A 109,491-nucleotide genomic window follows, 5' to 3' on the forward strand; every position below is an offset into this window, starting at 1 on the left:
AGTATCTGCTCTCTAGCAAGTGAGCGTACTGAGCGAGCCATCAACCAGCTAATCCGTTGTGGGTTGAGTTTGTCGGCCACCTTTCTCTCTCGCATACCAACCAGATAATCCGGATACCCAAAGTGTTTTGCACCGTTTCTCGGGTGTTTTTGGCGTGATGTACCACCCTGGAGTCGACTCGTACCACTGTTCCATGGCAACGATCAGCGTGCGTAAAAGGCGGAACGGCGATCTTGTTATGGGGGCGGCGAGCCGCTGTCGCCAGGCGCCTAAGATAGACCCTGGCGGCGGCCAGCGCCATGGCCGCAAGACGCGCGAAATCCCTCGACCACCAGATAGAGCAGCGGGCCGAGCGAGACAAAAACGGCCGTCAGCAGCCAGTACGGTAGCAGCGAGCGCCATGAACGGCCTTTGGCACGGGCATCGCGGTACATCCAGATCCCGCCCAGCCCGGCCATCAGGTACAGGTCGATCACGACCTGGGCGGTGTCGGGGCGGGCGAGTAGTTCGCGGCCAAATTGCAGCAGGGACTGTTCGGCGTGTACCAGCGTGAACAGCGTAAAGCTGCCAAACGCCAGCAGGGCAATAAGAGCGGCGAGTGTCGGGTAGCGGGGCATGGCGAGGCTCCTGGCAGGGCCCGCGGGCGGGCGTCGGTGATGAGCTTTCACCCTAGCCGCGGGCAGGCCCGCGGCTCAATGACCTGCCAGGTCATGAGTGCTAGGTCGGGTAGGCCATGGCAGGCAGGCGATGCATCCAGGGCTGGGCCCGCTCCAGCTGCGCGGCCAGTTGCAGCAGCCGCCCCTCCTGACCGAACGGCGCAATGAACTGCACGCCCAATGGCAGGCCTTCGGCGGTCCAGTGCAGCGGTACGCTGATCGCCGGGGTGCCGGTCAGGTTGGCCAACTGGGTGAATGGCACATAGCTGAGGTTTTGTCGCGACAGCTCGTTCAGCGGCTTTTCCATCAGGCCCAGGCGGGCCAGGACGCCGAGCAGCCCGCTATTGAGCAGCCAGCCCAGCAGGCGCTCCTGGCCGGCGGGCATCTGCGCGGCGGCGTGGGGTGCGGGCGGGCAGGCCAGGGTAGGGGTGAGGAACAGGTCATGACGCTGATGGAACTCGCCCAGGGCGCGGGCGAACTGGTTCCAGCGTCGATGACTGCGTACATAGTTGCCGGCGCGAGTGGCGTTGCCAAAGGCTTCGAGCAGACGGGTCGCGAGTTCGAAGTCGGCGCTGCGGGCGCCGGCTTCACGGGCTTCGGCCAGGGTCGCGGCGACCTGGCCGAAGTACATGTCCAGGTAACAGCGGGCGAGGGCATGGCCGTCGTATCGTGGTTCGGCCTCGATCACCTCGTGGCCGAGTTTTTCCAGCAACCGCACGGTGTGCTGGACGGCGGCGATGGCCTCTGGATGGACCTCGGTGTCCAGGGGCGAGCGGGTGCTGAAGGCGATGCGCAGGCGGCGTGGTTCCTCGCTGAGCAATGCGCGAAAAGACTGGGCGGGCGGGGCAATCACGAAGGGCTCGCCGCACGCCGGGCCGGCCAGGACGTCGAGGGCCAGGGCCGAGTCGCGCACGCTGCGCGAGACCACCAGATCGCTTGAGGCGCCTTCCCAGATCTCGCCGCTGGCCGGTCCACAGGGCACCCGGCCACGGGACGGGCGCAGGCCCAGCAGCCCGCAGCAGGCCGCCGGGATGCGGATCGAACCGCCACCGTCATTGGCCCCGGCCATGGGGACGATCCCGGCGGCCACCGCCGCGGCCGAGCCGCCGCTGGAGCCGCCCGGTGTGCGCGTCAGGTCCCAGGGGTTGCGGGTGATGCCGAAGGCCTGGGGATCGGTAAAGCCCTTGAGGGCCAGCTCCGGGGTATTGGTCTTGCCGATAATGACCGCGCCGGCGTCCAGCAGGCGCTGGACCACCGTCGAGTGGCTGGCGGCAACGTGGTGTCGAAAGGCCCGGCTACCATTGGAGGTCGGCAGCCCGGCATAGTCCTGCACCGCGTCCTTGATCAGCACGGGCACCCCGGCCAACGGGCCCTCCAGGGTCTCACCCACGCGCTGGCGGGCCTGTTCAGGCATGGGCCGATTGACGGCGTTGAGCTGGGGGTTGAGGCGTTGTAGCTGGGCCGTGGCCAGGGCCAGCAACTCGGCGGCGCTGACCTCGCCACGCTGGACCAGATCGGCCAGCGCCGTGGCGTCGGCCTGCAGGTACTGCTGCACACTCAGGGTCATTGAAAGGTCCTAATAGAGGTTTGTTCGCATTTAAGGGTGTAGAAAAAATCTGACCGGCTGGAAAAGGAGTCGAGGATCTTAGAAAATGTAAGCTCTCACACCAACAAAAACTAAGCCCCCGACGTGAACAATCTTACCTTTTCTAGCCCTGATCTTTCCAGCTTTTGCCAACTGAATAACCTCGGCCTGACTGCCACTGGACAACATCTTTGTGCAGAGCGCGCCGTCATCGAATGTCGTTTAACCAAAGCACCCGAGCCATGCCCCAAGTGCGGGGCTGCTGGTGTTTCACGCGGTACTGTCGATAGGCATCTTGCTCACACACCTTACGGACAACGACCAACCAGATTGCTGCTGCGTATCCGTCGCTGGCGTTGTGCTTGCGGCTGTTTCTGGCATGAAGATACAAACAGTGCAGCACCTCCACGTTCAAAGCTTTCATATGGGGCGATACGCTGGGCATTAGCTGCCATCGTGCTGGATCATCTGTCGGTATCTCGTGTTGCGAGCCAGCTTGATGTTGCATGGCACACCGCTAATAATGCCATTATCAACGAAGGACGGCGCCTGCTTTTTAATGACTCGACACGTTTTGACGGTGTGACCGTGCTGGGCGTGGATGAGCATGTTTGGCGACATACACGCTGTGGTGACAAGTACGTCACCATCGTGGTTGACCTTACGCCCGTGCGTAACAAAAACGGGCCGGCCCGCTTGCTCGATGTGCTGGAAGGCCGCTCCAAACAAGCCTTTAAGCAATGGCTACAGAGTCGCCCCAAATCGTGGCGTGACCAGATCGAAAGCATTGCCATGGACGGTTTTACGGGGTTTAAATCTGCAGCGCAAGAAGCCCTGCCTCAAGCCCAAACCGTGCTGGATCCTTTCCATGTCGTGCGCTGGGCAAGCAACATGCTGGATGAATGCCGCCGGCGTGTGCAACACGACATCCTGGGCCGCAGAGGGCGTAAAAATGACCCGCTCTACAAAAGCCGTCGAACGCTACTGACTCGGATCAGCTACCTGTCTGACGCCAACAAAAAGCAACTGTTCCAGCTGTTTGCAGATGAGCACCACCTCGAAGTGGATTGCACCTGGAGCATGTACCAACGGGTGGTCAGCGCCTACAACGAGCCGGATCGAAAACGTGGTAAAAAACTCATGGAAGAGGTCATAAATATCATTACAGCCAGCGACTTGCCCAAAGCGCTCATCGAGGTGAAAGGCTTGGGGGAAACGCTGAAAAAATACGCTGAGAGCATCCTTGCCTACTTCGACCGGCCAGGAACCAGCAACGGTCCAACAGAAGCTATCAACGGGCGACTTGAGCACTTACGAGGTACCGCCTTGGGCTTTAGAAATTTAACCAATTACATAGCCAGGTGCTTGCTGAAGTCAGGAGGGTTTAGAAATCAGCTACACCCTTAAATGCGAAGAGCCGGTTGTTGGCAGTCAGCTCTGCGCCGTTGAAAGTTGTTGAGAGGTTTTTTGTGTTTTCTGCAGCGGTTGTTGCCTTGAGAAGAGTGTCTATATTTAGTGCTTGCGCGTTGCTTATGCTGATGCTTGTATTCTTTCCTGCTTTTGATAGGGCCTCTAGCATGTTGCTTGGATTTAGAAGGCGTCCGTCGAAATCAAGGATAAGTTTCATCTCAATGCTCCGCTGTGACCTAACGTTAAAGTCTTGGTGTGAGTACTTCCTAGGCTGAATGAGTTGGTTACAAATCTCTTTGCCTTATGTCAATATCAGGCATTCGCTGTGACCAATATCATTTTTTGAGTCATTTTTTACAGATAGCTATCTGCTCCTTCAGTTGTCTGTCGTCCACGTACCGCTGCATGATCGACAGCACCAAGCTGTTGATGGCGAGGATCTTCATCGCTCGGGTCACTGCGACGTAGATCAGGTTCAACTCATCGTCGCGCTTGCCTGGGTCGGTGTCGGGGGACAGCGGGTCCGCGTTGAAGTCGTCGTACAGGCAAACGAAATCCCATTCCAGCCCCTTGGCCTTGTGTGCGGTGGTCAGGGTGATTGTTGCGTCCAGCTCATCGTCAAGGGTCAGTGAGCGAAGCTCAAGGATCCGCGCAGGCAGATCAGGGTAGGTCGATATGATCTTGATCGAGCGAAGCATCTCACCGTCCTGGCTGATCTCGGCGATCTCCACGTACTGGGTGTAGTCGCGGTAGTCACGGAGCAGTTTCTTGTTCTGGACGTTTTGGCGTAGGCCTCGGCTGAATGCGTACAGATCCTCCAGGTCGCGCAGCGAGTAACTGTCGATACCGCCTACCCAGTGGAATTTGGGCTCCGGATGATTGCGGACCAGCTGCAGGGCATTCTCGATGACGCCGATAACGGTGCGGTGAATGAAAGTGCGGTGAGGAAGGTCCGCCGGGAGGGACTTTTTCACCAGCGTCTGCGGGCCCAATCCTTGAAGTTTCCGTGTCTCGCCCTTGTAGGAGAGGATGATGTTGGCCACGTGCGCAATCGCGGGGCCGAACCGCCAGCTCTGGGTCAGGTAGTGCTCCTCGGCGCCGACCATCCAGTCGCTGTTCAGGGCATCTTCCGCGCCTCTGAACCGGTAGAGCTGCTGGTGGGGATCGCCGACGATAGCCATTCTGATGCGCTGCCAGTGGGCAATGTCCGCGATCACTGGGTTGATGTCCTGTCCCTCGTCCAGGAGCATGCAGTCGAAGCGCTGGCTCAAATCGGGCTTGCTCAGTTGATACAGCTTCAGGTAGCCGTCATGGGGCATCAGCATGCCGGTGTCCTGGAGATCTACCATGCGCCTCCAGACTACTCGCGCCATGTCCAGGCCCTGCTTGAGGAAGCGTTCCTGGGCACTGGTGAGGAACGCCTTGTCGCGGAAGCGCGGGAAGTGCGGTCGGCCGAGTTCCGCGTCGGCGCTGGCCATGTAGTTGTTCAGCGTGGCCAGCACGTCACGTACCAACTCCCAGTCTTGGGTATCGAGTCCGCGGGCGATATCGGTCAGACGCAGGTTCTTCGTCTTCTTGTGGGCGTACTGGATGCCGTACACCGCATGAGCCAGGCTGTGGGCGGTCTTGCACACTACGTTGCGGGGAAACTTGCCCTTCGCGGCTTTCTCCACCGAGCTGTTGTAGCAGAGATAGAGGATTCTCAGGGTAGGGTTCGCCTTGGCAAAGCCCACCAGGGTGGTCGTCTTGCCAGTGCCGGCGAAGGCCCGCACCAGGATCTTCGATGCCTTCGACTGGATGATCGGTGACTGTTCGTGAGTCCACTGCATAGGTGTCTCCGGAGATACGAGGGCTTCCAGATTGGTAGGTGTCTGGTTAAACAGGGGGCTGTGGCTGTGGAGCTAGTCAGGGCATGGCATCATTTGTCGTTCGTCTCCCTGAAGGCATCGAAATGAAAATTTGGCGATTTGCGTTGATCTTTTTGATTCTGCTTTTTGCTGTCGCGTGGTTCTCATCTAGCGAGTTGAGATCACATGCTGTGCCTTGGTTGATTCACTGGTTCGAGGTGCTCAACCGATAGTGCGCCGGTGACGAATACACAGGTAGCAAAGGTGCGTAATGACCATTGTCATAGTCGCCAGGCATAGTGAAAATCCGGCACATAGCGTGAGAAATGCCGCACCCTCGGCGGCCCCTGTAGTAGCGTGGGGGACTATCGTCTCCATTGTTGGAATCAACCGATTTATCACCTGTGCCACGGCATAGACGTATAGAACCGAGGTCACGCTGAGCCAGGCGAGCGGAGTTAAAACGGCCTGTCTGGTCCATGGACCACGACGAGTACCAACTCGAACCCAGGCTGCGGTGAGCAACCATTGGACTGACAGCAATACCAGGGCGACTTCAACGAGAACTTGCCAATACGTGCCGGCCTCCTTGAGCCTGCCCATCGTCATGAGTACAGCCGCTGAAAGCAGCAGTACAAGGACAGTCAGCGTGATCCAACTGGCGTGTAGAGCCGTGTCGCGCGAAGGCAAGAGGTGTTTCAGCGGTAGGGCCATGAGCGTCTCCTCGAGGACTAGAGGTATTTCTTGAAGGTGGATGCTGTGATGCACACCGCTACGCCGAGCAGCGCGGCGCAGGGCAGCAGGATGAGCAAGGGGTTGATGCTGATGGGGATCGCCAGGTAGAGGGTCCAAGGGACGACCGCTAGCGGAATGATGCTGCCGCGCGCCTTGTGGTAGAGGTAGCTGGACTCCCGGCCGGCGCCGAACTTGCGCAGGTCCCGGCGCACCAGGCCGTCCACCAGGCCGGTGAACGCGGCCATCAGGAACAACGGGATCGTCATGACCAGAATCACCAGGCGCACGACGAATGTCAGCACCGTGTACAGCGCGGCCAGGCCGTAGTTCTGCAGCGTGGAGACACCCTGGGCGGTGAGATAGCGAACGTCCAGAGGGCTCCGTGGCCCTGCCTGCGCGATGGTGGTCATGTTGGTCATCCAGTCGACTATCCCGGTCTTCACGAACAACCAGTCATAGGCCAACTGGGCCAGCCAGGTGGCGGTTCGACCTGGCTCCTGCACGACGACGCTGTGTAGCAGCCCCTGCGACAGCCAACTGAGTTCGTACTCGAACATGGCCTGGGCATGCTTCCAGCCCGCGTCAGGCCAGAAGAAATACAGGCAAACCCACTCCACGATGATTGCGCCGACCAGCGAACCGAACATCACGCCGAGAAATTGGAAGGGCGTACTGATGATGGTGCCGACAAGGGTCTTCTGGCTCTCTTGTTGCTGCTCTGCACGTTGAGTGACTTCAGCCATCAGGCGGCATCCTCACCGGCGCCGAGGTGACGGAAATCGTCGACCAGGTCCTGGGGCAGACCATCCTGCAGGGCGGAGTATCCCGGTGCCTCCCACCACTCGCTGTTTGCGGCCTGGCCCTTGCGCATACCGGCAGCCAGCTCCTGCAGGCTTTTCGGCATCACCTCGTCGGGATCGACCGCCGGCAGCGGCATTCGGATCTTCCAGAGATTGCCGCCCTCGAGTAGCGCGAACGCTTGTCCTTTGGGCAGACCAACGATGTGGGCCGGCTCGAGCATCGGCACGCTGGTCATCTGCACCTGGTCGTGTGAGCTGGAGGTGAAGGCTGCCTTCTTGTTGTTGATCGCGTCGTTGGCGCCGCTCGCTGGCGTGCTGGTGTAGATCTGGACTTTGGGGAGCTGGTTGGTCAGAAGTTCGGCCGTGGCGGTCTCGCGCACCCGCAGCATGAACAGGTTGTTGAAGTTGCCGATGATCTGACCGGCCTTCGCGCGGGAGCCGATCTTGGCCTCGATGTCGCTCATGGTCTGGGTGTAGGCCGTCACTTGCACACCGGCGCCGCCCGCTTTGTTGACCATGGGGATGAACTCGTCGCCAATCAGCTCGTTGAACTCGTCGGCATGCAGGTTGATGCGGACCTTGCCGCCGGCGAGTGAGCCGGGCAGGCCGTCATCGACTCCATGCTTGTAGATGTGACCCGCCACCGAGACCAGGTCGCTGAACATGGAGTTGCCCACCGCGGCGGCGACCTCGGTATCCGATAGTGCGTCGAGGCCGACGTAGACCACGGCGCGCTTGCGGATGACCTGCATCCAGTCGAAGATCGGTCGCGGATCGTTGAGGTCCGCGTAGTTGGGCGAAAGAAGCTCCGAGATCCGCCCGGTAGTGAGTTTCTCCAGTAGCGGCAGCAGCGAGGCCACGATCTTGTCGAAGTAGGTCTTGTCGTAGCGCACGGCGCTCTTCAGGCCTTCCATGACCGGGTCGGCGATGCGTTTCTGTGTCAGGTACTGGTCGATGGCCACGACACGGAAGGGCCGCCCTTTCATGTTGAATGGCACGTTCTTGTCGTTGAGCTTGCCCTCGATGTGGATGATGGTGTCCCAGGCCCTCGGGTCGTGCTCGCTGATGTACTTCTGGGCATACTCGACGAATAACGCATCGATGTTCACGACGTGCCGGAGGATCTGCTGGTAGTCCGGGCGGATACCCAGCGCGTGCAGCGCGCGGGCGATGATGTTGACGAACCGCCAGGCGAACTCGCGGAACGCCGCGCTGTTGCCTTCGCCGGAGAGCTGGCCGGCGACGCGGGTGGCGACCTCGGAGATCCGGCCGAACCGGCCGACGGCGTTGTAGCGTGCCGACAGGTCAGGGTGGCCGAGGTGGAACACGTAGAACTCATCGAGGCGGCCGGCACGTTCGCATTCCACGTACATACGCTTCAGCAAGTCAGCGTCGCCTTTCGGGTCGAAGACGATCACCACCTCGTAGTCCGGCTGCTCCTCTGCGCGCCGGCGCCGGTGGCCGTGGTGAACCGTCTGGGTCCGCCGGCCCATCTTCGCCCGCCGGCGTCGGCCCCGGCAGTGGGTACGGCGAATATCCTGGGTGATGAACAGCTCCGCGAGTCGCGTCTTACCCACCCTCGTAGTGCCGAGTACCAGTGTGTGGCCGACGCGCTCGCCCAGTTGCAGGCCTACGTCCTGTTCGCGCGGCTCGATGCCATGGAGCCGAGGCAAACCGCCCACGGGCGGCAGCGGCCGTGCGGGGTTCCAGGCCACGTCCCAGGCAGTGGCTTTGGCGACCAGCTTCAGAGGGAAGGGGGCGAACTCAAGCTGCTTCTCCAGCCGGCGCGCGCGCTCGTAGAGCGGCGAGGGCTCGACGTAGGAGGCGAACTGGGGCAGGTAGGTATCTACCAGGCGCTGCGTATGCTTCTGCGTCCAGCGAAAGCCCTTGCCGATGAACAAGTGTTCGTTGCTGACCGGCATTTCGGCACTGGTCATCGTGTACTTCGGCAGTCGGCGGATGTTCCGCCGGTAGCGGAGCACCACGCCGGCCTGCTTCAGCCGCACGATACCCAGCCAGGCGAAGCCCAGTGCGGCCACGATGCCGAACAGCGGAGTGAGGGCGAACGTCCACGGCGCGACGATACAGAGCGCGGCCGCGGTGAAGCACACGGTGGTGGTGTAGAGCTCCACGGCCGGCCGCAAGAGCGCTTCCAGCGGGTACTGGCCAGCCATGGGTTACACCTTCAGGCTCGCCGGCGAGTCCAGGCGGCCCGGTTGGCGGCGCTTGGCATGAAGTTCCAGCACCTGTTTCCTGGCTTGCTCTACCTCATCATCAGGCAGCATCTGTTCCAGCAGCTCGCAGAGGGTCGACTCGTCCTCCAAGGCCTTGGACGTCACCTCACCGCCGTAGCGTGAGATCAGGCCGAGCAACTCCTGGTACATGAGTTGGCGTGCCTGAGCGTCGCTCGGCTGCTTGATGACCAGGGTGATCAGATGAGTAGTCATGAGGACTCCTACTGCTGGATGGCGGTGGATGTGATGAGGGCGGGGTAATGCTGCAGCCCTAGCCGGTCGACCAGGTCGTCCGCCGGCGCCGGCAATATCTGAAGTCCTTTCCCCCAGGCCCGGATCTCCGTCAGGCGCGCTTCGCTGGCCACGTTCACTGCCAGGCCCACGGCTTGGAGGTCTCGGAGCTCGTCGCCTCGCTCTTTCAGCCAGGTTTGAGACAGCGTGTCGTCGCCGACCAGGAACAGCGGTTGCAGGCCTGGAGCGTTGATGGCGCGCCCCTGGACCTGTCCTGGCGAAAGACGGGCGGAGCGAACTGGAAACGCACCTGAGCCACGGACGCCCAGGTCGCCAGGTCCTGGTGCGGCAGCGGATGGCTGCGGATCCAGGCCTTGGTAGTAGGGGAGCGCCGAGGCGCCGCCCAGGTCTTCGACAACGATCAGCCCGGCGGCCCAGGCTTGAGTCGCGAACGCCGTGCAAAATGCCAGCGTGGCAAGGATCTTCTTCATGGATTGGTCACCAGTAGGTTGACGCCGAGGACTTGGCTAAGGTGGCGGGATACCGTCCTACGGTATTTGGCGGCAGGCGCGCCGCCGGCGGGGCGGTGGTAGCGGCCGGCAACTTGGATCCAGTCCACCGGTCTTCCCGGGGCGGATGCATACAGGGCGTCCCGCTGCTCGATCAGGATGTCGGAGGTGGCGTCCAGGTTCTTGTACGGATCCAGGGACTCGCAGGGGCTGGAGAAACGATGTCCGTTCCAGCCGATGTTGACCTGGCCGAGGCCGGAATCGACGCTCTTGGCCCCGTAGAGGTTGATCGCCGCGAGTAGCGCGGTGCAGGCGGCGGTGCGGGTCGCGTAGTAGTAGGATTTCCCGGCGACGTTCAATGTCCAAGGCCAGGGAACGTATTCGCCGCGCAGCAGGACCTTGCTCTCGGTCAGCGCGACCGAGTAGAGCACCTCGGCCGGAACCCCTTTGGGCAGGGCGATCTGCTTATACGCCGGCGGTGGATCCACGGCGGCCTGAGCGATGTTGGCCAGGACCAGCAGGGCGGCCAGTTGGAGGGCGCGGATTACAGACGTTGCCATCGGCCGTTCACCTCCTGGACCAGGGCGGGAAGGGCCCCGCCCAGTCCCAGGGCCATCCAGCGGCCCTCGTCATGATTGAGCGTGATCTGCTTGCTGCGAACCTTCTTCGGGTCGACGCCGGCGAGGATTGCCCAATGCCGCACTCGCTCTGCGTCGTTCTGGCTACCGACGAAGTAGAGGTCGAACTCCTTGTTCTGCTGCTGCAGGTCGCGGACCCGCTGGATGCAGGCGGTGCAATTGTCCTGGACGAACAGGGCCAGGCGCCCGCTGCTCTGCAACGCTGGGCTCATGTTCGGGGTGCCCGACGGGTTGGCCGTGCTGCTTTCGGTGAGGCGGATCACCCCCTCGCCTGGATAGGCGCGGGCGAAGGCTTCGTCGTATGCGCGCTGGTAGGCGAGTTCCTTCTCGACCCGGCGCCGTTCGGCCTGGACCTGTAGATCGGCATACCGCCGCCGTTCCTCTGCCGATCGCGCCTCGATGCCCAGCGCAGTCAGCGGGTCAATGCCAGGCGAGTACACGCCCCTGGGGCCTTGCATGAGCGTCTGGTAGCGGGTCCATTCCTGTTGGTTCAGTCCCCACTCCTGGGCCAGGTCGCTCTGAGATGTCTGCTGTTTCAGCGTGCCGAGTTGGCTACCGGACAGCTGGCTGCTGGTCTCTCGGCTTGCCGCAGCCTCCTGACCGACTGCGGGATAACTCAGCAGCACCAGGCCGGACAGGAGCGATACGGTTCTGTTCATGTGCGGGGTCCTATGGTTGGATGCGGACGCTGCGCGAGGCGCCGGCGACGTCGAAGTGCGCGGTACGATCGTCAAGGTCGGTCAGGCGCCAGGTCGTGCCGGCGACGGCATCGCCCTGGCGAATGAGGTAGATCTGGCTGAGCTGGGTGGATCCCGGAGGTGCAACCGACAGAAACCGTTCGCCCCCGCGATACTCCACGCCGAGGATTGAGAAGGGCGGAGGCTCGATCGGCTTGGGTTTCGGCTTGGGCTTGACAGGGAAGGCACCGCGCTTCGGTGGAGGCACGATCAGCGGCGGAGCCTTGGCTTGCTTCTCTTGCAGCGTGCGGACAGAACCGTCCAGCGTCTCCACTGTTGCCTTGAGCACCAGGAGATCGCCGGCCGAGGCGGTGGTTTGAGCCAGGTTCTCGACGGCGTCGGAGGCCTGCTTGGCGAAGGCCTGCGCGGCGTCAATGCGGTTGGACAGCGCCTGCTGGCCTGAGCGGAAGTCCTCGTTGCTGACCAGGTGCTGTCCATCCACGGCGTCGAGGCGCTCGTCGACTCGATTCAAGCGCGCCAGGATCGCCTCTAGCGAGGTCTTTTCCGCGGCACTGTCCACGCCTGATCGGAGCTGAATGAGTTGGTACTGCTGGTAGCCCAGCAGGCCGGCCATTGCTGTCAAGCAGAGGCCAAGAATCATTGATGCAGGGGATGGGCGTTTCATGAGTGTCCTCGCGCGAAGCCAGAGACACCCTCTCAGACTGCCCCCATTGAGGCAGTAGGAAATACTCGGTGAGTGGGGGTGGGATTTTTTTGGATAGGATTCTGGCGAATCGCCGGGCCTGATTCGCTATGCGAAGATCAGTCGACTCTGGGTGCCCTTCACACGCATCCAGGCTGCGTCATTTCTGGTTAACACTGCTTCGAGGAAGCCCTAGGCCATGAATACAGACCTTCCCCAGCTCGAACAAACCATCATCGATATAGCGCGCCAGGAACTGGCCGCCGTGGCTGCTTTTTATCGCAAGAGGGAGGCAGGGATTGAGAGCGCGCACGTCGATGAGGCATGGAGCGAATACCTGGCTCGCTACCATGCACTGAGCACGCTTTTGGTGCTCGGCCAGTTGCCTATAGGTTGACTGAAAGGCTATTCCTAGGAATTAAGCTATGACGAATTGCTCCCTTGATGCACTTGAAGAACATTGAGAAAAATGGTTAAGGTTCCTTGGTTGTATCAAGCTTGTAAAACTGATTTATAACCATAGGGGGTTATTATGAGTGGTGAAAACAGTCTTCTCGAGAGGATGGTTAATGGTAAGTTGGGGCCAGGCTCAGATATTGGTCCTGCCGATTCACAAATAGAGGGTACTTACCGGCGCGGCTATCACCAAGCTATGGCGGAGGTTGCATATTACCTGAAGAATGGGGGAACCTTGTCCGCGGCCTCACTGAATGATTGGGTGAGCGAGGACCTTCGTCGCTGGCGACAGGGGAAGGATAACGCCCCGATTCATCGCCAGATACTTCCTCCTGCAATTCCTGGCAGCCGATAGTTGAACTAAGCCTACCCGGTCCGCTGAGGCTCTATGAGGTGTACCCCTTGATTGCGAACATTGCCGACCGCGCGGTCGACGCGATACCAGGTGAACACTTCTGGAGCCTCACTTTCCTGCAGTACCATCTGCTCTGCCCGTTCGGGCGTGGTTGCCTCATCGACCCACTCATTTGCGAGTTCTGGAGGGCGAGTTGGCAAAGGTCTGATTACCGAGGAAAATGCTCATGACTAAGCAGTTCTACCCCAGGCTCACGGAAAATAAGAACCAAGAGCCAAGCCGCCAGGCTTGGGTTTTCATGGTCGCAATGCCGGCCTTCGTCCTGGGTTGTATTTTCACGTTCGCTATCTTGTGGTTCGGCCCGGTGGCCGTGCGTGACAAGGTAATCGCAGAGTATGAGGCCGATGTTATGCTCCTGGCCAAACAGCTGGACGAGGCCGAAAAATACCGGCGCATACCATCGCCAGCAGCGGCAAACTGATTGAGGGAAGCGACGTGAGTTTGCTGGCGATCTATTCGCTGAATATAAAACGGTCACTAGGTAGGAGAGAAAAGGGCCATGCCGCGATACCACGTCCATTTCATGTCCGTGCGCCAGGGGAAGGGGCTTTCCAACAGGCATACGAGACAAATAGACATTGAATTCCCCATCGAATACGACACTGACATTGAGGCAGTCCAGCGCTGGGCGGCAAAGGAGGTTGGGGCGGATGATGCTGTCTTACTGTCTTGGCAGTTACTCAAGGGCGCTGTACGTCCAAGCTGATATAAAAAAAGGCCACCCGAAGGTGGCCTATGAGTTCATGCTGCAATGAGTTGTCGTGCCAACGCCATCTCCACCGAGTCCCCGTCCTGGTTCAACGAATCGAGACCTGACTCGGGAACGTCTCCCGACGTGCTCTGAGCCACAGCGATCTTCTTCGCCATCAACTGCAAGCAGGTGATCTGCGAGCTGCCGGCGTAGCCGAAGAACACCACCCGCACCGGGTGCTTCTGCCCGATCCGCCACGACCGCCGCGCGGCCTGCTGCAAGGTGTACACGTTGTACCCCGTCTGCAGGAACGCGATGGTCGGGAAGTCCAGCAGGTCCAGCCCGGTCTTCACCAGCTCCGGGTTGGTGATCAGCACATCGATGCCGCGATCGACCTGGTCGAGGATCCAATCCTCGCGTCGAGCGGTATCGACCGAAGCACGTAGCACTGCCACCTTCAGCCCGGATTGCTCGAGCACTTTCTTCAGCCTGGACGTGGTGTCGCGCGTCCCGCTGTAGACGGTGTATGCCAGAACCTTGCGGCCCTTCGCTTTCTCCTCGAGGCAGAGGTCCACCAGCGCCTGCTCCTTGGGCATCAACTGCTCGTCGCCGAAGATCGCTGGCACGAAGGCCAGTGTGTCCCGGCTTCGCGGATGCTTGACGATCTCCGGTCGGAAACAGCAGTCCGGCCAAGCCAGCAGCACGTTGAGGACCACGCCCAGGAGCGTGGTATCTCGTCGCGCCAGAGCCTGGCGGAGCTCCGCTGTCAGCGTGGCCGCCAGGCGCTGATAGGCCGAAGCCTGATCAGGCGCCATCGGCACGTCGACGAACTCCTCCTGGTAGTCGGGCAGTACGTTGCCACCGATATCCTTGAGCTTCAGGAACACGGTGAACGGCAATACGAAGCGGTGGATGCCCTTCGGGCCGAAGCCGGGAGCCTTCACCGTGCGTACCGAGAGCTTCTTGCCCCGGGCTGTCTTGTGCGAGTCACCATCGCGTTCGGTGTAGATGTCCTTGAGCACGCCGTGGTCGCGCATGAACGACATGGCTGCTGGAGCCATGCTGCCACGCGCGTTGGGCCGGTAGCCGTCCTCGATCATGCGCTGGGTGAGGATGCGGAACAGGAGGTAGAACAGGTCGTCGGCGTAGCCGCCCATGAGCGTTCCGGTCAGCAGCACGGTTTTCCGTGCCTTGGCTGCGAGAACGCCCATGGCCTGGCCCTGGGCCGAACCGCTGTTCTTGTACTCATGCCCCTCATCCACCACCAACAGATCGAAGTAGCCGTTGGGAAGTTGTCTTTTTATGAACTCGGTCGGTTGGTAGCCGCCTTCGCCGAAGCCGAACTCGATGTTCGCCATCGATCGCTCCATGCGTTTGGCCTGCCGATCGCTGAAGACGAAGTCGCCCTTGGCGTCCATCAGGTTGATGAACTCCGAGACGTTGTCCACCAACATCGTGGCCAGGAAGTCCTCGCCGAAGTCGTTCAGCAGGCGCTCCGCCCTGACCGGGCCGATGGTTGGAATCCGACACATCGACTTGAGGATCGTTGCGCGCCGGTTGCCGCCGTCAGGCTTGCCTGGCCGGATCAGCGTCCAGAGCGCCCCACGACAGGAGGAACAGGTACGTCGACGGTCACCACGCTCGAACTCCTCCACCGTGACCAGGTTGCCTTCCAGGTCCTCGAGGACCTGGCCGCAATCCGGGCACGCAGCGAGCAATTGGCCGCCGGCGGCGCGCTTCTTCCAGCAGGCGAGCCGCCAATGGAAACCCATCCGCATCCGCACGCGGCCGAGGATGAAGAACTCCTGGCGTCCGTCGTAGGCGTCGCCCATCTGATCTCGTAGCTTGAGCAGCTTGAGCAGAGTATCTGGGCCATTGAGTACCCAGACGCGGGCGGCTGGGATGGTCTCCAGAATCTCGCGGCGCCACTTGTAGACCAGGTGCGGCGGAGAGACAACCAGGGTCCGGCGATAGCCGGCCGCGTGCATGACCGCTGCGACAGCGATGGCCATCATGGTTTTCCCGGTGCCCATCTCGGCGTTGATGATCCCGGCCTGCTCGTTACGGTCCAGCAGCAGGGCGGTGATGGCCTGGACGACCTCGGCCTGGGCCGCGAAGGGCTTGCGCTTGAGTCGGTCCATCACCAACTGGCGGTGAGCGTTGTCGGAGCCGGTATAGACCGGGGGGTTGGAGCGATTGAGCGACTCCAGGAGCTCGTCGCCGAACTCGTCGATGAAGTCGGTCAGGTTGATGTTCAGGGAGGAGGCGGCCAGGGCGGCCGGTTGGGTCTGAGCGTTCATGTGCATCTCCTGCAGGTGAAGGAAGAAAGCAGGGCATGCACGTCCCTTTCGGGTATCGCCATACCCTGCAGGGTGGAGTGGAAGGAATCGCCGTGGGGGCGAGGTCAGTAGTCGCTAGGGAGCAAAAGCGTGGTTGAGCTGCGGTCTGCCTCGGTGATGATCCAGAGCCTGGATTCGCCGCCGGCATCGATGTCGTAGGACGACAGCAGCCTATCGCCGAACTTCAGGGCTCTCTGGTTGGTGTTCCAGTCTTCCTGGTCCAGCGTCCCCCAATCTCCCGCCAGATGGCGGTTCAGCAAAGGCGCTGGGTTGAGTTGACCGGTTTCCACCAGGTGGCTCACGGCAGCGGTCATTACGACTTGGCCAGGGCTGAACAGCAGCGGTTCGGGGGCCGGCTCAGGTTGGGGCTCTTCAGCCTCTTCCGTGGTCGCAGCCGACGAGCTGATGGTCAGCACGCGGCCCTGATTGACCGAGGAGGGTGTCATTTCCCATGCCCGGATGATCGGGATGAAACGGTCTGTGAGGATCCTCACCTCGGTGATGTTGCCGTCTTCGTCTTCGGTGAATTCGGTCTTGCGGGCCTTGTCCTTGTAGGTGTCACCCTTCACGACCAGGATCCGGCCCGACTTCGAGCGCACGACGCCGGAAATCGCGCCGGCGGCCAAGGCCAGGGCCAGGTGCCAGCGAGACAGCTCGCGGACTGGTGGGCGGGGCTGCAGCCCCGCTTGCGCGAAGTGCAGGTTGAAGTCAGGCCAGAGACCTCGCAGCCGCTGGATCTCGCCGGCGAACTGCTCCGGCTCCAGGGTTACTCGATAGAAGTGCTCCAGCTCGCTGGTGGCCGGCAGAACCACATAGGGTTCCCACGGCCAAGCCGCTGGAATTTCCTCGGCCTTTTCCTGGCCCGCGCCGATCGCCTGCAGGCGAGACCTCACCTGATTGGCGTCCGCCCGGGCCAGGTCCTGTCGACGGACCCGGATGCCGAAGATCACCACCTGTTTGAAGGTAGGATCCGCGGCTGCGTAGATGCGCAGGCCGGTGAAGTGGTTGCTCAACCAACCGGTCAGCTCATCGTCCAAGACGTAGTGAGGAACAATCAGGACCATGACGCCGCCGTACTGCAGCAACGGCAGGCAGCGCTGGTAGAACGCTTTCTCCAGACGCCTGCGGCCGCTGCCCTGGTACTGCGACGCACCGGAGTGGTCCGCCACCAGGTCGCCATAAGGCGGGTTGAGCCAGAGCAGTCCGAACGACTGCCTGCTGATCATGGTGTCGAAAAGGTCACTGTGCAGCACTCGCTCAAGCAAGCCTCGAGCATGGTCGGCGCGCTCGCGGTCGTACTCGACAGCGAGGGCTTGGACCTTGTCGCGGCCGAGGATGTGTGCTGCCTCAGCCAGGGCAACCCCCTCACCGGCGCAGGGATCACAGATCCTCATCCTGCCCGACGGGGCGGGAGCGAGGGCTTGCAGAGCGCGTTCGAGGGTGACCTCATCGGTAGGGAAGTAGCCGTTGCGTGCAAAGTTGCGCGCCAAGCGCGGGAACATGAGGGCCATGGGGCCTCCTTGAGTCTGAGAGGGATGGCTCAGGCTTGTGCCTGAGCATCGGTGGTAAGAATGCTTTCGCGGATCAGCTCACCGAGGGTGGGCTCGAGCACGTCGACCCGCAGGGCGAGTCGCCAGGCGCAGACGTTGCCGATCGTCCCTGGCAGGGCGGTCAACATCTGGTGCTGGGTGAGGACCTCCATCACTGGCTCGCGCCAGTGCTGCAGGAGGGGGAGCGGACAGGTCTCCATCACCAGCGGCCAGAGCCTTTGGTGTGGATCCTCATCGCGCTGCAGGAGTGCGAAGGCGAGGTGATTGCCTCGGTCGGGCGCCGAGGCGCGCCGATCGAACAGCCAGAGGTTGAGCAGGCTGCCGAACAACGTGCCGCGGAACTGGCGGGTGGTGCGTTTCTCCAGGAGATCCTGGTTTGGGAAGACAGGTAAGCGCCGGCCGTCCACGATAATGTGGAAATGGTCGATGCCATTTTCTTCCCGGTCCAGCGTCAGCCTGGCCAGGAACTCTTGTGTCACGGTGTCGCGGCCCCAGGCCGAAAGAAAGACCAGGTTGCGCTGCTCGTCGCACACGCAGGCGTCAACGTACAGGTCTGGGCATTCTTCGATCTGGTAGAGCGGGGTGGGACTGGGCATAGGAACCTCCTTGAAGGAGGAGCCACGCCGCCCTCGAGGGGCGGTGAAGCCCCTCGGGGGTGTAGTCCAACTGGTGCAGGGGAGCGTGGTGGTCACCGAACGCTCTTGGTGTGAGGGTCGAAGCTGAGCCCATCGGCTTCAGGACGGTGCAGCGGCCCTTGGCCGACCAGGAAGACCTGGCAGAGGTACTGATCGCGTAGCGCGACAGCCGCTTCCGCCTGCTCCAAGGTCAGCGACAGCTCCTCGATGAACAGGTCGATGAGCTCGTCGTCGCCGGCGACGTCGTTGTTGGACAGTTGGTCCTCGAGGTAAGCGAGGGTTTCCTGGGTGAGGTTGGTGAACAGCGGGTTCATGGTGCGCTCCTGGTGGTAGACGAGGAGCGCCCTCGAGGGCGCCCCTCAAGGGAAGTGGTTGGTGCGGTCAGGCTTGGTGTTCGTGCGTCAGACGTTCACGCCACTCCTGGTTGACCTCATCGTGAGCCAGGTCCAGGAACTCCAGCGGACAGCCGTAGTAGAACGGGCCGGCACTTTCTGGAATGGTCTTGTAGCCCCATTGCCCGGCCGAGCAGTCCAGCAAGTGCAGCTCGATCATGGTGATCGAGTGACCGGCCGGCTTGCCGAAATAGAATCCGGCAAGGTGGAAGGTTCGTTTTACGACAGTCCAAAGTTCATTGCCGGAGACTGCGTGTGCCAGCACCTTGGTGCTGCCTGCGAAAGTACTGGTTGGGGCCAGCAGCTCACGCAGCAGGTCTTCCTTCGTCTGATGTGAGAAAAGCCATCCCATAGGTGTGCTCCTGTGGTTGGCCAGGTCTCCCTGACGGGAGAACCCGGCAGGGGTGGGTAGGGTGATGCTTCAGCGTGTTGCGCGCTCAAGGCGCTGGAGGAGCCGGTAAGCTGTTTGCCTGGCCTGCCAGTCGCAGTACAGCCATGGCTCGTTGTCGGCCGCATGCTCCGGCGAAGGGGTCTTCACCCGCTCACGCAGTGCGATGATGGCCTGGTCGACGACGGATCGGTCGAACACTGCATCGCGGAACTGGTCAGCCAGATTGTCCAGTCCGACCTCGCGCAGCGAGGCGCAAACCAGCAACAACTCCTCGCTGAAGCCTGGGGTGTTGTAGATCGATTTCATGCGGCCTCCTTGCGGGTCCACACTTGTTGTTTGAAGTCGAGCTCATAGCCCAGCGCGCCGAGCCGCACGCACTGTTGACGTAGCCGCTTGCGGTCGACCGTGGTGTCCAGCTTGACGATTTCGCCTAGCGGCCAGACCGTCCCGAACAGCTCTGCATCTGCGTCTGTGTCCGGAGTGGCGGCCTGCTCTGCAGGAGCCGGAGGGGACATACCGAAAGGCGCGTCCTCCCCTGTTGCAGCGGGGCGCAGAGGCTTCGGTTTCTGGGGCGACTTCGGCGGTACCGCCGGGGCTACTGTGGGCTGCTGGATCGCGGGCACTTCGTCGAGCGGATCCACCTCATTGCCAGAGAGACGCTCTGCCTCCTCGTCGCTGAGGTTGTCCACGTCGTCCAGCGTCATGCTGTCCAGCTTTGCGCGGATCTCGACGACCAGCCGGCCGCCGGTGGTGTAGTAGGAGGGACGGATCTCGGTGATGGCGAAATCACCGCGGTACTTGCCTTCGATGTGCTGGTCCAGGAGAGCGTCCTTGATGACGAACTCCCCGATCGAGGTCGAGAGCTTTCCCACGTTGAACTCGCCATTGCGACCGTTGATGGTTCGAATGGCCAACTGGCCGGGTATGTTGATCATGGCGTGACCTGCGAAAAGGATGATCCCGCCGAAGCGGGATCGTGGTGAGGGGAGAACTACTCGGTATCCGGGTTGCCCGGGAGGCTTTCTTCCTGCAGCTCGATGCGCAGGTAGGAAGGCTCATCGGACGGCTCGACTATCGAGAGGACCAGCAGCGCGAGCGCGCGGTCCTGCCCCTCTTCCTCCTTGTGGTACAGGTGGAATTGGATGTGCTTCGCGGTCGGCTGGAGCGAAAGCTCCTGCCAGGCGGTTTGAACGACACTGGCCAGCCGGGTGCCCATCTCGTCGACCCTGGCAGGGTTGGCGAGATAGACCAGGCGCAGCCAGGCCGCGTTGGTGAGAACGATCGGGAGTTTGAGGTACGCAGCAGTGTGGCCTGCGCTGGAGTGGTTGTTGAGAGAGGTCATGAGAGGTCTCCGAATACGCAGGCCTCTCCCGCGGGGATGAGGTCCCCGCGTGGGTGGGTAGGATGCACTCCATCACTTGCGTGATGCGACCGCGCTGCCGAGTGCTGTGGCGGTCTTGGGTGGGTTAGCGCTTGCGCGCCGGAGCCTTAAACCCTGGCTCCTTGGGAGGCGCTGTCAACGACAGCGAGCCAATTCGAATTCGAGGGCTGGCGGGATGTCCCGCCGGCCGGATTGCTCAATCGTCATAAAGTGGCAGGCCCTTAAGCGTGGGCGCGAATGGATCGAGTACCAGGAACCGAATGTCTGCTTGTCCCGCGAGGTGAAGTAGATCGACCAGGTGTTCGTCGAGGCCGAAGGCAAGCTGTTCTTGTCGAAGAGCGGCTGCGGTCATCTCCAGGATCTCCAGACACTCATCCGTCCAAGGGGTGTTGTGCAAGCGAAAGCCCACCGCACCGTGCTCGTTACACCAGAAGAGCGATACCAACACCGAGGGCAAGCGGATTGGCATCTTGGTCGAGAACCTTTCGTAGAGGCTATTCCACGCGCTGATGGGTAGATGTGTTTTTCTGATCTCCCAGCAGCGGTTGTAACCGCCACCGAACGAAAGGTGACGAACGACACTCTGGGCTTCGGCCAAGGAATACAGATCGCCTATGTGCTTTTGCTGACCGTCCTGCTCGGCAAGGATGCCGTAGAGCACATTGCGCACCAGACCGTTGTAAGGACAGCGGTCAGAAAGTGCAGTATCGATCTCTCGACCTTCAGTAACTAGGGCGAAGTCGTCATTGAAGATGCATGGAAAGCACTGTAGTTGAGTATCGGAGAGGATTTGCTGCGATGGATGCAACGCGCGATAGCAGGGGGGGCAATCATCTTCGTATGTTATCTGTAGCGTTCGCTCGATTCTGAAGTCAGTATAGCCGTGGATAAACGGATTATATTGAGTCATGGGGTATCTCCAGTAGCCGGGAAGCCCATGCCCTTAGAGACTATGGACCTCCAGGGGAAGTAAGGGGCGCCGAAGCGCCCTGGTGATGTAGAGTCGTTGCGGTTAACGCAATTCGGAGAAGTCACCACCCGACAGGGGGATGACCCCGTCTGGGTTGAATTAGCAGAGGCACATAGGCAAAAGGGTAAAACTTAATATTCCCGTTGCGACCACGTGCCGTTGTCTAATGCCTGTTGGGCAAGTTCGCGGGAGGGGTAGTATTCAACCGACTCGCGCGAAGCTGGTCCTTCTTCATCAAGGGTGCCGATATAAAAGCCGGCGTTGGACATAAGAACCTGCAGCGGCAGTTCGAGACGAAGATGGGCGAGTGCCCGCTTTCCGTATTGCATGGTGATTCTCCTTTCGGTAGGAAACACCAGTCCCAAGGGGACTGAGGTCCCCTAAATGGGAAATGTCTGGCGGTTAGGCCAAGGCAGATACCTGGGCATTGTTGCTGGCTAGGAACAGCCAGGCGAAGTTGCAGAACTGACTGCTGAGCAGCAGCTCGTCCTCGACGTCGCTGAGGCTAACCTCCTCTACTTCCGGCAGGGCGGGCAGATCTACGATTTGGATATTGCTCATGATGATCTCCAGATAATGGAGAACACCACGCCCTGGGGGAGATGGTGCCCCCCGGGTGGGTATGCGATGAAGAGTGGCGCATAGCGTAGGTAGTGAAAGGCCCTCGGGATGAGGGCCGGTATTCGATCAAGCCGTGCTCAAGCAGCGGCTTGTTCAGCGTGCTCAGCGGGGGCTGCGGGTTCACCTTGCGGTTCGCCTTGGCCTTGCTGGGCTTTCTCAGCTTCTTCCTTCGCATCGTAGACGGTGGTGCCATCCACTTTGATCCAGGAGATGAAGAGCAGCCGGCCTTTGAGGCTTGCGCCGGACTGGCCTTTTTTCTCGCCTTTCTCGTAGGTGAAGGGATCCGCCCAGATGTCGCCGATACGGAAAGAAATCAGCACCTTCTTCTCGGCCTCGACTGCTTCCTTGCAACGGCGGACAAGCTTTTCAGCTTGGGCGCCGACCACTTTGCAATCGATGTAGGAGTATTCCACGCTGTCTGCCGCGCCATGGAGGGCAGCAACAGTAGCGGCGAGGAACGGTTCACCTCGGCGGATCGGTACTTCGCGGATGCGATTGAGGTAGCCGATACCGGTGGTGTGCAGGTCGAAATATTTGGCTTCTTGGGCTTGGGTGTTGTTGCTCATGATGGTTCTCCAGTTTCGTAAGCGAAAGCGGAGAAACACCTTGCCCGTCAGGGAAAAGTATTCCCCGCATGGGTCGGTATTGGGAGGTAAATCTGAGGGAGAGGGCTTCCATCAACCTGTGGTTGATTGATCGCGCTACCGGAAGCTGGTGCGATCTTGGGTTCGATCTACACGGAAATCCGTGTCGTAGTCTTTCAGATCATGACTACTGGGGGAGGATTGCCGACAACGTCAGCAGCTCACGGTGCAAAGAATGAAAAGGCCTGTTGCAGTTGTCAAGCCCCCGCGAATGAAAAAGCCCCTCACACGGAGGGGCTTGAGGTCAGTGCGGGCGGTGCCGATGGTTAAACTTCGTAAGCTTGCGCTTGAGGTTGGGCCAATCGGCCCAGGCCGCCATCGACAAGCACACTACAAGCAAGGCGGTCAGCATGATCACGCCGAAAGTCGTTTGGCTCATCTCAAGATTCCTCCTGAGTCAGGTAGATACCTGTAGACCAGATTACCACACCTACCGACAGCGCAAGGGCAGTCAGGATGCGATGCTCGCCGAGAAAAATACCGATCAAACCAGCGGCTACCGCCGTGGTTCCAATCTTGCGTAGATCTTCTGCGATTGCGGAAAGTTTTGCGGAACCCATGGTTTTCCTCGAAAAATGCCGGAAAACCACCCTGCGGGATGGTTCCCGGCAGGGTTGGGGGTGGTAGCAGTGGCTATTAGCGGCCGAGAGCAGCTACTTGTTCATCCGTCATGGTGGACAAGTAGTCCTGCCAGCGTTGGTGGTATTGCTCCTGAGTACGCCGATGGAGTTCCCAAGAGACTGCGCTACCAGGAGGTGCTGGCAAAAGAGCAATCTCATGATCGTTCAGGGACTCTAACTGGAGAGGGGGCCTCCCCATTTCGCTTTCGGAGTTGGGTGCAATCAAATGGTCGAGGGAACCCATCTTGAGCTCCTTCCTGACTGGCGTTTCAGCTTTGGCGGTCGCCTTGGCCGGCTTGGGTTTGCGTGCGCGCTTGGGCTTTTGCACCTCGCGCGTATTGGCTAGATACCAGTCATTCAGGTTGACATTCTTCAGCCGGACGATGGCTGGGATGTCGCTGATGTGTTCTAGCTCGCCAGCGGTCGGGCCGGCCAGGAAGGCAGGATCGATGCGCTGGACGCTCAACGCAACCGGCGCTTGTGCTTGCACTACGACCGGAGGGCGCCTGAGCGCTCTGCGGAACTCACGCACAACACTGCCGAGGGCAAAGCCGATTTCGAAGCTGGTGGATTGCTTGGACATGGTGTTTCTCCTGCAGGTTGAGGGTGCGGAGAAAACACTGGCCCTGGCGGGGAAGTGGATTCCCCGCTGGGTTGCGGAAGGGAGCTTCTATCGACCGAGGCCGACCGACCGCGCTACCAGAAGCTATGCGGTCTTGGGTTGGATCAACACGGTGGGCTGTGCTGCAGCATTTCGGATCCGAGCTGCATGGGGGCATGTCGCTGACAACGTCAGCAGGACATGGGAGGAGGTTGTACGCGTTGAGCGTGGGCGTCAAGGGGCGGATAAACGACAGCCCCTGTGAAGGGGCTGTCGGGCGGGAGCCAGGCGAAATCAGTGAGCGGTGAACAGCTCAGCCAGGCTCTGGGCGGTGAGGATGGCGTCGGCCCAGGCTTCGAGCTGGGCCTGGGTGGCGGCTTCCAGCCGGGCGCGATCGGCAGCCGACAGCGGGCCAAAGCGGCGCTCCGCCAATCGGGTCAATAGTGCCGCCTGACCTTCCTGGCGTCCTTGCTGAAGACCTTGCTGAAGACCTTGCTGAAGACCTTCGCGCTTCCAGGTTTCGGACCATTGTCCGGTGTGTTCGGTGAGCATGATGTAGATGTCCTCCAAGGTTTCGGTCGACGGTAGCTGGTTGGCTTGCCGGTTGAGTTTTTCGGCGACGGTATGCCGGATCCAGACGTTGAAGGCACGCCTTACACTATCACATTCGGGGGCGTGCAACAGCTTTTGCAACGTTTCGACGGCGCGGATCGCTTGTTGTGGGTGAGCGCTGTTTTCCAGGTGCAGGACTTGGGCTACCAGGTTGTCGTCCTTGGGCAAGGTTGTGACATCCAGGTGTCGTTCGTCGAGCAGGAAATAGCGCAGTTTGGGTTTATAGGCGGCCAGGGGCGAGTCCGCAGGGATCTCGAACAGGTCGGCGGTGTCGAGCGGGCCGCTCCATCGGGGGCTACCGTTGTAGAGGACGATAGGGAAGACCGGTGGTAGAGGCTGTCCAGGCAAGACGACCCTCTGTCGGGCGAGGTCCTGGTAAAGCAGACCTATGTAGGTCATCAGGCGAATGGCCATCCAGTAGTCGTCGGTGCTCTGGAACTCGAGCAACAGGTAGAGGTAGATCCAGTGGTCATTGTCGAGGCGAACGCGCCATAGCAGGTCGTTGTGTCGGTCGCGCAGGTCGTCGGAGACGAATTGGCCGCTGACTTTTTCCAGGGTACTGAAGTCCAGGTGCTGGACCCACTGTTCGGGGACAAAGCCGCGGAGCAGGTCGCGGACCAGGTCGGGGTGGGAGAATAGGAGTTTGTAGGCGCTGTCATATTGGGCCATTGAATTTCTCTTGGTGGATGATGAGGGCATCCCAATGGGGCGAGCGTAGTGAGATTGTGGCGAGCGGCGTCAGAAAGGGTCGAGCATGGTGGATCTCCTGTGTTGCGGGCACGATGGAGAACACCGATTCCTTGATGGGAGGGTGTTCCCATCAAGAGGGGGAGGAGGCGCTCCAGCAGAAGCTGCTGTTTCCGCGCTGCCGAGCGCTGTGCGGACTTGGGGGAGGATCGACACGCTGGACGGTGCTGCAGCCTTTCGGATCCAAGCTGCATGGGGGCATGTCGCTGACAACGTCAGCAGATCACGCGTTCATCATCGAAGCGGGGGGCGAAAGTGTCAAGGTCAAGCAGGAGGGGGAGCGGATGCAGCGGGCGGAGAGCGAGGGCGGAAGAGCGCGGCTGGTAGAAACCCTGTCAAAGGTTTCCCCAGCCGTGTCTGGAAGGGGAGTCAAGTGAGCCACCTGTGGTTGAATCGTCGATCCCTGGGCATTGATCGTCTCGATCCCATCACCCGGCCATTATCGTGGCTTGGCCAGCAAACAGTAGGCACGCATCCGCGTACAAAGGGAGCCCTGCGTATCACCGGCGGGCCACCGGCAGGGAGAAGGATCCCGATGGGTAGCCTGATAGTCCTGGAGCAGGAGCATCAGGCTACCCATGGAGAGGGGAAAAGGAGGGGCCGTAACACCAGTACGACCCTTAAATCGAGGGTACACCGAACCTCTTGAGAACCCTATGTGCCTTTAAACTCGCTCGACACGAGTTGACGGCTGCATGACAAGCAAAAGAACAGGGAGACACAGGGAGAATTCTCAACCAGATCCGCACGCCCCACCCGGTGTTGTAGCGTGCTTACGGTTTGGTAATGAGGCGAACCTGCATCACCAGGGCGCTACTGATGACCGTCAGTAGCCAGCGGGGTGAAATCAAAGTTGATGGCATTATGTGTTCAGAAGGCTGGTTTATCAAGCAGCGCCGGGGTTTACTGGCCTCTGGAGGTTATTTGACCGCGACCACCGCGCCCTCGGGGATGGGCGCAGGGAGCGCAATGGCAGTGGCTCCGAGGCGGCGCGTGACTAACTGGCCGTTGCGCCTGACACCAACTAGGTCGGATTCCGTACCGGCATCCACGGCTGCCGCCAGCCCTGCCGGCGGCGAGGCGATGAAGGCGTAGCTGGTGTCGGCGGCGATGTAGCCCTGAAGCCGCGCTGGCTTGCGGAACCAGGCCGGTAAACCAAGAGCGGAGTCCGCCGGCGAACCGCTGAAACCGGGGTTGGCGTGTGCGTACTCCGCCAGCCTGGAGCGGTAGAGCAGCAAGCTCCTGGCCAGGGTATCGACCTCGGCCAGTTCGGCGCTCGAGGTCGCGTGGTCGCTTTGTACACTCAGCCAGGTTCCGGTGAGCAGGGTGAGCAATAGGGCAATCCAGAGCAGCGGCATGATATCTGGAGGACTCCCTAGTTGAGGTAGGTGGCCGTCACACGCATGCCGGCGGAGTTGCCGAATCCTGCGAGCACAACGGTGCTGTAAAGGCAGAACCGGTGTCCGGCTTTCACCATGGCGGAGATCGAGGCGTCTTCAACTACGTCAGCGTTTCGCCCAGCGGTGGAGCGCGCTTGACCAACGATCACGCCATCGACTTCCAGGCGCAGAACGCCGGGGCCGGAGCCATTGATCAGCGCGTCCCTGGATACCGCTTGGCAGTGGGTGCGGGGTCGGTTATCGGCGGGATACTGTGCCAGCACCACAGGGGTGGCGATATTCACGCCACTGGGCCGTTTCCACAGCCCATCGGTGCAGAATAGGGGGCCGCTGTTGTCTCTGCCTACCAGGCCATTGGGGGCGCATCCTGCATTTTCTGCCGCCAAACCATTGATCTGAAGGTACTCGCCGACGGTCGTTCTACCTTCGGAGCTGAGCTTTCCCCCTCTCAATTCTCCGCCGGTATAAACGTTCTTGTTCATCCACGACCTGACCCATGTGCTGTCACTCATATACCAGCCACCGTCCCACCGTTCGTTGTACCAACCTGAGTTACCGCGGGTCCTGAACCAGCCTCCGGTGTACGTCTCGCCGGCGACGTCAGCAGTGCCGGCTTTCACCGTGCCAGTGGCTGTCACGTTGCGCGCGCTGATGTCCGCGCTGGTCGTGATGTTTCCGCTGGCGGTGACCGCTCCGGCTGCGGCGATATTGTTGCCGCCCATATTCAATGCCGTGTTCATCCGGTTGAGCTCGGGATGACCCGGGACGGCATTGCGGTAGAGGTACTCGTTGGCAATGGCGCCGTCCTGGAAGAACAGCGCCGTCGCCAGGTGTCCAGCGCCGGGAGCGCTACCGAAATTGCTCAAGGCCACCTGCCAGGCGGCGCCCTGGGCGACACTGGTGTTGGTTTTCGAGATGTAGCCCCCGGTGGCTCCCATGAGCTGCGCGATCCGGCGGATCGAGAGTTCGGAAGCTACCTGTCCACCCGTGGTCACGATCAGCGTTTCGAGCTGGTTGGCCGCCGGCTTGCGGGCCAGTACCTGGTATTGCTGGCCGTAGATGTTGGTGTCGCGGAAGCCTGCGGGCAGGTAACGGGTGTTGCGCAACATCGGGACGGTGATCACCGCCGGGGCCGTGGCGCCGGCGCTGGCCAGAACCGTGCTGAAGTTGTCCTTCAGGTACTTCTCCGCTGCCTTGGCCACCTGCTGTTGCTGCTGGGCCGCGTGCTGTTCATTCAGGCCGTCTAGATAGCTCATCAAGACTGAAATCCCGCCGGTAGTCGCGATGGCGATAACGATCAAGGCGATCATTAATTCAATTGAGATAAAGCCGCGGCTGAGCTTGAGGTTATTCATAGATAGGCTCCCACAGGCTTTTGCGAGCCTGGCGATTCACATCGTCCTCAAGTAGATGAATCTGCTGCCGGCGGATCTTATCGCGCATGGCGACGGAGTCCACTCCGGTGAAAAGCAACGGTTCTGCGTGCAGTCTTCGAGCGCCGCCATCACTTACCAACTCCTGGCAGATCACGGCCTGAATGCCTTCAGCCACGACGTCGTAGGCATTGGACGCGAGGGGTTTGGCCAGGGTGATCAGCCGTTCGATGGCTTGCGGGCAGTTCTTGGCGTGGATGGTCGATATGACCAGGTTGCCGTTCAGCGAAGCTTTGCAAGCCTGATAGGCGGTGTCTTCGTCGCGGATCTCGCCGATCAATATCAGGTCGGCTCCGGTACGCAGGGTGCGCAACAGGGCTTCGCTGTAGCCTCCCGAGCGTCGTGAGGTTCTGACTTGGATACAGCGGCCGAGTCCATGTTGGCCGCTGAGATTGGTTTCTTGTGGATCCTCGACTGTGAAGCCAACCCCGCCCAGGGTCTGCAGTCGGGCGAGAATCAGCGAGGCGGCGGAGCTGGTCTTGCCGGTCGCCATATCGCCACAGAACAGGATCAAGCCCTGCAGTTGCGGGTTCAGGAGCGTAGCGACCACCTCGCTCGGATAGCCGATATCCTCGAAGCTTCGAACTTGGGCTGTCGACCGGCGCAGCACGAAGACACTCCCGCCGTTGAAAGCATCTTCCAGTTGGGTGACGCGCAGCAGCACACCGTCGACGACGATGGCGAACTCGGGATCCTGCAGCTCCTCCAGCGTTTGCCTGCAGAGCTGGAGCAGTTCCTGGGCGTGCGACTCCCACTCGCGAGGCACCTCGACTCGGCGCGCGCCGACGCCGGCCAGGCCCTTCACGTCGGCGAAGCCTTCACCGAGGTAAAGGTCGACGAACTGAGCCTGAATGATCGGGTTCACACTCACGAACTGTAGGTCCAGGTAATGCTGTTGCTATCGCTGCTGCAGGCCTGGGTCGCAGCCGCAGTGGTGACCTCACCAGTGATAGCGGTGCCGCTGTTGATCTTGGTCTGCTCGAAGGTGTTCTTCGCGATTTTGGTGCCCAGGGTGATACAGGCATCCTTGGGCAGCTTGCTGGTGGTGATCGAGAAGCCCATGCCGGTGGACGAGACAGTGACCGATCCGCCGTAGACGTTGTAGACGACGCCGGAGGAGACACTCATGTTCTTCGGCACGCCGTTGATTGCGATCAGGCTCGGGATCAGGTTGGTACCGCTGGAGCCGTAGCCCGAAGAGGTCTTCAGGGCACGTGCGTTGGCCGCAATGACGCTGATGTTGCGCTGTTCCTCGTTGGCGTTGGACGAACTGAACATCCCAGCCGCTGCGGCCAGGCCCAGGCCGACCCCGATGGCGATGATGATCAGCACGATGATCATCTCGATGGAAACGAAACCGCCCTGCGTCGGACGGGAGGTGCGTTGCGTAGTGCTCATGGAGCGCTCCTTGGTGAGGTTTCAGTGGTTCATGGATTGGATGAGCTGCTGTGCCTGGTAGGCGCCGAGCAGGACCAGGATCATCAGCGCGCCGATGAAGATCAGGGCGAAGTTCTTCACCAGCCCGGCGGCCAGCTCGATCTGCTTGAGGCTGGTCTCCTGCCAGCGGCGGCTGAACTTGACCAGAGCTTCGGAGAAGCCTCCCCGGTTGGCGAGGATGCACAGGTACTGGATGGCCTGTCGGTCGGGGAAATCGTGACCGGCGCTGCGAAGGGCGACTCCCAGGTTCTGGCCCAGGCCCACGCCGTAGCGGGCAGCTTCCAAGCGCTGCTTCAGCCAGGGCGGGGAGATCTTGATCATGCTGGCCAGGCTGTCGTAGGGGCGTATGCCGGCGTTGAGCATGACGGCCATGTTCAGCAGGAAGGTGGTGCCCTGGAGCATGCGGTAGATGGACCAGGGCGGCAGCATCCGGTCCAGCCAGACCCGGCCTTTCCAGCGGTAGGTCGGTAACGTGACGATGACCACCACCGTGAGGGTGATGACGGCGACCAGAACGTAGATACCAGGTCCTGTGACGAAGCTGGCAATGGCGTTGAGCGTGGCGAGCGGGCCGGTCCACGTGACTGGATCGGAGAGCCTGGCCAGGCTGGGGACCATGCGATAGGCCACGATGCACAGCAGGAACACCATCATGGCGGACAGCGCCGAGGGATAGAGCAGCGCCTGCCAGATGGTGGCGCGGATCCTGGCCTGGGCCTCGACCAGGGAGACGGCATCGCCCATGGCCTGAACCAGGTTGCCGCTCATCTCGCCGGCCTCGATCAGCGCTCGCTCCTGGGCGGGCAGATAGAGCGCCATGGCGGTGGCCAGACGCTTGCCGTTGGACAGCCCCATCAGCGCTTCGCGACTGGCGATGGCCACCGGATGAAACGGATGCTGTCCCTCATGAGCGAAGATCTTGTGCACCTCTGCCACAGCGTCCTTCAACGGGACCCCGTTTTCGAGCAGGGTGGACATGCTTTCGTAGAACTGCAGGCGTTCCTTGCGGCCGAACTGCTTGCTGTAGAAGGCGAACTGCAACTGCTCCCAGAAGCCCCCCATCAGCACGCCTCCTGCGAGTAGAAGCTGTCGTCGAGCAGATGCTCATCGAAGTCGAGTGGCCCAATGAAATCCTCGACTATCTGCGGGTCGAACATGCCCTCGTTGATGCGGCGGATGGCGTGGGCGTGCTTGGTGATGCCCTGCATGGTCTTGACCCAGTAGTTGCGTGCCTCGGCTGGGCCGCCTTTGGCGAACACACGCATGAAGGCCAGGGTGGGCAGCACCACCTCGGCGACGATCGAGCGGCCGTTGACTCCGGAGCCACGGCAGGCCTGGCAGCCAGGCCCCTTGACGTACACCTGGGAAACATCGGTCAAGCGCTGGACCCGTTCGACCAGATCGGGCGCGAGCTGGTCTTGGTGGTCTTGGAAGCGCACTTTGCAGTGGGGGCAGAGCTTGGGCAGCAGGCTCTGGTTGATCAGACCGGTCAGCAGGGCCGGATCGAACAGCAAGCCGGGGTCGACACCCAGGTCCTTGAGGCGCTGGACAATGCCGATCGCGCTATTGGTGTGCAGGGTCGACCACAGGCCGTGCCCGGTCATCGCGCCACGGAAGGCGGCGACAGCGGCGAAGAGGTCGCGCACTTCGCCGATCATCATGTAGTCCGGATCCAGGCGCATGCCGTTGGCGATGCCTGCGGCCCAGGCCTGGCGTTCTGCGTCTGGGTCAGTGGCGTCATAGACCAGTGGGGTCTGGTTGATGCCTTCGCCGCGAATGCGGTATTCCGGTGGATCCTCGATGGTCAGGATATGCTTGGATCCGCCATGCAGCTTATCGAGTCCTTCCATGGTGACCTTCAAGGTCATCGACTTCCCTGACCCGGTGGGGCCGGACAGGATGTTGATGCCGTAAGGCATGCGCATCATGCGATCGAACAGCGCGTTCTGCTCGGGCAGGTAGCCGAGCTGCTCCAGGCTGTCGAGGCCGGTATCGTCGTAGAGCAGCCGCAGGATCATCAGGAACCCACCGGCGCGCGGGCGGGTCGCGATCCGGGCGCCGAACAGGTTCAGCTTCTCGACGAAGGCCTGGCTCATCCGCGCGTCCTGGTCCAATTGCGGCTTGAAAAGCGGCTCGGCCACGTCGCACATGGACTGGTAGATGGTTGCGCAAAGTTCGTGCAGTTCCTGGCTGCGGTACTGCTCGACGGTCTTCAGCAGGCCGTCGACGCGGAAACGGATCTTGCTGCCGGTGCCGGCGGGACTCACGACGAAATGCACGTCACTGGCGCGCAGCTCTGTGGCCTTACGAATGATCTTGACCACGCGCTCCTGCATCTGGGTGGCGCGCTGGCCATCGCTATCGACCAGGCCGTCCATGGCGACGGCGCGGTAGAGCTGGTGAATGGTCTGCAGGTCGGTGAGGTTGAGCTGGTATCGGAAGCCACGGCGATCGAGACGGTCGATGAACGACAGAACGTGAATGTCGTTCTGGTGGCTCTCCGATAGATAGAGCGTGCCGTCGGCGGCCAGGGCCATGATCTCTTGCAGGTGCTTCGAGACCTCCCACTCGCCACCGTCGGCGGTGAGCAGTTGGGTCACCATGGAGGGCTGTACAAGCGCGGCAATTTGAAGGTTCGTCATGGCGGTACCTACTGGATGAACGGCTGCGGTACCGCCCCGGGCAGCGCCGGCGGAACGGAGGCGCCTTGGGCCGAGGAGGCGGCTTGGGTCGGGGCAACGCTGGAGAAGCCCACGGGCACGCGGTTGCCGTCCTTGTCGGTGAGTACGACCTGGTCCAGGGAAATCGACTCGACGCGGTAGTTGCCCGGCAGCTCCGCGCCGCTGGCGGCGTCCACCTCGTACCCGCCCGGGAACAAGAATGTGGCAGTCATCTTGCCGCCGGCGCCGTAGATGGTCCGCACCACTGGCGGAACCGGCTGCGTGATCGTCGGCGCCGCCGCCGGCACCGGCATGGCGAACGTCTGCCCCTGGGCGCTGACGACCTGGCCGGTTTCGCCTTTGCCCTCCAGTTGCCGCTGCGCCGTGGCCAGACGCACCTTGGCCTCGGTGAGGATGGCCTGGGCCTGGATCTCCGCCAGTTCGCCAACGGTGCCGGCGCAGGCCTGGCCGGACGCGAGGAGGAAGAGCACGGCCACGGCCATGCCGATCGGCTCAGTTCGCATAGATTTCTCCTGTGACAGTCCAGTCCAACTGGCTGTCCTTGAGCGTGGTTTCGAGGTTGGTGATGCGGACCCCGGCGGCGGGCAGCCCCTGGAAGGTCAGGTCTGCCGGGAGCCTGGTCTGGGCGCTGAAGGTGAATTTCTTCCAGGAGGGCAACACCACTTGCTGCTCCGTCGCCGCTTCCGCGCCAGGAAGGGGCGGAGTTGTCTCCTGGCTGATCGACAGCTTGGGCTCGACACCCTGACGGTACAGATGGCTGGTGAGCGCCTGCAGCGCGTCGTCGGCTGGCTGCAGCGGCTCATCGCTACCGATGGCGACTTTCAGGTCGACCTTCAGGGCCGCGGTGTTGCCGTTGTCGATGACGAAGGCGGGGCGGTCAGCGAACAGGTGCTGGCTGGCCGCTGTCAGGTCGGCTGCCGTGCTGTTGCCGGTACGGTGGTAGGTGGCGACCAGGACCCTGCCGTCGCACTTGCTGGATTCGAAGAGCCAGCCCTGGATCGACAGCGACAGTACCCCCGTTGCCTTGCTACAGGCGCGTAGCATGTCCTCGAGGTCAGGCATGAGCGTCCAAGGCTTCTGCAATGAAGCCAGGTCCAGCGGCTGCTTGGCCTGGGCGTTCTTCTCGGCCAGCTCGGCGAGGCGCCTCTGCTCCTCGAGGAGCGCGGCTTGTCTGGCGAGCTCTTGCTGGTGGGCATTCCATAGGTAGTAGGCGGTTAGCGACCCGCCTACCAAGCAACCGAGCAGGGCCACTGCCGTCCACTCTCTGGCGGACAAGCCGAAGGTGAGTTGCCGGAGGCGGTAGTCGCGCCGCAGGCGCTTCGGCGCGAGCAGTTCCTCGATGTCGAAGTCCTTGACGGGGAAATCGAATCCTTCGGGAACGAAGACCTGTGCGTTTCGAAGCACGCCGCGCGTAGAGAGCTTCCTGATCCGGTCCCTGGCTTCGTCGAAGGTAGTGACCAGGTCCTGGCCGGGGACGATCGCACCATCGAGCGTGGCGACCAGTGCGTAGCGGTCCTCGTCGACCTTCCAGCAGGCCAGGAAGTCGCCTTCGAACTGGCCTGAAAGCGCCGAGGCCAGGGAGTACATGCCCTTGACTGCGCCTTGCGACTTCGAAACGAAGCCGGCCTGGATCACTGTCGGCGAATGGCGGATGGCAACGATGTCCAGATGCTCTTCCTTGCCCAGCTTGCGCGCTTCCTTCATGTACTGCCGCTGGCTGGATAGCGGCCGCCAGAACAGGCCGCTGACGAACTTGTTGCCGTGGTAGCTCAGGATCGAGACGTCTGGTCCACGGCTACCGATGTCAGGCTTCTCCATGGTTCAGCCCAGCACGACGGGGGTGATCAGCACCACGATGACCTCGCGTTTGGTATTGCGGGTCAGCCCGCCGCCAAGGCCGAAGAATCCGGCGTCGCCGGTGCCGACCTTGTTGGTATCCTCGGTGGTCTGGTCGAAGCCGGAGAGCACCAAGGTCTCGCCGCTGCGCAGGCGTACCTTCTGGTCGAACAGTTGTATGTCGTAGCTCGGGAACTGGGCTTTGGAGTCCCCGCTGGTCTGCATTTCGAACGTCGGTCTGGAGGTCATGTTGATGTTGATCTTCAGCAGCATCTCGCCGCTTTCCATCACGAACGGCAGCAGGCTCATGTTGTAGCCGCTGGTCACGGCGCCCGGGATCAGCGAGGTGGTACTGCCGACCTGGGCGACGTTGGAGATCTGGCTGGAGGCCAGGTAGCTGTCGTAGCGGCCGATCTGGATCGGCGCCGACTGGAGGTTGAGCGTGGTCACGGACGGGGAGCGGACGGTCGAGACGCGACCCTGCTGGGCCAGCGCCTGGACCATGGCCTTGGATCCTGCCCAGGCACTGTTGGCGGTATCCAGGATGCTCACGGAGCCGGAGATCGCGCTTTGATCGATGCCTGGCATGGTGTTCTTCAGGCCGATGCCCCACTTGTTGTTGAGCGACTTGTAGACCAGGTTCCAGTCGATCCCCAGTTGATCCTTGTCGGTCAGGGCGACCGAGAGCACGTTGACGTTCAGCAGCACCTGCTTGGTGATGCTCTCGTTCTCCCGGTTGACCAACTGCTGGACGCGGTTGAGGACCTCTGGTCGGTCGGTGACGGTCAGGGTGCCCGTGGCACGCGACAGCGACATGCGTCCCATGCTCGGCGTCAGCATCGAGTTGATGCTGTTCTCTATGTCGCTGAGGATCGAGGTCTTCAGCTCGGAGCTGGTGGTCTGCTTGCTGCCGGAGTCGCCGCTGATGCCGGAGCTGCCATTCTGTCCAGTGGATCCGGAGCCATCCCCGCTGATGCCGGCGGCCGTCGTCATACCGGAACGCACGGTGGAGTCCACCGTGTTGACGTCGTCGAAGGCGTAGATGCGGAAGGTCCGAGTGTCCAGGTAGTAGAACTCGACCCGTTTCTCGGTTGGGTTGTAGCGCCAGGACACGCCGGCGCGGGCGGCGATGAGATCGAGGAACCCGCTGACCTTGCCGTTCCATTTGATGTTGTACAGCGACCGCGGGCCGTAGGACCCGAAGCTCGACCCCATGCTGCCGCCGGCACCTAGGGACATGCCGTTGGCGACGGAGGCAGGAAACAGCATGGTGGCCATGTCCTGGCCGCCTTGGATGGGCGGCGGGGCGTTGCTCGCGCGCTGCTGAGGTTGCAGGGCAAAAGCGGCCGGGTTCAGCGCGTCGGGCGTGATACTGACCGCCAGGTGGCATTGGTTGATGACTTCCTGGGCGGCCTCCTGCAGCGACGCTGCATCTGCAGGGCGCCACGTCACGATGCAGTCACTGGACAAGGTGTGCGAAACGCTCAGGGGCTTCGTGCTGACCCAGGGTTTGTCGGAGAAAACCACCGTATCGCGGCGATCCGGTCGGGTGTTGCGCATCTGTGCTGCGATCGTCGACGCGGAATCTGCCGTAGCTTCGACACGATCCGCCGACTCGTTCACCCGCGTGACCGAGCAACTGGCCAGCGCGGGGATCAGGAGGCAAGGCAAGAGGTTCTTCAGGGGGGCACGCATCAGTTCTTGCGCTCCTTGATGATGATCAGGGACTGCGGCCGGCTGGCGTTCACCAGGAAGGGCCGTTCGGCAGCGTCATACAGCGGGAACAGCTCGGATACCGCGTCCTCGAAGGAGCCGTGGAAGGTCAGAGGAGCTTCGATCGGATAGTTGAGATCCTGCGGCTCCCAGCGGACGGTCCAGCGTGCGCGCTTGGCCCAGGCTTCCAAGGTGTCGCGCAGGGTTGATCCCGTCTCGGCCGACCAGGCCTGTGTCAGCGGCCGACTCGGCTCCGCCGAAGGGAGCGCCTTGTCCGGTGGAGTGGAAGCCACGGTGGCCGGAGTGGGCGGCGTGGACTTCACGGCGGAGGCCGGAAGCTTGATCGGTGCCGAAGCCGCGGGAGGAGAAGAGGAGTGGCCATCCTTGGCCGGTGCGGCTGGGGGGAGCACAGTGGTGTATTCAGGCTTCTTGGTCGGAGCGGGGCTGGTTGTGATCGGCGCCGGCGTTGGCACCGAGGCGACCACGACGGGCGACTCCAGCGTGCTGACTTTTTCCGTGGAGGAGGGTTGCGTTACCGCCGCTGGAGTTGGGGCAGCGGGCTTCGCATACAGTTGCTGGACCGGTTTCGGCCTTGGCACCGGGGGAAGTTGATAGCCCGGGCGCAGCACGAAGCAGACCTGCCGCGCGACCTCGTCGACCTTCACCTGCCAGGCAGGGCCGGAGAGGACCTGGAGGGTGTTGCGCAGGGTCATCGGGCCGAGCTTGTACTGAGCCGCCGGCAGCGGCCGGGTGTAGAGGATGTTCACATGACCGGCCTCTGCCGGGCACAGCGAGTAACCCGAGCGGCTCATCACGTACTGCATGGCGTCCTTGACACTCGGGTTCATGCTCGACGGGATGGTTACGTCGATGATCTGGGCCATCAGGTCGCGTTGACCGGCATCAGGCTGGGTGCTGACCAGGGTGTAGCGCCCGTAGCGCACGACGGGCTCCTTCTCCGGTTGTACGCCATTCGGGTACAGGTCCGGTGAGAGCAGGTCTGGATTGCGGCTGCTGTCGAAGGCGGGCCTGGCCGGCTCAGCCTTGTGGGTCGTGCAGCTGGCGAGCAGCAGGCACAGCGTGAGAGTGGTCAACTGCCTGGTCATTGAGGCCCCCTTTGATGATGGGGCACACAGTGGCAGGCCATCCGCCATGCTTCAGCAGGAAATACTCGGCTGGAACCTGGTGTATTTTTTAACTCGCTCGAATGTGGTGCTGTGGTCAGTGATACGCCGGAAGGTTAGGAGGCGTTTCGATGGCTGTGAGGCATACTACATGATGTCATCGCGGCTTCATTGCCCCGACTCGAAGTGAGGAACTAATGAACGTATTTGCGCTTATCACTAATCCCGAAGAACCTATCGATCTGACCGAAGACAACTACTACAGACGAACTAATAGAAAGGAGCCGTACATCCAGACGGTTAACGGTGAGCTGAGGTCATATGCAATCTGCCCGTCATGCCAAAACCCAACTGTCATGGTTAACAGAACAGCAACGGAAACCCGTAGTGGTAGTTTCTATGCGAGGCATCATAAGGGTAATGTTCGTGGTATTGCTAACTATAATGAGAGAAGGTATTTAACGTGTCGTCTCGCTAATGCGGCAAGAATGGATCAAAAGGTAAGACGTCCTTCGTCTCGGAAAGAAGAAAGTGATGAGGTTAAGGTGGCTTTGGTAGAGGCGTTTGATCTAGTGGTTTCGTTTATCGAGTCAGATACTGGAGTCAGGTTCGTAGATCGGGTTTTAGAGGAGATGCTTGAAGATTTCGGCAAGAACAAGGGCTATGAATATTCGGCGATCAATTTGTACAACCTGCCCTATGCGTTTGCTTATATGACAGAGTCCAAGGATATTTATGGGTGTTCTGTAAGCAATGAGGTTGCAGAGGAAATAAACAAATTATCCGAAGGTTTTTGGGCTAGGTCTTACTTTGGCTTGCATTACATAAATAGGAAGGAGGGTAGCCGCTCCAAGATACGGCTACTGTTCTTCGGTCATACGGAGTCGATGAAGAATGGTGGGAGAGAGTCTATCGTCATGCGGGTCGTGGAGATACCTCCAGGTGCAGAGGTTGACACTGCCAGAGTGCTTTATGAGAAATCGATCATCCTCGACAGTGCCAAGTTCTACAACTACTACATGAAGCGCAAACGGCGCGTGGAAATGGCACGGTCAAAGCTGCGTTAACAATGTCTCTCTGATTTTTGAGTCCATCACTGACTCTATCTCATCGTAGGTGAAGGGATATCGTGCAATTTCATCCTCGACGAGTTCTACGTATAGTGCTGGAACCGTAGGTTCACGGTGAAGGTAATATAAGGCGATTGCTGTCGCCATTTCGCAAAATCTATCTGGTTCTGACAGCGCCTCCTTAATATTCGCTAGCAGCTCTGGAGAGGCGGCTTGTGCGAGCTCGTAGAGCGCCTCGATCTTCAGCAGCGCTTGCAGAACCATATTTTTTCTGTAATCGATAGTCGGTGAGGGCTGCTCGAATCTCATTTTGGGGCGTCTCCTGCTGAACAGTCGTGTCGTTGTGAACGAGCTTGCTTCTTGCTCGGTCGTGTTGCAGCGGGAAATACTCGGTTGGTGGGTATATCCTTTTATCCTGCGACACTTAGCCCTCGGCAAGGCTCGCCGCCAGCAGCGCGCGGTTCCCATCGACCTGCTCGGGCTCAATGAGGTCCTGGGCAACCTGGCGTTTCGCGTTGAGCAGTTGCCACAGCTGCTCGTCGATCGTGCCCTCGACCAGTGGGATCTTCACCACGACCATGCGGAGCTGGCCGTTGCGGTACGCGCGGTCTTCAGCTTGTTCCTGCTGACCGGGAGTCCAGGGCAGGCCGAGGAAAAACACGTAGTTCGCCGCAGTGAGGTTGTTGCCCGTCCCGGCGGCCGCCGTGGTGCAGATGAACACCCGGCAGTCGGGATCCTGCTGGAAGCGATCGATCGCCTTCTGCCGCTTGGTGAGCGAGTCATTGCCCACCAGCGTGACGCAGCCGAGCCCGGCCTGCTCGCAGAGTTCCTTCAGCGCAGCCACGGTCGGCTTGAACTCGCAGAACAGGATCACCTTGTCCTCGGCGTCGAGCTCGCTCAACAGGTCCATCGCCACGCGAACCTTCACCGTTTCCAGGTAACGCCGCAGCGCGCCGAGTCGCGCGAAGACCGGTCGGTCCTCGAGGCGCAGCATCTCGTACTGCTGGCGTTCCTCGGTGGAGAGGGCCACCTTCAGCAACTGCCGCTGCTTGCCCTTGAGGCTGGGTAGCACATCCTTGCGCCTGCGCAGCATCCAGTCACCCAGCTCCGCCCGCAAACTCTGGCGGAACTCCGGGTTGCCGGCGAAACGGTCGCAGAACTCTTTCAGCGGCAGTTGGCCGATGGGGTGGCCTGAGAGGCGCAGCAGGGTGTGCAGCTCGGTCTCGCGGTTGAGCACCGGCGTGCCGGTAAGCAGGTAGCGGTTCGGCACTTGGGCGGCAATGTCGAAACCGTGCCGCGTGCATTGCGCCGTCGGTTCCTTCATCCGCTGCGCCTCGTCGATGACCATCACGGCGAAGCGCGAAGCGTTGGCGACGAAGGGGCTCAACTGCTCGTAGTTGACGAGGATCCACTGCGCCTCTGGGGTGTCCTGCTGGATGGCCACGGTGGCCGAGGGATAGACCTCCTGGATCTCCCGCTGCCAATTGATCAGCAGGGTGGCCAGGGTGATGACCAGAATTGGTCTGCCCGCCGCGCGGATCGAAGCGGCGATGACCGCCTGGCGGGTCTTGCCCAGTCCCATGTCGTCGGCCAGTAAGGCGCTGGTCCTCTGCAGCAGATGAGCGATGCCGTCAGGCTGGTGGGCCAGTAGTGAGTAGCCCTGAAGCGCCGCCTCGATATCAGCCGAGCTGTACTCGGTGCGCTCGATCTCCGGCACCGCGGCGAGGTAGATGTCAGAGGCTGACTCGTCCTCCAGGGACGGCGCTGCCGGTTCCTGCTGTGGACCGCCGATGCTCATGCTGGGCAGCTCGGTCGACGGCGCGAAGCTGCCGTCGCTGAGCAGCTCCTGGACAGTATCCAGAATCTCGAATTGTTCCTCGGCGAGGCCAAGCTCCAGAATCAGGTTGCTGCGAAGCAACTCAGGTGTGGCGTCGATGCGCCAGGAACTCGATGGGCGCAGGAATACCCCGCGCATCCGCCGAGCGACCGCCACTACACCAGGATGGAACTCGCCTGACAGTAGGACGCCGCCCTCGGCCAGGGGCGCGATGCGCAGCAGCATCCCCCAGGTGAAGGCCTGTCGGTCAAGCGAGGCCTGCGCGGATTCGACCAAGGAGCTGAACTCCCGCCAGGACTGGGAGTGAAGGCCTCCAGCGAGCTCGGCGAGACGGTTGTACAGAGTGTCCAGATCAGGCAGCAGCTTGCCTTTGGGGACCCGCCAGTAGCGGTGCAACGGATGCTCCCGGGTGCTGATGAAGAAGCCGGACAGCTCCAGCAGCGCGCGGTTGCCGCCTGCGATGTAGGGGATCTTCAAGCCGAAGTCGTAGCCGTCGAAGATAGCCCGCTGCAGAAGCGTCGACGGTGTCGCGGAGGTACGATTGACCAGGCGTGAACGGTTCATCGGTCTTCCAACCGAGTGAGCAGCCATTTCGCCGTGGCATCGGCGAGGCCCGCCTTCCAGCGACCATTGGCGAAGCGCGTCATGTGGACGGTCATGTCGGGCCAGTTCAGGTTCGTCGCTATGGCTCCAGAGCGAATCCGTTCCATGAACCAGCGGTATGCCTGGCCGGCAGGCGAGTCTGTCGGCACGGGGGCATTATCGAATTCGCGCAGTTGCACCGTAGAAAGGTGCTTGGGATTCCAGGGCCTACCTATTGGCTCGCCATGCTCACGGCTGAGCTCCAGTTCGGCAGAGGCCAGCGGACGACCAGCCTCACGTATTGAGAGCAGTCGGCAGTCTCCTCGGTAGGCGGCCTGGTCGTAGCTATCGATGCAATGTGCCAGAGCGATATGTTCGGCATATAGGTCGGCAGGACAGCGGAGCTCGACGATCTGCAGGCCATTAGGGCAATTGACAAGGCCGACAGACAGCATTCCCTCCCAGGTGGTGTACTCGTCGGTGTCGACCAGATCGGGCAGGCTGCTCTGCACTGCGGCACGCAGCTCCCTCTGGACCTGGTGGTAGTCGTCCACCAGCTTGCCAGCCTGTCGGTAGGTACAATGACCCAGATACGCTTTCAGGGCGCTGCGCGCCTGCCGAACAACCTGTGAGTTCCCCTGGTCGAGGGCGGAATAGAACTCCTTGATGTCGCTCAGCCGTGCAGTGATTGCAAGCCATGCCGGATCCTGCCAATCCGACGGGCAGCCATTGAATAGACGGTTGTAGTCGGGCTTGGCGTTGTGAATTTGCCAGGGGATCGCATTGTAGGCGGCATAGAATGCTGTCCATTGAGCGCGAGTGATCGGCCGCCGGTTACCTAGCGATGCAGCCAGTAGGAGAGCATGCCATCCCGAATATCGGCCTTCCCGTTTGCGATGGAAGAGAGCGCCTCCCGCACGGCCGGGACTGACGTGACTAAGAAATCGAATCGAGGCCCGTGGCGCCTGAAATAGCCAGGCGAAAAAGTTGATGACCGAGATCCCTTCGTCCGCGACCTGCCCAAGAATACGGCCCATATCGAGGTAAAAACCGCATGGCATGGCTGCGGCCTGCGGTCGTTCACTATCAATCAGGGAAAAGGGGCAAGGAAGGTAATGGTGGATGCTCTCGCCGTTGTCATTGGTCGTCGTGTGAGGCCAGACTCCCTCCTCGCAATCCACCAGTAGCGGCGTCAAGACCGGCTGAGCCTTCAGCATTTGCAGTCGGCGCACCTGGTTGCCTTGAGCCAGCCAGTTGTAGAGCTGGGGCGAGAGGCACCGAACCGAGCGGATGGCGAACAGCAGGTCTTGGTCCAGGACCTGTCTGAAGGTTCGCAAGACCGCTCCGATCTGCTTCAAGTAGAACTGGTGCCTTGGCGCGTAGTAGCGCTTGTTGCTGTGGCTCGGATACACGAGGCGATGCGGAAGTCCGAGGTCGTCCCTGGCCATCTGAGTGGCTAGGTCGTGCGCTCGCTTGGTGTATGAGCTGAGTACAGCAACTGCGTCGTCGAACTTCTCAAGGCGCTGTAACAGCTTCAACGCCCCTGCCGGGGACGGCGTGCTTGCCGGGACACGATGGGCAGGCTTGCACTCCCACGCACCGATCAGTTGACCGTCGAACACCTGGAGTAGTGGCCCTGCACGCATGATGGTGTAGCGAATACCGTTGTCCGCCGCGACGGTGATGCACCAGCACCTAGTCGTAGAGGTGCTGCGCAGGTAGTGACGGATGAACTTGGTTCGAGCTGTCCCTGCGAGGGAGAAATGTGTTGCCCAGGTGTTGGCGACGGCGAGCTGCCGCTCGCTGTAGCGGGCCAGGGATGGATCCTGTAGCGGCCCGCTAGGGGAGGCGTTGTCGAGTGGTGCCACGCGTATGCTCCTGTGTAAGCGAGCAGCACTGTGGCTGGTCGGTGTGCTTCGGATCGATGGGAAATGTTCAGGCCACTCGGCCTGTATTTCCTTGGATTACGAGACCAGGAACACCAAGTGGACTCTGAGAGTCAGGTGACGATGAACATCATGACCTTCATGGCCACTGAGCTCAAAAAGAGCCCCCGACAGGCCTGTGTGCGGGAACAGGGTGTCGGGGGCGGGGAACACGCCGGGGATATACAGCGTGTATGGCAGAGCGTAGCTGGCCCGAATAGCGATGCAAGTCTGACTGCGAGCTCAGCCTGAAATGAGCCATTTCAGCTTTGTCTTCCAGCCTCGCGATTGCTCTTCAGATGGTTTTCCCCGCATGAGGTCGATGAGTTGCTCCCGTGTCTGGGCTTCGTTCAGAGATATTTCCTCCTGGGTCTTGAGGTTCAACCAGTTCAATGTGGTCTGGTAGGTATCCATCTTCCAGCCAGCAGTATCTTCCCGGCCCAACTGCACACGCTCCGGATGGATTTGCACAGGTAGCCCCTGTAGCAGGAGCAGTTGCCGAAGTTGCCCGTAAAGGCGGTAGAAGCTGTCGTTGACCTGGTAGTGGTTGAGCGTCACGTCGTGAAGCTGGCTTTTCTGCTGTTCGGCCAGGAAGAATCGGGCAATACAGGTGCGGTGGTTGCCGTCGGAGCCGACGTAGAAGCTCAAGCCATCGAGCGTGTTGTAGTGGATCGCGGGCCTGCGCTCCGTTGGCTGCAGGTAGTAGCTCGGGTTGTCCAGCAAGGCCTGCAGGTTTCGCTGCATTCGCTTGCCGCCAGTGAGGAAGTCGAGCCAGGACTTTCCTTGGTAATCCCAGTGGTCCGTGCCCACGACGCGGAACACATTGATCGATCCCGTCTCGGTCCAGTAGTGGCTTTGAAGGAAGGCGTGCTTTTCCTGGGGGTAGGCTTCCTCCCATGACAGCAGGACCTCAGAGGCCCAAGCTGGCGGTTGCTCGACTTGCCTGCGCACAAAGTCGAAATTGAGGTTCCTGTCGGTGCTGGTTTGCATGTTCATGTATTACCTATAGCCCGCGCGGGTTGTCGAAGTCAGGTTGGCCGTTCTTGGTGGGGTAGCTGACCTTGCACCCTGTGGTGCGAAAGCCGCTGCAACCCCAGAAGTCGAAGCCGCCCTTGCCGGCTTTCTTGCGGTGGACCAGGGGCAGACCGCACTTGCCGCAAAGGAAGTCGCTGGTCGGCGCCGAGGAGATACTGGCGGTGGAGCTTGCGCGTGGTTCGTCCTGTGCGCTGGGGAGCGCGCGGAGTGTCTGCAGCTCTGTCTGTAGTAGCTGGTAGAACTGCTGGACTACGTTCATGTAGGTGTCCTCGCTGTTGGCGATCCGGTCCAAGGCGACCTCGAGGTTGCGGGTGAAGTCGAGGCTGAGGAAGCTGAAGTTGTGCTCCAGGAGCGCGATGGTGGCCTCTCCCAGCTCGCCGGGGATTAGGCTTCGCCCCTTCATCTGCACCTGGCCCTTGTCGATGATGTTCTTCACGATCGAGGCGTAGGAGGATGGCCGACCAATCCCGCGGCGCTTCATCTCGCCCACCAGGCTGGCGTCGGTGAATCGCTTGGGAGGGGTGGTTTTCTTCTCCAGGATCTCGCCGCTGTAGACCTTGAGTATCTGGCCTGGCTCCAGCGCCGGGATGGGGTTTGAAGGCGTTTCGTTCTTCTGCTCCTCGGCGTCATCGCCCTGCAGCAGTTTTCTCCAGCCAGGCACGTTCAACAGCTTCCCTTTGGCGCCGAAGCGCAGCGGCTTTTTGTCGGGGCCGACGCCAAGGAGGGTGATGGTTCTCACTGCGTACACGGCAGCTTCGATCTGGCTGGCAAGCGCGCGGACTCGAATGAGCTGGTACAGCGCCTGCTCATCAGCAGTCTCACCGGCGGAAGCGGCCATCCAGTCGGTAGGGGTGATGGCGGGATGGCCTTCCTGGGCGTCTTGGTCCGCTTTGAACATCCGCTGTTGCTCTACACACTTCAGCCCCAAGGCTTTGGCGACAGCACGGATATCCGGCATCGAGTCCTTCGAAATATTGGGGTTGTCCGTCCGGTGGTAGGTGATGAGCCCCTGTTCATACAGCCGCTGGGCGACCTTCATCGTCTTGTCGGGTGACCACTTCAGCGCATTCCCGGCGGCCATCTGGAGCGAGGAGGAGATGAACGGTGCCGGAGGCGTATCGGTTTCTTCGCCATCAATGCAGGTCTCGACGATGACATTGCGTATAGCCCCCACCAGTTCTGCGAGTTGACGATCCTGGACATACGGGAACTCCTTGCTGGCAAACACGGGCACTGGATCCCATTCCGCCGTCCAGGTACGGCCGTCGCTTGGCGAAACGAAGGTCAGTTCCACCCCGAAGTGCTTGATTGCTGTGAAGGCGCGGATCTCCCGCTCTCGCAGGACCACCAGGTACACCGCGACGGACTGCACGCGCCCGGCGGTGGTTGGCCTGCCCATCACGCGCCGCAACTCTGGCGTGACCAGATACCCCACCAGGCGATCGATGACGCGACGGCATTCCTGCGAGGCGACCTTCGGGAGGTCCAGGCGACGCGGCGAGCTGAGTTCGGCGCTGATGCATGACTTTGTGATTTCCTTGAAGGCAACGCGCTTGTAGTTCTTGATCCCGGCAGCCTGGAGGATGTGCCAGCCGATGCTTTCGCCTTCGCGATCCGGGTCGGATGCGACGTAGATCTCCAGAGCTTTCTGCCGCAGCTCCTTCAGCCGTGCGACGGTTTTTTCCTTGCCCGAGAGGATCTGGTAGTGCGGTTTGAAATCCTGGCCCACGCCGACGGTGAGCATCTTCGGGTCCTGGCCGTGAACGGGTAGGTCTCTGATGTGGCCGGCTGTCGCCTCGACCTGCCAGGTCACGTCGGGACGAATCGAGGGGAGAAGGGACCTCAGCTTTTTCAGCTTGCCCGGGGCTTCAATGATTACGAGGTGCATCGGCGGAGTCTCTCGGAACAGTCGGTCGAACTATCGCGATCAGAGAGCGGGCCAACAATGCGAAATGGACGGTGCGTTGTTGCAGTTTTCGGGAGGTATTGAAAGGCAGGGACAATCAGAAGTCGAGCTGCTGTTGCTGCTCCTGGGCAAACCCTTTCAACCAGGACGCCCGCATCGCAGGATGACTGTAGGGGCAGTCGAACACCCGTAGCCCTTTCCGCGCGGCCTCAGCACCAATAGCCCGTACAGTCCGGTGGGGATCGTTGAAGTGTCGTCTGTCCAGCTTGTCGGTATCGGTCGCTCTCTTTGACACACTGCACCTCGTACTGATCGAGATTTCCGAACGAGATTTCCGAATCGGAAGCCCTTGCCACCAGAGACTTCACGAACGGGCGGCCAAAATTAAGACAGGGAGTTTGCAGGCGCCATCCTTCGAAACTGGTTGGCGTCATACATTGCCCTTCCCACGCGAACGAGATCGGCGCGGTTTTGCTCGGACATTCCGGACATGTAATTGAGGATATCCAGCTGCTCTTGAGTGAGCGCTTTCACCGCCGCTGGAACATGTCGGCCAGTGACTACGTATAGAACGTCGACTCCGATCTCGATGGCTTTAAGCAGATAGGTGGTATCGGGACTGCGCCGTCCCTTCTCATACGAAACCTGAGTGTTCTTCGTCACCCCACAGTGCTGTGAAAAGGCGTCTTGGCTCATTTCCAGTCGAAGCCTTTCTTCTCTCAGACGATTCCCGATCATTGTGGTTGATCCAGTTGCTCGAGTGTTTTTACGAGGCTGCGGGCGGCGAAGAGTTGTGCTTGCCACCCGCAGCTTCACGAATGGGCGGCCAAAAATTAAGCCGCCTGCTACATGGGGATGTCGTCGTCGAAGGCGCTGTCGTAGTCCTGCTGCGATTGCGCATCCTGCTGAGCAGGTTGCTGCGGCACCTGCCGAGACTGCTGATGTTGTGTCGACTGGCCGTTGGTAGACGGCAACAGGGTGACCTCGGCCAGGCGATGCGGAAGGATGGAAATGCGCGAGGCTTCGACCTTCAGCGCCTGGACTTCTTCCCCTGACTCTTTGTCGGGCCAGCGGTCCATGATCGCCCTGCCTTCGACCTTGACGCGCATACCTTTCGCGAACAGTTCGGCGAAACGCTGGGCATCCTGATGCCACCACTCGACGCTGCACCAGAAGCCGCCGCGATCCTTGTAGCCACCTTGGCCATCGGGAATCGAGTTGTCGAACATCACGTTGAGACGCAGCAACTGCCGCGGGGGATTGTTGCCGTTGGGGAAGCTGCGGTGCTCCGGCGCCGAGCCAATGTTGCCTTCCCAGAAGACGGGGGTAGCCATGATGAATCTCCAGTCGGTTGAGTAGGGGGTTAGTGGGTGGAGCGTGGTTTGAAGGGGGAGCGAGTGGCGCGGCTGGCCACGTACCCGAGCAGTTCACGGGTTTGCCGAGAGGTTGCAGCCAAGGTGTTGGCCATGTGCTCCTTGAATACATCGCTGGCCAGCTTTTCGACGCCGCTGTCGTAGAGGGAGTTGAACAGCAACTCGGCATCGTGGGCCGAGCGCAGCAGGCCATAGAGCAGGTCCTTGGCGATGGAGGAGCCGGCCACGCTGGGCAAGGACTTGGCGGCCACACCCTCACCGATGATCTGACCCTGGAGGAAGTTCAGGGCCTGCTTGATCTGCTCGGGAGTCGCCGCGTCCAAGGACTCGACGGCCAGGTAGTTGCATACGACCTGTTCTGTCCTGGGGCGGGCCGGCTCGCCGAGGGTGTGATCGCGCATCAGGTCGAGGGTCTTGATGGCGAACTGGAGCAGGTGGTTGTGGCTGAGGATCTCGGGTTGCTCGATGAGCACCTGTTCCATTTTGTTGAAAGCGTTGATGTAAGCGACCTTCCAGTGCATAGCCTCCTTACCAGTGAACCCCATGCAGAGAAGGGTGAAGCCGTCGCGAGTCATGCGCACGTATGGCTCTGGCCTGTTGTTCGCTCCCGTGCGGGAACACTCCTCAAAATTGAGGAGTGCAAAATCCTCGGGACATTCCAAGTTTTTGATATCCCGTAATACGTTGTCGTGCCTCTTCCGAAAATGCTTGGCGACGTCGAGGCTGGTCGTGGTGGGCTTGCCGCCGATGATCTCGACGCTGACTTCGGTGGAGGGCTGGCCTTTGGTGTTGGAAACGGTCTTGCTGCTGATGTTGCTCATGCTGTTTCTCCGTTGGTGATCGTTTCGTCGAAGGTAGAGCGGTACAGCTACATGCCCACGTAACCAGGGCGGGCCTGACTCTGCTGCAGTCGGCCCATGAACTCGGCCTCGGCCTGGCCCATTTTTTCCGCGCACTCGGCGGCCTGCTTGCCGATGGAGTGGATCAGGCTGATCTGCATGTTGAGGGTGATGCGCTGCAGCTCCATCTCGTAGAGGTCTTGCAGCAGGTATTCCGGGGTCTTGTCCTGGCGCAGCATTTCCGCCCACACCCCGACGCCCATCCGCCGGGATGCAATGTGCTGCCAGCGAAGAAAGGTTGTGCGGGCGGATGTGCGCTGCTCGATGAGTCGGGTGGGCAGAAGAGTGAAGGGATGGCGACGAACCTGGGCCAGCAGTCCCTGGGCAAGTTCAAGCAATCCCTGCTCCAGGGCTTCGCACTGTTCCGCCAACTGGGCCAGCTCCCTATTACCTTTAAAAGGCTTTAAAAGGCCTTTTAGTGAGGCACTGTGTTGCAGCGCCTGGAAGGCAGTTTGTTGCAGTGGGCGGAAGGCACTTTGTTGCAGAGCGCCTTGCTGGTTCTTATCGAGCTGCCGCATTCCGATCAGTCCTCGAGCTCGACACGGTCCGCGTCATCATCGGCATCACCGTCAGAGCGGCCTCGGGTGATCGGCGGAGCGAAGTTCGAGCGTCGGGTGCCCTCAAGGATGTCCTGCGGGATCTCGCCGAACTTCTCGTACATCTTCCGCGCGGCTTCGGCGCGAGCATTGTTTGCGGCGAAGTCGTCGCGAGTGGCGCCCGAGAACTGGTAGCTCTGGGCCAGACCAAAGAGGCTGCGCAGCACCGACGCGCCTTCGTCGAGCCAGACCTCCATGTCGCGGCGACCGACCAGCCCGACGTGCTGGGCCAGCAGGATTCGACGGGCGAGTTCGTCGTAGTTGGTCAGGAGATAGACTGCCTTGAAGCCGAGAGGGTTGGAGATGAACAACGGGACCTTGACCGGTGTGACGGACAGGTTCTCGGAGATATCGAGGGTCGCGGGCAGCTTGGCCATGACGTCATCCAGTCGCTGGTCGATGGCCTTGAGCGCGGCTTGGCAGCTCTCGACTTTCTCTTCGATCTGAACCAGCCACCAGTCGGAGTACGGATCGTCCTGTGCTGCCCCGCGGTGCATGCGATTCACGTATGCGCAGAAGCCGGAGAGGCCGAGGATGCTGTGCTTGGCATCCGACTTCTGCCGGCCTGTCCAGATGCGGGCGGCGTGATAGGTGTGAAGCGTCAGGGCGACATCGCTGCGGAGAGAGCCGATCTGAAGCCGATGGGTTTCAGCCATGGTGCAGGGTTCCTATATAGGGAAGGGGTTCGGCCACATCGTGCTGATCGGGGTAGGAGCGCGCAGTAGGAAATACATGGTTCGCCGCTGGGGTATTTCCGCTGGCAGTGCGGGTTCATCATCATCCCGCCTGCGGCTCATGGAGGTTGGCCTCCTTCAGCTCTTGGCCGCCTCAGGTGTGTTGTCTATCGCTACGTCGACGCAACTTTTGAGCTTGCCGAGCAGCTCGCTCAGTTCCTGCAGCTCCGTAAAGTCGATAGGCCATTCATCGTTGTCGTTGAATAGGGTTGCCAGCCCTAGCAGCCGCTCGAATTCGAGTTCGTCCATAGGGGCATACACGATTGAGTCGCACATCTTTTCGGTTCCTATTGAGTGGGAGAGGTTGATAGCCCTCGGCGCCGAGGCCAGGTCCTAGCGGACTGTTGCCAGTGGCAACACCCAGTTCGCCGGCGGCGCCGAGGCCAGGACCTGGCAGAGTGTTTCGGGCCGAATCACCCAACTCGCCGTCGGCGCCGAAGTCAGTTCCTGGTGAAGTGGTTCCAGTGGAACCACCCAACTCGCCGCCGGCGCCGAGGTCGATCCTTGGCAGAGTGTTTCCAGTGGAAACACCCAGCTTGCCGTCGGCGCCGAAGTCAGTTCCTGGTGAAGTGGTTCCAGTGGAACCACCCAACTCGCCGCCGGCGCCGAGGTCGATCCTTGGCAGAGTGTTTCCAGTGGAAACACCCAGCTCGCCGTCGGCGCCGAGGTCGATCCTTGGCAGAGTGTTTCCAGTGGCATCACCCAGCTTGCCGTCGGCGCCGAAGTCAGTTCCTGGTGAAGTGGTTCCAGTGGAACCACCCAACTCGCCGCCGGCGCCGAGGTCGATCCTTGGCAGAGTGTTTCCAGTGGAAACACCCAGCTTGCCGTCGGCGCCGAGGTCGTTCCTTGGCAGAGTGATGCGGGCCGCAACACTAAAAAACACGACGCCCGACCGAGACTTTCTCATGGCTCATCACCCCGCTCGGATGGCACGCTCGATCCGTGCCTGGGCCGAATGAGGTCCTTGAGCCGGCTGAGGACCTCGCTCCCTGTCCGGGTATCCCCCCTGGGCTGGACCTGAGGCTGTGTAGGCGCTATGGGGCTTGATGGTGCCGGAGCACGAATGGGGCGTTCCGTTGCGGGGATGGTTCGCTCAGCCGGTTCTTCCGGAGTCCAAGAAGCGTTGAACTTGCCCTGGACTGCACGCTGGATGAGCGTCATGAGGTAGCCGAACGGATTGCCGACGGTTCCGCCGGCACATCGGTGCTGCCACTGCTCGATGATGGGTAGCCGAAGATCCTCCGACACCCGTCGGAGCGCGCTTACGGCTTGGATCCGTTGCTCGGCCTCCAGTGCGTGCAAGAGGCCCTGCCAGTTCGGATGTGCTTCCTCGCGTGTTCGCGGTTGTACTGGCTTTTTATATACAGAATCTTGTTTGTATGTATACGTACTATATGAGTTCGGCATCCGAACCAAGGGCGTACTCGGCGGATTCTGTCTGAGTTCGGCATCCGAACTCAGCGGTAAAGCGCATTGCTTGTTGCTGATTTCACTGAGTTCGGCATCCGAACTCGGGGTTGAATGAGGTAGATCGGGCAGAGTTCGGATGCCGAACTCTGCCGCTGGATCCGCTTCGAGCTGACTATCGATAGCCCATTGCTGGTGGTTCAATCGTCCCTCGAGCTTCTCCAGATGGGTTGGGAGGCGGCGACCCACGTCCGGGTCATCCCTGAATTCCCGCCAGGTGATCTGGCCGATTTCGCGTATGGCTCGGTTGCTGTGGCCGGTGGACTGGCTCAGCAACTGCATGTAGTCGGCGTCCAGCTCCAGGGCCTCTGCCGGGGATACCGGTTCGTCGTGGAGGATGTAGACGTTGCCCTGTACTTGCCCGTTGAGGTCGTTGCGTAGGCGTCGGCCGAGGCTGAGCCAGCGGGTCAGACGAAGGACCGTGAGTGCCTTGGCGATGGTTTCGCGCGAGGCGATCTTGCCCGGCTGCATACCGAGGTAGGGGCGTAGTTGCTCGTATGTCGGGAACGCGGTCAGCCCGTCGTCGTTGATGAGCAGGCGGAACACTTGCCAGCAGTTCCGCTCCAGCGGGGTGAGGCGTTTATCCAGCAGCAGGCGCCGAGGAACGGTTTCATGCGGGTTGCCGCTGAAAATGATACCGGAATATTGTTGAGCCAGCGGTTCGCCGCTTTCGGCAGCGAGCCGCTTCTTAAACAAGTGGTCCTCGAGATGTCCCGAGGCCGAGTCCAGCAAGGTCGAAATGGGAAAGCGCGACAGCCTCATTGTCATGGTGTCGTATCGCCTTCCGACTGAACCAGGTTGAGGAGTTGCTGCTGCGCAGGCTCAATCTCCAGGGCGGGACTCTGTGGCGGGTGAGCCGCAGGCGAGGGGAGGTGAGCGCTGACGCTGGCCAGGTAAAGGGTGGTGGGCTTGGCCTGTCCTTTCCTGTTTGGTTGATAGAGGTTGTCTTTCAACCAGCTCTGGATGAGAGACCACACAATGGCGAGGCTGATGAATTCTGGACTGTCTTGTTCGATTCCGGCGTTGATTTCCTCGGTGAGGATCATCGCGATGTCCAGCAACTCCATGCTGTCCTCGAGGCGGACCTGGTTTTCATGCATCAGGTGCTCCCAGCGGAACCAAATCTGGCGCTCGATCTGTTCATCGAGCTGCCGCCAGCGACCGCGGCGCGGGTGGATCTCCAGCATCAAGCGCTTGGTGGCGGTGTCCTCCGGCGACAGACCGAAAAAGCTCTGGATCATCGTTGTGGTGGCTCCCAGCTTCAGTGCGCGTTCGATCTGCAGGTCTTCCTGCGCGCTGCGCTCGGCTGTGGCCAGGATCTTCTCCATGACGTCGATGTTCACTCTGACGTCTACCCAGGAAACCGGGGTATTGGTCAGGATGCTCATGACAGCAGGCTGTTGGAGCTGAGCCAGAATCTCCGGCCGCAGCCCCATCTCGGCACAACGCCTGAGCTGGCCGTTGCGCAGGTGGTTGAGCACCTGCGTCAGGACCGCTTCATTGATCAACGACTTCGACATGTCGATCTCTCCCCAAATCGTGCGAAATCACTGGTCGGTAGCTGCTTGCTCGAAGGCGGTCGGCGGCAGCTCAAGGTCAACCAGGCGTCGGGCAAGACGAATGATCCGGAACAGTTTCACCAGGGCTTCGTCATTGAGACGGCCTGCCTGGCTGGATGGCTGATCGCTTGTGGTGGGTTGGCCCAGCAGCAACTGAGCTAGGCCAGCTGAGAACTGGAATTCACCCAGTGCATCGCGGCAGGTCTGTTGATCGTGAGTGTTCAGAACGACTTGGACCTGGCCGCTGAGCGCTTGAAGCAACGTCATGAGGTGCAGCGCTGAATCAGTAATCTCACGGTCTTCATTGGGCTCGCGATACGTGTAACCCACACCGCCCTGAATCCTGACGATCTCGCCTGGGGCGCCGACGTGCAGAGCGATCTCTTCAGCCAGGTCAGCGATGTGCTGTCGCAAGATCTCGGGGGTATCGATCGACCGCTCGATGTACCAGAGGTCGGTGATCGGGTGCAGACCGCCGACTTGCACTGGGATTGCCTGCAGGGCTGTTTCATCGAAGACAGGTAGATGTTCACCCTCAAGGCCGGCAAGCCGTTGGCGAGTCTGCTGGATCCTGGTCGATACCGGGCTCACGATATGGCCTGCCAAGACCGCTGCACGCTCCTCGTCGGTCAGTTGCTGTTGTTGGACTGGTGGCGGCGGAGCTGGCAGGGTAGATGTACCCGGGGGGCTCTTGGTCTTGGACGTTTGGAGGCCGGTAGCGGGGCTCTGTATTTGTGCTTGCCCAGTAGACGACGCAGCAGGGTTTTCCTGCCCAACTGGTGGAATTTCAGGTGGCCCGGCAGGTGTGGGCAGGTCGACCAGAGTGCTGCGGCGTTGTTCCTGCTGCCCGTTGGTGATCTCGAGCAGGATCTGGTCATAACGCAGGCCCAAGGGACGCTTCATCTGGTCGATGAGTTCGTCCTGGAATCGGTCGAATATGAATTCGTCAGGGCTACTGTCGAAGATTGCCAGGGTGTCCTGGAACAGCATCTCGAAGTCGATGCCTTCGCCGGCGTATAGACGTGTCCAGCAGGAAGAGGCTGACTTTCTGAGTGACAGGAGTTTTTCGATTTGAGGTTTGCCGAGTCCCGAATACAGCATCACAGGGATGGCTGGCAGCAGTATCTCAACGGCATCCAACATCTTGCTGATGTGTGAGGGTGAAACAGGATAGCCGTCATCGGTGAGCTTCCGAGATAGCTCGCGGATGCCGACCGGTTCTCCTTTCTCCTCCTCATACCAGGCTTTCGCTTTCTGAATGCCGACGGCCCGCTCGATGAACTTGAGGTCGCCCTTCAAATCGTTTTCGGCCAGGTGACCGGTGAGCGCGATGATTTCGCCGCGCTGCTGATCCCAGGGGCGGAATAGGCAGTTGAAGCGGAAGTAACGCTCGTCGCCGGTCTCTTTGTAGAGCTCGTTGAGAATTTCCAGGCGAGTGTTTCCGCCGTTGCGAATGCGGTATTTGTCTTCCCCAGGGCGTCGAGTCACTGGTGGCGGCGTATCGAGGCCTCGATGCCGGATCGATTCTTTCAACTCATCGTATTTCGGGTTTCGAGTGGTCCGGGGGTTATCGTGCCAGGGGAGGACCTGGTCGAGCGTCAGGACCATGGGCGTGTCGCTGACTGGGTCCGACAGCTGCTCCAGAACCTTGGGCGGCGCGGTAAAACCAGGGGCAAGTAGCCGGTCTTTCAGATCTTGCGGGTTGATCTTGGCCATACTCATGCCTCCGCCACCTGAGGCGCGTTCGCCGCCGCCAGCTCTGCCTGCAGGCGCTGATTTTTGGCGAGGAGCTCGTCGACCATTCGGTTTGCTCGCGCGAGTTCTTCCTCGAGCTCGTTGCTGCGCTCCAGTCGGTAGACGATCTCGCTGTTGGCCGAGCGGTGGTTATGCGCGGCCTTTTGCTTGAGCTGATCGCGGAGCCCTTGCGGCATGCGTACAACAAACTTGTCTTCTGCGTGTTTGCGGCTGATCGAAGTAACGTTCTTCATGTTGTTCTCCTGCAGATCGCTCAGTAATGAGCGGCCGTGGTCTGGAATGAGGGCGATGGAGACGCATTACTGGCCTGGAAGAAGTCCAGTTGTGCCAACCCCTCAAGCGCTGCGCTGTTGAGCCAGAGGCATTCGATTCGCTCTCTGGAGCCGTCTGCATAGGCGTGGCGGTCGACTCTGTGCCAGGTGATGTAGAGCTCGTCGTAGAGGGGGCAGGGATATCCGGAGAGCACCACCATGCCGCGCAGCCGTTTGAGGAGTGCCGCCAGCTCCTTGTGCTGGTTGTCGTCCATTTCGTACCGGTACGACTTGCCGGTGGCGTTGTGGCGCACCTTCGTGCTGCGGGTCGAGTGGACGTAGGGCGGGTCCACGTAGTGCAGCGTATTCGGCCGGTCGTGATACTCCATCAGCGCGAGGGCGTCGCGGTTCTCGATCACCACGCCCTGCAGGCGTTCTGTTATCGCGGTCAGCGTGTCGGGGTAGTTGCGCCAGTCCAGTGCAGGTCCGGTACCGGATCTGGTCGAGGTTGAGCGGAACCCTGTACGTTCGCCGGACGCAGCTGCGGTACCGAAACCTTGCAAGCTTCGGATAACCATCCGCCGCGCGCGCTCGAGCGGATCGGTTGTTTCGACGTAGCTGGCTTCGAACTCTTCCCGGGCAAACGGGGTAAGCGCCAGGGCCTGGCGCAGTTCCTCACCGTGATCCCGCGCGACGCGGAACAGGTTCACCACGTCCCCGTCGAGGTCGTTATAGATCTCGGCGTAGCTGCGGGCTTTCCGGAGCAGGACGGAGGCTGCGCCGCCGAAGGGCTCGACGTAAGTGTGATGTGGCGCCAGGTGCTGGATGATCCAGGGAGCAAGTTTCCACTTGCCTCCGTGGTAGCGCAGGATTGGGCGACGAACCCCTTTCATGACGTGCTCTCCTGCTCCGCCTTGCGGCGCTTGAGCTGGTCGCGAAGCTGAGTGGGGAGACTGCTGATCCGCAGCGTGTCGCGCTCCTCGTCGTACTCGATCCTGGAGCCCAGCAGGTGCGCCTCGAAGCTGATCGACAGGCCCTCGGCGCGGCCGGTGAAGCGGCGGAACTGGTTGAGGGTGCGCTTGTCCGCCGGGATTTCCGGCGACAGGCCGTAGTCCTTGTTACGGATGTAGTCGTAGAACGCCCGCGGTTGCTGGTCGTCCATCAGTTCCGAGAGCGCGTCGAGGGTCATCGGCTCGCCGATGCGCGCCTGCGAGGTGGCGTAGTCGACCAGCGTCTCGGTCTTCTCGCGGGCCTGTTCCTCGGCCATGTCCTCGCTTTCCACGAAATCGCTGAAGGCTTTCAGCAGGGTGCGCGTCTCGCTCGGCGAATCCACCCCTTCCTGGCAGCCGATGAAGTCGCGGAAATAGTCGGAGACCTTCTTCCCGCCCTTGCCCTTGATGAACGAGATGTACTGCTTCGACTGCTTGTTGTTGCGCCATTCGGAAATATTGATCCGCGCGGCCAGGTGCAACTGGGCGAGGTCCAGGTGGCGCGACGGGGTGACCTCCAGCGACTCGTTCACCGCCACACCTTCGCTGTGGTGCAGCAGGGCGATCGCCAGGTAATCGGTCATGCCTTGCTGATAGTGGGCGAACAGGATGTGGCCGCCGGTGGAGAGATTGGACTCCTCCATCAGCTTCTGCAGGTGCTCGACCGCTTCGCGGCTGAAGCCGACGAAGTCGCGGTCGCCCTCCAGGTAATCGCCGAGCCAGCCGCTGAACGGGTAGGCCCCGGACTCGCCCTGGAAGAAGCCCCAGGCCTTGTTCTTGGCGTTGTAGCTTTCGTTGAGGTCGGCCAGCAGGTTCTCGATGGCCTGGGAGTCGCCCAGCTCGGCGTCGCGTGCGTGGAGCATGGCCGGGGTGCCGTCGGGCTTCTTCTCGATCAGGTGGACGATGGCGTGTTTGATAGGCATCAGAAAGACTCCTGGTTCAGGGAACGCTGCCTGTCGGCTCGACGGAGCAGGGCGCGGGCATTGAGCTCGCCGCGTGCGTCGCTTGGCGTGGAAGAAATGAAGATCGAGGCGCAGCCGATCTTGCTGAGCTTCAAGTGGCCGCCTGCGGAGCGGTCGACGCTCCAGCCTTCTGCTTGAGCGAAGGCCACCAGCCGGCGAACGCTTTCCCGGGCGCCGCGAAGGAAACTACGCATTCGTGGTCTCCTCGCTGTTGAGCTGCAGCCAGGTCTCCATCTCTGCCAGGGAGCGGGGAAGGCTGTCGGTGGCGGCGGCATCCAGGAGGCGCCTCACCAGTGCCTGAAGGCTGCGACGATCGCTCTGTCGGCTGCAGGCCAGGTCGTCATGCGCGGAACGCAGCATGCGGACCTCTGTGCGCAGTTGAGCGAGCTCGTCCTCAGCCGGCCGGTAAGCGGTGACGTCAGGCATCGTGCGCTACCTCCTTGGGATTTCTACAGGACAGTTCCCAGCGGCTCTCGATGCGCTTTTCGTGGTCGCCTGCCTGTGCCGGCATACGGGTGATGTAGGCGTTGTCCTCGCCGAACAGCCGTTCGGCAAGGCGGGAGGCTGCAACCTTGTCGCTCCAGGTGCAGGTCGCACGCTGCTTCTGAATGGTATTGGTCCAGAAGCCGGCGCCATCGAACTTGACGATGCACTGATAGGTCTGGGACGCCTTCATGATTCGGCCTCCTTGCTGAGTGCATCACCGACCTGAACGGCCACCAGTTCGGGCAACTCCGGCTCATGCCCGGGATAGTTGTTGGCCAACTGATGCAGGAACTCGCGCGCGGCGTCCTTGCTGCCTGCAATGCGGAACACGGCGGTGAGGTGCTGGGAGTCCTGAGTGCCGCAGCAGAGGTACGGCACCAGGCTCACTTTCAGCGAGCAACTGAACAGGTGTCGCGGGATCCATACCGACCAGAAGTAAGCCGAAAGCAATTGCCCCGGAGCGCGCGTAGTGACCACCAGAGTCCCGGCCTGGGTGGTCGAGATTTCGATGTACCCCAGTTCCTCCAGCTCACGAAGCTCTCGCTCCATCGAACTGGGTGCGACCGTGCTCTCGTCCCGCGAAAGGCGCGAGATCACTTGGCTGAGGGCGTCCAGCTCGATGGGGTTGACCCCAACGTGATTGGCATGAACCACTGCCGAGTCGGTGAACGCGGCCGATGCGTGGATACTCGGAAAGCGGGCTTCAGTGTTCATCAAAGACAGCCTCCAACTGATGGACGTCGTAGCTCCCGCAGCAGGGGCAGACCAACACCTCGGCTTCTCCTTCTGGGGTGTTCTCGGCGGGGAGAACCTGGCGCACCAAGTGGTGTGGGTGGTGCCGGCCACAATTCATGCACTGGTGGGTGACCAGGTGCTGGGAAGTGTTCATGCATGGGCTCCTTGCCGGCGTGGGCCAGCAACTGGCAGTTGAAGATGAGATGAAAAATGAGGTTGCAGGACCGGTAGCGCTGAAGGCGTGACGGTCGCTGCTAAAAGGGAGCCGGACGCATCCGGTGGTAAGGTCGGCGGTGCGAACCAAAACCAGACAGACCACAGGAGGTCCGGCATGAACGCAGGCAAAGAGGGGATGTCGCAGGGTGTAAAGGCGTACGAGCGCATACTCACCCGCCTAATCGAGCGATATAGGAAGGACAATGGTTTGGAAAAGGACCAGCCGCTGGCCACTGAAGATGTAGTGGTGCTCCAGCAGCAGTATTTGCTCAACGTCTTGGGCACTGCACTTGCAGAGAAGTACAGTTGGCCCCTGGGTGAGGTCGTCGCGATCGATTTCGCGCTCATAAGACGCTACTCCTGGACGCCGCCGCAGGTGCAGGCGCTGTCTCCTGCTCATAAATGGCTAGCCATTTGCGATGAGCTGGAGCCGCTTCATGTCCCGGAAGAGGCGCGTCGGGTGTGGCGCGATGAGAGACAGGTGTGGGGACCAGTTCCCATAGATAGTAGGAAGGACGACCTCGAGGTGTGGCGGGAAGCGTTTGCCCAGTAGTATCCGTGGACGAGCTAGAGGTCATTGGAACGGTCGCTCTCTCACCCCATTCGTAGTCTGCTGGCGGACTGTTCCAGCTCTCCCAGAGAGGCCGCCCCCTCAGCTCAATGATGAGTTCGTCATGAGCGGCCAGGATGGCTGCACGCTGGGTTGGCAGGTCCAGGGCTTGGCTGGGGTCGTCAAGCGCGAAGGCGAGCGTCTGCCGGCACAGGCCAAGGGCCTGTAGGTAAGGTTGCAGGCCTGCGCTTGGCCAGGCGTCCTCGATCTGCGAGGTCGTCCAGCCTTTGTCGGTAAGTGCTTGGCGTAGGGCTCCCTCTAATGCCGAAGCCCGAACGAACGGCCGGGTCGTCCGGTCGAGCCCCGTTAACCAGAGTACGGGGCTCGGCCCTTCGTGGGTCCGCAACTGTGCGACGGCGCTTTGCAGTGCCTTCAAGACAGAGTAAGCATTCGTCTGAGCGACTTGTCGCTCGAGCTGGCGCTGCCTGAGCCAGGTCGCATCGATACCCAGGAAAGAAAAGGTGTGCTGCAGTTGCCTGAAGATATCTTGCATCAGGGGAACGAGATTAGCCTTCGACAGCCCCAGTCGTTCGTAGTGGGGGAGCCGTGCCAAATGAGCTCGCAGGAAGGCCTCTGCCTGTGCTTCGCCATGAAAACCACTGGGCTCGGCCATGAGTGACTCGATCAGTGCATGGGACAGGTCTTGGAGCCAGTCTGGACTTGGACTCTGGGCGCAAGGCTGGGGAGGATTGGTAGCAGGTTGCTGGTCACGCATGACTAGACTCCTTGCCGGCTCCCGCCGGCGAGAGATCGGAGGGGAGGGCAGGGACGGCAGGGCGTCGTGCAGCCTGTGGCCACAGGCGCGAAAGGGAGCCGGACGCATCCGGTGGTAAGGTTGGCGTCGCCAAACAAACCCACCCAGACCACAGGAGGTCCGGCATGAAGAACGAATACCGCTTTGGATACGACGAGATGCTTATCCAGATCCAGGCATGCGTTCCTGACTCACAAAAGGGGGACGGATTGCCTATGACGATGGCCAGAGCGCAATGGATAAGCCAAGTCTTTGTGCTGTGTACCCTTGGTAACTCACTGGCACGTGACAAAGGCTGGAGGCTATGGGGCATGGATGCCATTGAGTATGCGCTCATGCGTTGCTACTCCTGGCCACTGGAAACCATTCGGGAGATGCCAATTCGGGATAGGTGGCTAGCACTGCATGAAGAGCTGGCGGATTTGCAATGGGATGAAGAGGCTCAGCAGGTATGGCTAGCGAAGATCGAACCAGTGCTGCCAGGCGCACCGGGGACGGACTACGACGTCTGGCGTTCGGATGCGCCAGGATTTCAATTACCCCAAGCTCCTGGCTATCTAGTGGTCCGGTAACGAATGCTTCGGGTCTCGAGCGCTTATCGGGCCAAATCTGTTCGGGGTCGATCCTGACCACCGTGGAAAAGCGATAGCCGTGCTCCTGCCAGTGCAAGACTGCCCCGCACCGGTGACTAATCAATCCCTCCTGCTCGAGCCGCTGAGCTACCCAGCTTGGGCGTAGCCCTCCGTATGGAATGTCTTCACGGCTGTTAAGAACGTACTCGATGACACCGTGGATGAGGGCAGCACTGGGAACAAGTAGGCAGGCATCCAATAGCCAGGCATTGGCGGCGGACCCGTCATACACCCGTCCGCGGTGGCAAAAGTTCTGCAAGGCTTGTATCCATTCGGCGCTCGCTATCGAGGGGGGATTGTTAGCGGGCTGCTGGTCACGCATGACTAGACTCCTTGCCGGCTCCCGCCGGCGAGAGATCGGAAGTTCAATGAAGGGGCTCACGCAAGAGCTCCCTGCCAAGTTGGTGCAAGGTCGGCGAAGCGGGTCTGGTTGGCGATGAAGGCGGTGTGAACGGTGCCGATAGGGCCGTTGCGGTACTTGCCGATGATGATTTCGGCGATGCCCTTGGCCTCGGTGTTGGGGTGGTAGACCTCGTCGCGGTACACGAACATGATCACGTCCGCGTCCTGCTCGATTGCGCCGCTCTCGCGCAGGTCCGCGCTGTTCGGCCGCTTGTTCGGCCGGTTTTCCAAGCCGCGATTGAGCTGGGACAGGGCCACGACGGGGCAATCCATTTCCTTGGCCAGTGCTTTCAGCGAGCGGGAGATTTCCGAGATCTCGGTGGCTCGGTTTTCCAGGCCTGGGCAGCGCATCAGCTGCAGGTAGTCGACCAGGATCAGTACGGGGTGACCGTACTTCCTGGCTGCGCGGCGAACCTTGGCGCGCAGCTCTGTCGGCGTCAGGTTGCTCTGGTCGTTGATAACCAGCCGGCTGCCATAGTCGTTTATGCGCTGGATCGCGAGAGACAGCCTGGGCCAATCCTCCTCCTGCAGTTGGCCCTTCATCAGCTTGCCCAGGTCCAGGTGGCCGAACAGGGCGGTAAGCCTGAACAGCAACTGCTCTGCCGGCATTTCCATGCTGTAAACCTGAACAGACTTCTGTTGGTCGCTCTGCAGCGCCGCGTCGATCAGGTTGAGGGCAAACGACGTCTTGCCCATCGAGGGGCGGGCACCGACGATGATGAGATCCGATTTCTGTAGTCCGCCGGTGAGTTCGTCGAGATCCTTCAGGCCTGTCGGGACCCCCGTTACCGTCACGTTGTTGTTGAAGCGGTAATCGATGGTGTCGACGATCTTCGTGAGGCTCTTGTTGATATCGACGAAATCGGCGTTGTGGTGGTCCTGGCCGAGGGCGAACAGCTTCTGCTCAATCTCCTCCTGAACCTCAGAGGGATTTGCCTGGTGGTTCGAGGCGGTCCTGGTGCAGTGGTGCCCGAGAGACATCAACTGCCGCAGGTGCGCCCGATCGCGAACGATCTGCGCGTAAGCCTCGATATTGGCCACGGAGGGCGTGTTGTCGGCGAGCTGGCCGAGGTAGGCCAGCCCGCCAGCTTCTGGAAGGTCTTCGATCGCTTCCGACACAGTCACGACATCAAACGGAGCATCTTTTGCGGCCAACTCGCTGATGGCGGTGAAGATCAGCCGATGCTCATGCCGGAAGAAGTCCTCCTTCTGCAACTGATCGCCGACAATGTCCCATGCCGCGTTGTCCAGCATCAGGCCGCCGAGTACCCCTTGCTCCGCCTCGACGGAGTGCGGCGGCGTAAGTTCCAGAACACTCACTTCGAGTCCTCCCGGCCGATCTGCAGAAACGTGCTTCCGCTGCCGTCCGGGGAGCCGATGATCTCCAGCGCTTTCACTTCCACCTTGGCGGACTCGATGATCACCGAACCCACATGAGCCACCGCTTTCGCGCGTTCGATATCCAGGGGCTTGTCTTCGTCAAGCAGCCCTTCGATGGTGGCAAAGAGGTGATTTCGCAGATCCTCAATCTTGTTCTTCATGCTCGACCTCCTGAATGGTGCGCTTGAGCTTGCTGATGACGCGGATTGCGCTCTTCAGCTCAGGTGGATAGCGATGGATGGAGTTGCGGCGCATGCGTTCGGCCCGGGTGATGAGCTCCAGGTTGTCGATGACGACGTTCTGCTTGTTGTTGTCCTTGAAGCAGACGCAATGGCCGGTTGGGATGGGGCCGAAGTGTTCTTCCCAGAGCAGGATGTGGATGCCCTTCCAGTCCCGGGGGGGATAGCCGGTATCCGAGATCTTTCGTTGCAGGTAGCCATCAGCGCTGATCCGCGTGCTGCCGACTGGGAGCCATGTGTGGGGCTTTTGCCCCTTCTTGAACCGAGTTGCGCTGCCCCAGTCCTGCCGGATCTTCTTGGAGAACTCGGGGCTTTTTTTCAGCCCGAGCCGATACGCTTTGGAGCAGATCTGCTGGAGCGTTTTGTTCAACCTGGCTGCCAGGACCTCGTTCGGCATATCCGGATACAGGCGCAGCAGCACCAGTTCCTGTTCGGCGGTCCAGGTTTCGCGGATGCAGCGCTCCTCTCGGTTGCTGAATTTGCGGCGGGCGCGCACCAGGGCCTCGTAGGCGAGGGTCGAGAGAGCAGAGCGAGTCATCGGGAACCTCCCTGCTCGAGCGCGCCATGAACTCGCCGGCTGACGCCGCGGTGCAGGCGAGTGTTTTTGCCGTGCTCCCAGCCTGCTTGCAGCGAGGCCTGGTCATAGGCAAGGACCTTCGTAAGCGCTGCTGGCTCCAGGTACTTCAACGCCGGATGGTGTAGTTCGAGGTAGGCCTTGATGGCTGCTTGAGTCGACTCGTCCGGCCTGCCGGCAAAGTCACGTACCAGCGAACGCACTGCGAGAAGCCAGCCTTCGACGAAGAGCTTGCTGCGACGGCGCTTGGTCGACAGCTTGCAGCGCTTCTGTTGGGCGACATGAGCCGAGCGCGCCGCCACCAGTTGGTGGTGGAGCGAGGAGTAGGCATGAGCGGCGAGTTCAGGGCCGATCCCACGACCCATGAACTTGAACGTCCAGCCCGCTGGCATCGCGTAAGCAGCCAGGTAGTCGCAGCCGAAGGAACTGGCGCAGATCCCGGCCAGGTCATGCAGCCACGGTGCTGGAGAGCGCCTGGTACGTGTGGGTACGCACGCGGTTTCCACCGTGTGGGCCGAGATCTCCGCTTCGCTGAGGTCGAACTGGCGCTTCAGGATCGCGGCTTGGCGCAATGCGGTTTCCGCCTCGTTCGGCGTGGCCCCCTTGGCATTCGCCAGGGCCATCAGCTTCTCGACCTTGGCGAGGACTTTTTGCTTGTCCATTACGCGCCCCCCTTGCAGCAGGTTGAGCCCTGCTCGGTGGCGGAGTGGCTTTTTGCACTTGGGCGCCTGTTCCAGTCGACCTGTGCTGAATACCTCGCTGTTACCGGGTCTGGCTCGCAGTAGGACGGCCCCACGTGGACCTCGCAATCCAGACACTCAACGGCACAGTTCCAGGCACCAGAGTCAAACTGCTCGGGTTCCAGCATACGAATGTTCGTGCTGCCGCAGAGCGGGCAGGGCTTGAGCAATGGCGTGCGCGACAGATAATCGCGGCGAACGATGCCGCGTTCATCCCTGGCCTCAATTCGATAGGCTACCGGCTCCTGCTTCTCCTGCTTCTCCTGCTTCTCCAGTTCCGCCAGCTTGGACTCAAGCGAGGCGACCCTTGCCAGGGCGGCGTCGCGCTGATTCAAGGCCTTGGCACAAGCCTCGCTGAGCAGGCGCTCATGCTGTTCTGCTGCCGCATCAAGATCGATTGGGCTGAGGCTCTCTGCGAGGGGCCTCACGTACTGGCACACCGGGCCGTTCTCGGTATCGTGGATAGACAGCACGAACCAACCGGAGCCTTCGGGCCGCGTTGGGATCCACTCGCTGTATCGTTGGTCCGATCGTGCAGAGTCGTAGAGGCGAGGCGCATCCGACTCCATGAAGACGGTCTGCAACTCAAGGCCAAGCCGGCGCAGCGTTTCCTGCGCTTCGTTGGAAGAGCAGTTGTCGGCCAGGTCCGGATAGTTCGGATGGGTCCAGAAGCCGAACTGATCGCGCTCGACCAGGTGGGCCTGAATCATAGGTTTCATGCCAGGCCCCCCACGCTCATGCCGAGCACCGCACTTGCCTCGGCGGCCAGTTGCTGGCCTTCAGTGCTTGGTGAGCTGCCGACGAAGAGCATCAGCCGCTCGATGACCCTCACAGTGTCCTGCGAGGGTTGGGAGAACTCGGCCAGGTGATCGATGGCAGTCGCGATATTCCAGATGGCCCTGTTCATGTCCCGCTGGACCACGTGGATCGAGCTGGCATTGGCCGCGATGGCCAGTTGCGACTTCGTCTGCAACAGTAGGTCGTGGGCGATTTGGAGCAGGGCGTTCTGCAGGGACTGTCCACAGGCACGCTGCTGATCGCGAACGGGAGCGACCAGACCCTGCAACATCGCAGCACCTTCAGCCTCGATTTGCAGATTCTCGGAAGCACCGGCGGCAGCGCCTGCTTTGGCCATGTAGCCTTGCACGTAGGCGTCGAACTGGGTCTCGGCGATCAAGCTCAGGAGGAGGTTGTTGCGGTTCTGGAGGTTCATATGGAGCCCTCCGGAGCCGATTGCAGAGCGTCTTTCCAGAGCCGAAGGGTTTCCTGCTCCTCGCTGGTCAGAGCGATTTGAGCGGTGCAGTCAGCGACCTTCTGCTTGATGACGCGCAGACGCTCCTCGACTTCACTGCCATCGTCGTAGGCGATTTCGTCGGTCAGGCTTTGAATGAATTCACTGCGCAGACATCCTACCCAACTGGCGAAATACTCGGCCTCACTGCGCCAACCGATGTCCCTCTTGGGGCGCTCCAGCCAACCTTTCAGTCTTGAGTGGAGTTCTCGGGTGGAGTACAGGGGATCGAACACCTTGGCCCGGTTGTAGATCAGCGCGATCTGCAGTATTTCCAGCCGCTCTTCGAGCGTGTTTGCCGGAAGCGGGTAGTTCGAGGCGACCAGTTGCTTGGCCAGGCGCCCACGCAGCTCACGCCGTTTCTTGGCTTGTTTCTCGTCGCGATCACGCTTTTCCTTCGCATGCTCGATCTGCTTGTTCACCGAGTCGAGCAAACGCGCAGCGTCTTGTAGGAGCTGCTTTTGTTCGAAGCTCAAGTAGCCACCCAGCTTCCCGAACAGGTCGGTACCGCCACCAGTCAGCTTGCGTATTTCTCGCGCAGCGCCGGTCAACTTGGCCTGTTGGCTCCGAAGGTCGGCGGCGCTGCCGAACTTGTTCAGTTGCAGCACAAGTTCCGCGTCGACGTCGCGGGCTTGGGTGATAGGAGTCTTCGCCATGTCAGCGCCCTCCCTTGACCAGTGCTGCAACCGCCTCCGGCGTCAGCGCCAGGAAGCGGTCAGTCCACTCGGGAAAGACCTCGATGGCCAGGTTGCGGATGATTTCCAGCGCGGGCGCTGATGTGCGATTGGAGGGTTGCCGCGTTTCGAGGCGGTGCGCTGGTAGCCCGCGCGATGCTGCGTTGCGAAACACGACGGCATCCGGGACAGTCGTTTCGAGCACAGAAATGTCCTGATGCTCATCGAAGATGGCACGCACATTCTCGTGAATTGCCCGGGAGTCATTGGTCTGGTCCAGGCAGTTGATGACGATCTGAACATTGGGGATCCGCATGCCGAGACGCTCATAGGGGCGTAGGCCGTCGAGCATTTGCATGGTGCCGCGGTTGAACTCACGGGCGGTAAGCATGTTGGGTTGGAGGGGGGAAACAACCAGGTCCGATGCAAGCACAACCATTTCGAGCAAAGCTGAGCGCGCACCCTGGGTGTCGATCAGCACCAGGTCGTAGCCTTCTTTCAGAGCGGGCATCAGGTTCGCCAGGCGTAGCCGGCCATCGGGTGCCTGGAGCAGTAGGTTGTTGAGCTGATTGTTCTGGTCGTTGGAAATCACGACGTCCAGATTGGGGATAATCGTCCTGGAGATGATCCTCGCCGGGTCCGTTATGTTGGCGGCGAGCAGGTCGTAGATGCCGCCCTGGGCAACTTCCGGAAGCTCGTAGTACGAGGATAGGGAGGGCTGGACGGGGTCCAGATCGATGAGGAGGGTTTTTAGGCCGGCATCGGCGCAGATCGCACCGAGGTTGGCGGTGGTGGTAGTCTTGCCTGCACCACCCTTCGTGGAAATGACCGAAGTCGCTATCATGTTCTCAGCCTCTAATGTGGGGTCATTAGAGGCTGCGGCGGTAGTAGTTCTGGCTTCTTCCTGATGAGGGTTCTAGGCCTGCAACCAATTATCTTTTAACCAATTGGTCGTAGGTTCGAATCCTACACGACCCACCATATTCAAGACGAAAAAGCCCACCTGCAAAGGTGGGCTTTTTCGTTTCTGTGCCATTACTTTCCGAATGCTGGCCTGTGGGAAGGAGGATGGTCCGCTCTTCCAGCCCAGTTTCTCCCGACGCCTGGCCGTCCAGCATGGCATTCCATCGAGCGTCTGGAGGCGGCGGGCCCTGAGGCCCGGCCGCTCCATCGAACAGGAAGCCTCCCGGTACGGGTACCGGGAGGATCGATTCACAGGTTGTAGTGGCGACCTATCATGGGAACGGTCGCCGCAGCCCCGTATACCGAGTTCCAGGACTGCCAGCCAAAATTGATGCCGATCAGTCCGCCATGGATCTGGTTGGGGATTTGTGGCTCCAGCCTGCCGCTGGCCGAAGAACCCATGACATTCCCCTGGTTCCAGGCGACCAGGCCGCCCAGCAGGCCCGAGCCTCCGACCTTGCCGGAAGCGGAGGCGCCCCTGATGGTGCCGGTGCTGAAGCCTGCCAGCCCGCCGATATAGCTGTCGTATCCCGCCCTCGCATCGCCGCTGGCCGAGGCCCCCAGGACGAGAGCCCGCCAGCCTTCCAGGGAGCCGACCAGCCCGCCGACACTGGCGCCGCCGCCCCCGGTGACCGCGCCGGTGGCGTTGGCGGAGCGGATCGAGGTATTTTCGCCGCGGCCGAGCAGTCCTCCCAGGTTGTGGCCGGTCATGTCGATCACCGTCCCATGGCTGCTGGCGAGCATCAGCGAGCCTCGCAGATCGCTGCCGAGCAACCCGCCGATGGCCCTGGAACCGTTGGCGCTGACGTTGCCCGAAGCCGAGACGTTCGTCAGCGAGGCGGCATCGTTGTAGCCGACGAGTCCGCCGACGCGACTGCCCTTGCCCCCGGTGACATTGCCGGATGCGGCCAGGGTGCTGTGGTTGCCGCCCCGGTTGTGGCCGATCAGCCCTCCCACGTCACTGTTCGCCCCTGCGTTTACCCACCCGGAGGCCTTCAGGTTGGAATGATTGCCGCCGAGGTTGGACCCTATCAGGCCACCCAGGGTTTTGCCGCTACCGTCGGTGACTTCGCCACTGGCGGAACCGTTGATGATGGAACCGTACAGGTTTTCGCCGAGCAGACCGCCAACCGCTTCTGCTCCGCGGGTAGCGACGTTGCCCTTGGCGGAGGCATTGACCAGCGAGGCATTGGCGTTGAGACCGATCAGGCCGCCGGCCTGGAGCAGCGACCCACCGCTCAGGTTGCCGCTGGCACTGACGTTGGCCAGGTTGCCTGCCTGGTTGTGGCCGATCAGGCCTCCCAGGTAGCGACCGGCTTGCAGGACGACGTCGCCATGGGCGCTGGCGTTGGTGATGGCCGCGTTCAGGTTCCGGCCGATCAGCCCGCCCAGTGCTTCCGCGTCTGTGCCCCGGACCTTGCCGCTGGCCGTGGCGTGGGCGATACCACTGTTTACGTTGAGGCCGATGAGCCCTCCGTACAGGCCGTGCTGTCCGTTGCCTGAGACGTCGACGGAGGCGGATACGTCCGCCAGTCCGCCGGCGGAGCTGTATCCGACCAGTCCTCCCAGGTTCATCCCGTGACCGGTCAGCGACAGCGTTCCCTGGCTGCCGCTGCTGCGGATGAGGCCGCCGCGGTTCCTGCCTACCAGGCCCCCCGCGCCGTAGTGGCTGGCATGGTCCTTCAACTGGCCGGAGATGGCAAAATCGGCCCGGCTGTTGGAGATGCTGGCCACGCCCCTGGCTGTGCTGATGTTTTCGGCTGCGAGTCCGCCCAGAGCATAGGTTTGGCGGTTGCCGACCAGCGTGCCGCTGGCGCTGGCGTTGTCGATGCTGCCCAGGTTCAGCGCGACCAGCCCGCCGAGGCTGTTCAGCTTCGAGGCCGCGGAGATACGGATGTCGCTGGCGTTCACATTGTCGATGCGACCGAGGTTGACGGCGGCCAGGCTACCGACCTGGACGTTGTAGTGGGTGGCCCGTGCTCCATCGGCGGAAATGCGTTCCAGGTTCAGGTTGCGAAGGGTGCCCCGGTTGACGCTGAACAGGCCGGAGTAGGCGCCGGTGCCGTAGACGGCGAGATTATCGATGGTGTTGCCCAGGCCGTCGAAGGTACCGCCGAAGGCGCTGGCGTTGCCTATCGACAGGAAGCTGGAGTTGCCGCCTGCGATTCGATTGCCGAGGACATAGCTGCCGCCCAGGTCCCTATCGATGCCGCGCAACTGCTGCAGGTCCTGGATCACGCTGTAGTCCCGCCCATTGGCGCGGAATCCTGCGTTCTTGCCGGACAGGGTGATCCGGACGCCTTCGGCGAGGGCATAACCCTTGTCCGAATTGAATTCGACCCGGGCTCCCTGGCCGGTGAGAGAGAGGCTGTCGTCGATACGGAGAGGGCGCTGTCCGGCATTGAGAGTAAGGCTGGCGTTTTCCCCCTGGGCCGTCAGCGCGCCATTGATCCTGAGGTCCCCGCGCTCGGCGGTTAGCGTCAGGCCGTTGCCGCTGTCCCAGGACAGCGGCGCGCCGACATGCGCGTTGCCCCGGGTGGCGACCACTTCGACGTTGCTTGTGGAAAGGTTGCGGGCCAGGGTATCGGCATGCAACGTCGGGCCTTTTCCCGCGCTGCTTGGATTCGCCAGGCCGGAACCGACATTCTCGCTGCTCCGGGCCTGAACGGTACGTGACCTGACGTTGGTGGCGGAATTGCCGAAGACCTTGTTACCGCCGGTCTGGACCTGCACGACATGCACATTGCCGGCGTCGGCGGCGATATCGGGTAGCGTCTGGACCTGGACGATGCTGGAGCCATTGGCGCCTGGGCTCAGGTTGGGGAGGGTCTGGGTCTGGACGACATCGATTCCGCTGACGCCGGGGCCGATGTTGGCACCGCTCTGGCTCTGCACGATTGTGACGCCATTGACGCCCGAGCCGATGCTGGGGCCGCTCTGGCTTTGCACGACGCTGATGCCACTCGCGCCTGAACCGATATTGGCGCCATTCTGGCTTTGCACAACGGTGATGCCACTTGCGCCCGAACCGATATTGGCACCGTTCTGGCTCTGCACGACAGTGACGCCATTGGCGCCCGAGCCGATGTTGGGGCTGTTCTGGCTCTGCACGACGCTGATGCCACTTGCACCCGAACCGATGTTGGCGCCGCTCTGGCTCTGCACTGCGGAGATACCGTTGGCGCCGGCGGCGAGGTCGACGGCCGGCTGCTGCTGAACGATGGTCACGCCGTTGCTATCGGACGCATTGGCCCCGGCTGGGCCCTGCGCTACATGGACCTGGCCGGAACCATCACCGGCAGCGTTTGCCTGGCCGGCAGCGGTTACGCTGACCTCGTGCGAGAGAATCCTCCAGGTGCCGGTTGCGCCCTGGTCGGCATGGGTGTCCACCTGCGCGGTTCGCTGTATCTCGACGTTCGCGCCCTGGTTCAGCACCAGGCCGCCATTACCTCCGCCGATGGCGCTGGCGTCCTGCTTGCCGGCCACCCGCACGGTACCCTGTTCGCCGCCGTCGAGGACGATGCGTCCTTCCGCGCTGCGTAGCGTCCTGGCCTCGAGGGTGCCCTGGTTGTTGACGACGGTCTTGAGCAGGCTGTCGGCGCTGCGGGCGCTCATCAGCACCTGGCCGCCATCGGCGCGGATGAGGCCGCCGTTGTGTGCAAGAGCGTCGACCGAGCCCTTGTCCACCTGCAGGTTGAGCAGGCCGTCGCCGTCGAAATTGAGGTTGATGCCCTGGCCTGCGCCCAGGGCCACGTCGCCGAGTTGCGCCTGGATCACGCCGTCGTTGCTGACCCGGGCGCCCAGCAGGGCGATGCTGCCGCCTTCGCTGGCTTTCAGGCTGCCGGCATTGCTTACGGTTGCGCCGGAGTCGCCGGAGAACTGGTAGTTGCCGGCGAGGAAGTCCCTGTCGGCCAGGTCCAGGGTGGAAGCCACCAGGCCGCCTACGTTTACCTGGGCGGACTTGCCGAAGACCACGCCGTTGGGATTGACCAGGAAGACCTTGCCGTTGGCATCTATCCGCCCTTGGATATCGCTGCCGTTGCGGCCGATCACCCGATTCAGGGCGACGGCGTCCTGGCCCGGCTGGTGGAAGCTGACCCGCTCATCGGCACGGACGCTGAACTCGTTCCAATTGGTGATCAGCTTGTGGCTCTGCTGGTTGACGACCATATGCCGGCCGTCGGTGGATGTCTGGAATCCGGCATCGCCTGAAACGACCGTGGCGCCGCTGGGCAGGGCGAAGGCAGGGGCCTGGCAGAACAGGCCGAGCAGTGACGCTCCGGCGACTACGAGCGCCTTGCCGCGTCCGCTCTTGCTGCGCCGACGGGTACCTTCGCTTGCGACGTTCCAACAGCCTGTGGCCTGGTTCCAGACCAGCGTATAGCTCTTGTTCATGGCTTTTCCTTTCAGTGGGGCCCGCCGGCATGGCGGGCGGGAGCTTGCTCAGAAGTAGCGGGTCGCTTGCAGCCACAGCCGGGGAGTGCGCTCGGGCTTGATGTTGTTTTCCTGGCTCAGGGGCCAGGCGGCGGTCAGGCTGACCTGGTGATCCGTTCCGTACCAGGTTGCGCCGCTGCCGACGGCGGCCATGCGGTTGCGATTGCCTTCCTTGGTGTTGGGGTGCTTGAGGAATTTCACCGCGCCCTGGTCGATGAACGAACTCAGCTGCCAGCCCGGAGCCAGGCTGTAGCGCAGCTCCGCACTGGCTTGCCAGCCTTCGTCGCCGTAGCCCTTGTAGCTGCCCAGGGGGAACGCCCGAACGCCGTAGGGGCCGCCCATGTCGAACTGTTCCGCGCTGTCGAGGTTGCCGCCGCTCCACTGGGCGTTGAGTTGGGCGAACAACTGCAGGCGGTCGCCCAGGTGCTGCAGGCGTACGGCGTTGAGCATGATCTTGTCGAAGCTGCCGGCGGTACCGATGGTGTAGCGGTCCAGCAGCCGCTCTTCGGCGGAGTCGATGGCGAGCTGGCCGTGGGCATAGGCCAGCGAGAAGCCGCTCTGTCCACCGCCGAACAAGCGGTCCTGGGCGTTTCCGCTGATGCTGGCGGTCCACAGGCGGATCTCCTTGCGGCTATGCCTCCCGGTACGCTCCTGGTCATCGCGAAGTCGCTTGTTTTCATATTGCAACTGGGTGGACAGGCTTAAGCTGCGGCTACGCAGCAGGGGCTGGCTGACGAACAGACTGTCGGTAATGGCCCGGCCATGGGCGTCCAGGCGCGAGAAGTCGCGTACCAGTCGATAGGTCGTCTCGGCGTGGGACAGTCCGATGCGCGAGCCTCGGGAACCAAGGGGCAGTTGATAGGCTGCACGGTAGTAGCGTTGGTGCCGATCGCTGCCCAGCAGACTCAGTCTCGCCTGGTCGCCCAGTCGCAGCGGGCTGTTGAAGTCGAGGGTGGTTCCCAGGCGATATTCCCCCATGTAGCGGCCGCCATAGTTGTCTGCCTCCAGCCTGCCGCCGACCAGCGGTCCGGGGCGGGCCTCGACGCGCAAGTCCGTGGTTCCCTGCGCCTGGCCCGGCAGCAGGGTGCCTTTGGCCTGGAGGCCGGGAATGTCGCTCAGGAGCAGAAGCGCACGCTCCAGCTCCGAGCCCTGGACCGCGGTATCTCGTTCGAGTGCGCTCAAGGGGCGGAGTAGAACGCGGTCCAGCGTTCGGGACGTGTTGTGCAGTTCGATCCTGCCGTAGCGCCCCTCAAGCACTTCGATGCGTACCGTTCCATCCTGGATTTCCTGTGCCGGGAGGAAGGCGCGCGCCAGCACATATCCCTTTTCCCGATAGAAATCGCCGATGCGGGCGGCGGCGGCGTGCAATTGGCTCAGGTTGAGTTCCTGGCCCGGCAGGTCGTGCAGGAGTGCCAGCAGGCGTCGATCGTCGAACTGTCTGTTGCCGCTGAGTTGGAAGCGCTTGACCAGCACCGTCGGGCCGCCCTCTTCGGCAGCCCGTGATACGCCGTCCTCGGGGCTGGGGCGCTCGGCGTCCAGTTCCACCGGCGCGGGCAGGTTCAGGCGTCGGCTTTCCACGTCACGCAGCGCCTGCCCCGCATCCGGGGCGGCACTGGCAAGGCAGGACGACAGCATGGCCATTCCCATGAGGCCCGTACGGAGCAGCGGTCCGGCCCTGAGGGATGGAACGATCGAAGTGGAACTGCCGGAAGGCTTTGGGGAGGGCGGCGGGAAAGAAAGGCTAGCCTGGTTACGCGGAAAAGCTGGATGCATGGTCAATCGGCCCGGAGCGCGGTTCTTGCAGGGAAAAGAAGCCGATATCCGCAGGCATGTGCAGAACGATCGGTTTCAAGGCGGAGAATCGAGTGGGCGATAGCCTGGGGCGAGGCTGAAACGGCGACAATCGTAGTTTTCTGGCGTTGGCCGGTAGAACTTCTTGGTTTTCGTAGGGGACTGGGAGGACTGCTGTAGGAAAAAACTCCGGTGATAATGGGCTCGGCTGCGGAAGCGGCGGAAACAGTGGGGCGGAAGTAGCGGCTGAGCGCGATTCCGTATCGCGACCGTGGCGGTCATGATCAAAGGGCCTGTCCGACTATCGCCCGCCGTTCGGTCTGGCGGCTGGAGCATAGGCATGACGCAGCGCTAGAATTCCGTCTCGGTTTACGGTCCCTCTCAGGCTGAGCATCAACGGCGTGTGTCTTTCGGTTCTTTTTCGCGGCGTTCACCCATGACCGGCACCAAGCCCACAACGCCCGTAGCCCGCTATTTCCACCAAGAGGCGCAATGGCGCGGCTATGTGCTGGACGCAGCCCAGGGCAATGCCATTCTTCATCTCGATCGATTGGCGGAGCGCTTGCGTCGAGGTCCGTCGCTATTCCGGCAAGCGCCGCGCAGCCTCTACCTGTGGGGGCCGGTCGGGCGCGGCAAGAGCTGGCTGATGGATGGCTTCTTTCGCAGCGCCGATTTGCAGGGCCTGCGCCGGACGCATTTCCATGCGTTCTTTCGCCAGCTTCATGACGGCATGTTCCGCCGCCAGGGGCGGCCCGATGCCCTGGGCGGTGCGCTCGACGAACTGCTAGGAGATTGCCGGCTGCTTTGCTTCGACGAATTCCATGTCCACGACATCGGCGACGCGATGCTGATAACACGCCTGTTCAGGGAGCTGTTCCGCAGGAAGATCACCCTGGTCTGCACCTCCAACTACGCGCCGCGGCAACTGCTGCCCAATCCGCTCTACCACGAACGCTTCCTGCCGGCGATCCGGTTGATCGAGACGCGCATGGAAGTGCTGGAAGTAGCCGGCGCCCGGGACTACCGGACGGTTTCGCCGCGGCAGGAGATCGCTTCCGGTTATGCCAGCGGCGGGTATTGCTGGCCAGCCTCATGCGCTTGCCTGGACGAGCTGGGCTTGTCCGCGCCCGAGCGCTCGCAACGCGTGACCCTGCAAAGTGGCGCGAGGACGTTGCAGGCGCGCGCGGTGTGCGGCGACCTGGTGTGGTTCGCCTTCGCCGACCTTTGCGAGGCGCCAACCGCGGTGATGGACTACCTTGCCCTCGGCGAACGCTTCTCTACCTGGGTGCTGGACGGCGTACCGCCGATGGCGTGTTGTTCGGTCGCCGCCCAGCAGCGCTTCATCAATCTCGTCGACGTCCTTTACGACAATGACCGGCGTTTTTTCCTGAGTGCCGAAAAGGCGCTGCCGGACCTGGTCGAGGGCAGCGACCTGCCTGCGGACATGCAGCGTACCGCCAGTCGGCTGGCGCAGTTGCGCCAGCTTCGCTGTTGAAGGAACGCCCCGCGCCGACGGCAAACGGGGCGCAATGGCTCAGTGCAGCTTGAGGCGTGGCTCGGTGCTGCGCAGGCGGCCGCTGAGCATCAGCATCGCGGTGCGCAGCGGACCGTACAACGCCATCTGGTGCATGCGGTATAGCGATACGTAGAACATCCGCGCCAGCCAGCCTTCGAGCATGACGTTACCCATCAGATTGCCCATCAGGTTGCCGACCGCGCTGAAGCGCGACAGCGAGATCAACGAACCGTAGTCGCGGTACTGATAATCGCCCAGCGGCTTGCCTTCGAGACGGGCACGCAGCGATTTCACCAGCAACGAGGCCTGCTGGTGCGCGGCCTGGGCGCGTGGCGGCACGTTGCGCGGTTGCTCTCCCGGCTGCCCCGGCTGGGGGCAGGCGGCGCAGTCGCCGAAGGCGAAGATGTCGTCGTCGCGGGTGGTCTGCAGGGTCGGGCGGACCACCAGTTGGTTGATACGGTTGCTTTCCAGGCCGTCGAGTTCCTTGAGGAAGGCCGGAGCCCGGATGCCCGCTGCCCAGACCTTGAGCGTCGCCGGGACGAACTCGCCGTCGCCGGTCCAGAGGCCGTCCGCATCTACCTTGCTCACCGCGGAGCCGGTCATCACCCGTACGCCGAGCTTGCTCAGGGTCTGGTGTACCGGCTGGCTGATACGCTCGGGCAGCGCCGGCAGCACCCGTGGGCCGGCTTCGACCAGGCTGATGTGCAGGTCTTCCGGGCGGATCCGGTCGAGCCCGTAGGCGGCCAGCATCTGCGCGGCGTGGTGCAGTTCCGCAGCCAGTTCGACGCCGGTGGCGCCGGCGCCGATGATGGCGATACTCACTGCGTTGTTGTTCGCGTCGTGCCCGGTATGCGCACGCAGGTACTGGCCGAGCAGCTGGCGGTGGAAGCGTTCGGCCTGGGCGCGGGTATCGAGGAAAATGCAGTGTTCCGCAGCGCCCTCGGTGCCGAAGTCGTTGGTGGTGCTGCCGACGGCGATCACCAGGGTGTCGTAGGCGATGTCGCGCTCGGGAACCAGCTCAACGCCATTCTCGTCCACCAGTGCGGCCAGGCGGACCCGCTTGCCGGCGCGATCCAGGCCCTGCATGCGGCCGAGCTGGAATTCGAAGTGGTTCCATTTCGCCTGGGCGACGTAGTTCAGCTCGTCCTCGGAAGAGTTGAGCGAGCCGGCGGCGACTTCGTGCAGCAGGGGTTTCCAGATGTGGGTGAGGTTGGCGTCGACCAGGGTGACCTGGGCCTTGCCGCGTTTACCCAGGGTGCGGCCGAGACGGGTGGCGAGCTCCAGCCCGCCGGCGCCGCCGCCGACGATCACGATGCGATGGGACATGTGGATATCTCATAGTGGGAATTCCGTGAGGCGGTCGTCGGGAGCGTGGCTCGACCGGACGACTCAGGCCAGGTAGCTGAGGAGGCGGCTGAGCAGGCCCAGGCCGATGACCACGGCGAGCAGGACGAACATCAGGAACCACGGGCGGAACGGCGCACGCTCGACCTGGTGCAGCGGCGAGGCGAGGTACTGCTCGACCTTCTGCTGGTCTTCGGGGCTCAGTCGGCTGGACATGGCAGGCCTCCGTTTTCGATGTCGGTCATTCTAGACAGACAGGGGGCTCGATCACCAGCGGATCGTCGAGGCGGATCACTCCGCTGCCGATCACCCGCGCGGTGATGCCGCCCTGTTCGCGCACGCTCTTCAGCGTGCGGTGGTCGATGTGCTTTTCCAGGCGTCCGCAGGGTTGGTACCAGCCAGTGGTTTCCAGCAGCGCGCCGCCGAGGCGGAAGCGACGGTCCTTCAGGCTGAGCAGGTTGATGCCGGCGACGGCGATGTTGCGGCGCATCTCGTTGGGCAACAGTGGCCTGCCCAGCAGGGTACCGAGGGCCTCGATGTGTTCCCATTGCACCAGGGTGACCTGGCGCGGCGGGTGCGGATGGTCGCCCGTCAGTCCCAGGTCGCGCCGTGCCTCCACCGCCTCCAGTTCCTGGATCGGCGCGCGGCTGCCGGAGCGCACGCCGATCCACTTCACCCGCCCTTCGCTCACAGGCCTACCCCGGCGTCGAACAGGATGCTGCGGCCGAGGTTGGCGCGCAGGAATTCGGGGGCGCCGGAGTGAGCGAAGAGCACCCGGGCAAAGGTCGGGCCGACCATCGACAGCGAGCGCCAGCCTTGGCGCAGGTATTCGGTGGGCGGCGGGAAGGGCGTATTGAAATCGGGCACCGCGCGCTTCAGGTTGACGAAGGCCAGCAGGTCCAGTTCGCCGTGGTCGATGCCGCGCTCGCTATAGTTGTGCGCCTTCTTGCGCAGGGTTGGCGCCAGCCGTGCCTGCAGCTCGGCGGCGGCGATCCGTTGTGGCCGCTCTTCGCGGCGGATCAGTTGGCGCAGGCTGACGGCCTGGCGGCGACGGGTCAGTTCCTCGCGCCACTCCTCGTTCAGCCGGCGACCTTCATCGAGGACGAAGAACACCTCGAAGCCGGCACCCTTGAACAGGACGTCCGGCGGCTGCTCCCCGGGGGCGGCGAAATCCTCCTGGCGATAGGGCACGTTGAGGGCCTCGAGGAAGCGCTGGCAGACCCAGCGCTCGCGGTCCCATTTACGTGCGTTGGAGAGGAAGTCGTTGGCTTGTTCGGCCTGACGGGTGAGCAGGCGCAGATAATCCGCTTCGTTCATGGGCTCAGCTTAGTCTGCCGGTGGGCCCGCTTTCCAGCCCACAGGCGCTCCGGCTGCGACAATCCGTCCCGGAGCGCGCCAGCGGCGAGGCTCGGTGTACACTGCCGTTCCCCTTGGGCCGGAGCCGTTCCGATGCAACTTCGCAGCGTCATCGCCGCCGATCACCCGGCACTCTTCGCGCTGTGGTCGCGAACGCCAGGTATCCGCCTCCGTGCGGAGGACGCCTATCCCTTCTTCCTCGCCTACCTTCAACGCAACCCCGGGCTGAGCCTGCTGGTCGAAACCGAAGGGGAGGTGATCGCCTGCCTGATGGCCGGGCATGACGGTCGCCGTGGTTACCTCCAGCACCTGGTGGTCGATCCCGGTTATCGAGGGCTGGGGCTGGCGCGGCGGATGCTCGACGAGGTGTTGGCGCGTCTGGCGAGGGAGGGGATCGGCAAATCCCATGTCTTCGTCCTGGATGCCGCCGAGGAGGCACAGGCATTCTGGCGAGCCCAGTCGGACTGGGAGCGGCGCAAGGACATCCAGGTATTTTCCACTCGGGAGGGACACGCGTGAAACGATTGCATTGGGTTCTGCTGGGCATGCTGCTGCCCGGCCTGGCGCTGGCCGTGGAGAAGGGCTCCACCCTGGAGCCCTGGACGTTGCAGGACCAGTTCGAAAAGGCGCACTCGCTGGACGACTCCACCCGGGTCCTGCTGGTGGCGCGGGACATGGACGGCTCGAAGCTGGTCAAGGCGGCGCTGGCGGAGCGCCCAAAGGGCTACCTGGAGGCGCGCCACGCGCTGTTCCTGGCGGACATCAGCCGCATGCCGGCGCTGATTTCCCGGCTTTTCGCGGTGCCGGCCATGCGTGACTACAGTTATCCGGTGCTGCTCGATCGCGACGCGGCCATCGCTTCTCGCTATGCCTCGGACGAGGGCAAGGTCCTCTGGGTCAGGCTGGAGCAGCGCCGCGTGTTGGAAACCCGCCAGTTGGATTCGCCGGTGGCCCTGCGCATCGCCCTGGAACAACTGCAGCCGTGATCGCGGCCGAGTTGCTGTCGGCGGAAAGCCTGGAACTGGGCTGGGCCATCTATGCACCGCTGCTGCTGCTCGCCGCCTGGCGCGCGCCCTGGGTCGAGCTGGTCAGCGATACCCGCCGTCAGCACCTGGTGTTCGGTACCATGCTCGGGCTGTTCCTGCTCTGGCTGGTGCGCCGGGACTTCGAATCGGGGCTGTCCTTCCATTTCATCGGCATGACCGCCGTCACCTTGCTGCTCGACTGGCCGCTGGCGATCGTGGTGGGGCTGGTGGCGCAACTGGGCTTGTGCCTGCTCGGCCGCCAGGATTGGCTGGCGATCGGCGTCAACGGCGTGCTGCTGGTGGCGATCCCCGCACTGATCGCGGAGCTGGCGGCGTTGTTCGTGGAAAAGCGCCAGCCGCGCAACCTGTTCGTTTACATCTTCTGCTGCGGTTTCTTCCCGGCGGCCCTCACCGCGGTGGTGGTCCTGCTGCTCGGCCTTGGCGTGGTCTGGATCGACGGCCTTTTCCCGATGCCGCCCTGGCTGGAGGACTTCGCCGGTTACCTGTGGCTGATCATGTTCCCCGAGGCCTTCATCAACGGCACGGTGATCACCGGCCTGGTGGTCTACTACCCGGAGTGGCTGGAAACCTTCAATCGCACGCGCTACCTGCAGGCGCCCTGGAAGGACGAAGAGCGCAAGCCCTGATGACCAGTCATTCGCCAGGTTCATGGCGGGCGGCGGCTGACTTGCGTCAGTGTTTCGGACGAAGCCGGCCGCGATCCTGCCGTTTTCCCAGGTGAGGAGCGGAACATGGGTGTCCATGAATGGGCCCGAGAGGGCCTGCGAGAGTTGCTGTCGAAGAGCGACGAGGCGGACCGGGCAATGCGCCTGCGCGCGTTGCTCAGCGCAATCGTCGAACTGAACCGGGCGGAGCGCGATGCTGGCGACCTGGCCAGCGAACTGCAATTTCTTGCGGAGAATCTCGACGACCAGCGCGACTACGCTTTCATGCGTCCCTGAAGGAACGGGCCAGCCGGATTGGCTGGCCCGTTGCGTTCAATGCTCGCGAGGCGGCAGGTCGGCGGAGAAGATATCGTCTTCCAGGGTGTCGCCGGGGATCGCATGTTCCTCGGCGGCCCAGGCGCCGAGATCGATCAGCTTGCAGCGGTCGGAGCAGAAGGGGCGGTACTTGTTGTCGCTTTTCCATTCGACGGGCGCGCCGCAGGTCGGGCACTCCACGGTCAGGGGCTGGCTCATGCTCGGCCTCCTCGCAAGGTCAGGTAGAAGGCGTGCAGTCGTTCGACTTCACGCTGCAGGTGGGACAGGTCGCCGTCGTTGACCAGCACGTCGTCGGCGTGCTTCAAGCGCTCGTCGCGCCGGGCCTGGGCCTGGAGGATCGAGCGCACCTGCTCCTCGGAGACCTTGTCGCGAAGCATGGTGCGCTGTAGTTGCAGATGTTCCGGGGTATCCACCACCAGCACGCGCTGGGTCATCTGGCGCTGGCCGGACTCCACCAGCAGCGGCGAGACCAGGATGGCGTAGGGCGATTCGGCCCTGGCCAGGTACTGGACGATCTCCGCGCCGATCAGCGGGTGCAGCAATTGCTCCAGCCAGCGCCGTTCCTCCGGCGCCTGGAAGATCCGCTCGCGCAAGGCGGCGCGGTCGAGCTGGCCATCGGGCAGGAGGATGCCGTCGCCGAAGCGTTCGACGATCTTCGCCAGGGCCGGACGCCCCGGCTCCACCACCCAGCGGGCGGCATGGTCGGCGTCCACCAGGTGGACGCCGAGGGAAATGAAATGCTCGGCGGCTGCGCTCTTGCCGCTGCCGATACCGCCCGTGAGGCCTAGTATCCAGGGTTGGGTCATTTGAATCCGGCGAATTGCAGATAGGTCCGGGTTATTTGATCACCCCAGAGCAAAGCAATCCACCCGGCAATCGCCAGATAGGGACCGAAGGGGATCGGCGTGCCGCTTTCGGCGTTGCGCAGGCGCAGCATGATCACCCCGAGGATCGCCCCGACCAGCGACGACAGCAGGATGGTCAGCGGCAGGATCTGCCAGCCGCCCCAGGCACCGAGCATGGCCAGCAGCTTGAAGTCGCCGTAGCCCATGCCCTCCTTGCCGGTCACCAGCTTGAACAGCCAGAACACCGACCACAGGCTCAGGTAGCCGAACACCGCGCCGAACAGCGCATCGTCGAGGCTGGCGAAGAGGCCGAAATGGTTGGCGATCAGGCCCAGCCAGAGCAGCGGCAGCACCAGCACGTCCGGCAGCAGTTGGTGATCGGCATCGATCAGGCTCATCGCCAGCAGACCCCAGGTCAGCAGGAGCATCGCGCCCGCCTGCCAGGTGAAGCCAAAATGCCAGGCGACGTAGCCGGAAAGCAGCGCGGTGGCCAGTTCCACCAGGGGGTAGCGTTTGCCGATGGCGGCCTTGCAGGACGAGCACTTGCCGCCCAGCGCCAGGTAGCTGACCAGCGGGATGTTTTCCCAGGGGCGGATCTCGTGGCCGCAGCGCGGGCACGCCGAATTCGGCAGCACCAGGTTGTAGGTCGCCTGCTTGGGTTCCGGCTCCAGCCCGAGCGCTTCGCGGGCCTCGGCCTTCCAGTTGCACTCCATCATCTTCGGCAGGCGATGCACGACGACGTTGAGGAAGCTGCCGACCAGCAGGCCGAGGAGGATGGCGCACAAGACAAAGGCCAGCGGATGGCTGGCCAGGTAGTCGAGGAGGGTCATTTAGACGACGTTGCCCAGCTGGAAGATCGGCAGGTACATGGCGATGATCAGGCCACCGACCAGGACCCCGAGGACCGCCATGATCATCGGTTCCATCAGGGCGGTCAGGTTGTCCACGGCATTATCCACTTCCTGCTCGTAGAAGCCAGCGACCTTGGCCAGCATGTCGTCCAGCGCGCCCGATTCCTCGCCGATGGCGGTCATCTGGATGGCCATGCTGGGGAAGATGTTGGTGGTGCGCATGGAGAAGTTCAGCTGCATGCCGGTGGAAACGTCCTGCTTGATCTTGCCCACCGCGTCCCTGAACACCACGTTGCCGGTGGCGCCGGAAACCGAGTCGAGGGCTTCCACCAATGGCACGCCGGCGGCGAAGGTGGTCGACAGCGTCCGCGCGTAGCGTGCCACGGCGGATTTGTAGAGGATGGCGCCGACGATAGGCAGCTTCAGTACCGTGCGGTCGGTGGCGTCGCGGAACTTCTCCGAACGCTTGTAGGCGTGGTTCAGCAGGAAGCCGGCGCCGCCCATCATCAGCAGTACCAGGAGCCACCATTCCTGGAGTACGTTGGAAATGTTGATGACCATCATGGTGAAGGCTGGCAGTTCGGCGCCGAAGCCCTCGAACACCGACTGGAACTGCGGCACCACCTTGATCAGTAGGATCGCCGAAACGATGATGGCGACGACGATCACCGCGATCGGGTAGGTCATGGCCTTCTTGATCTTGGCCTTCAGCGCCTCGGTCTTTTCCTTGTAGGTGGCGACCCGGTCGAGCAGGGTTTCCAGGGCGCCGGATTGTTCGCCGGCGTCCACCAGGTTGCAGTAGAGCGAGTCGAAGTACTGCGGCTTCTTGCGCAGCGAGTTGGCCAGGCTGTTGCCGCCGGCGACCTCCTGCTTGATCTCCTCCACCAGCTTGCGCATGTTCGGATTGTCGAAGCCTTCGCTGATGATGTCGAACGACTGCAGCAGCGGCACGCCGGCGGCCATCATGGTGGACATCTGGCGGGTGAACAGGGCGATGTCCATAGGCTTGATCTTCTTCCCCGCCCCCAGCAGGGAGATGCCTTTCTTGCGGACCTTGACCGGCGTGATGCCCTGCTTGCGCAGTTGCGCCTTGACCAGGGTCGGGTTCTGGCTGGACAGCTCGCCCTTGACCTTGGTGCCTTTCTTGTCAGTGCCTTCCCATACGAAGACACTGGTCTTTAACGCTTTGTCCGCCATGGATTAATCCTTGGTCACGCGGTTGACTTCCTCCAGGCTGGTGATTCCCTGCATGGCTTTCAGCAGGCCTGAGGTGCGCAGATCGTTGAAGCCTTCTTTGCGGGCTTGCTCGGCGATCTCGATGGAGTTGCCTTCTTCCATGATAATCCGCTGCAGGGCGGGGGTGTTTTTAACCACTTCATAAATACCGACGCGACCTTTGTAACCGCCTTTGCAGTTTTCGCAGCCTACAGGCGAATACAGCTTGAAGGTGCCGATCAGCTCTTCCGGGAAACCTTCGTGAAGCAGGGTTTCCTTCGGCACGTCGTGTTCTTTCTTGCAGTGCGAACAGAGTTTTCGCGCAAGGCGCTGGGCGATGATCAGGTTCACCGAGGTCGCCAGGTTGAACGCCGGCACGCCCATGTTCAGCAGGCGGGTGAGGGTCTCGGCGGCGCTGTTGGTGTGCAGGGTGGACATCACCATATGCCCGGTCTGCGCCGCCTTGATGGCGATCTCGGCGGTTTCCAGGTCGCGGATCTCGCCGACCATGATCACGTCCGGGTCCTGGCGCAGGAAGGCGCGCAGCGCCTGGGAGAAGTCCATGCCCTGGCGCGGGTTGACGTTGACCTGGTTGATGCCTTCCAGGTTGATCTCCACAGGGTCTTCGGCGGTGGAGATATTGATGTCGGTGGTATTGAGGATATTCAGGCCGGTGTACAGCGACACCGTCTTGCCCGAGCCGGTGGGGCCGGTGACCAGGATCATGCCCTGTGGCTGCTTGAGCGCGGCCAGATAGAGTTCCTTCTGGTCCTCCTCGTAGCCCAGGGCGTCGATGCCCATCTGCGCGCTGGAGGAGTCGAGGATCCGCATCACGATCTTCTCGCCCCACAGGGTCGGCAGGGTGTTGACGCGGAAGTCGATCGACTTGGTCTTCGACACGCGCATCTTGATCCGCCCGTCCTGCGGCTTGCGCCGTTCGGAGATATCCAGGCCGGCCATTACCTTGAGTCGCGCGGAAATGCGGCTGGCCAACTGGATCGGCGGCTTGGCCACTTCGTGGAGCATGCCGTCGGTACGGAAGCGCACCCGGTAGGTCTTTTCGTAGGGCTCGAAGTGCAGGTCGGAAGAGCCGCCGCGGATGGCGTCGAGCAGCATCTTGTTGACGAAGCGCACCACCGGGGCATCTTCGGCATCGTCGCCGCCGTCGTCCTGGCTGGCGCTTTCCGCCTTGCCGACATCGACCCCGTCGAGATCGATGTCACCGAGGTCGCCGAGAGCGTCCATAGCGCCCTCGTAGAGCTTCTCGATGGCTACGCCGAGCTTGTCGTCCTCCACCAGCAGGGCTTCGGTGGTGAGACCGGTGCTGAACTGGATATCGGTGACCGCCTGGTGGTTGGTCGGGTCGGAGAGACCGATGAACAGTTTGTTGCCGCGTTTCCACAGCGGCAACACACGGTGCTGGCGGACCAGGCGCTCGCTGATGACATCCTTCGGAATGCTTTCCCGATCCAGGCTGTTCAGGTCGCAATAGGCGATGCCGAACTGCTCGGCGGCCACCTCGACCAACGCCCGGCTCTGCACCAGCTTGGCCTGGACCAGGTGGCTGACCAGCGACTGCTTGTTGCGCGCGGCCTGCACCTGGGCCTGGCGGGCGGTCTTTTCGTCGAGGAGTTCGTTCAGGACCAGTTGCTTGGCAAGGCCGCTGAGAGGCGTGGAATCGTTCATTGGGGAACATCTGAAGAAGGCTTGGAGCGAGACTTATAACGCAGATGCCTGGGGCTGCCAAACCGACGATTCCGAGATGCCAAAAAGTGTCACATATTGCCGGCAGGGGAGAGCGGAACACTTTCGAAGTCCCCGCAAGAGTTGCGAAAGGAGGGCGTTTGAAAGGTTGGCATGCAACCTGCTTTGAAGGGGGAAGGCGTTTGGCCTATACATACCACATGGAGATATTCATGAAAGCTCAGAAGGGTTTTACTCTGATCGAACTGATGATCGTGGTTGCGATCATCGGCATCCTGGCCGCCATTGCCATCCCGCAATACCAGGACTACACCGCCCGTACCCAGGTGACCCGTGCCGTGAGTGAAGTCAGCGCGCTGAAGACCGCTGCGGAGTCGGCGATTCTGGAAGGGAAGGAGATTGTTTCCAGCGCGACTCCTAAAGATACCCAGTATGACATTGGCTTCACCGAGTCTACTTTGCTAGATGGTTCTGGTAAGAGTCAGATCCAGGTAACGGACAATAAAGATGGCACCGTTGAGTTGGTCGCTACCTTGGGTAAATCTTCTGGTTCCGCCATCAAAGGGGCTGTAATCACTGTTTCGCGTAAAAATGACGGAGTCTGGAACTGCAAAATCACCAAAACTCCTACAGCTTGGAAGCCCAACTACGCTCCGGCTAATTGCCCGAAATCCTAATCGGTTTTTTGAGTTGTTTTGAGTGTGAAGGAAGCGCCCCGCATTGCGGGGCGTTTTCATTCTGGAGCCCATGTGATGCGAATTTGGCTAGCCTGGGAAAGGATGGGTAAGGCGTCGCGTACTATTCTATTATTGCTGATAAGTATTCTTCTGCTTTCTCCCGTTGTTTACTGCGGGGTTTCCAAGAACTGGCATGATCAGCAGCGAATACTCCAATTGGTGGTGTTGAGTGGATCGTCACTCCTGCTGCTCTTTTCTTCTCGTCTGTCATTTGCCAGAAGGATGGTTCAGGTAACACTGTTGGTTATCTTGGGTCTAGGCAGCGTTTCCGCATTTCTCTCCGCCAATCCTTCCTGGGCACTCAAGGAATGGTCGGTATTCGCCGGCCTGATGCTGTTTTCCTTCAATATATCCGCCAGCCCAGAGTGGGTTCGCCGTATCGCCCTCTGGGGGGTGGTCGTGTTGGGAGGGTTCTTCTGCTACCAGTTCCTGCTTTCCTATCTCGCGGCCTTCGTCAGCGGGCTCCGTGAGTTGAATCCCAGGGTTCTGCTCAGCGGCTTTTCCAACGTCCGGACCATGGGGCAGTTCCAGGCCATGCTGCTGCCGCTGATGGCTGCGCTGGGGTTGTACCTGCGAGAGACCGGGCGGTTCAGACTGTCCTGGCTTGTCATGCTGCTGCTGGCCATCCAATGGTGCATCTCCTTCGCCTTGGCTGGACGCGGGCTCTGGTTGGGTTTCGCCGTCGCGCATCTCGCGCTTTGCTGGATCGGCCCCGTGGGGCGCCGATTCTTGATCGTCCAGTTGTCCGCGGCATTCGTCGGACTGGCGCTCTATTTCCTGCTAATGGTTGCCTTGCCGACCTGGCTAGGTATCGACATGACCCTCATGTCCGGTATGCGCAGTGGTCTGTCTCTGCGCGACGTGTTGTGGCGAGATGCCTGGGGCATGTTCGTAGCCCATCCTTTGCTTGGGGTCGGGCCCATGCATTTCTCGGCGGTGCCGAACAGCGTCGGTGCCCACCCGCACCAGATGCTGCTGCAGTGGTTCGCTGAATGGGGCGGGGTCGCTGGCCTTCTGGTGGTTGGACTGATGACCCTTGGTCTGCTTCGCGGCGCGCGTTACCTGCGTGAACAGGGCGATCCGATGGACGCCGGACTGTGGCTGGCCCTCGTTTCGGTCCTGGTCTTGGCCCAGGTGGACGGCGTGTTCGTCATGCCCTTCACCCAGACCGTATTGGCCTTGCTGGTAGGCATCGCCATGGCGCGCTGGTCGAAGCCGGTCGTGCCGTCCCCCGCACAGCGCTGGCTCTGTCGGGGCCTGGCTGTCGTTGTCATTGTCGTGCTGGGGCGCGTGCTGCTGCTCGAGGTGCCGGGGCTGACCGCGGCCGAGGAGCGCTACCTGGAAATCCACGGCGGCGGTGAGGCGCCACGTTTCTGGATTCAGGGTTGGATTCCCATGTGAGGGGAATATCGGTTGAAATCCGGCTGTGCCGAGTGATACCTTCCCCGCGCCGCCGGATTAGCTCAGTCGGTAGAGCAGCTCATTCGTAATGAGAAGGTCGGGGGTTCGATTCCTCTATCCGGCACCAGTCGCAATAAAAAGCCCCGCTTCGGCGGGGCTTTTTATTGCCTGCGATTCATTCAGAGGGTGAGGCGCATGGACAGGTCGACGGCCCTGACGTCCTTGGTCAGGGTGCCGATGGAGATGTAGTCGACGCCGGTCTCGGCGATGTTGCGCAGGGTGCTCTCGTTGATTCCGCCGGAAGCTTCCAGCTTGGCACGGCCGGCGGTGAGGGCGACGGCGGTGCGCATGCCGTCCAGGCTGAGTTCGTCGAGCATGACGATATCGGCGCCGGCCTCCAGTGCCTGGCGCAGTTCATCGAGGTTCTCCACTTCCACTTCCACCGGCTTGCCGGGTGCTATGCGCCGGGCCTCGGCGATTGCCCGGTCGATACCGCCGCAGGCGGCGATGTGGTTTTCCTTGATCAGGAAGGCATCGTAGAGGCCGATGCGATGGTTGTGGCAACCGCCGCAGGTGACCGCGTACTTCTGCGCGAGGCGCAGGCCTGGCAGGGTCTTGCGGGTGTCGAGGAGCTTCACCGCGGTGCCGGCGACCAGGTCGGCGTAGTGCTGGCTGCGGGTAGCGGTACCGGAAAGCAGCTGGAGGAAGTTCAGCGCGCTGCGCTCGCCGGTGAGCAGCGCGCGGGCCGGACCTTTTAGCTGGAACAGCATCTGGTTCGGCTCGACTCGCTGGCCGTCCTCCACCTGCCAGGTCACCAGCACTCGCGGATCGACCTGGCGGAAGACCTCGTCGACCCAGGCGCGGCCCGCGATCGTCGCGTGCTCGCGGGTAATCACCCGGGCCTCGGCCTCGCGTTGTGGATCGATCAACTGAGCGGTAAGGTCGCCGCCGCCGACGTCTTCCGCCAGAGCGGTACGGACGTTGGCCTGGATTTCGCCTTGGAGGTCGGCAAGGGTGAGGTTAGGCATGGCGGGCTCCTGTACGAGATCGGGCGATTATACGGAGCGCGGCGGACGGCGTCTGTGCCTGCCTGGGCGCCGGTCGGGACGGCCGCCATTCATCGGCCTTCGCTTGTGTGAAGAGAGTCATGTCTATAGGAAAACCCTCTATCTAGATTTGAAAGTATCTCTATAATGAATGTAGATACTTGTTTTTGACGCCTGGAAATTGACGTTACGGACGACGCCAATCGATCCTCTGTGCCCGATTTTTGCCATTCCATGCGCGGCCGCGAGGGTGGCAGGAGAGTCCCGATGCAGAACGATGCCAATGTGGTGCACCTGACCAGGGTCGCTTCCGAGCCGTCGCCGAACGCCGGAGCGGGGCGCCTGCCGGTCATCCTCGTGCAGGTGCGCGACAAGGCGGCGCTGCAGCTGAAACAGGCGTTGCAGGCGTTGTTCGACAACGCCGACGACACCCTCTTCGAAATGGCCGACCGAGCCACCAGCAACCTCGAACAGAACGCTTTCTTCGAAGCCATGCGCGACCTGCGCCTCAAGCGCAAGAGTATCGAGCGGGTCTACCTGCAGAAGGTCTTCGAGGAGTTCTCGGCGCTCAACCAGGTACAGTCCGGCAAATCCGTGCCGACCCTGGATACCGTGTCCTTCGACAGCCTCAGCCTGGTACAGAACGAGGAACTGGAGGAGTCCGTCGCGGTGGACGCGATGGTGGCGCGGGTGATGAGCCGCGATGCCACCGCGCTGGCCCACCTGAGCACCCGCCTGAACACCCTGGTCGGGCGGAAGGTCGACGAGAAGAGCAATCCCCTCGCTCCGCGTCCGCTGACCGCGGATTTCCTCGATGCCTGCCAGGGGCTCGGCGTCGAGATCAAGGTCAAGCTGATCATTCTCAAGCTGTTCGAGAAGTACGTCCTGGCCCATTGCGACCAGTTGTACGCCGAGGCCAACCAGATCCTGGTCGCTGCGGGCGTGCTGCCGGAACTCAAATCCGCACTGCCGCGGCGTCAGCACGCTGTCCGTCCCGAAGCGGTACGCGATGCCGGGACCCTGCAGGCACAGGCTGCGCTGCTCGACGGCGGCCAGCAGGAAGTCTTCGGCGCGCTGCAGGAACTGCTGGCGCAGGTCCGCGACAATCCTTCCTTCTACCGTCGCGAAACGCCTGAGAATGCCGCGCCGATTTCCAGCAACGACCTGATGCGCCTGCTTTCCCACCTGCAACAGCACTTGCCGGGCCCTGGCGCCGTGGAGTTCGACGTCCGCGACGGGGTCGACCAACTGCTCCAGCGGGTCAGCCACAAGAGCGGCCGTTCTCGGGTGGTCGGCCAGGTGGACGATGACGTCATCAACCTGGTGTCGATGCTGTTCGAATTCATTCTCGACGACCGCACCCTGCCTGATTCGCTGAAGGCCCTGATCGGTCGGATGCAGATCCCGATGCTCAAGGTGGCCCTGCTCGACAAGACCTTCTTCAGCCGCGGTAGCCATCCGGCACGTCGCCTGCTCAACGAGATCGCATCCGCGTCGCTGGGCTGGGCCGAACACAATGATGCCCGGCGCGACAGCCTGTACCAGAAGATCGAACAGGTCGTGATGCGGCTGTTGAACGACTTCGTCGACGACCCGGCGATCTTCGCCGAGTTGCTGGAGGACTTCATTGCCTTCACCGGCGACGAGCGCCGCCGCAGCGAGCTCCTCGAGCAACGCACCCGCGACGCCGAGGAAGGCCGCGCCAAGGCCGAACTGGCTCGTCAGGACGTGGAGCAGGTGCTGAACCAGCGACTGCTCGGCAAGGTCCTGCCGGAGGTGGTGGTGCGCCTGCTGCGGGATGCCTGGAGCAAGGTGATGCTGCTGATCTGCCTCAAGCATGGCAAGGTTTCGGCCGAGTGGCGGGAGGCCCTGGATACCATGGACGAGCTGATCTGGAGCGTCGGCCCGCATGATGATCCGCTGTCCCGCCAACAGTTGCTGGAGCGCGTGCCAGGCCTGCTCAAGGCGCTGCGCGAGGGATTGGCCAGCGCAGCCTTCGATCCGTTTTCCACCGGTGAATTCTTCAGCCAGCTGGAAACCCTGCATGTCCAGGGCCTGCAGCGCGACAAGCGCGGCGAGGCGGCGGTCGCGGACAGCCCCCTGCTCGACGAAGCGACCCCGGGCACGGCCGCGGAAAAGCCCCGGGCGCCGGTCATGCTGCGGGTGGTCGAGGAAATCGTCCTGACCTCGCCGGACGCCGCCCCGGCGCCTGTCGAGAGCGAAGTGCGCCTGCCGGACAACGACGAGGCACTGCTGCGGGTCGATGCGCTGCGTGTCGGCAGTTGGGTGGAAATCCAGGAGGACGCCGAGCACAAGCTGCGCTGCAAGCTGGCGGCAGTGATCCGGCCCACCGGTCGCTACATCTTCGTCAATCGCACCGGGATGAAGGTCCTGGAAAAGACCCGCATGGGCCTGGCGGTGGAGTTTCGCCGGCAGGCGGTACGCCTGCTGGACGATGCCTTGCTGTTCGACCGGGCCCTGGAGTCGGTGATCGGCAACCTGCGGCGCCTCAAGGGCGCCTAGCCGCTTCTCGAGGACCCGGCGGATGCCGGGTCTTTTCGTTCTTGCGGGTAATACCTTTCCTCGAAGCATGTCGAAGCGGCCGATCCAGAGCCCGCCTGATCGTCATTCCGGCGCCGCTGGATTAGAGTGGGGGCTCGTTCAGGAGCCCGTATGCATTTCGATTCCGTTACCGGCTGGGTCCGTGGCGTCCGCCACTGCCCTTCACCGAATTTCAACCTGCGTCCGCAAGGGGACGCGGTGTCGCTGCTGGTCATCCACAATATCAGCCTGCCGCCGGGACAGTTCGGCACCGGCAAGGTCCAGGCGTTCTTCCAGAATCGCCTGGACCCGAACGAACATCCCTATTTCGAGGAGATCCGCCACCTGACGGTTTCCGCGCATTTCCTCATCGAACGCGACGGCGCCATCACCCAGTTCGTCTCCTGTCACGACCGCGCCTGGCATGCCGGGGTTTCCTGCTTCGACGGTCGCGAGGCGTGCAACGACTTCTCCCTTGGCATCGAACTGGAGGGGACCGACACGGAACCGTACACGGACGCGCAGTACACTGCCCTGGCCGGGCTGACGCGGCTGTTGCGCGTGGCCTTCCCGGGGATCACCCCGGAACGCATCCAGGGCCACTGCGATATCGCCCCGGAGCGCAAGACCGATCCCGGCGAGGCTTTCGACTGGTCGCGCTACCGCGCCGGATTGACCGATTCCAAGGAGGAAACATGACGTTCCTGGTGTTGCTGCTGGCCCTTGCGCTGGAGAAGTTCTCCGGCTGGCGCCGGCGTATCCAGCGCGATGGCGCCTGGCTCGCCTGGCTGAGCCTGGTCGAGGACCTGCCCTCGGTGTCCCGCCGCTCCTGGCTGGGGCTGCTGCTCGCGGTGGTCCTGCCGTTGCTGCCGCTGGCCCTGCTGCTGACATTGCTGCAGCCGCTGGCCTATGGCTGGTTGAGCCTTCCGCTGCATCTTCTGGTGGTGGTCTACAGTCTCGGCCGCGGCGACGTCATGGCCGACCTCGGGCCGTTCCGCGACGCCTGGCGGCGCGAGGAGGCCCAGGCTGCCTTCCATGTCGCCGAACGCGATCTGGGGATCCTGGGCGGCAGCGAGAGCGAACTGATCGGCCGGGTGCACGGCCATCTGCTCTGGCAGGGCTACCAGAGCTTCTTCGCGGTGATCTTCTGGTATGCCTTGCTCGGCCCGGTGGCGGCCCTGGCCTATCGCCTGCTGGCACTGGCGCTGGAGCACGCCCGCCAGCCGGCGTTGCGCGAACAGGCGGCGCGCGTCCGGCATATCCTCGACTGGTTGCCGGTGCGTGCGCTGGTGCTGAGCTTCGCCCTGGTCGGCAACTTCCTCGCGGTTATCCGCGTGCTGCTGCACTGGCTGCTGGCCTGGGACATCTCGGCGGCCGCGCTGCTGGGCAAGGCCGGGCGGGTCGCCAGCGATGTCGAAGCGGTCGAACTGGGTGCCGCCGGCGTCGCCAGCCTGGATGCGCTCTGGCAATTGCTGGTGCGCGCGGCCGTGCTCTGGTATGCCGTGTTCGCCTTCTGCGCGCTGTTCCTCTGAGCGTAGCGACGGGGAATCCGCTTGCGATTCCCCGTTAACCTTAAGTTACAGAACACCAGGCCGATATCGGGTACACAGGTGAACGTGTCCGCATGATTTCGAAAGGCCATTACCGAGCGGACTCCGTGCGTCAATGTCGCCACGCGGCGGCATCTCTCAGAACGATAAGAACAATCAGGAGACGTCTGGGTGAAGACCGTACTCTATCCCGCCATCGCGCTGATGAACCGGCTCAGCTTCGGCATGAAGTTCGGCCTGATCAGCGTGCTGTTCTTCCTGCCGCTGCTGATCACCAGCTTCTATCTGGTGCGCGATGCCTATCGCCAATTCAGCGACACCCGGATCGAACTGCAGAGCTTGACGCTGCTGGGTAGCGGACTTCAGATCCGGCGTGGCCTGGAGTCCCTCAACGATCTGTTGCAGATCAATGCGGTCATCGGCCAGTCCGGCAAGGCCGGCGATCTGGAAGCGCGCATCGCGGACGTCCAGAAGGGGCTGCGCGGGCGGCTCGAGGCGCTGGCGCCGCTCAGCGAGGATGGTGCGGCGGTAGCCGAATTCGAGGCCCAGCGCGACCGGTTGCTCAACGGCTTGCAGGCCGTGGAGGCCGAAGGGTCCTTGCAGGGCAAGGGCGCACGGGCGGAGAAGCTGCTCGGTAGCGCACAGGTATTCATCAAGTTGCTCATCGCCCAGGCCGGGCTCAGCCAGGACAGCCAGCGCCAGGTGCGCCAGCTCAGCGAGCTGGTCGGTTCGATAACGCCGGAGGTGACGGCGGCCATCAGCAAGGGGCGCGCCATCGGCGCCTACTCCCTGGGCCAGGGTTTCCTCAATTCGTCCTCCAGCGCGCGGCTCGACGAACTGCTGCTGGAGTTCGAGAAACTGCATGGCGAGTACGGCCTGAAGCTGCAGGAGTCCCTGGCCGGCAGCCCACCGGCGCTCGAGGAGGCCGCCCAGGCCAGTCGCGAGACCCTGAAGAGCCTGGGGCAGTTGTTCGAGGACCGGGTGATCGTGGCCGAGACGCTGGATACCCCGTGGACGCAGTTCTACGATCAGGTCAGCGCGGCGATGGACAAGACCTACCAGCTCGACGACGCCGTTCTCGGCTATCTCGATACCCAGTTGCAAAAGCGCCTGCAACAGGTGCGCACGCAGATGCTGTTGCTAGTCGCCGCGCTGGCCGTGGTTTTTGCAGCGATCCTATACCTCTACGGCGGTTTCTACGTTTCCACCCGCGCCACCCTGAAGGATCTCGGGCGAATGATGGAGCGCGTCGCCGGCGGCGACATGACGGTCAGCTTCCAGGCCCGCAGCCGTGACGAGCTGGGCGAGCTGGGACAATCGTTCAACGAATCGGTGGCGAAGATCCACGACCTGATCGAGCGGGTCAGCCAGACCGTCGGCGAGGTCGAGCGGCAGACCCTGCGCGTCGAGTCGGTGTCGGCCGAAAGCAACCAAGCGGTAGCCGGGCAACGCAGCCAGATCGAGCAGGTGGCCACGGCGATGAACCAGATGGCCGCTACCGCCCAGGAAGTGGCACGCAGCGCGGCGATGGCGGTGAGCAGCGCGAACAGCGTGAACCAGGAAACCCTCAGCGGGCGCAGCCTGGTCGAGTCGCAGGTGGGTAGCATCCAGCGCCTGGCCGGCGAGATCGACCAGTCGGTGGCGGCGATCAATCGCCTGGCCAGTGACAGCGCCTCGATCAGCCAGGTGCTGGATGTGATCAAGGGCATCGCTGAACAGACCAACCTGCTGGCGCTCAATGCGGCGATCGAGGCCGCTCGTGCCGGGGAGCAGGGGCGCGGTTTCGCGGTGGTGGCCGACGAGGTGCGCACGCTGGCCAAGCGCACCCAGCAATCCACCGCCGAGATCGAACAGATGATCCTGCGCCTGCAGGGCGGCGTCGATGCGGCGGTGAAGGCGATGGGCAGCAGCCACCATACCGCCGATGGCACCGTCAACGAGTCGGCGCAGGTGCAGCAGGCACTGGAGAATATCCTCGGCGCGGTGGGCATGATCGTCGACCAGAACCAGCAGATCGCCGCCGCCGCCGAGCAACAGACCGCCGTGGCCCACGATATCGACCAGAACATCGTCGAGATCAACCAGGCCGGCGAGCGCACCGCGGAAGGCGCCAGCCAGACCGAACGGGCCAGCCGCGAACTGGGCGCCCAGGTGACCCAGCTGAAACGCCTGATCGGCGCGTTCCGGGTGTAGGCGCAAGGCCTGCACGGGACGTTTTTCGTCCATCCGATTGAACGCTGGGCGGACGGGGACATCCCACTGTCATGCACATGGGGTAAAGGCTGAGCAGGTCAATCCGGCGGTGCGACAGGCGGAGGCGAAATCGCGGCATTTTTTTATTGATCTCGCGTCCCCTTGGTCCTAAAGTTCGCGCCCGAACGTCCATGCTGGAAACGATCCATCCGGCTCAAGTACTGACGACGAGAGATCGCCCTGTGGCAAGGCGACGTCCGCTGCTCAAGCGGCCAGGTCGTCGCGCGGGACACGCGCGCGACCTACCAGGATGAACAGGCGGTGGCTGCCGGCAGGCAGGTGATACTCGGCGACATGCCTTGGGAAGTAGGCGAACCAAAGTGGGGAAACGGATTAGACGTTCAGCTTCACCCCTACGAATCCATGTGTTTTGCCATTGGGAGTCCCAACCATGTCCATCAAGGTCGAGGATTATTTCGCCCCTGAAACCTTCCAGCGCATGAAGGCCTTCGCCGACAAGCAGGAAACCCCCTTCGTGGTCATCGACAAGCAGACCATCGCCGATGCCTACGACCAACTGACCGACTGCTTCCCCTTCGCCAGGATCTACTACGCGGTGAAGGCCAATCCCGCTACCGAAATCACCGAGCTGCTGCGCGACAAGGGTTCGAACTTCGATATCGCCTCGATCTACGAACTGGACAAGGTGATGAAGACCGGCGTCGGTCCGGAGCGCATCAGCTACGGCAACACCATCAAGAAATCCAAGGACATCCGCTACTTCTACGAGAAGGGCGTGCGCCTGTTCGCCACCGACTCCGAAGCCGACCTGCGCAACATCGCCAAGGCCGCTCCCGGCGCCAAGGTCTACGTGCGTATCCTCACCGAGGGCTCGACTACCGCAGACTGGCCGTTGTCGCGCAAGTTCGGCTGCCAGACCGACATGGCCATGGACCTGCTGATCCTGGCCCGCCAGCTGGGCCTGGAGCCCTACGGCATTTCCTTCCACGTCGGTTCGCAGCAGCGCGACATCTCGGTGTGGGACGCGGCGATCGCCAAGGTCAAGGTGATCTTCGAGCGCCTGAAGGAAGAAGACGGCATCGTCCTGAAGATGATCAACATGGGCGGCGGCTTCCCGGCCAACTACATCACCAAGACCAACGACCTGGAAACCTATGCGGAGGAGATCATCCGCTTCCTCAAGGAGGACTTCGGCGACGACCTGCCGGAAATCATCCTCGAGCCGGGCCGTTCGCTGATCGCCAATGCCGGCATCCTGGTCAGCGAAGTGGTGCTGGTCGCCCGCAAGTCGCGGACCGCCGTGGAGCGCTGGGTCTATGCCGACGTCGGCAAGTTCTCCGGACTGATCGAAACCATGGACGAGTCGATCAAGTTCCCGATCTGGACCGAGAAGCAGGGCGAGATGGAAGAGGTGGTGATCGCCGGCCCGACCTGCGACAGCGCCGACATCATGTACGAGCACTACAAGTATGGCCTGCCGCTGAACCTGGCGAGCGGCGACCGCCTTTACTGGCTGTCTACCGGCGCCTACACCACCAGCTACAGTGCGGTGGAGTTCAACGGCTTCCCGCCGCTGAAGGCGTTCTACCTCTAGCGCAGTCGCCTCTGTTACGAAGAGCCCCGCCTCGGCGGGGCTTTTTCATGTCGCTCTGGAAGCCTCGCGGCGCTCGTGCCAGCCTTGTTCGACAACCCATGACAAGGACGCCGACATGACAGGCAATGGTATTTCCCTGGTGACCCTCGGGGTCGCCGATCTGGCCCGCTCCTCTCTCTACTACCAGGCGCTGGGCTGGCAGCCCTCTTCGGACGGCAACGAGCAGGTGGTATTTCTCAAGGGCCGCAACCTGGTCCTCGGCCTCTACGGACGCAGCGCCCTCGCCGAGGATGCGCAGGTGGAAGATCGTCCGACCGGCTTCGCGGCTATCACCCTGGCCTGCAACTGCGCCTCGCAGGACGAGGTGGACCGTCTGTTCTCCGCGGCTATGGCGGCCGGCGGGCAGGCGACCAAGATGCCGCAGGAAGTGTTCTGGGGGGCTACTCCGGATATGTCGCCGACCCGGATGGACACCTTTGGGAAATTGCCTACAACCCGTTCTGGCCGTTCGACGAGCAGGGCAACCTGGTCTTGCCCTGAGGTGCTGCGGATGGAAAAACGCCCCGCTTGGCGGGGCGCATTCCTTGGTGGCGGTCAGCCTTCGTCCGGCTGACGGGACGGTGCGCGCGGCGTCGTTGGCGCGGGTCGTCCGGCCTGGGCTACCTGCTGCCCGGCGTCGGCCTTGTCCAGCGGCAGCTTGTCGAAGTCGCGCAAGCCATTGTGGGCATAGGGGTTGCCGATCCAGCGGACTTCATGCTCGAAGTCGTTGCTCACCAGGCTCTTGGTCGGATCGAAGAGGTCATAGTTGAGGCCGGCGAGGTCGGACCAGGTATGGATCAGGTCTTCGCTGCTGTAGCGTCGGTCGACCAGGGCCTGTAGGTCGCGCGGATGGGTCTGCTGCCAACTGGGCGAAGTCCAGACCAGGAAGGGCACGGTGTACATGCCGCGGGTCGGGTCGCCTTCGTTGCGGCCGAGACGGTCGTGCGGGGCTTCGTCGAAGACTTCCTCGCCATGGTCCGAGAGGTAGACCAGGAAGCCGTTCGGATCGCTGTTGGCGAAGCCCTTGATCAGGCTGGAGACCACGTAGTCGTTGTACAGCACGGCGTTGTCGTAGCTGTTGTAGACCTCCACCTGGTCGTCGCTGAGAGCCGCCGGGGCGCCCTGACGGTCGACGAAGCGAGCGTAGTCGGCGGGATAGCGGTACTTGTAGTTCATGTGGGTGCCGAGCAGATGGACCACGATGAACTTCTTCGGCGCCGGATCGTCCAGCACCTTGGCGAAGGGCGCCAGCACCGCGCCGTCCAGCTGGCTGGCGTTCTGGCTGCGCTGGTTGTTCAGGTAGAACTGCGCATCGGTCTGCTGGGCGAAGGTCGTCAGCATGGTGTTGCGCTTGGTCATGGTCTGCTGGTTGGTGATCCAGAAGGTCTTATAGCCGGCCTGCTTCATCAGGTTCATCAGCGACGGATCGGTGAGGAAGCGATCGGGCTGCTCCTGGTCGGCGAATGTCAGCACCTGCTGCAGCACCTCGATGGTGTATGGCCGCGATGCCACCACGTTGTTGAATACCGTGAGGTTCCGGTTCGCGGCCTTCAGTGCGTCCAACTGCGGGGTCGTTTCGCGTGGATAGCCGTAGAGGCTCATGTGCTTGCGCGACGTGGATTCGCCGATCACCAGGACCAGCGTGCGCGGCGTATCGCCATTGGCATCGACGAGGTTCTTCAGCGGCGGTAGGGCAGCGTTCTTTTGCAACAGCGCCTGCATGCTGCCCAGTTGCTGGCGGTATTGCTGGTAGCCGATCAGCAATTGCCAGGGCACCGCCGGTTCCATGCGCGCCTGGACCTTGTCCAGGGCTTCGTCGAAGGGCCGGCCCTGACTGACCAGTTGCTTGTAGAACGGATAGCCGATGGTCGCGACGATCAGCAGCACCGCCACCGGCAGGGCGCTGAAGCGCGGCAGGTAGACCGGGCGCAGACGGCGCCAGAGGAGGATGGCGACCAGGCTGTAGAGCACCAGGCCGAGGGTCATCCAGGGGTTGAAGTACTGGCTGAAATATTCGCTGGCCTCGGCGGTGTTCGACTCGAACATCACGAAGATCACGCTTTGCGAAAATTCCTGGTGATAGATGCCGAAATAGCTCAGGCCGACCAGCGAGGCGGCCCACAGCACCAGCCCGATGACGGCGGCCAGCGGCTTGGTCCAGCGCGGGAACAGCAACACCGGCGCAAGCCAGATGGTGCTCAGCACCATGGCGTTGCGGAAACCGGAGAAACCGCTGTTGCCGGAGGTCAGCAGGAGCAGTTGGGTGATACCGGAGAAGAACCAGAAGAACAGGAACAGCCAGCCCAGGCCGGCCCAGTCGATGCGATTGCGCGTAACGCGTGGTGGGGTGGGGGACACGATAGCCTCGTTCGATGGATCGGAGGCGCGATCGTCGTTCGCCTCGATGAAACGGCGAGGGTAGGGAAAGGCTTGTCAAAAAAGTGTTATGTGGGCGTGAACAAAGGGTCGTGCGTTGTTCGTCAGGCGGGCAGTCGTGCGTGCCCGTGACGTTCGAGCGCCTGTTCCAGGGCCTCTCGATCGGTGTCGTCGCCCAACTGCGCCGCGCGTCGGTAGTAGGCCAGCGCCAGGCTGCGGAACGGTGGGTGGGCCGACTGCTCCAGGCCATGGCGGGCGCTGCGCAGGAAGTTCAGGTTGCCGCCTTCGAGGGCTCGCCGGAGCCAGGTTTCGGCTTCGGCATGGCGGCCCGAGGCGCTGAGCATCGCGGCGTGGCTGAACTGGCCGCGAAAATCGCCACCCTCGGCGGAGCGTCGATACCAGTGCGCAGCTTGCGCCAGGTCGCGAGCGACCACCAGGCCTTCTTCGTGGTAGCGCCCCACCAGGTTCATCGATTTCGCGTGGCCCTGCTCGGCCGCTTGCCGATACAGCGCATAGGCGCGCGGCTGGTCCTGGGGCACCCCGCGGCCGGTAGCGTGAAGATTGGCCAGGTTGTAGCGGGCCCAGTCGAGGCCGGCCTGGGCGGCGATCCGATAGTGGACCGCTGCCGCGGCTGGATCCGCCGGGCCGCCCCAGCCATGTTCCAGGCAGCGAGCGAGCATATTGCGCGCCATTGCGTGGCCGTGCCCGGCGGCGATCGCGAACCAGGTCCGCGCCAGGGTCGGGTCGCGCTGGATGCCTTGGCCGTCCAGAAGGATCTGTCCGAGCAGGGCCTGGGCTTCCGTCAGGCCCTCGCGCGCAGCGCCGAGGATGGCCTGGGCAACCTCGCCCGGGGTACCGGCCAGTTGTGCGGCGAAACCTTCGGCGTCCAGTGCGTCGTGACGGAGCAGCAGGTGGCGCATGTTCAGAGTTCCGACCAGCGCCGCAGGAGATTGTGGTAGGTGCCGGTGAGGCGGATCAGCGAGGGATGGTCGGGCACGTCGTGGGTGAGTCGCTGGATCGACTGGTCCATTTCGAATAGCAGGGTGCGCTGGCTGTCTTCGCGGACCAGGCTCTGGGTCCAGAAGAACGAGGCGTAGCGCGCGCCGCGGGTGACCGGATTGACCTTGTGCAGGCTGGTGCCGGGGTAGAGCACCAGATCGCCGGCGGGCAGCTTCACCTGTTGCAGGCCGTAGGTGTCCTGGATCACCAGTTCGCCGCCGTCATAGTCCTCCGGGTCGCTGAAGAAGAGGGTCGAGGACAGGTCGGTACGGACCCGCTCGCGGCCGCCATGGACGTCGCGCACGGCGTTGTCGATGTGGAAGTCGAACGAGCCCCCGCCGGTATAGCAGTTGAACAGCGGCGGGAAGACCTTGAGCGGCAGGGCGGCGGACATGAACAGGGGATGGTTCCACAGGCGCTGCAGCATGGCTTCGCCGATCTCCCGGGCCAGCGGGTGGTCCTGCGGCAGTTGCAGGTTGTGCTTGGCCTTGGCCGATTGGTAGCCGGCGGTCGCCTTGCCGTCGGCCCATTCCGCCTGCTCCAGGGCTGCGCGGATCCGGGAGACTTCCTCGGCGGTGAAGATGGCGGGAATATGCAGCAACATGGCGCTGTCCATGAAGGCGAAATGACTGCCAATGATATTGATTTGCATTGGGCGTGTAAAACCGCCAGAGGTTGTAGACGAGCGAGATGGGAAAAAATGTAATGAGAAAATTGTAAAGAATGTAAATTCCTGTCGAATGCGAATCCGTAATAATTGATAACAATTCTGATCTGCAATAAATTCCGCGACCTTCACAGCTCCCGGGGAGGGGTTTCGAATGTCGCGTCAGTCCACGGATACCGCCGTTTCTTCGCAACGTCTGCTGGCTTCGGCCATCGGTGTCGCCATCACCGCCATCGCCGCACCGCAGGCAGCCCACGCCGACGAGGCCGGGCAGAAAAAGACCGACAAGGACCGCGTACTGTCGCTGGATGCGGCCACCATCGTCGGCGAGCAGCAGGACGAAACCACCTATAACGTCGACCGCTCGGCGTCGAAGAAGTACACCGCGCCGCTGCTGGATACGCCGAAGACCGTGACCGTGATCCCGCAGCAGGTGATCAAGGACACTGGCGCCCTGACCCTGGCCGACGCACTGCGTACCACCCCGGGTATCACCTTCGGCGCGGGCGAGGGCGGCAACCCCGCAGGCGACCGGCCATTCATCCGTGGCTTCAACGCCGAGAGCGATACGTTCCTCGACGGTATGCGCGACGTCGCCTCGCAAACCCGCGAGGTGTTCAACGTCGAGCAGATCGAGGTCAGCAAGGGCCCGGGCTCGGCCTACACCGGCGCCGGCTCCACCGGTGGCAGCCTGAACCTGATCAGCAAGACCGCCAAGCAGGACAACTTCACCGACGCCGGCTTCACCTGGGGCTCAGACCAGACCCGCCGCACTACTCTCGACGTGAACCGGATGATTGGCGACAACGCCGCCTTCCGCCTCAACCTGATGAAGCACGATGCCCACGTCGCAGGGCGCGACGAAGTCAGCGTCAGCCGCTGGGGCGTGGCTCCGACCGTTACCTTCGGCTTCGACACGCCGACCCGCGCCACCCTGTCCTATTACCATCTCAGCACCGATGACATGCCGGACTACGGCCTGCCGCTGACCAACGTCAACCGCAGCAAAGCCAATCCGAGCAAGCCGGCCTCGGTGGATCGCGATAACTTCTATGGCCTGAAGGACCGCGACTACCGCAAGAGCACCACCGACAGCGGCACCTTCCGCATCGAGCATGACCTGAACGACAACCTGACCCTGTCGAATAGCACCCGCCTGGTGCGCACGACGCTCGACTACGTCGTCAGCAACCCCGACGACAGCCGTGGCAACGTTGCCAACGGCTACGTCTACCGTTCGGCGAAAAGCCGCAATTCGACCTCGAAGGGCTGGGTCAACCAGACCGACCTGAAGGCCAACTTCGAAACCGGCTTCATCAAGCACACCCTGGTGACCGGCCTGGAGTTCAGCTACGAGGACGTGCACAACCGTCCGTACGCCATTACTTCCGGTGGCGGCGCCGGCAACACCTGCAATGCACGATTGCTCGCCAGTGGCGACTGCACCAGCCTGAATCGCCCGACTCCGGGCGACAACTGGACTGGCAGCATCACCGACGGCCTGGCCTATACCGATACCGACACCAAGACCAGCGCGGCTTATGTGTTCGATACCCTGAAGCTAAGCGAACAATGGGAGCTGAATCTCGGCCTGCGCTACGACGACTTCGATACCAAGTCCAGCGGCTACCAGACGGCTGGCCGCAACGGTCCCGCCGGCTACTTCAAGCGCGAGAACAACAGCCACTTCTGGAACTACCAGACCGGTCTGGTCTACAAACCGGCGCCTAACGGCAGCATCTACCTGGCCTGGTCGACCTCGAGCAACCCCACCGGCGAGACCGGCGGCGAGGGCCAGGCGGACATCAGCGTAGGCAACAACGGGTTGGATCCGGAGCGTAACCGCAACCTCGAACTGGGTACCAAGTGGGCCTTCTTCGACGATGCTCTGTCGCTGAACGCCGCGCTTTTCCGCACCGACAAGACCAATGCCCGGGTCGCTTCGCCGGATGTCTCCACTCTTCAGGTACTGGACGGCGAGCAGCGGGTGCAGGGCGTCGAGCTGGGCTTCAATGGCAAGCTGACCGAGAAGTGGAAGGTCTTCGGCGGCTACACCTACCTCGACAGCGAAATCCGCAAGTCGACAGTGAAGAGCGACGAAGGCAACAAGATGCCGCAGACCGCGCAGAACAACTTCACTCTGTGGACCACCTACGATCTGTTGCAGAACTTCACTATCGGCGGTGGTACCACCTATGTGGACAAGCAGTACGGCAACACTGCGAACTCTACCTATATCCCGTCCTACTGGCGCTATGACGCCATGGCCAGCTACAAGGTGAGCAAGAACGTCGACCTGCAACTGAACGTGCAGAACCTGACCGACAAGCGCTACTTCGACCAGGTCTACAGCACGCACATGGCCCACGTCGCTCCGGGCCGCACGGCATTGCTCGGGGTGAACTTCCACTTCTGACTGCCGCTCTCGCTCCCCACGAAAGCCCCATTCCCCCTGCGGGATGGGGCTTTCCCGCATCCAGGTGGGTAAATAGAGCGTAAAGAACGTTAATTCGGCTTTATCGCAACTGATTATCAAATAGAATTGCCCGCCGACGTCCTCGTGTCGTCTGGCCGGCGCTTGGCGTCGGCGTAGTCCCGTTGTTGCCGCGCGGCGGCCGTGAAGGTGATCCTGTGAAGAAAGTCTGGTTCCAGTTGCATTGGTTCTTCGGCATCAGCGCCGGCCTGGTGCTGGCGCTGATGGGCGTCACCGGAGCGACCCTGTCGTTCCAGGACGAACTGATGCGCGCGCTCAACCCTGACGTGCTGGTGGTGCAGAAGCGCCCCGAGGGCGTGCTGCCGCTGGACGAACTGGTGCGCCGTATCGAAGGCGCCGAGCCGGGGCGGAAAGTGGCCTTCGTCTGGGTCGAGATGGACAGCGACAAGGCCGGGCGGATCTTCTACACCCCGCCGCCGGGACAGCGCCGCGGCGAGTCGCGCTGGATCGATCCCTACACCGGGGCTTTCGTCGGCGAGCCGCGCGGCGAGGGTTTCTTCAACCTGATGATGCAACTGCACCGTTTCCTCGCCATGGGCGAGTACGGCAAGCAGGTCACCGCCGCCTGCACCCTGATCCTGATCTTCTTCTGCCTGTCCGGTCTCTACCTGCGCTGGCCGCGCAAGGTTTTCGACTGGCGCGCCTGGCTGACCCTCGACTGGTCGCGCAAGGGCCGCAGTTTCAACTGGGACCTGCATGCCGTGGCCGGCACCTGGTGCCTGGCGCTCTACCTGCTGGCTGCGCTGACCGGCCTGTACTGGTCCTACGAGTGGTACCGCAACGGCCTGTTCAAACTGCTCGACGACGCGCCCGCCGGCCAGCAGGCGCAGCGCGGCAAGCCGGGCGGACGTGGCGAGCGCCCGGCCGATGCGGCTCCGCTGGCGGTCGACTACGCGGCGGTATGGAACAGCATCCGCCAGGCCGGCGGCGACCGCTTGCAGGCCTACAATCTACGCCTGCCGCCGGCGGGCGGCCAGCCGGCGACAGTGTTCTATCGCCTGACCGACGCGCCGCACGAGCGTGCCTTCAACACCCTGACCCTGGACCCGGCCAACGGCCAGGTGAAAAGCGACCAGCGCTATAGCGACCGTTCTTTCGGCAGCCAGTTGCTGGCCAGCGTCTATGCATTGCACGTAGGCAGCTATTTCGGCATCGTCGGACGCATCCTGATGATGCTCGCCAGCCTGGCGATGCCGCTGTTCTTCATCACCGGCTGGCTGCTCTACCTCGACCGCCGGCGCAAGAAACGCGCGGTACGGGCGAGCCGCGCCGACCTGGGCAGCAGCGCCGGCGCCAGCGGCGAGCCCTGGCTGATCGGCTACGCCAGCCAGAGCGGTTTTGCCGAACAACTGGCCTGGCAGAGCGCCGGCCAGTTGCAGGCGGCCGGGTTGCCGGTGCGGGTCGAATCGCTGGCGCGCCTGGATGCCGGGCAACTCGCCGAGGCGCGCAAGGCGCTGTTCGTGGTCAGCACCTTCGGCGACGGTGAGGCGCCGGACAGCGCCCGCGGCTTCGAACGCAAGGTGCTTGGCCAGGCCGCCAGCCTCGATGGCCTGAGCTACGCCCTGCTGGCCTTGGGGGATCGCCAGTACGAGCAGTTCTGCGGCTTCGCCCGGCGCATGCAGGGCTGGTTGCAGGGGCAGGGCGCGCGGAGCCTGTTCGCCCCGGTGGAGGTCGATGATGGCGACGCCGCGGCTCTGCGCCAATGGCAGGAAAGCCTGGCCGAGGTGACCGGCGGTGCCGCCCCGGCGGCCTGGGAAGCGCCGGCCTTCGAGGTCTGGTCGCTGGCGCGGCGGGAGTGCCTGAACCCTGGCAGCCAGGGCGAGTCGACCTGGCTGCTGGACCTGCGTGCGCCGACCGACAGCGCCATCCAATGGCGCGCCGGCGATCTGCTGGAGATCGTTCCGCACCAGGCGCCCGCGCGCATCCGCGAATGGCTGCAGTGGCATCACCTGGACGGCCAGGCGCGGGTGGCGGTCGAGGGCGTCGAGCAGAGCCTGGAGCAGGCCCTGGCCGGGCGCCTGCTGCCGGATTCTTTCGAACACCTGGTCGGCTTGCACCCGCAGGCGCTGCTGGATGCGCTGATTCCGCTTTCCGTGCGCCAGTACTCCATCGCGTCGCTGCAGAGCGATGGCGACCTGCAACTGATCGTACGCCAGGAGCAGCATGCCGACGGCAGCCTGGGCATCTGCTCCGGCTGGCTCACCGAGTACCTGCCGCTCGGCGCCGCGCTGACCCTGCGCCTGCGCCGCAACGCGGGTTTCCACCTGCCGGAGGATGACGTGCCGCTGATCCTCATCGGCAACGGCACCGGACTCGCCGGCCTGCGCAGCCTGTTGCGCGCCAGCATTGCCGCCGGGCGCAAGCGCAACTGGCTGCTGTTCGGCGAACGCAATTTCGCCCACGACTACTACTGTCGTGCGGAGCTGGAGCAAGCCCTGGCCAGGGGCGAGCTGCAACGCCTGGACCTGGCCTTCTCCCGCGACCAGGCGGAGAAGATCTATGTCCAGGACCGCCTGCATGAAGCGGCGGATGAACTGCGGCGCTGGATCGACGAGGGCGCGGCCTTGTACGTCTGCGGCAGCCTGCAGGGCATGGCCGGTGGTGTCGACCGGGTGCTGCGCGAAGTGCTCGGTGAGGAGGCCTTGCAACGCCTGGCCGACGAAGGACGTTACCGGCGCGACGTGTACTGAACGGATGAATGAAAAAGGCTCCCAAGGGAGCCTTTTCGTTGCCAGCTACTGGGACTGCCGGGCTTTCCGTGGCGTAGAGCGGCTATCCGCCATTTCGGCGAGGTATCGGCGTATGACGCCGTTGGCGTCATCCGCCCCACGGAGCTAGCGGGGCCTTGCGTCGCCGGGCCTCAGATCCACAGGATGAAAGCCAGCACCAGGGCGAAGAAGCCCCATTTCTGCAGGTAGTAGAGCTTGCGGTTGCGCTTCTTCAAACGTTTGCCCTGCAGGCGGATCTTGTAGAGGCTGTCGAAGATCCGATTGAGTCCGCCGGTCCGGTCGCCTGCGTTGTTCGGGGCGGCCGCGGCAGCCATCACGTTGCGGCTGAACCAGCGGTTGAAGGCGGTGGCCCAGCCCTGGGTCAGCGGCCGCTCGATGTCGCAGAAGAGAATGATGCGGTTGTGTTCGGTGGCGTTTTCCGCGTAGTGGATGAAGGTTTCATCGAACACCACCGCCTCGCCGTCGCGCCAGTGGTAGCGCTCGCCGTCCACCTCGATGAAGCAGGCCGGGTCGTTGGGGGTGAACAGTCCCAGGTGGAAGCGCAGCGAGCCGGCGTAGGGATCGCGGTGTCGCACCAGCTTCGAGCCCGGCGGCAGTTCGGCGAACATCGCCGCCTTGACCGAGGGAATCTGCCGCAACAGGGTGGTGGTCTGCGGGCAGAGTTGTCCGGCGGAGGGATGGGTCTCGTCGTACCATTTCAGGTAGAAGCGCTTCCAGCCGCTCTTGAAGAACGAGTTGAAACCGATATCGTCGTACTGTTCGGAACGCTTGATGTTGCCGGCGTCGTGCAGGTGCAGCGCCTCGCTGCGGATGGCCTGCCAGTTGTCGACCAGAACCTGCAGTTCGGGGAAGGTCTGCGGTGCCAGGTAGGGGCGGTTCGGTACCTTCGAGAACAGGTACATCAGGCAGTTGATCGGAGCGAGGAAGCTGGAGTGGTCGCTCAATTGGCGCGACAGTTTGTGGCGTACCCGGCCGCGAAAATGGACATAGAGGATGCTCAGCGCATAGGCCGCCAGGATGAGAACTTTCATGAATGCAAGGTCGTCGGTGCAAAAGAGGAGAATTTACTCCTGTTCTCAGTGCCTGAGTATGCTACCTGACGCTAATTCGCCAGCACTGCGCTCATTTTTCCGTAATCCTGGCCTCGAAAGGAGCGCACAATGAACGACACCGGCCGGCGTATCCTGCTCAACTGCGACCTGGGCGAAAGCTTTGGCGCCTGGCGCATGGGCGACGATGTCCACAGCATGCCGCTGGTTGACCAGGCCAACCTGGCTTGCGGCTTCCACGCTGGCGACCCGCTCACCATGCGGCGCGCGGTGGAGCTGGCGGTACGCCATGGCGTGAGCATCGGCGCGCACCCGGCCTATCCCGACCTGAGCGGCTTCGGCCGGCGCTCGCTGGCCTGCTCTGCCGAAGAGGTGCATGCCATGGTGCTGTACCAGATCGGCGCGCTGGACGCTTTCTGCCGTTCCCTCGGTACCCAGGTGGCCTACGTCAAACCGCATGGCGCGCTGTACAACGACCTGGTCGGCGACGACGAGCTGCTGCGCGCCGTGCTCGACGCCTGCGCCGCCTATCGCAAGGGCCTGCCGCTGATGGTGCTGGCCCTGGCCGACAACGGCCGCGAGCTGGAACTGGCCGACGAGGCCGACGTGCCGCTGCTGTTCGAGGCCTTCGCCGATCGCGCCTACCTGCCGGACGGGCGGCTGGCGCCGCGGCGGCTTGGCGGCGCGGTGCATCACGATCCGCAGCGGATCATCGAACAGGCCCTGGCCATCACCCGTGGCGAGGCCTTCCCCGACTACGACGGCAACCCGCTGCGCCTGACCGCCGACAGTCTTTGCGTGCATGGCGACAACCCGGAGTCGCTGGCGGTCCTCCGGCGCCTGCGCGCGGCCCTGGACAGCCTGTGATCCGCATCGAACCCGCTGGTGCCGAAGCCCTGCTGCTGACGCTCGCCGAAGAACCCGAAGTGGACCTGTCTGTGCGCCTGGCCGAGCTGGCCAGACGTCTGCGCGAGGGGCTCGGCGAAGGCGTCAGGGATCTGGTGCCGGGCTGGACCACCCTGATGCTGCATTACGACCCCTACCGCATCGCCCCGCAGGTACTGGAAGAACGCCTGGGTCCGCTGCTGGCGGAGTGGCACGCCTGGCGCCCCGCCGAGGATGCCGGGCGCCTGCACGAGATTCCCGTCTGGTACGCCGGCGAGGACCTCGCGACGGTAGCGGTTGCCTGCGGATTGACTGGCGAAGGGGTGATCGAACTGCACAGCGCGGCCGAATACCGGGTCGGCGCGATCGGTTTCGCTCCGGGATTCGCCTACCTCGGCGGCCTCGATCCGCGCCTGGTCCTGCCGCGGCGGGCCACCCCGCGGGCGCGTGTACCGGCCGGCAGCCTGGCCATTGCCGAGGCGCAGACGGCGATCTATCCGCAGGCCTCGCCCGGCGGCTGGCACCTGCTGGGACGCAGCCCGTGGCGTCCGTTCGATCCGGCCGCCATTCCTCCGTGCCCACTGGCGCTGGGCGACCGGGTGCGCTTCGTCGCCATCGGGCGCGAGGCTTTCCTCGACCTGGGCGGGCGCGAATGAATGGTTTGCGGGTCGTCAAGGCGGGTCCGCAGAGCCTGCTGCAGGACGACGGCCGGCGCGGCTGGCAGCACCTCGGCGTATCCCCGGGCGGTCCTCTGGACCGCCAGGCGGCAGCCTGGGCCAATCGTCTGCTCGGTAATCCCTGGGGGACGCCATTGCTGGAAATCGCTTTCGGCGGCTTGGCGCTGGAGTGCAGGGTGGAGGCGACCTGGCTGGCGCTGACCGGAGCGCGCCTGGCGCTGACGGTGGACGGTCGCGAATGCCTGCCCTGGAGTCGCTTCCGGGTCCGCCGCGGGCAACGCATCGAACTGGGCTTCGCCGAGGCCGGGCAGCGTGCCTACCTGGCCTGCGCCGGCGGTTTCCGGGCGAGGCCGGTACTGGGCAGCGTCGCCTGCCAGGTTCGCGACGGGCTCGGCGGTTTACAGGGCGATGGCCGGATCCTGGCGGAGGGCGATTGCCTGCCGTGTGCCGAAGCGGGAGCGGCGTGTCCGTGGGATGCCAGCGTGCCCTGGCGTTTCCAGCCGGACTACCGGCAGCAGCGGTCCTTGCGTGTGCTGCTCGGCGGCGATGCGGCGGCCTTCGACGCAGCCAGCCGGCGAGCCTTCTTCGCCAGCGCCTGGCGAATCAGCCCGCGGTCCGATCGCATGGGCGTCCGCCTGGCCGGCGAGCCACTGCGCGGGGCGCCGCGCGCCTGGTCGCAGGGCGTGGTGGAGGGCGCTATCCAGGTTCCGCCCGATGGCCAACCCATCGTGCTGATGGCCGACCGCCAGAGCATGGGCGGCTATCCGCTGCTGGGCTTCGTCCATCCACTGGACCTCTCGCGCCTGGCGCAAAGCCCCGCGCATAGCGAGGTAACCTTCGTCGAGAGCGACCTGGCGACGCAGCAGGCCGATCTGCTGCGCTTCTACCGCTTCTTCCGCGGCTGAGCGCTCAGCCGGCCAGGTGGCCGAGCGGCAGCGGCGAGGGCGCCTTGACCGTCTTGATCGCAAAGTTGCTGCGAATGTCGCTGACCCCGGGCAGGCGCAGCAGGGTTTCGCTGAGCAGGCGTTCGTAGGCGCGCAGGTCGGGGACCACCACTTGCAGGAGGAAGTCCGACTCGCCGGAGACGAGGTGCACCGAGATCACCTCCGGGAGGTCGACCACCGCACGGTGGAAGGCCTCGGCCTGCTCCTGGCGGTGGCGTTCCACCTTGATCCCGACGAACACCGTGAGGCCGAGGCCGACCTCGTCGCGGTCGATGCTGGCCTGGTAGCCGCGAATCACCCCGGCCTCTTCCAGCAGGCGCACGCGGCGCAGGCAGGGGGACGGGGAGAGGCCGATCTCCTCGGCCAGTTGGACGTTGCTCAGGCGGCCGTCGCGCTGGAGGGCGGCGAGGATGCGGTGGTCATAGGCGTCGAGTTTCATCTTGGCATATCCGGATGGATAGTCTCCAGAGAGTGGAATTTACTGCCAAATAGAATGGATAGACTGGTGGAAAACGCAAGCACCTGCCCTGCCTTGCGGGCATAGAATCGTTATCCGGGTCACCTTCCTGGAGCCGATACGATGGACACGAGCGCTTTCCTGATTGCCCTGGCGGTGGTTTACCTGGTCCCCGGACCGGACATGCTCCTGCTGTTCCAGACCGGCGCCCGCCAGGGCCGTCGCGCGGCGCTGGTCACCGCCCTCGGCCTGGCGCTGGCTCGGGCCTGCCATGTGCTGATGGCCGCGACCGGGCTGGCGCTGCTGTTCCGTACCGCTCCCTGGACCTTCGACCTGGTGCGCTTGCTCGGCGCCGCCTACCTCGCCTGGCTTGGCCTGCAGATGCTGCGCGGTGGCGGACTGGCCTTGCCGACCAGCGACACGGGCTCCGCGCCGCTAGTCCCCCACGCCGACCGCCGGGCCTTGCTGCGCGGACTCCTGACCAACCTGCTGAACCCCAAGGCCCTGCTGTTCTGTTCGGTGCTGCTGCCGCAGTTCGTCAGCCCCGAGGCCGGTTCGCTGGCCGTCCAGTTCGCCGCGCTCGGTGCGGTCCTGGTTCTGGTTGGCCTGGCCTTCGACTGCGCCTACGCCCTGGTCGGTGGCCGCCTGGGCCGCTGGCTGGCGTCCCGGCCGCGGGCACAGCGCCTGCAGCAGTGGGGCTTCGGTGGGTTGTTGATAGGGTTCGGGGTAAGGCTGGCGCTGCTGCGCCAGCTCTGAAGGGCTGCGGGGCGGCGAGCGCCCCGTGGCGCTCAGCCGAGGAACTGCTCGGCGTGGTGACAGGCCACCTGGCGCTGGTCGAGCAGGCGCAGCTCGGGCACCTCGCTGCGGCAGCGCTCGGTGGCGTAGGGGCAGCGCTTGTGGAAGGCGCAACCCTCCGGCGGGTGCAGCGGGTTCGGCAGTTCGCCCTGGATGCGGATCTTCGGCTTCGTCGGGTCCGGGTGGATCGCCGGGGTCGCCGAGAGCAGCGCGCGGGTATAGGGATGCAGCGGGTTCTCGTAGAGCTTGTCCGCCGGCCCCATCTCCGCCGGTCGGCCGAGGTACATCACCAGGACGTCGTCGGCGACGTGGCGGACCACCGCCAGGTTGTGCGAGATGAACACGTAGGCGGTGCGGAACTGCTGCTGCAGGTCCATGAACAGGTTCAGTACCTGGGCCTGGATCGACACGTCGAGGGCCGAGGTCGGCTCGTCCGCCACCAGCACCTTGGGTTGCAGCATCATCGCCCGGGCCAGGGCGATGCGCTGGCGCTGGCCGCCGGAGAACATGTGCGGGTAGCGCTGGTAGTGCTCCGGCCGCAGGCCGACCTGGCGCATCATCTGCTGGACCTTTTCGCGGCGTTCCTCGCGCGACAGCGCGGTGTTGATCAGCAGCGGCTCGGCCAACTGGTCGCCGATCTTCTGTCGCGGATTGAGCGAGGCGTAGGGGTTCTGGAAGACCATCTGCACGTCGCGGCGCAACTGCCGGCGCTGGTCCTTGCTGGCGCCCTTGACCTCCTGCCCGGCGATTTTCAGCGAGCCGGAGGTGGGTTCCTCGATCAGGGTCAGGGCGCGCGCCAGGGTCGACTTGCCGCAGCCGGACTCGCCGACCACGGCGAGGGTCTTGCCGGCTTCCAGTTCGAACGATACGCCGTTCAGCGCGCGCACCTGGGCGTGTCCCTTGAACAGGCCGCGGGAGACTTCGTAGTGACGGGTCAGATCACGGGCGGTCAGAACGGTTTCCATCAGGCCACCTCGTTCAGCAGGTTCAACGGATAGAAGCAGCGCACCGCGCCGCGCTCGTGCGCTTCCAGGGCCGGCCGCTCCTGGCGGCAATGCTCCTGGGCATAGGGGCAGCGTGGCGACAGCAGGCAACCGCGCGGGCGGTCGTAGCGCCCCGGAACGATGCCGGGCAGGGTGGCCAGGCGGGCTTCGCCGGCACAGTGCTCGGGGATCGCCTTGATCAGCGCCTCGGTGTAGGGATGGGTCGGGCGGTCGAACAGCGCCGGCACGCCGCCGATCTCCACCGCTTCGCCGGCGTACATCACGCAGACGCGCTGGGCGGTCTCGGCGACCACGGCGAGATCGTGGGTGATCAGGATCAGCGCCATGTCCTGGTCGCGCTGCAGGTTCAGCAGCAGCTCCATGATCTGCGCCTGGATGGTCACGTCGAGGGCGGTGGTCGGCTCGTCGGCGATCAACAGCTTGGGCTCGGCAGCGATGGCCATGGCGATCGCCACGCGCTGGCTCATGCCGCCGGAGAGCTGGTGCGGGTAGGCGTCGAGACGGCTGGCGGCGGCCGGGATCTCGACCCGTTCGAGCAGTTCCAGGGCGCGCTGGCGCAGGGCCTTGCCGCGCAGGCCGAGATGCAGGCGGAGAACCTCCTCGATCTGGTAGCCGACGGTGTAGCTGGGGTTGAGGGCAGTCATCGGGTCCTGGAAGACCATCGCCATGTCCTTGCCAACGATGCGCCGGCGCTGGCGGCCCTTGAGGGTGAGCATGTCGTGGCCGTCGAAGCGCAGGTGATCGGCGGATACCCAGCCGGGGGCGTCGATCAGGCCCATCAGGGCCATCATGGTCACCGACTTGCCGGAGCCGGACTCGCCGACGATGGCCAGCACCTCGCCCTTGTCGACGCTCAGGTCG

Annotated in this window: 112 protein-coding genes, 1 tRNA gene and 2 pseudogenes (1 of these 115 only partly in view); 26 read left to right on the forward strand and 89 right to left on the reverse strand. The window is 62.6% G+C overall.

What is annotated here, in order from left to right; genetic code table 11:
- Positions 1 to 269: 269 nt before the first annotated feature.
- Positions 270 to 617, reverse strand: coding sequence for a DUF2834 domain-containing protein (locus tag AC4OR5_RS06295; protein WP_049251069.1), 348 nt, complete (start codon positions 615 to 617; stop codon positions 270 to 272).
- A 100-nt stretch (positions 618 to 717) separates the two neighbouring features.
- Positions 718 to 2,223, reverse strand: a complete 1,506-nt coding sequence (locus AC4OR5_RS06300) for an amidase (protein WP_196738996.1) — start codon at positions 2,221 to 2,223, stop codon at positions 718 to 720.
- 123 nt (positions 2,224 to 2,346) lie between these two features.
- Between AC4OR5_RS06300 and AC4OR5_RS06305 the strand changes: the two genes are divergently transcribed.
- Positions 2,347 to 3,648 (forward strand): ISL3-like element IS1411 family transposase, encoded by a 1,302-nt coding sequence (locus AC4OR5_RS06305; RefSeq protein WP_011920678.1) that lies wholly within the window; start codon positions 2,347 to 2,349, stop codon positions 3,646 to 3,648.
- Here AC4OR5_RS06305 and AC4OR5_RS06310 read toward each other — a convergent pair.
- The 10 genes from AC4OR5_RS06310 to AC4OR5_RS06355 form a co-directional block, all read right to left on the reverse strand.
- Complete coding sequence (locus tag AC4OR5_RS06310; RefSeq protein ID WP_171889420.1) at positions 3,626 to 3,868, reverse strand: hypothetical protein; 243 nt, start codon at positions 3,866 to 3,868, stop codon at positions 3,626 to 3,628. The genes AC4OR5_RS06305 and AC4OR5_RS06310 overlap by 23 nt on opposite strands.
- 130 nt (positions 3,869 to 3,998) lie before the next feature.
- Positions 3,999 to 5,480 carry a UvrD-helicase domain-containing protein gene (locus tag AC4OR5_RS06315; protein ID WP_012076865.1) on the reverse strand — a complete coding sequence of 494 codons (1,482 nt, stop codon included), beginning with the start codon at positions 5,478 to 5,480 and terminating at the stop codon, positions 3,999 to 4,001.
- A 240-nt stretch (positions 5,481 to 5,720) separates the two neighbouring features.
- Positions 5,721 to 6,212, reverse strand: coding sequence for a hypothetical protein (locus AC4OR5_RS06320; protein WP_023980742.1), 492 nt, complete (start codon positions 6,210 to 6,212; stop codon positions 5,721 to 5,723).
- 17 nt (positions 6,213 to 6,229) lie between these two features.
- Positions 6,230 to 6,976, reverse strand: a complete 747-nt coding sequence (locus tag AC4OR5_RS06325) for a TIGR03747 family integrating conjugative element membrane protein (protein WP_009316301.1) — start codon at positions 6,974 to 6,976, stop codon at positions 6,230 to 6,232.
- Complete coding sequence (gene traD, locus AC4OR5_RS06330; protein ID WP_023082676.1) at positions 6,976 to 9,207, reverse strand: type IV conjugative transfer system coupling protein TraD; 2,232 nt, start codon at positions 9,205 to 9,207, stop codon at positions 6,976 to 6,978. Before traD ends, AC4OR5_RS06325 begins: the two co-directional genes overlap by 1 nt.
- Positions 9,208 to 9,210: 3 nt before the next feature.
- Positions 9,211 to 9,480, reverse strand: a complete 270-nt coding sequence (locus AC4OR5_RS06335; protein WP_023082675.1) for a hypothetical protein — start codon at positions 9,478 to 9,480, stop codon at positions 9,211 to 9,213.
- Between the two features lie 8 nt (positions 9,481 to 9,488).
- The gene (locus AC4OR5_RS06340) at positions 9,489 to 9,989 is read right to left on the reverse strand and encodes an integrating conjugative element protein (RefSeq protein WP_003121012.1); all 501 of its coding nucleotides are present in this window, start codon (positions 9,987 to 9,989) and stop codon (positions 9,489 to 9,491) included.
- Positions 9,986 to 10,567 carry a hypothetical protein gene (locus AC4OR5_RS06345; RefSeq protein ID WP_003121011.1) on the reverse strand — a complete coding sequence of 194 codons (582 nt, stop codon included), beginning with the start codon at positions 10,565 to 10,567 and terminating at the stop codon, positions 9,986 to 9,988. Before AC4OR5_RS06345 ends, AC4OR5_RS06340 begins: the two co-directional genes overlap by 4 nt.
- On the reverse strand, positions 10,552 to 11,304 hold the full coding sequence (locus AC4OR5_RS06350) for a TIGR03759 family integrating conjugative element protein (RefSeq protein ID WP_003121010.1): 753 nt from the start codon (positions 11,302 to 11,304) through the stop codon (positions 10,552 to 10,554). The genes AC4OR5_RS06345 and AC4OR5_RS06350 overlap by 16 nt, the downstream gene beginning before the upstream one ends.
- Positions 11,305 to 11,314: 10 nt before the next feature.
- Positions 11,315 to 12,007: a hypothetical protein gene (locus AC4OR5_RS06355; protein WP_003123350.1), complete on the reverse strand. Its 693-nt coding sequence runs from the start codon at positions 12,005 to 12,007 to the stop codon at positions 11,315 to 11,317.
- 217 nt (positions 12,008 to 12,224) lie between these two features.
- Here AC4OR5_RS06355 and AC4OR5_RS06360 point away from each other — a divergent pair, with 217 nt between their 5' ends.
- The gene (locus tag AC4OR5_RS06360) at positions 12,225 to 12,422 is read left to right on the forward strand and encodes a hypothetical protein (RefSeq protein WP_003099811.1); all 198 of its coding nucleotides are present in this window, start codon (positions 12,225 to 12,227) and stop codon (positions 12,420 to 12,422) included.
- A gap of 425 nt (positions 12,423 to 12,847) precedes the next feature.
- Here AC4OR5_RS06360 and AC4OR5_RS06365 read toward each other — a convergent pair.
- Positions 12,848 to 13,021 (reverse strand): annotated as a pseudogene (locus AC4OR5_RS06365) (DUF159 family protein); the annotation flags it as partial.
- 41 nt (positions 13,022 to 13,062) lie between these two features.
- Here AC4OR5_RS06365 and AC4OR5_RS06370 point away from each other — a divergent pair.
- A complete protein-coding gene (locus AC4OR5_RS06370) occupies positions 13,063 to 13,317 on the forward strand; it encodes a hypothetical protein (protein ID WP_003099808.1) in 255 nt (84 codons plus the stop codon).
- Between the two features lie 320 nt (positions 13,318 to 13,637).
- Here the strand turns inward: AC4OR5_RS06370 and AC4OR5_RS06375 are convergent, their stop codons facing one another.
- The 26 genes from AC4OR5_RS06375 to pilL2 all read right to left on the reverse strand — a co-directional run bounded on the left by AC4OR5_RS06375 (position 13,638) and on the right by pilL2 (position 36,696).
- A complete protein-coding gene (locus tag AC4OR5_RS06375; protein ID WP_003099803.1) occupies positions 13,638 to 15,887 on the reverse strand; it encodes a DEAD/DEAH box helicase in 2,250 nt (749 codons plus the stop codon).
- 104 nt (positions 15,888 to 15,991) lie between these two features.
- Positions 15,992 to 17,437 carry a DUF6094 domain-containing protein gene (locus tag AC4OR5_RS06380; protein WP_003099801.1) on the reverse strand — a complete coding sequence of 482 codons (1,446 nt, stop codon included), beginning with the start codon at positions 17,435 to 17,437 and terminating at the stop codon, positions 15,992 to 15,994.
- Between the two features lie 29 nt (positions 17,438 to 17,466).
- A complete protein-coding gene (locus AC4OR5_RS06385; RefSeq protein ID WP_003099799.1) occupies positions 17,467 to 18,072 on the reverse strand; it encodes a hypothetical protein in 606 nt (201 codons plus the stop codon).
- 92 nt (positions 18,073 to 18,164) lie between these two features.
- On the reverse strand, positions 18,165 to 18,425 hold the full coding sequence (locus AC4OR5_RS06390) for a hypothetical protein (RefSeq protein ID WP_003099797.1): 261 nt from the start codon (positions 18,423 to 18,425) through the stop codon (positions 18,165 to 18,167).
- Between the two features lie 67 nt (positions 18,426 to 18,492).
- Positions 18,493 to 18,855, reverse strand: a complete 363-nt coding sequence (locus AC4OR5_RS06395; protein ID WP_003099795.1) for a hypothetical protein — start codon at positions 18,853 to 18,855, stop codon at positions 18,493 to 18,495.
- 69 nt (positions 18,856 to 18,924) lie between these two features.
- Positions 18,925 to 19,200 (reverse strand): hypothetical protein, encoded by a 276-nt coding sequence (locus AC4OR5_RS06400; RefSeq protein WP_003099794.1) that lies wholly within the window; start codon positions 19,198 to 19,200, stop codon positions 18,925 to 18,927.
- The gene (locus AC4OR5_RS06405) at positions 19,197 to 19,829 is read right to left on the reverse strand and encodes a DUF3275 family protein (protein ID WP_003099792.1); all 633 of its coding nucleotides are present in this window, start codon (positions 19,827 to 19,829) and stop codon (positions 19,197 to 19,199) included. Before AC4OR5_RS06405 ends, AC4OR5_RS06400 begins: the two co-directional genes overlap by 4 nt.
- Before the next feature lie 56 nt (positions 19,830 to 19,885).
- Complete coding sequence (locus AC4OR5_RS06410; RefSeq protein ID WP_003099791.1) at positions 19,886 to 20,236, reverse strand: hypothetical protein; 351 nt, start codon at positions 20,234 to 20,236, stop codon at positions 19,886 to 19,888.
- A 235-nt stretch (positions 20,237 to 20,471) separates the two neighbouring features.
- A complete protein-coding gene (locus tag AC4OR5_RS06415) occupies positions 20,472 to 21,185 on the reverse strand; it encodes a DUF5983 family protein (protein WP_003121003.1) in 714 nt (237 codons plus the stop codon).
- A gap of 191 nt (positions 21,186 to 21,376) precedes the next feature.
- Complete coding sequence (locus AC4OR5_RS06420) at positions 21,377 to 21,574, reverse strand: hypothetical protein (protein ID WP_003448593.1); 198 nt, start codon at positions 21,572 to 21,574, stop codon at positions 21,377 to 21,379.
- Positions 21,575 to 21,647: 73 nt separating this feature from the next.
- Entirely contained in the window at positions 21,648 to 21,806 is a 159-nt protein-coding gene (locus AC4OR5_RS06425) for a hypothetical protein (RefSeq protein WP_003121002.1), read from the reverse strand.
- Positions 21,807 to 21,943: 137 nt separating this feature from the next.
- Entirely contained in the window at positions 21,944 to 22,432 is a 489-nt protein-coding gene (locus tag AC4OR5_RS06430; RefSeq protein ID WP_003448595.1) for an STY4534 family ICE replication protein, read from the reverse strand.
- Between the two features lie 322 nt (positions 22,433 to 22,754).
- Positions 22,755 to 22,889, reverse strand: a complete 135-nt coding sequence (locus tag AC4OR5_RS06435; protein WP_003121000.1) for a hypothetical protein — start codon at positions 22,887 to 22,889, stop codon at positions 22,755 to 22,757.
- A gap of 1 nt (position 22,890) precedes the next feature.
- On the reverse strand, positions 22,891 to 23,070 hold the full coding sequence (locus AC4OR5_RS06440; protein ID WP_004347955.1) for a hypothetical protein: 180 nt from the start codon (positions 23,068 to 23,070) through the stop codon (positions 22,891 to 22,893).
- Between the two features lie 76 nt (positions 23,071 to 23,146).
- Entirely contained in the window at positions 23,147 to 23,713 is a 567-nt protein-coding gene (locus tag AC4OR5_RS06445; protein WP_003120999.1) for a hypothetical protein, read from the reverse strand.
- Positions 23,714 to 24,025: 312 nt separating this feature from the next.
- Entirely contained in the window at positions 24,026 to 25,012 is a 987-nt protein-coding gene (locus AC4OR5_RS06450) for an Rpn family recombination-promoting nuclease/putative transposase (protein ID WP_003099775.1), read from the reverse strand.
- A gap of 998 nt (positions 25,013 to 26,010) precedes the next feature.
- Positions 26,011 to 26,448 (reverse strand): type IV pilus biogenesis protein PilM, encoded by a 438-nt coding sequence (pilM, locus tag AC4OR5_RS06455; protein WP_003120998.1) that lies wholly within the window; start codon positions 26,446 to 26,448, stop codon positions 26,011 to 26,013.
- Positions 26,449 to 26,465: 17 nt separating this feature from the next.
- A complete protein-coding gene (gene pilV / locus AC4OR5_RS06460; RefSeq protein WP_003099769.1) occupies positions 26,466 to 27,845 on the reverse strand; it encodes a shufflon system plasmid conjugative transfer pilus tip adhesin PilV in 1,380 nt (459 codons plus the stop codon).
- A complete protein-coding gene (locus AC4OR5_RS06465) occupies positions 27,838 to 28,794 on the reverse strand; it encodes an ATPase, T2SS/T4P/T4SS family (RefSeq protein WP_003448639.1) in 957 nt (318 codons plus the stop codon). Before AC4OR5_RS06465 ends, pilV begins: the two co-directional genes overlap by 8 nt.
- A complete protein-coding gene (locus AC4OR5_RS06470; protein ID WP_003120996.1) occupies positions 28,791 to 29,321 on the reverse strand; it encodes a type 4 pilus major pilin in 531 nt (176 codons plus the stop codon). Before AC4OR5_RS06470 ends, AC4OR5_RS06465 begins: the two co-directional genes overlap by 4 nt.
- 21 nt (positions 29,322 to 29,342) lie before the next feature.
- The gene (locus AC4OR5_RS06475; protein ID WP_003123335.1) at positions 29,343 to 30,422 is read right to left on the reverse strand and encodes a type II secretion system F family protein; all 1,080 of its coding nucleotides are present in this window, start codon (positions 30,420 to 30,422) and stop codon (positions 29,343 to 29,345) included.
- Positions 30,422 to 32,002 (reverse strand): GspE/PulE family protein, encoded by a 1,581-nt coding sequence (locus tag AC4OR5_RS06480; protein WP_063896706.1) that lies wholly within the window; start codon positions 32,000 to 32,002, stop codon positions 30,422 to 30,424. Before AC4OR5_RS06480 ends, AC4OR5_RS06475 begins: the two co-directional genes overlap by 1 nt.
- Before the next feature lie 8 nt (positions 32,003 to 32,010).
- Positions 32,011 to 32,544 carry a type IV pilus biogenesis protein PilP gene (gene pilP, locus AC4OR5_RS06485; protein WP_003099760.1) on the reverse strand — a complete coding sequence of 178 codons (534 nt, stop codon included), beginning with the start codon at positions 32,542 to 32,544 and terminating at the stop codon, positions 32,011 to 32,013.
- Complete coding sequence (pilO2, locus tag AC4OR5_RS06490) at positions 32,534 to 33,859, reverse strand: type 4b pilus protein PilO2 (protein ID WP_003099758.1); 1,326 nt, start codon at positions 33,857 to 33,859, stop codon at positions 32,534 to 32,536. The genes pilP and pilO2 overlap by 11 nt, the downstream gene beginning before the upstream one ends.
- A gap of 3 nt (positions 33,860 to 33,862) precedes the next feature.
- On the reverse strand, positions 33,863 to 35,572 hold the full coding sequence (gene pilN / locus AC4OR5_RS06495; protein ID WP_003099757.1) for a PilN family type IVB pilus formation outer membrane protein: 1,710 nt from the start codon (positions 35,570 to 35,572) through the stop codon (positions 33,863 to 33,865).
- The gene (gene pilL2 / locus AC4OR5_RS06500) at positions 35,572 to 36,696 is read right to left on the reverse strand and encodes a PFGI-1 class ICE element type IV pilus protein PilL2 (protein ID WP_012076859.1); all 1,125 of its coding nucleotides are present in this window, start codon (positions 36,694 to 36,696) and stop codon (positions 35,572 to 35,574) included. Before pilL2 ends, pilN begins: the two co-directional genes overlap by 1 nt.
- 215 nt (positions 36,697 to 36,911) lie before the next feature.
- Here pilL2 and AC4OR5_RS06505 point away from each other — a divergent pair, with 215 nt between their 5' ends.
- Complete coding sequence (locus AC4OR5_RS06505) at positions 36,912 to 37,781, forward strand: hypothetical protein (RefSeq protein WP_023110985.1); 870 nt, start codon at positions 36,912 to 36,914, stop codon at positions 37,779 to 37,781.
- On the opposite strand, the gene AC4OR5_RS06510 is transcribed toward AC4OR5_RS06505, so the two are convergent.
- From AC4OR5_RS06510 to AC4OR5_RS06620, 23 genes are all read right to left on the reverse strand, one after another.
- Positions 37,767 to 38,093 carry a hypothetical protein gene (locus tag AC4OR5_RS06510; RefSeq protein ID WP_023110984.1) on the reverse strand — a complete coding sequence of 109 codons (327 nt, stop codon included), beginning with the start codon at positions 38,091 to 38,093 and terminating at the stop codon, positions 37,767 to 37,769. The two genes, AC4OR5_RS06505 and AC4OR5_RS06510, sit on opposite strands and share 15 nt — an antisense overlap.
- A gap of 115 nt (positions 38,094 to 38,208) precedes the next feature.
- Positions 38,209 to 40,185: a DEAD/DEAH box helicase gene (locus tag AC4OR5_RS06515; protein WP_171889419.1), complete on the reverse strand. Its 1,977-nt coding sequence runs from the start codon at positions 40,183 to 40,185 to the stop codon at positions 38,209 to 38,211.
- On the reverse strand, positions 40,182 to 42,071 hold the full coding sequence (locus AC4OR5_RS06520) for a hypothetical protein (RefSeq protein WP_023101908.1): 1,890 nt from the start codon (positions 42,069 to 42,071) through the stop codon (positions 40,182 to 40,184). Before AC4OR5_RS06520 ends, AC4OR5_RS06515 begins: the two co-directional genes overlap by 4 nt.
- Before the next feature lie 300 nt (positions 42,072 to 42,371).
- Complete coding sequence (locus AC4OR5_RS06525; RefSeq protein WP_235195578.1) at positions 42,372 to 43,118, reverse strand: hypothetical protein; 747 nt, start codon at positions 43,116 to 43,118, stop codon at positions 42,372 to 42,374.
- 13 nt (positions 43,119 to 43,131) lie between these two features.
- Positions 43,132 to 45,051, reverse strand: coding sequence for a type I DNA topoisomerase (gene topA / locus AC4OR5_RS06530; RefSeq protein WP_023110980.1), 1,920 nt, complete (start codon positions 45,049 to 45,051; stop codon positions 43,132 to 43,134).
- Positions 45,052 to 45,166: 115 nt separating this feature from the next.
- Entirely contained in the window at positions 45,167 to 45,364 is a 198-nt protein-coding gene (crpP, locus tag AC4OR5_RS06535; protein WP_031644039.1) for an ICE-associated protein CrpP, read from the reverse strand.
- An 89-nt stretch (positions 45,365 to 45,453) separates the two neighbouring features.
- Positions 45,454 to 45,807, reverse strand: coding sequence for a helix-turn-helix domain-containing protein (locus AC4OR5_RS06540; protein ID WP_003120979.1), 354 nt, complete (start codon positions 45,805 to 45,807; stop codon positions 45,454 to 45,456).
- A gap of 107 nt (positions 45,808 to 45,914) precedes the next feature.
- Positions 45,915 to 46,403, reverse strand: a complete 489-nt coding sequence (locus AC4OR5_RS06545) for a single-stranded DNA-binding protein (protein ID WP_023082040.1) — start codon at positions 46,401 to 46,403, stop codon at positions 45,915 to 45,917.
- Between the two features lie 29 nt (positions 46,404 to 46,432).
- Entirely contained in the window at positions 46,433 to 47,263 is an 831-nt protein-coding gene (locus AC4OR5_RS06550) for a Rha family transcriptional regulator (protein ID WP_023110979.1), read from the reverse strand.
- Positions 47,264 to 47,310: 47 nt separating this feature from the next.
- Positions 47,311 to 47,859: a DUF3158 family protein gene (locus tag AC4OR5_RS06555; RefSeq protein ID WP_023110978.1), complete on the reverse strand. Its 549-nt coding sequence runs from the start codon at positions 47,857 to 47,859 to the stop codon at positions 47,311 to 47,313.
- 5 nt (positions 47,860 to 47,864) lie between these two features.
- Positions 47,865 to 48,593, reverse strand: a complete 729-nt coding sequence (locus tag AC4OR5_RS06560; RefSeq protein WP_023082037.1) for a PFL_4669 family integrating conjugative element protein — start codon at positions 48,591 to 48,593, stop codon at positions 47,865 to 47,867.
- A 156-nt stretch (positions 48,594 to 48,749) separates the two neighbouring features.
- Positions 48,750 to 48,920: a hypothetical protein gene (locus tag AC4OR5_RS06565; RefSeq protein ID WP_196752229.1), complete on the reverse strand. Its 171-nt coding sequence runs from the start codon at positions 48,918 to 48,920 to the stop codon at positions 48,750 to 48,752.
- Positions 48,921 to 49,574: 654 nt separating this feature from the next.
- On the reverse strand, positions 49,575 to 50,900 hold the full coding sequence (locus AC4OR5_RS06570) for an STY4528 family pathogenicity island replication protein (protein WP_031637207.1): 1,326 nt from the start codon (positions 50,898 to 50,900) through the stop codon (positions 49,575 to 49,577).
- A 2-nt stretch (positions 50,901 to 50,902) separates the two neighbouring features.
- Positions 50,903 to 51,658: a DUF2857 domain-containing protein gene (locus AC4OR5_RS06575; protein ID WP_012076849.1), complete on the reverse strand. Its 756-nt coding sequence runs from the start codon at positions 51,656 to 51,658 to the stop codon at positions 50,903 to 50,905.
- Positions 51,659 to 51,685: 27 nt separating this feature from the next.
- A complete protein-coding gene (locus AC4OR5_RS06580; RefSeq protein WP_031637209.1) occupies positions 51,686 to 53,419 on the reverse strand; it encodes a ParB family protein in 1,734 nt (577 codons plus the stop codon).
- On the reverse strand, positions 53,416 to 53,685 hold the full coding sequence (gene tprA, locus AC4OR5_RS06585; RefSeq protein ID WP_012076847.1) for an ICE element conjugation transcription factor TprA: 270 nt from the start codon (positions 53,683 to 53,685) through the stop codon (positions 53,416 to 53,418). The genes AC4OR5_RS06580 and tprA overlap by 4 nt, the downstream gene beginning before the upstream one ends.
- A 20-nt stretch (positions 53,686 to 53,705) precedes the next feature.
- Entirely contained in the window at positions 53,706 to 54,596 is an 891-nt protein-coding gene (locus AC4OR5_RS06590) for a DNA adenine methylase (RefSeq protein ID WP_012076846.1), read from the reverse strand.
- A complete protein-coding gene (yejK, locus tag AC4OR5_RS06595; RefSeq protein WP_012076845.1) occupies positions 54,593 to 55,615 on the reverse strand; it encodes a nucleoid-associated protein YejK in 1,023 nt (340 codons plus the stop codon). Before yejK ends, AC4OR5_RS06590 begins: the two co-directional genes overlap by 4 nt.
- Positions 55,615 to 55,848, reverse strand: coding sequence for a hypothetical protein (locus AC4OR5_RS06600; protein WP_003103841.1), 234 nt, complete (start codon positions 55,846 to 55,848; stop codon positions 55,615 to 55,617). The genes yejK and AC4OR5_RS06600 overlap by 1 nt, the downstream gene beginning before the upstream one ends.
- Positions 55,841 to 56,080 carry a hypothetical protein gene (locus AC4OR5_RS06605; RefSeq protein WP_010792223.1) on the reverse strand — a complete coding sequence of 80 codons (240 nt, stop codon included), beginning with the start codon at positions 56,078 to 56,080 and terminating at the stop codon, positions 55,841 to 55,843. Before AC4OR5_RS06605 ends, AC4OR5_RS06600 begins: the two co-directional genes overlap by 8 nt.
- A complete protein-coding gene (locus AC4OR5_RS06610; protein WP_004352848.1) occupies positions 56,073 to 56,330 on the reverse strand; it encodes a hypothetical protein in 258 nt (85 codons plus the stop codon). The genes AC4OR5_RS06605 and AC4OR5_RS06610 overlap by 8 nt, the downstream gene beginning before the upstream one ends.
- Complete coding sequence (locus AC4OR5_RS06615) at positions 56,327 to 56,854, reverse strand: hypothetical protein (RefSeq protein ID WP_003120967.1); 528 nt, start codon at positions 56,852 to 56,854, stop codon at positions 56,327 to 56,329. The genes AC4OR5_RS06610 and AC4OR5_RS06615 overlap by 4 nt, the downstream gene beginning before the upstream one ends.
- Positions 56,844 to 57,029 (reverse strand): hypothetical protein, encoded by a 186-nt coding sequence (locus tag AC4OR5_RS06620; protein ID WP_010792222.1) that lies wholly within the window; start codon positions 57,027 to 57,029, stop codon positions 56,844 to 56,846. Before AC4OR5_RS06620 ends, AC4OR5_RS06615 begins: the two co-directional genes overlap by 11 nt.
- A 177-nt stretch (positions 57,030 to 57,206) precedes the next feature.
- Here AC4OR5_RS06620 and AC4OR5_RS06625 point away from each other — a divergent pair, with 177 nt between their 5' ends.
- Both AC4OR5_RS06625 and AC4OR5_RS06630 read left to right on the forward strand, forming a co-directional pair.
- The gene (locus AC4OR5_RS06625; RefSeq protein WP_010792221.1) at positions 57,207 to 57,644 is read left to right on the forward strand and encodes a hypothetical protein; all 438 of its coding nucleotides are present in this window, start codon (positions 57,207 to 57,209) and stop codon (positions 57,642 to 57,644) included.
- Positions 57,645 to 58,580: 936 nt separating this feature from the next.
- A complete protein-coding gene (locus tag AC4OR5_RS06630) occupies positions 58,581 to 59,027 on the forward strand; it encodes a hypothetical protein (RefSeq protein ID WP_021263367.1) in 447 nt (148 codons plus the stop codon).
- Positions 59,028 to 59,465: 438 nt separating this feature from the next.
- Here the strand turns inward: AC4OR5_RS06630 and dnaB are convergent, their stop codons facing one another.
- From dnaB to AC4OR5_RS06680, 10 genes are all read right to left on the reverse strand, one after another.
- Positions 59,466 to 60,809 carry a replicative DNA helicase gene (gene dnaB / locus AC4OR5_RS06635; protein WP_012076842.1) on the reverse strand — a complete coding sequence of 448 codons (1,344 nt, stop codon included), beginning with the start codon at positions 60,807 to 60,809 and terminating at the stop codon, positions 59,466 to 59,468.
- On the reverse strand, positions 60,806 to 61,030 hold the full coding sequence (locus AC4OR5_RS06640; RefSeq protein ID WP_012076841.1) for a hypothetical protein: 225 nt from the start codon (positions 61,028 to 61,030) through the stop codon (positions 60,806 to 60,808). The genes dnaB and AC4OR5_RS06640 overlap by 4 nt, the downstream gene beginning before the upstream one ends.
- On the reverse strand, positions 61,014 to 61,646 hold the full coding sequence (locus tag AC4OR5_RS06645) for an HNH endonuclease signature motif containing protein (RefSeq protein ID WP_023082033.1): 633 nt from the start codon (positions 61,644 to 61,646) through the stop codon (positions 61,014 to 61,016). The genes AC4OR5_RS06640 and AC4OR5_RS06645 overlap by 17 nt, the downstream gene beginning before the upstream one ends.
- A complete protein-coding gene (locus AC4OR5_RS06650) occupies positions 61,643 to 62,344 on the reverse strand; it encodes a DUF2786 domain-containing protein (protein ID WP_023082032.1) in 702 nt (233 codons plus the stop codon). Before AC4OR5_RS06650 ends, AC4OR5_RS06645 begins: the two co-directional genes overlap by 4 nt.
- A complete protein-coding gene (locus tag AC4OR5_RS06655) occupies positions 62,344 to 63,132 on the reverse strand; it encodes a Lar family restriction alleviation protein (protein ID WP_012076838.1) in 789 nt (262 codons plus the stop codon). The genes AC4OR5_RS06650 and AC4OR5_RS06655 overlap by 1 nt, the downstream gene beginning before the upstream one ends.
- Before the next feature lie 5 nt (positions 63,133 to 63,137).
- Positions 63,138 to 63,635 carry a hypothetical protein gene (locus AC4OR5_RS06660; RefSeq protein ID WP_012076837.1) on the reverse strand — a complete coding sequence of 166 codons (498 nt, stop codon included), beginning with the start codon at positions 63,633 to 63,635 and terminating at the stop codon, positions 63,138 to 63,140.
- Positions 63,632 to 64,369, reverse strand: coding sequence for a hypothetical protein (locus AC4OR5_RS06665; protein ID WP_012076836.1), 738 nt, complete (start codon positions 64,367 to 64,369; stop codon positions 63,632 to 63,634). The genes AC4OR5_RS06660 and AC4OR5_RS06665 overlap by 4 nt, the downstream gene beginning before the upstream one ends.
- A gap of 1 nt (position 64,370) precedes the next feature.
- Complete coding sequence (locus tag AC4OR5_RS06670; protein ID WP_012076835.1) at positions 64,371 to 65,231, reverse strand: ParA family protein; 861 nt, start codon at positions 65,229 to 65,231, stop codon at positions 64,371 to 64,373.
- Between the two features lie 368 nt (positions 65,232 to 65,599).
- Positions 65,600 to 69,745 carry a two-partner secretion system exoprotein TpsA4 gene (gene tpsA4 / locus AC4OR5_RS06675; protein ID WP_058161072.1) on the reverse strand — a complete coding sequence of 1,382 codons (4,146 nt, stop codon included), beginning with the start codon at positions 69,743 to 69,745 and terminating at the stop codon, positions 65,600 to 65,602.
- Between the two features lie 48 nt (positions 69,746 to 69,793).
- Positions 69,794 to 71,431 carry a ShlB/FhaC/HecB family hemolysin secretion/activation protein gene (locus tag AC4OR5_RS06680; protein ID WP_058161074.1) on the reverse strand — a complete coding sequence of 546 codons (1,638 nt, stop codon included), beginning with the start codon at positions 71,429 to 71,431 and terminating at the stop codon, positions 69,794 to 69,796.
- A 547-nt stretch (positions 71,432 to 71,978) separates the two neighbouring features.
- Here AC4OR5_RS06680 and zapE point away from each other — a divergent pair.
- A complete protein-coding gene (gene zapE, locus AC4OR5_RS06685) occupies positions 71,979 to 73,070 on the forward strand; it encodes a cell division protein ZapE (protein WP_058161076.1) in 1,092 nt (363 codons plus the stop codon).
- A gap of 39 nt (positions 73,071 to 73,109) precedes the next feature.
- Here zapE and AC4OR5_RS06690 read toward each other — a convergent pair whose 3' ends face one another.
- From AC4OR5_RS06690 to AC4OR5_RS06705, 4 genes are all read right to left on the reverse strand, one after another.
- Positions 73,110 to 74,417, reverse strand: coding sequence for an NAD(P)/FAD-dependent oxidoreductase (locus tag AC4OR5_RS06690; RefSeq protein ID WP_058161077.1), 1,308 nt, complete (start codon positions 74,415 to 74,417; stop codon positions 73,110 to 73,112).
- A gap of 63 nt (positions 74,418 to 74,480) precedes the next feature.
- The gene (locus tag AC4OR5_RS06695; RefSeq protein ID WP_003094672.1) at positions 74,481 to 74,651 is read right to left on the reverse strand and encodes a DUF3094 family protein; all 171 of its coding nucleotides are present in this window, start codon (positions 74,649 to 74,651) and stop codon (positions 74,481 to 74,483) included.
- Positions 74,652 to 74,676: 25 nt separating this feature from the next.
- Positions 74,677 to 75,126, reverse strand: a complete 450-nt coding sequence (locus AC4OR5_RS06700) for an MOSC domain-containing protein (RefSeq protein WP_023105574.1) — start codon at positions 75,124 to 75,126, stop codon at positions 74,677 to 74,679.
- Positions 75,123 to 75,752, reverse strand: coding sequence for a DUF1780 domain-containing protein (locus AC4OR5_RS06705; RefSeq protein WP_003094668.1), 630 nt, complete (start codon positions 75,750 to 75,752; stop codon positions 75,123 to 75,125). Before AC4OR5_RS06705 ends, AC4OR5_RS06700 begins: the two co-directional genes overlap by 4 nt.
- Before the next feature lie 132 nt (positions 75,753 to 75,884).
- Between AC4OR5_RS06705 and AC4OR5_RS06710 the strand changes: the two genes are divergently transcribed.
- The 4 genes from AC4OR5_RS06710 (at position 75,885) to AC4OR5_RS06725 (ending at position 77,778) form a co-directional block, all read left to right on the forward strand.
- Positions 75,885 to 76,310, forward strand: a complete 426-nt coding sequence (locus tag AC4OR5_RS06710) for a GNAT family N-acetyltransferase (protein WP_003103865.1) — start codon at positions 75,885 to 75,887, stop codon at positions 76,308 to 76,310.
- The gene (locus tag AC4OR5_RS06715; protein WP_003094664.1) at positions 76,307 to 76,777 is read left to right on the forward strand and encodes a hypothetical protein; all 471 of its coding nucleotides are present in this window, start codon (positions 76,307 to 76,309) and stop codon (positions 76,775 to 76,777) included. The genes AC4OR5_RS06710 and AC4OR5_RS06715 overlap by 4 nt, the downstream gene beginning before the upstream one ends.
- Complete coding sequence (locus tag AC4OR5_RS06720) at positions 76,774 to 77,463, forward strand: energy-coupling factor ABC transporter permease (protein WP_003094662.1); 690 nt, start codon at positions 76,774 to 76,776, stop codon at positions 77,461 to 77,463. The genes AC4OR5_RS06715 and AC4OR5_RS06720 overlap by 4 nt, the downstream gene beginning before the upstream one ends.
- Before the next feature lie 105 nt (positions 77,464 to 77,568).
- A complete protein-coding gene (locus AC4OR5_RS06725) occupies positions 77,569 to 77,778 on the forward strand; it encodes a hypothetical protein (RefSeq protein ID WP_003094660.1) in 210 nt (69 codons plus the stop codon).
- Positions 77,779 to 77,814: 36 nt separating this feature from the next.
- Here AC4OR5_RS06725 and yacG read toward each other — a convergent pair whose 3' ends face one another.
- Genes yacG through pilB form a run of 5 tightly spaced genes read right to left on the reverse strand, consistent with a single transcriptional unit; the run spans position 77,815 to position 82,414 of the window.
- A complete protein-coding gene (gene yacG, locus AC4OR5_RS06730; RefSeq protein WP_003094656.1) occupies positions 77,815 to 78,015 on the reverse strand; it encodes a DNA gyrase inhibitor YacG in 201 nt (66 codons plus the stop codon).
- Positions 78,012 to 78,623, reverse strand: a complete 612-nt coding sequence (gene coaE, locus AC4OR5_RS06735; protein WP_003094654.1) for a dephospho-CoA kinase — start codon at positions 78,621 to 78,623, stop codon at positions 78,012 to 78,014. Before coaE ends, yacG begins: the two co-directional genes overlap by 4 nt.
- Entirely contained in the window at positions 78,620 to 79,492 is an 873-nt protein-coding gene (gene pilD / locus AC4OR5_RS06740; protein WP_034001500.1) for a type IV prepilin peptidase/methyltransferase PilD, read from the reverse strand. The genes coaE and pilD overlap by 4 nt, the downstream gene beginning before the upstream one ends.
- Positions 79,493 to 80,710 carry a type II secretion system F family protein gene (locus tag AC4OR5_RS06745; RefSeq protein WP_003107299.1) on the reverse strand — a complete coding sequence of 406 codons (1,218 nt, stop codon included), beginning with the start codon at positions 80,708 to 80,710 and terminating at the stop codon, positions 79,493 to 79,495.
- Positions 80,711 to 80,713: 3 nt separating this feature from the next.
- Entirely contained in the window at positions 80,714 to 82,414 is a 1,701-nt protein-coding gene (gene pilB, locus AC4OR5_RS06750) for a type IV-A pilus assembly ATPase PilB (RefSeq protein WP_003122078.1), read from the reverse strand.
- A 230-nt stretch (positions 82,415 to 82,644) separates the two neighbouring features.
- Here pilB and AC4OR5_RS06755 point away from each other — a divergent pair, with 230 nt between their 5' ends.
- The 3 genes from AC4OR5_RS06755 (at position 82,645) to AC4OR5_RS06765 (ending at position 84,697) form a co-directional block, all read left to right on the forward strand.
- Positions 82,645 to 83,109 carry a pilin gene (locus tag AC4OR5_RS06755; protein ID WP_003122079.1) on the forward strand — a complete coding sequence of 155 codons (465 nt, stop codon included), beginning with the start codon at positions 82,645 to 82,647 and terminating at the stop codon, positions 83,107 to 83,109.
- Positions 83,110 to 83,184: 75 nt separating this feature from the next.
- Complete coding sequence (locus AC4OR5_RS06760) at positions 83,185 to 84,570, forward strand: O-antigen ligase family protein (protein ID WP_058161079.1); 1,386 nt, start codon at positions 83,185 to 83,187, stop codon at positions 84,568 to 84,570.
- 51 nt (positions 84,571 to 84,621) lie between these two features.
- A tRNA-Thr gene (locus AC4OR5_RS06765) sits at positions 84,622 to 84,697 on the forward strand.
- 52 nt (positions 84,698 to 84,749) lie between these two features.
- Here AC4OR5_RS06765 and nadC read toward each other — a convergent pair.
- Positions 84,750 to 85,598, reverse strand: coding sequence for a carboxylating nicotinate-nucleotide diphosphorylase (gene nadC, locus AC4OR5_RS06770; RefSeq protein WP_058161081.1), 849 nt, complete (start codon positions 85,596 to 85,598; stop codon positions 84,750 to 84,752).
- 285 nt (positions 85,599 to 85,883) lie between these two features.
- Between nadC and AC4OR5_RS06775 the strand changes: the two genes are divergently transcribed.
- The 6 genes and pseudogenes from AC4OR5_RS06775 to AC4OR5_RS06800 all read left to right on the forward strand — a co-directional run bounded on the left by AC4OR5_RS06775 (position 85,884) and on the right by AC4OR5_RS06800 (position 94,055).
- Positions 85,884 to 88,139: a DUF1631 domain-containing protein gene (locus AC4OR5_RS06775; RefSeq protein ID WP_058161083.1), complete on the forward strand. Its 2,256-nt coding sequence runs from the start codon at positions 85,884 to 85,886 to the stop codon at positions 88,137 to 88,139.
- A 150-nt stretch (positions 88,140 to 88,289) separates the two neighbouring features.
- On the forward strand, positions 88,290 to 88,856 hold the full coding sequence (gene ampD / locus AC4OR5_RS06780; RefSeq protein ID WP_058161086.1) for a 1,6-anhydro-N-acetylmuramyl-L-alanine amidase AmpD: 567 nt from the start codon (positions 88,290 to 88,292) through the stop codon (positions 88,854 to 88,856).
- Positions 88,853 to 89,689 (forward strand): regulatory signaling modulator protein AmpE, encoded by an 837-nt coding sequence (gene ampE / locus AC4OR5_RS06785; RefSeq protein ID WP_003116244.1) that lies wholly within the window; start codon positions 88,853 to 88,855, stop codon positions 89,687 to 89,689. Before ampD ends, ampE begins: the two co-directional genes overlap by 4 nt.
- Positions 89,690 to 89,878: 189 nt before the next feature.
- A complete protein-coding gene (locus AC4OR5_RS06790) occupies positions 89,879 to 91,900 on the forward strand; it encodes a methyl-accepting chemotaxis protein (protein WP_003094624.1) in 2,022 nt (673 codons plus the stop codon).
- 451 nt (positions 91,901 to 92,351) lie between these two features.
- The gene (locus tag AC4OR5_RS06795; RefSeq protein ID WP_003094617.1) at positions 92,352 to 93,515 is read left to right on the forward strand and encodes a type III PLP-dependent enzyme; all 1,164 of its coding nucleotides are present in this window, start codon (positions 92,352 to 92,354) and stop codon (positions 93,513 to 93,515) included.
- A 115-nt stretch (positions 93,516 to 93,630) separates the two neighbouring features.
- Positions 93,631 to 94,055, forward strand: a pseudogene (locus tag AC4OR5_RS06800) (VOC family protein).
- Positions 94,056 to 94,109: 54 nt separating this feature from the next.
- On the opposite strand, the gene AC4OR5_RS06805 reads toward AC4OR5_RS06800, so the two are convergent.
- From AC4OR5_RS06805 to AC4OR5_RS06815, 3 genes are all read right to left on the reverse strand, one after another.
- A complete protein-coding gene (locus AC4OR5_RS06805; RefSeq protein ID WP_023435050.1) occupies positions 94,110 to 95,912 on the reverse strand; it encodes a phosphoethanolamine transferase CptA in 1,803 nt (600 codons plus the stop codon).
- Positions 95,913 to 96,034: 122 nt separating this feature from the next.
- Positions 96,035 to 96,850 (reverse strand): tetratricopeptide repeat protein, encoded by an 816-nt coding sequence (locus AC4OR5_RS06810; protein WP_003110339.1) that lies wholly within the window; start codon positions 96,848 to 96,850, stop codon positions 96,035 to 96,037.
- Positions 96,851 to 96,852: 2 nt separating this feature from the next.
- On the reverse strand, positions 96,853 to 97,533 hold the full coding sequence (locus AC4OR5_RS06815; RefSeq protein ID WP_003110338.1) for a Fe2+-dependent dioxygenase: 681 nt from the start codon (positions 97,531 to 97,533) through the stop codon (positions 96,853 to 96,855).
- Between the two features lie 217 nt (positions 97,534 to 97,750).
- Between AC4OR5_RS06815 and piuA the strand changes: the two genes are divergently transcribed.
- On the forward strand, positions 97,751 to 100,012 hold the full coding sequence (gene piuA, locus AC4OR5_RS06820) for a TonB-dependent siderophore receptor PiuA (protein ID WP_057384618.1): 2,262 nt from the start codon (positions 97,751 to 97,753) through the stop codon (positions 100,010 to 100,012).
- Positions 100,013 to 100,227: 215 nt separating this feature from the next.
- On the forward strand, positions 100,228 to 102,780 hold the full coding sequence (locus AC4OR5_RS06825; RefSeq protein ID WP_058161088.1) for a PepSY domain-containing protein: 2,553 nt from the start codon (positions 100,228 to 100,230) through the stop codon (positions 102,778 to 102,780).
- A gap of 170 nt (positions 102,781 to 102,950) precedes the next feature.
- Here the strand turns inward: AC4OR5_RS06825 and lpxO are convergent, their stop codons facing one another.
- Positions 102,951 to 103,850, reverse strand: a complete 900-nt coding sequence (gene lpxO, locus AC4OR5_RS06830; protein ID WP_491952826.1) for a lipid A hydroxylase LpxO — start codon at positions 103,848 to 103,850, stop codon at positions 102,951 to 102,953.
- A gap of 129 nt (positions 103,851 to 103,979) precedes the next feature.
- Between lpxO and AC4OR5_RS06835 the strand changes: the two genes are divergently transcribed.
- From AC4OR5_RS06835 to AC4OR5_RS06845, 3 genes are read left to right on the forward strand one after another with little or no spacing between them, the layout of a single operon-like run.
- Positions 103,980 to 104,735, forward strand: coding sequence for a 5-oxoprolinase subunit PxpA (locus AC4OR5_RS06835; RefSeq protein ID WP_058161090.1), 756 nt, complete (start codon positions 103,980 to 103,982; stop codon positions 104,733 to 104,735).
- A complete protein-coding gene (gene pxpB, locus AC4OR5_RS06840) occupies positions 104,732 to 105,409 on the forward strand; it encodes a 5-oxoprolinase subunit PxpB (protein ID WP_003110333.1) in 678 nt (225 codons plus the stop codon). Before AC4OR5_RS06835 ends, pxpB begins: the two co-directional genes overlap by 4 nt.
- Positions 105,406 to 106,335, forward strand: a complete 930-nt coding sequence (locus tag AC4OR5_RS06845; RefSeq protein WP_058156944.1) for a 5-oxoprolinase subunit C family protein — start codon at positions 105,406 to 105,408, stop codon at positions 106,333 to 106,335. Before pxpB ends, AC4OR5_RS06845 begins: the two co-directional genes overlap by 4 nt.
- Positions 106,336 to 106,339: 4 nt before the next feature.
- On the opposite strand, the gene AC4OR5_RS06850 is transcribed toward AC4OR5_RS06845, so the two are convergent.
- Positions 106,340 to 106,813, reverse strand: a complete 474-nt coding sequence (locus AC4OR5_RS06850; protein WP_003094456.1) for an Lrp/AsnC family transcriptional regulator — start codon at positions 106,811 to 106,813, stop codon at positions 106,340 to 106,342.
- 141 nt (positions 106,814 to 106,954) lie between these two features.
- On the opposite strand from AC4OR5_RS06850, the gene AC4OR5_RS06855 reads away from it, so the two are divergent.
- On the forward strand, positions 106,955 to 107,587 hold the full coding sequence (locus AC4OR5_RS06855; RefSeq protein ID WP_003134855.1) for a LysE family translocator: 633 nt from the start codon (positions 106,955 to 106,957) through the stop codon (positions 107,585 to 107,587).
- A gap of 32 nt (positions 107,588 to 107,619) precedes the next feature.
- Here AC4OR5_RS06855 and AC4OR5_RS06860 read toward each other — a convergent pair whose 3' ends face one another.
- Both AC4OR5_RS06860 and AC4OR5_RS06865 read right to left on the reverse strand, forming a co-directional pair.
- Complete coding sequence (locus AC4OR5_RS06860; protein ID WP_003110330.1) at positions 107,620 to 108,591, reverse strand: peptide ABC transporter ATP-binding protein; 972 nt, start codon at positions 108,589 to 108,591, stop codon at positions 107,620 to 107,622.
- Positions 108,591 to 109,491: the 3' portion of an ABC transporter ATP-binding protein gene (locus AC4OR5_RS06865; protein WP_003094451.1), read on the reverse strand. It continues 74 nt past the right edge of the window; the window shows 901 of its 975 coding nt (coding positions 75-975); the start codon falls outside the window, past its right edge; its stop codon occupies positions 108,591 to 108,593. The genes AC4OR5_RS06860 and AC4OR5_RS06865 overlap by 1 nt, the downstream gene beginning before the upstream one ends.

It is taken from the genome of Pseudomonas sp. YA1, assembly GCF_058680555.1.

Excerpts from the sequence above, each read along its gene's own strand:
- AC4OR5_RS06295 (WP_049251069.1), bottom strand. The coding sequence starts at position 617 with ATGCCCCGCTACCCGACACTCGCCGCTCTTATTGCCCTGCTGGCGTTT.
- AC4OR5_RS06300 (WP_196738996.1), bottom strand. The coding sequence starts at position 2,223 with ATGACCCTGAGTGTGCAGCAGTACCTGCAGGCCGACGCCACGGCGCTG.
- AC4OR5_RS06310 (WP_171889420.1), bottom strand. The coding sequence starts at position 3,868 with ATGAAACTTATCCTTGATTTCGACGGACGCCTTCTAAATCCAAGCAAC.
- AC4OR5_RS06315 (WP_012076865.1), bottom strand. The coding sequence starts at position 5,480 with ATGCAGTGGACTCACGAACAGTCACCGATCATCCAGTCGAAGGCATCG.
- AC4OR5_RS06320 (WP_023980742.1), bottom strand. The coding sequence starts at position 6,212 with ATGGCCCTACCGCTGAAACACCTCTTGCCTTCGCGCGACACGGCTCTA.
- AC4OR5_RS06325 (WP_009316301.1), bottom strand. The coding sequence starts at position 6,976 with ATGGCTGAAGTCACTCAACGTGCAGAGCAGCAACAAGAGAGCCAGAAG.
- traD (WP_023082676.1), bottom strand. The coding sequence starts at position 9,207 with ATGGCTGGCCAGTACCCGCTGGAAGCGCTCTTGCGGCCGGCCGTGGAG.
- AC4OR5_RS06335 (WP_023082675.1), bottom strand. The coding sequence starts at position 9,480 with ATGACTACTCATCTGATCACCCTGGTCATCAAGCAGCCGAGCGACGCT.
- AC4OR5_RS06340 (WP_003121012.1), bottom strand. The coding sequence starts at position 9,989 with ATGAAGAAGATCCTTGCCACGCTGGCATTTTGCACGGCGTTCGCGACT.
- AC4OR5_RS06345 (WP_003121011.1), bottom strand. The coding sequence starts at position 10,567 with ATGGCAACGTCTGTAATCCGCGCCCTCCAACTGGCCGCCCTGCTGGTC.
- AC4OR5_RS06350 (WP_003121010.1), bottom strand. The coding sequence starts at position 11,304 with ATGAACAGAACCGTATCGCTCCTGTCCGGCCTGGTGCTGCTGAGTTAT.
- AC4OR5_RS06355 (WP_003123350.1), bottom strand. The coding sequence starts at position 12,007 with ATGAAACGCCCATCCCCTGCATCAATGATTCTTGGCCTCTGCTTGACA.
- AC4OR5_RS06360 (WP_003099811.1), top strand. The coding sequence starts at position 12,225 with ATGAATACAGACCTTCCCCAGCTCGAACAAACCATCATCGATATAGCG.
- AC4OR5_RS06370 (WP_003099808.1), top strand. The coding sequence starts at position 13,063 with ATGACTAAGCAGTTCTACCCCAGGCTCACGGAAAATAAGAACCAAGAG.
- AC4OR5_RS06375 (WP_003099803.1), bottom strand. The coding sequence starts at position 15,887 with ATGAACGCTCAGACCCAACCGGCCGCCCTGGCCGCCTCCTCCCTGAAC.
- AC4OR5_RS06380 (WP_003099801.1), bottom strand. The coding sequence starts at position 17,437 with ATGGCCCTCATGTTCCCGCGCTTGGCGCGCAACTTTGCACGCAACGGC.
- AC4OR5_RS06385 (WP_003099799.1), bottom strand. The coding sequence starts at position 18,072 with ATGCCCAGTCCCACCCCGCTCTACCAGATCGAAGAATGCCCAGACCTG.
- AC4OR5_RS06390 (WP_003099797.1), bottom strand. The coding sequence starts at position 18,425 with ATGAACCCGCTGTTCACCAACCTCACCCAGGAAACCCTCGCTTACCTC.
- AC4OR5_RS06395 (WP_003099795.1), bottom strand. The coding sequence starts at position 18,855 with ATGGGATGGCTTTTCTCACATCAGACGAAGGAAGACCTGCTGCGTGAG.
- AC4OR5_RS06400 (WP_003099794.1), bottom strand. The coding sequence starts at position 19,200 with ATGAAATCGATCTACAACACCCCAGGCTTCAGCGAGGAGTTGTTGCTG.
- AC4OR5_RS06405 (WP_003099792.1), bottom strand. The coding sequence starts at position 19,829 with ATGATCAACATACCCGGCCAGTTGGCCATTCGAACCATCAACGGTCGC.
- AC4OR5_RS06410 (WP_003099791.1), bottom strand. The coding sequence starts at position 20,236 with ATGACCTCTCTCAACAACCACTCCAGCGCAGGCCACACTGCTGCGTAC.
- AC4OR5_RS06415 (WP_003121003.1), bottom strand. The coding sequence starts at position 21,185 with ATGACTCAATATAATCCGTTTATCCACGGCTATACTGACTTCAGAATC.
- AC4OR5_RS06420 (WP_003448593.1), bottom strand. The coding sequence starts at position 21,574 with ATGCAATACGGAAAGCGGGCACTCGCCCATCTTCGTCTCGAACTGCCG.
- AC4OR5_RS06425 (WP_003121002.1), bottom strand. The coding sequence starts at position 21,806 with ATGAGCAATATCCAAATCGTAGATCTGCCCGCCCTGCCGGAAGTAGAG.
- AC4OR5_RS06430 (WP_003448595.1), bottom strand. The coding sequence starts at position 22,432 with ATGAGCAACAACACCCAAGCCCAAGAAGCCAAATATTTCGACCTGCAC.
- AC4OR5_RS06435 (WP_003121000.1), bottom strand. The coding sequence starts at position 22,889 with ATGAGCCAAACGACTTTCGGCGTGATCATGCTGACCGCCTTGCTTGTA.
- AC4OR5_RS06440 (WP_004347955.1), bottom strand. The coding sequence starts at position 23,070 with ATGGGTTCCGCAAAACTTTCCGCAATCGCAGAAGATCTACGCAAGATT.
- AC4OR5_RS06445 (WP_003120999.1), bottom strand. The coding sequence starts at position 23,713 with ATGTCCAAGCAATCCACCAGCTTCGAAATCGGCTTTGCCCTCGGCAGT.
- AC4OR5_RS06450 (WP_003099775.1), bottom strand. The coding sequence starts at position 25,012 with ATGGCCCAATATGACAGCGCCTACAAACTCCTATTCTCCCACCCCGAC.
- pilM (WP_003120998.1), bottom strand. The coding sequence starts at position 26,448 with ATGCCGCTGCTCTGGATTGCCCTATTGCTCACCCTGCTCACCGGAACC.
- pilV (WP_003099769.1), bottom strand. The coding sequence starts at position 27,845 with ATGAATAACCTCAAGCTCAGCCGCGGCTTTATCTCAATTGAATTAATG.
- AC4OR5_RS06470 (WP_003120996.1), bottom strand. The coding sequence starts at position 29,321 with ATGAGCACTACGCAACGCACCTCCCGTCCGACGCAGGGCGGTTTCGTT.
- AC4OR5_RS06475 (WP_003123335.1), bottom strand. The coding sequence starts at position 30,422 with ATGGGGGGCTTCTGGGAGCAGTTGCAGTTCGCCTTCTACAGCAAGCAG.
- AC4OR5_RS06480 (WP_063896706.1), bottom strand. The coding sequence starts at position 32,002 with ATGACGAACCTTCAAATTGCCGCGCTTGTACAGCCCTCCATGGTGACC.
- pilP (WP_003099760.1), bottom strand. The coding sequence starts at position 32,544 with ATGCGAACTGAGCCGATCGGCATGGCCGTGGCCGTGCTCTTCCTCCTC.
- pilO2 (WP_003099758.1), bottom strand. The coding sequence starts at position 33,859 with ATGGAGAAGCCTGACATCGGTAGCCGTGGACCAGACGTCTCGATCCTG.
- pilN (WP_003099757.1), bottom strand. The coding sequence starts at position 35,572 with ATGCGTGCCCCCCTGAAGAACCTCTTGCCTTGCCTCCTGATCCCCGCG.
- pilL2 (WP_012076859.1), bottom strand. The coding sequence starts at position 36,696 with ATGACCAGGCAGTTGACCACTCTCACGCTGTGCCTGCTGCTCGCCAGC.
- AC4OR5_RS06505 (WP_023110985.1), top strand. The coding sequence starts at position 36,912 with ATGAACGTATTTGCGCTTATCACTAATCCCGAAGAACCTATCGATCTG.
- AC4OR5_RS06510 (WP_023110984.1), bottom strand. The coding sequence starts at position 38,093 with ATGAGATTCGAGCAGCCCTCACCGACTATCGATTACAGAAAAAATATG.
- AC4OR5_RS06515 (WP_171889419.1), bottom strand. The coding sequence starts at position 40,185 with ATGAACCGTTCACGCCTGGTCAATCGTACCTCCGCGACACCGTCGACG.
- AC4OR5_RS06525 (WP_235195578.1), bottom strand. The coding sequence starts at position 43,118 with ATGCAAACCAGCACCGACAGGAACCTCAATTTCGACTTTGTGCGCAGG.
- topA (WP_023110980.1), bottom strand. The coding sequence starts at position 45,051 with ATGCACCTCGTAATCATTGAAGCCCCGGGCAAGCTGAAAAAGCTGAGG.
- AC4OR5_RS06540 (WP_003120979.1), bottom strand. The coding sequence starts at position 45,807 with ATGATCGGGAATCGTCTGAGAGAAGAAAGGCTTCGACTGGAAATGAGC.
- AC4OR5_RS06545 (WP_023082040.1), bottom strand. The coding sequence starts at position 46,403 with ATGGCTACCCCCGTCTTCTGGGAAGGCAACATTGGCTCGGCGCCGGAG.
- AC4OR5_RS06550 (WP_023110979.1), bottom strand. The coding sequence starts at position 47,263 with ATGAGCAACATCAGCAGCAAGACCGTTTCCAACACCAAAGGCCAGCCC.
- AC4OR5_RS06555 (WP_023110978.1), bottom strand. The coding sequence starts at position 47,859 with ATGCGGCAGCTCGATAAGAACCAGCAAGGCGCTCTGCAACAAAGTGCC.
- AC4OR5_RS06560 (WP_023082037.1), bottom strand. The coding sequence starts at position 48,593 with ATGGCTGAAACCCATCGGCTTCAGATCGGCTCTCTCCGCAGCGATGTC.
- AC4OR5_RS06565 (WP_196752229.1), bottom strand. The coding sequence starts at position 48,920 with ATGGACGAACTCGAATTCGAGCGGCTGCTAGGGCTGGCAACCCTATTC.
- AC4OR5_RS06570 (WP_031637207.1), bottom strand. The coding sequence starts at position 50,900 with ATGAGGCTGTCGCGCTTTCCCATTTCGACCTTGCTGGACTCGGCCTCG.
- AC4OR5_RS06575 (WP_012076849.1), bottom strand. The coding sequence starts at position 51,658 with ATGTCGAAGTCGTTGATCAATGAAGCGGTCCTGACGCAGGTGCTCAAC.
- AC4OR5_RS06580 (WP_031637209.1), bottom strand. The coding sequence starts at position 53,419 with ATGAGTATGGCCAAGATCAACCCGCAAGATCTGAAAGACCGGCTACTT.
- tprA (WP_012076847.1), bottom strand. The coding sequence starts at position 53,685 with ATGAAGAACGTTACTTCGATCAGCCGCAAACACGCAGAAGACAAGTTT.
- AC4OR5_RS06590 (WP_012076846.1), bottom strand. The coding sequence starts at position 54,596 with ATGAAAGGGGTTCGTCGCCCAATCCTGCGCTACCACGGAGGCAAGTGG.
- yejK (WP_012076845.1), bottom strand. The coding sequence starts at position 55,615 with ATGCCTATCAAACACGCCATCGTCCACCTGATCGAGAAGAAGCCCGAC.
- AC4OR5_RS06600 (WP_003103841.1), bottom strand. The coding sequence starts at position 55,848 with ATGCGTAGTTTCCTTCGCGGCGCCCGGGAAAGCGTTCGCCGGCTGGTG.
- AC4OR5_RS06605 (WP_010792223.1), bottom strand. The coding sequence starts at position 56,080 with ATGCCTGACGTCACCGCTTACCGGCCGGCTGAGGACGAGCTCGCTCAA.
- AC4OR5_RS06610 (WP_004352848.1), bottom strand. The coding sequence starts at position 56,330 with ATGAAGGCGTCCCAGACCTATCAGTGCATCGTCAAGTTCGATGGCGCC.
- AC4OR5_RS06615 (WP_003120967.1), bottom strand. The coding sequence starts at position 56,854 with ATGAACACTGAAGCCCGCTTTCCGAGTATCCACGCATCGGCCGCGTTC.
- AC4OR5_RS06620 (WP_010792222.1), bottom strand. The coding sequence starts at position 57,029 with ATGAACACTTCCCAGCACCTGGTCACCCACCAGTGCATGAATTGTGGC.
- AC4OR5_RS06625 (WP_010792221.1), top strand. The coding sequence starts at position 57,207 with ATGAACGCAGGCAAAGAGGGGATGTCGCAGGGTGTAAAGGCGTACGAG.
- AC4OR5_RS06630 (WP_021263367.1), top strand. The coding sequence starts at position 58,581 with ATGAAGAACGAATACCGCTTTGGATACGACGAGATGCTTATCCAGATC.
- AC4OR5_RS06640 (WP_012076841.1), bottom strand. The coding sequence starts at position 61,030 with ATGAAGAACAAGATTGAGGATCTGCGAAATCACCTCTTTGCCACCATC.
- AC4OR5_RS06645 (WP_023082033.1), bottom strand. The coding sequence starts at position 61,646 with ATGACTCGCTCTGCTCTCTCGACCCTCGCCTACGAGGCCCTGGTGCGC.
- AC4OR5_RS06650 (WP_023082032.1), bottom strand. The coding sequence starts at position 62,344 with ATGGACAAGCAAAAAGTCCTCGCCAAGGTCGAGAAGCTGATGGCCCTG.
- AC4OR5_RS06655 (WP_012076838.1), bottom strand. The coding sequence starts at position 63,132 with ATGATTCAGGCCCACCTGGTCGAGCGCGATCAGTTCGGCTTCTGGACC.
- AC4OR5_RS06660 (WP_012076837.1), bottom strand. The coding sequence starts at position 63,635 with ATGAACCTCCAGAACCGCAACAACCTCCTCCTGAGCTTGATCGCCGAG.
- AC4OR5_RS06665 (WP_012076836.1), bottom strand. The coding sequence starts at position 64,369 with ATGGCGAAGACTCCTATCACCCAAGCCCGCGACGTCGACGCGGAACTT.
- AC4OR5_RS06670 (WP_012076835.1), bottom strand. The coding sequence starts at position 65,231 with ATGATAGCGACTTCGGTCATTTCCACGAAGGGTGGTGCAGGCAAGACT.
- tpsA4 (WP_058161072.1), bottom strand. The coding sequence starts at position 69,745 with ATGAACAAGAGCTATACGCTGGTCTGGAACCAGGCCACAGGCTGTTGG.
- AC4OR5_RS06680 (WP_058161074.1), bottom strand. The coding sequence starts at position 71,431 with ATGGGAATGGCCATGCTGTCGTCCTGCCTTGCCAGTGCCGCCCCGGAT.
- AC4OR5_RS06690 (WP_058161077.1), bottom strand. The coding sequence starts at position 74,417 with ATGTCCCATCGCATCGTGATCGTCGGCGGCGGCGCCGGCGGGCTGGAG.
- AC4OR5_RS06695 (WP_003094672.1), bottom strand. The coding sequence starts at position 74,651 with ATGTCCAGCCGACTGAGCCCCGAAGACCAGCAGAAGGTCGAGCAGTAC.
- AC4OR5_RS06705 (WP_003094668.1), bottom strand. The coding sequence starts at position 75,752 with ATGAACGAAGCGGATTATCTGCGCCTGCTCACCCGTCAGGCCGAACAA.
- AC4OR5_RS06710 (WP_003103865.1), top strand. The coding sequence starts at position 75,885 with ATGCAACTTCGCAGCGTCATCGCCGCCGATCACCCGGCACTCTTCGCG.
- AC4OR5_RS06725 (WP_003094660.1), top strand. The coding sequence starts at position 77,569 with ATGGGTGTCCATGAATGGGCCCGAGAGGGCCTGCGAGAGTTGCTGTCG.
- yacG (WP_003094656.1), bottom strand. The coding sequence starts at position 78,015 with ATGAGCCAGCCCCTGACCGTGGAGTGCCCGACCTGCGGCGCGCCCGTC.
- coaE (WP_003094654.1), bottom strand. The coding sequence starts at position 78,623 with ATGACCCAACCCTGGATACTAGGCCTCACGGGCGGTATCGGCAGCGGC.
- pilD (WP_034001500.1), bottom strand. The coding sequence starts at position 79,492 with ATGACCCTCCTCGACTACCTGGCCAGCCATCCGCTGGCCTTTGTCTTG.
- AC4OR5_RS06745 (WP_003107299.1), bottom strand. The coding sequence starts at position 80,710 with ATGGCGGACAAAGCGTTAAAGACCAGTGTCTTCGTATGGGAAGGCACT.
- pilB (WP_003122078.1), bottom strand. The coding sequence starts at position 82,414 with ATGAACGATTCCACGCCTCTCAGCGGCCTTGCCAAGCAACTGGTCCTG.
- AC4OR5_RS06755 (WP_003122079.1), top strand. The coding sequence starts at position 82,645 with ATGAAAGCTCAGAAGGGTTTTACTCTGATCGAACTGATGATCGTGGTT.
- AC4OR5_RS06760 (WP_058161079.1), top strand. The coding sequence starts at position 83,185 with ATGCGAATTTGGCTAGCCTGGGAAAGGATGGGTAAGGCGTCGCGTACT.
- nadC (WP_058161081.1), bottom strand. The coding sequence starts at position 85,598 with ATGCCTAACCTCACCCTTGCCGACCTCCAAGGCGAAATCCAGGCCAAC.
- AC4OR5_RS06775 (WP_058161083.1), top strand. The coding sequence starts at position 85,884 with ATGCAGAACGATGCCAATGTGGTGCACCTGACCAGGGTCGCTTCCGAG.
- ampD (WP_058161086.1), top strand. The coding sequence starts at position 88,290 with ATGCATTTCGATTCCGTTACCGGCTGGGTCCGTGGCGTCCGCCACTGC.
- ampE (WP_003116244.1), top strand. The coding sequence starts at position 88,853 with ATGACGTTCCTGGTGTTGCTGCTGGCCCTTGCGCTGGAGAAGTTCTCC.
- AC4OR5_RS06795 (WP_003094617.1), top strand. The coding sequence starts at position 92,352 with ATGTCCATCAAGGTCGAGGATTATTTCGCCCCTGAAACCTTCCAGCGC.
- AC4OR5_RS06810 (WP_003110339.1), bottom strand. The coding sequence starts at position 96,850 with ATGCGCCACCTGCTGCTCCGTCACGACGCACTGGACGCCGAAGGTTTC.
- AC4OR5_RS06815 (WP_003110338.1), bottom strand. The coding sequence starts at position 97,533 with ATGTTGCTGCATATTCCCGCCATCTTCACCGCCGAGGAAGTCTCCCGG.
- piuA (WP_057384618.1), top strand. The coding sequence starts at position 97,751 with ATGTCGCGTCAGTCCACGGATACCGCCGTTTCTTCGCAACGTCTGCTG.
- lpxO (WP_491952826.1), bottom strand. The coding sequence starts at position 103,850 with ATGAAAGTTCTCATCCTGGCGGCCTATGCGCTGAGCATCCTCTATGTC.
- AC4OR5_RS06835 (WP_058161090.1), top strand. The coding sequence starts at position 103,980 with ATGAACGACACCGGCCGGCGTATCCTGCTCAACTGCGACCTGGGCGAA.
- AC4OR5_RS06845 (WP_058156944.1), top strand. The coding sequence starts at position 105,406 with ATGAATGGTTTGCGGGTCGTCAAGGCGGGTCCGCAGAGCCTGCTGCAG.
- AC4OR5_RS06850 (WP_003094456.1), bottom strand. The coding sequence starts at position 106,813 with ATGAAACTCGACGCCTATGACCACCGCATCCTCGCCGCCCTCCAGCGC.
- AC4OR5_RS06855 (WP_003134855.1), top strand. The coding sequence starts at position 106,955 with ATGGACACGAGCGCTTTCCTGATTGCCCTGGCGGTGGTTTACCTGGTC.
- AC4OR5_RS06860 (WP_003110330.1), bottom strand. The coding sequence starts at position 108,591 with ATGGAAACCGTTCTGACCGCCCGTGATCTGACCCGTCACTACGAAGTC.